The following is a 115,343-nucleotide window of genomic DNA, read 5'->3' on the forward strand; positions in this document are numbered from 1 at the left end:
AAGGAGCCGGATTTGAGGTTTATGACCTTGGTGTAGATGTAGATACAGATAAGTTTATTGCTACTGCTAAAGAAAAAAATGCTGACGTTATATGTATGTCTGCTCTATTAACAACGACGATGCCTTTTATGGAAGTGACAGTAAAAGCAATACGGGAACAGGGTTTAAGCATTAAGACTATGGTGGGCGGTGCTCCTGTTTCAGAAGACTTTGCCAACAAAATTGGGGCAGATGGTTGGAGTACAGATGCTCCCGGCGCAGTAGAAACTGCCCGTAGGCTCACAGCTAAATAAGCCCCCTATTCTTAAGGAGAATGAGTACATTTAAGTCAGATAAGTCAAACATTCAGTTAAAAAGTAGCTAAACTTGAAGGCTAAGATTTCGAATTACAGAACTGACTCTGAATTATGAGTCTAATTGACTTGATTTCAAAGTCAGTTCCTTAAAGATTGAGTCAAGAATGACTTAACCAAGTTCGTTAAGCACTGCTCACATTTATATTATAGGTTATAATATAAGACTTACTTAAGAAAAATCCTTTGATAATCGAGTAAATCAGAATAATCTGAGTCAGAGGTTTTTGGCATGAAATTTGCTATATATATTTGCAGCACCATCTAGATTAAGTAATTATGAGGAGGAACCATCAATGTTAGTAGTTGGAGAATTAATTAACGCAAGTCGTAAGGCTATCGGGGAAGCCATCAAAGCCCAAGATGCTGAATATATCAAAAAGGTGGCTAAGGATGAGCGTGAAGCTGGGGCAGATTTTATCGATGTTAATGCCGGTATCTTCGTTGGCAAAGAAGCAGAATACTTAAAATGGCTCGTAACAACCGTACAAGAAGCAGTTGATGCACCTTGCTGTATTGACAGCCCAGATCCTAAAGCCATTGAAGCAGCTTTGTCAGTACATAAAGGAATTGCCATGATCAATTCAATCTCATTGGAAAAGGATCGTTACGATGCGTTGATTCCTGTGATTGCCGGAACTGATTTAAAAGTAGTTGCCTTGTGCATGAGTGATGAGGGTATGCCGGAAACTATGGATGCACGACTCAAAATTGCTGAAAGACTGATCGATGGACTGGTCAAAAACAATGTTCCGCTAGAAAATATTTATGTAGATCCCTTGGTTCAACCCGTCTCAACTAATAATACCTTCGCTGTGGAGTTTATTAATTCCGTAGAAGCAATTATGACTCGCTTCAAAGGAGTCCACACAATATGTGGTCTGTCAAACGTATCCTATGGGCTTCCTGTCCGTAAATTCATGAACCAGGCCTTCGCTATTATGGCTATTGGTAAAGGTTTAGATGGTCTTATTATCAACCCTCTCGATAAAATGATGATGGCAAGCTTAGTCACAGCCGAAGCCCTTGCTGGACGTGACGACTATTGTGTTAACTACCTCAAAGCTTTCCGTAACAATAAATTTGATTTCTTAGGATAATAGTATTCTAGAGATATTGATTCTGACAAATTTAATAGCGGCAGTGTTATCAGCAAGTTTTTGTACAAGATCCCCTTCTCTAAAAAGAGTTGGGGATCTTATATAATAGAATTCTTTTGTACATAGTTTGTCAGGGTTGTAGGGGGTAAAAATGTGGCGTTGGTAATGTTTGATTACGATGGTGTTATAGTTGATTCGATAGATGTTTTTATTTCCCGGTTTTCTCAGGCTTGTTTAGAGAATGGGTTTCAGGGAATCAATGAGCCGAAAGACGTTATTTCATTCTTTGAGGGTAATGTTTACGAAACAATGATTAGTCGAGGAATTACGGAATCTACCATAGATAAAATTCTTCAGCGGTATGAACTATTACAAAATGAGCAACTAACTCATCTCGAGCTTTTTAATGGTATCGGCGAAGCACTGAACAAAATCGCAGAAAAACACCATGTATATGTTGTTACATCGAACCTTTCAGATGCCACAAAACAGATTTTAAATTCTAACGGGATTGACTGTTTTAAAGATATCATTGGAGCTGAGAAGGAAAAGAGCAAGATAAAAAAGATCCGCAGCGTGATTTCCTTACATCCCGGTATTCCTGCCTATTATGTAGGGGATACAAAAGGAGATATGATAGAAGGTAAACATGCAGGCACAAAAACTATAGGAGTTACCTGGGGATGGCATACACCAGAGAAAATAAAAGAAGGCAACCCGGATTTTCTTGTCAATTCTCCGGAAGAACTTGCGGACTTGCTGGTTAGGGTGTAATTAAGAAGGAAAAGCCAGGCCATAGAGCGAATATTCATATATTGAAAAAAGTTCCTAACAACAATGATCGCCGTTTACTGCTGGAATAGAATTATCAATCGTCTAAAGGAGGACAATATGGAAATCAAGATACTCCCTAACCGAGTCATCCAGACTGAGAATAATGAAACCTTAATGGGTGCCCTTATCCGTCATCAACTGCCTGTAGAGAACGTTTGTAATGGTCAGGGAACCTGCGGGAAATGCAAAGTTCGCATGCTTGGGAATCTTCCCGAGCCAAGTGTTCAGGATTTAAAACATCTAAATGAAGTAGAAATTCAGGCAGGATTTCGGCTGGCCTGTACAGTTGTTCCTGAAGAGGGAATGGTCATTGAATTAAATTTCGTAGAAAGCCAAGATCGCAAAGAAAGTGCTCTTCTAGGACTAAAGTTAAATGCTGTTGATTCACGAGCTGAAAAGATTTGCTTAACCATCGATAAGCCTTCCTTACAGGATGAGAGGGGAGACTGGGATCGCGTGGTAGATGCTCTCAGCGCTGTTACCGGTAGGAGTTACACTTACCCAAGTTTGCATGTCCTTAGGAAAGTTTCAGAGGTTTTAAGATTAGAACAGTACATCTTAACCGTAACCTTGTTTGAAAATGAGATATTAGAGATTGAGCCCGGAGACACCTCAAAACGATTGTACGGAGTGGCTGTCGATATTGGGACAACCAGCGTAGGAGTGGCCTTATACGATTTAATCACCGGTAACCTCATGAAGGTCGTCTCAATCGAGAATGAACAGACAGCTTATGGCGCAGATGTAATTTCTCGTATTTCATTTGCAAAAGAGAGTAAAGAAAATGCACTAGCCTTGCAGGGTGCTGTTAAGAGAACTATTAATCATTTGTTAAAAGAAATTGAATCCAAGGTGGATATACACAAGGATGAGATTGTCAAAATGGCCATTGTTGGTAACACCACCATGCATCATCTCTTACTGGGATTAGAGGTCTCTCACTTAGCGGTTTCGCCCTTCGTTTCAGTTTGTAACCGACCATTAGATCTTACAGCCCATGAACTAGGACTAGAGATTAATACACGAGGGAAGATATTCCTGCTCCCTAACATTGGGAGTTTTGTTGGTGGAGATACGGTAGGGGCAATTGTCGGGGCTCCGGAAGTATTGGAGCAGGGAAATCACTTACTGATCGACTTAGGTACTAACTGCGAATTGTTTTTAAAGACAGACAAGATAATGATGGCTTGTTCTACTGCAGCAGGTCCTGCTTTCGAGGGTGCCGGAATAGCTTATGGTATGAGAGCAAAACAAGGCGCTATTGAAGGGGTAAGCATTACGGAAAGTGGTGTGCACTGTGAAGTAATCGGTGGCCAAGAACCCATCGGAATTTGCGGTTCAGGTCTTATTGAGGCAATTGACGAGATGAAAAGGGCCGGGGTGATTAATAAACAAGGAAAAATTGCTGTTCCTGAAACAGCGGACAATCTTTCTGAAGAACTCAGGAATCGCATACGTCCTGCTGAAAAAGCTCGTGAATTTATCCTAGCCTATGGTACCGGCCAACGATCTGACGTAACCATCAGTCAAAAAGATGTTGGAGAATTACAATTGGCCAAGGGAGCAGTATGCGCTGGAATAAAGACTTTAGTTGAAATGGCCGGAATAAGTGTTCAAGATCTTGATTCCGTAATTCTATCAGGAACCTTCGCAACGTATCTTAAAGCTGAGAACATTTTAAATATTGGTCTGGTTCCGGATATTCCACCGGAAAAGATAAAAATGGTCGGCAATGCCGCTCATGTTGGGGCAATACGAACACTTCTGAATCATCAGGAAATGATGATGACCGAGGAGCTTTATAAGAAAATTGGGCATATAGAGCTTGGTGGGAGCGCTACATTTTCAAACTATTTCATGAATAGCCTCTATTTAGAAAAATTAAGTTAATCAAAAGTTGAGAAAAGACTGAAAACGACTTAAATTATTGTCTCAGAAGAGTTATAATTATTAGAGAATAAATGGACAATGTACCCAGAGAACATTTTGTAATAAGGAGAGGAACAAAGGAATGGAGAATAAATTCAAAGAATCGTTACTCGACAAGAATACGTTATCTGTGACATGGGAACTGGTTCCAGGAAGAGGCGCTAACGAAAAGGCTCAACAAACTGCCATTGCCTCGGCAGAACAGGCTGCAAAGGGTGGAAGGGTGCACGCGCTTACCATCACGGATAATCCAGGAGGAAATCCGGCAATCTTAGCTGACTATTTGGGAATGGAAATCATCAAGTTGGGAATTGAGCCACTGGTACACTTTACCTGTAAGGACAAGAACCGTAACCAGATGGAGAGTCAATTATATGCACTCGACCGTGCAAAAGTTCGAAATCTCTTAGTCATGACCGGGGACTATACTTATTCCGGATTCAAGGGACGTCCTAAGCCGGTTTTTGACCTAGATCCCTCGAATACACTACAACTTATCACAGAGATGAATAAAGGCTTAGAAGTACCGGGTATGAAGGGGCCAACCTATCACGCTCCCAGTGACTTTTTTGCCGGCGCGGCTGTTTCTCCATTTAAGTCTACAGAGGCTGAGCTGATGATTCAGTATTATAAAATGAAAAAGAAAATCCAAGGCGGGGCACAATTTATTGTTACTCAGCTGGGTTATGATGCTCGCAAGTGTCATGAAGTCCTTCAATTTTTAAAGGTAAACAACCTGGATGTTCCGGTTGTGGGAAATATTTATGTTCTCCCCTACGGAGCGGCCAATGTTATGAATCAAAATAAATTACCGGGCTGCGTCGTAACAGACAAACTCTTGGCCGAACTGAATACTGAAAAGACTGCTGAGGATAAAGGTGTCGGGCAACGTATGCTTAGAGCTGCTAAAATGTATGCCTTTATGAAGGGAATGGGCTTTGCCGGAGTCCACATTGGCGGGCACAATCTTAAATACGAACAAGTTGAATACATCATTGATAAAGGTGAGGAACTCAGCCCTAATTGGCAGGATTATATTAAGGAATTTGATTATCCTCAAAACAATGGTTTCTATTATTTTGAAAAAGACGAGAAGACGGGACTAAACACAGATCGTCCCACAAATCGTGCTAATCGCCCCTTAGATGCGCCTGCGGGAGCAATGAACTCAATGATGAGAGGGATGCACAGTCTCATGTTCACCCCAAATAAAAAGCTTTTCCCAGTATTGCGCAGCATGTATCATGCTGCAGAAGGTAAGAAGAAAGCCGAAAAGAGACTTCACGCCGTTGAACATATTGCCAAAGTTGTCATGCTTGACTGTAAGGATTGCGGCGATTGTGCTATATTAGACATAGGGTATCTATGCCCAATGTCTCAATGTCCAAAAAATCAACGTAACGGAGCTTGCGGTGGAAGCTTGGATGGCTGGTGTGAAGTTTTCCCTAAAGAAAAGAAATGTGTTTGGGTCAGAGCTTATGCCAGACTGAAGAAATACGGGGAAGAAGCAACCTTAGACGTTCCACCAGTCCCCCCGGCTAACTGGGATTTATATCAGACTTCTTCATGGTCTAATTTCTACTTAGGAAAAGACCACTCAGCACCTATCTTAGGTATTAAACGCCCGGAAAGCAAAATCAAGAAGTAGTCCATTGAACAATACATGAAGGAATTCATAGTTGGAGGTGCATATTCATGGCAACAGGAGTTATCAAGGCCGGAGCATGTGGTTTTACCATCAATGTTAAAGCTACTAGTGGTGATAATCATAAAGTAAAACTTGAAATCACTAGTGATTGTCCGAATTACCAAAAAATCGCGGCAGAACTTGACGAAGTAGATGCCTTCCAAGAGATTTTTCAAAAACTCCACACTGGGAAAGTGTACGAAGCATTTGCAAAGCACAGCCCCCATCCCAGCTGTCCAGGATTATCTGGGATGATGAAATCTGTCGAGGTGGCAGCAGGTTTGGCTCTGCCTCAGAATGCAAGTATCACAGTAACTAAAGAGTAGTAAATAATAATGTGAGGCCCATAGTTGATTGAAAATCAACTATGGGCCTTTTTTATTTTCGACGATCTTTGAGTAGGCATGGAATACTATAGAATTAACCCGAAATTTTCTATGGTTATTTCCTTACTGAAAGTTTCAATCGGAGGGTTATCTCTATTGATTTCCGCAATCATGTTTTTTACGGTTTCAGAATATTGCAGGATAAAGTTGTGGAGTCCGGAATTAGTAACACCCGTTTCTAAGGTGAGTTTGCTATTTAAGTAGATATTCAGGTGGTATTCCTCGCTAGAAAAGTAGTCATCAAATCTATCTTCCAGTATTGGAGGTCCAAAGATGGCAGCTTCTCGGCAAATATATAGTCGGCATACCGGAGGTAAGGCATCCTTTGGCAAAATACAACCCAAGTCGCTGGCGAAGGGGCAATGATTCAAGCCAACTTTCATTTCTACCATAATACCGTTAAAGCCCTTTATAATAGAACCTTTTTCTAAGATGAGCTTATAAATATCCGGGTAATGCAGATAGATAAAAGCTAAATCAAAAAGACAAAATTCCGGTTCATAGGAACAGCAGCCTATTTTTTTACCTTCATTTGTATTTCTGCAGCAAACTGAACAGAGATTTGTACAGATACTGGGACGCAGGGGGTCGTTAATAATTTGAAATTCAGCTAACATAAGTGAGTGATTGCTCCTTCGTCTTTTTCTTGCGTATAAAGTTATTAATTTGTAATTATGTACACTAAAACAGACTGACTGTGACTGGAAAAATGGATAATTCGTACTTTGATGAAATATAAGTTCCTTCTCCATAACTGGTTCAATTTGAAGTTTAGCCTCCCTATTGTGGCGGAGAAGGTGGATGAGAGACGTGTTAATCCTAAAAGAGTTCAAAAGTTGAGTAAAAAGCAGGTTTCCAATAATGGTGTTGGAACAAAAGCTCAGCAGGCACTTAAACTTCAACACGAAGAGGCTAAACTTGAGCGACGTCGAAACAACAGGGAAAAATGGAAAGTCGAAGAACAGATGAAATTTAAGCTTCGACAAAAAAAAAAAAGAAAAGAAAAGCACAAAGGTAGATAATTTATTATTTAAAAGGCAACTCGCAAATGCAGTTGCCTTTATTTTATAACACCTTAAATACTCCTTGTCCATAATATTAAGTATGTTATCGGTTTCCTTAGAGACAATGTAAAGGATGGAGAATCATAGGGTTGAGGGAACGGAATCAAAGTAATCTCAAAGGCATTGGGATTTTAACCGATGCCTTTGAACATTATTTTATTCAATTTGACCTAAATATTGATCATGGTAAGTTGGAATTTATAGAACCCTTGCATTGATGGAATTGAGTGATTTTTCTAAATTAATATTGTAGAAATATTCCAAATTTTATATAATGAAGATAATTATACTTGTTTTGAGATATATCCGTCATGATTTTTGAATAAATGTCATGGCATAGGTAGATTTAAGAAATCTTATTGAGCCATTGGCATTATGTTTTCTAGGACAAAAAAGATGAGTTAGCTAATTACATAAAAATGAGGAGGGAAAAACATGAATACTTCATATCTTTCCTTGGAAGGAAAAGTTGCCCTAGTAACCGGAGGGAGCAGAGGTATCGGCAAAGCTATTGCCTTAACTTTGGCCGACGCAGGCGCTGATGTGGTGGTTAGCAGCCGTAAACTTGAAGATTTGAAATTAGTGGCCAATGAAATCCGCGGAATGGGTAGACGAGCGCTGGCAGTAACAGCTCATGGTCGTGAAAGTGAAGATATTCGTAATCTAGTAGAAACCATTAAGAATGAGTTTGGCAGGATTGACATTTTGGTGAATAATGCGGCAACTAATCCAGCCATGGGCCCTATTGTGGATATGGAAGAAAGGATGTATGATCAAATCATGGATACGAATCTTAAAGGTTATACCCTCCTTAGCCAGTTAGCGGCAAAATGTATGATTAGCCATAGTGGGGGGGCCATCGTGAATATTGCTTCCATTCTTGGGGTAACTCCTGGGTACGGGTTGGGATTATACAGTATCAGCAAGGCTGCAATTATCATGCTGACAAAGTCTATGGCTAAGGAGCTGGGAGAACATAATATTCGAGTTAATGGAATCGCTCCGGGATATGTTCAAACCACTTTCAGTAAGGCGTTATGGAGTAATGAAGCAATGATGAAGGAGAAACTTAAGGATATCCCCTTGAAAAGAATCGCTCAGCCAGAAGAAGTGGGCAGAACAGTTCTTTATTTGGTCTCTGAAGCGTCTGCGTATGTGACAGGCCAAACCATCATCATGGATGGTGGAGCGTCTATTTAGCTAGGATCTTACATAAAAAAAATATAGGTGGTGTCAGTGTGATTAACCAGATTATTAACAAACAGCATCAAGAAATTAAGCAGATTATTAGAGAATTAAGAGAGGATATCTATGAAGAAAGTGAAGTTTCCGCAAATTCTTTATGGATTGCCCTTAAGATTGGAACCTTAAACGGTATTATGCAGATGCACCTTAAATATGAGGACGATTACTTATACCCTGCATTGTTAAATGATAAAGAGAATGAAAAGCTAAGTGATATTGTAAGTAAATTCGTTGAGGAAATGGGAGATCTCGCCCAAGTATTCAAGGATTATCAGCAAAAATATCTAAGACACCCGGAAGATATTAAACAAAATACTAAAGAGTTTGTCAACGATACAAAACAGATTTTAGACGCCATAGCTGTTCGTGTAGATTGTGAGGAAGAAGAACTGTTTAAAACTATTATGTAGTAGGATTGAACGAAGGAGTAAATCCTGAGAAATCCTATCCTTATATTTGATTGTGAAGATTATTATCAGAACGGATGGTCGTATAGAGTAAATTAGGGGCTGTACTATGAAGTACAGCCCCTAATTAAGCATTTAATATATAATGATGTTTTTAGTTGGAGTAAAGGCCCTATTAGAGCATAAATAGCATTTCAGCATAAGTGGGGAGAGGCCAGAGTTCAGCATCAACAAGTGTCTCCAGTTTATCTCCGTCAACTCTTAGTGCTCCCATAGCTTTAAAGACAACATCTCGATAATATACTGCTTGCTCATAGGCTTCGGACATATTTGTTGCTTCTAAAGTAACGCTTTCAAGTGTGCTCAAATTGGAATTAAAGGATACTAAGGTTGAGCATAGTCCAATGAGGAGGTTTTCTTGGACAGAGACATCGACAGCACTGGAAGCAGCTTTAATTGCATTAATTGAATTTGCCAGTTCTGTGGAATATTTGACGGCAGCAGGAATGATCTTATGTTTAGCCATATCAATCATTGTCAGTGCCTCAATGTTAATCTGTTTTGAATACTGCTCTAAGTTGATTTCATAACGTGATTCTAATTCAGTTTTATTTAATACTTCGTGTTTTCCGTATAATTCAATGGTAGATTCACGAAGTAAAACCAGTGCGGCATCAACGGTAGAGGTAATATTAGGAAGACCGCGTTTAGCTGCTTCTGCTACCCACTCTTCAGAATAGCCGTTGCCATCAAAGAGGATCCGACTATGATTCATGGCAGTTTCCTTAAGAAGTTGCTGTAAAGTTTGATCAAAGTTCTCAGCATTTTCTAAGCGATCTGCAAATTGCGAGAAGACTTCAGCAAAGATTGTATTGAGTACTACGTTAGGTCCGGAAATAGATTGAGAAGATGCTACCATTCTGAATTCGAATTTATTACCAGTGAAGGCGAAGGGGGAAGTGCGGTTTCGGTCAGTTGAGTCTTTCTTGAAGGCAGGCAGTGTGCTTACACCGCTGGCTAATTTCTCCCCTTGAAGGGATCTTGTTACTCCACCATTTTGCAGCTGTTTGAAGATATCAGAAAGCTGGTCGCCGAGGAAAATCGAAATGATAGCAGGAGGTGCCTCATTTGCTCCGAGACGGTGGTCATTTCCGGGGGTAGCAGCGGATAATCTAAGTAGTTCCGCATAATCATCAACAGCTTTAATAATGGCACATAAGAATGTGAGGAACTGGAGGTTTTCATGAGGGGTATTGCCGGGTTCTAAGAGATTAAGTCCATCGTTTGTGGACATTGACCAGTTGTTATGCTTTCCGGATCCGTTAACACCTGCAAAGGGTTTTTCGTGAAGCAAACAAACCATATCATGACGCAAGGCAATTTTTTTCATAGTGTCCATAACAAGCTGGTTGTGGTCAGTGGCAATATTTGTTGTGCCAAAGATGGGAGCTAACTCAAATTGTCCGGGAGCCACTTCATTATGTTGAGTTTTCGCCAGAACGCCCAGCTTCCACAATTCAACATTGATATCATGCATAAATGCTGCTACTCGAGTTTTTAAACTTCCAAAGTAGTGGTCTTCAAGTTCTTGACCTTTTGCTGACATGGCTCCGAATAAAGTCCGTCCGGTAAGCATGAGGTCCATACGTTGATCAAAGAATTTCTTGTCTACGAGGAAATATTCTTGCTCAGCACCTACGGTACTGGTGACATTTGTCGATGTAGTATTGCCAAAAAGTTTCAGTATACGCAAAGCTTGCTTGGAGAGGGCTTGCATCGAACGTAAGAGAGGAGTCTTTTTGTCCAGAGCTTCCCCTGTATAAGAGCAAAAAGCTGTAGGGATACATAACGTCAAGACATCCCCATCTTCTTTAAGAAAAGCTGGAGAAGTACAGTCCCAAGCAGTATAGCCTCTTGCTTCGAAAGTTGCACGAATTCCTCCGCTTGGGAATGAGGACGCATCAGGTTCACCTTTTATTAATTCTTTACCGGAAAACTCCATAACAACTCGGCCATCATTGGTTGGGGAGATGAAGGAATCATGTTTTTCCGCAGTGATGCCAGTCATTGGTTGAAACCAATGGGTAAAGTGGGTTGCTCCTTTTTCAATGGCCCAATCCTTCATACTATTGGCCACGACTTCAGCTACCTCAGGGTCAAGAGGAAGTCCCTCTACAATTGTTTTGCGCAAAGATTTGTAAGTAGCTTTTGGTAGACGCTCTCTCATCACCGCGTCATTAAAGACGTTTTCCCCAAAAATATCCATTGATTATTGCCTCCTTTTAAGTTTAGCTTTTTTTGTAAAAAAACAAAAAAACGCTCCCCTAAAGATTATACAATAAATCTTCAAAGAGCGTCATTGCTCCATTTGAATCTGGTATAAACTTAACATTTTATTCACCTGTTGACAAGAGAAAATTTTGTATGTATACAGTATAAAATTTGAAAGGAATTAGCGGTATTAATTAGAAGGTATTTTAATAGAATTGACGAATTATATGTATATTCTGACATATCGAGGAGGAGTAGTATTTGAAAAGGCCCCATTTGAAACTGGGAACAAAAATTGCTATTCTCTCCTTTAGCTTAGTTTTAATATCTGTGCTTATAGCAGGTGTAGTTATTGTTAATCGTATTACGGGTAAGATAGAACAAGAGATAGGCAATAGAGCTATGGCAATTGCGCGCACAGTGGCACAATTAAAGGATGTTTAGGAAAATCTCAATAACCAAGAAGGCCGGAATTCTGGTGCCCACAATTAGCGATATTGTGGGGGCCTTAAGAATCCAGCTTTATGCTTCATTAATAGTAGGGTTGGTACTAGGAATTGTGGGTTCATTTTATCTATCCAGAAACATTAAGAAAAATATGTTTTCTCTAGAACCGGATGAGATTGCCAGGATACTTGAAGAACGCGTGGTTCAAATATTCGGCGGGGAATAAATAATAAGTCATCTCACTATTGCCAATTATTATATTGATTGATTAGGTTTATTTGAACAAAAAAAAATCTATTGTGTTAAAATCAGTAGAGGATTTGGATACTAATTCAAAATTAGTAGATCCTATAAAAACAATAGTTAAGAGAATAGAAAGGAAGTATTAAATCACAATGCATGCTACCCTCGCATTAATCATTTTTTGTCTGACTTATGCATTAATTATTTCGGAGAAAGTTCATCGTACGGTTGTCGCTCTACTTGGGGGTATGATTCTAGTAGCCGCGGGAGTCTTAGCTCAGGAAAATGCCATCGAACATATTGATTGGAATACTTTGGGTTTACTGGTTGGGATGATGATAGTAGTAGGAATCACTAGGAGAACTGGGGTTTTTCAGTACCTTGGTTTACTGGCAGTTCGGTTTGCCAAGGGAGAACCTATTCGGATATTAATCGCTTTAGCCACAGTTACAGCTTTACTATCAGCTCTATTAGACAATGTAACAACTGTCTTACTGATTGTACCCATAACCTTTACAATTTGCGATAAACTAAATCTAAACCCTATGCCTTTTCTTGTCAGTCAAATCTTTGCCAGTAATATTGGTGGAACATCAACTCTAATCGGAGATCCCCCTAATATTATGATTGGCAGTCAGACTCATCTTGGCTTTGTAGATTTTGCCGTCAATCTAATTCCGGTGGTTTTTATGATTTTCGTTGCAACAATGGGTGTTTTTTATCTATTGTACAAGCGAAAGCTTAATGTCAATGAGGATCTTAAAAAGAGTTTGATTGAGTTAAATCCAATTGATCAAATTAAAGATTATGGACTGTTAAAGAAGTGTTTGGTCATTCTGTTTTTAATACTTGGCGGATTTATTCTACATCAATCTCTGCACATGGAATCTGCAACGGTAGCGCTAACTGGGGCGGCACTACTGATGTTTATAACTAAAGAAGAACCAGAAGAAGTTTTGCTAAGTGTAGAGTGGCCCACGATTTTCTTCTTTATTGGTCTCTTTATCCTAGTTGGAGGTTTAGTAGAAACGGGATGGATTAATAGCTTAGCTCAATGGGCATTTAATGTAACTGAGGGGAATTTTGAACTTACTGCCATGTTGATTTTATGGCTGTCAGCCATTGCATCCGCTTTTGTTGATAATATACCTTTTACAGCAACGATGATTCCCTTGATTCACCAAATGGGAAATTTAGGTGGAATATCTCAGGAGGGACTTGAGCCGCTGTGGTGGGCATTGTCGTTAGGGGCCTGTCTTGGAGGTAATGGAACCCTGATTGGGGCATCTGCCAATGTCATTGTTGCAGGGTTAGCTGAAAAGAATGGTATTCCCATTAAATTCATACCATTTATGAAATTGGCTCTACCCCTGATGCTTTTGTCTATCGTTATTTCTTCGATCTACCTATTAGTTTTTTATCTATAAAGTTAATAAAATATGGGGCTGTTGCAAAACAGCTTTGGAAAATGATCTGCACAAAAAATCAGCCCGAGAGGACGCTTATTGAAGCCTTTGGGGCTGATTTGCTTTTGGCAATTCCCTTAAGGGTGAGATCCTTCTCCTCTGCTTGAAGTAAGAATCTTACTCGCGTAAGATTCTTCTTGTTTCATATTTATAATTAGTCCCACTACTTTATATAGTAAAACTTCTAATTAATTATTTAAAAATTCTAAAAAATATAAAGAATTGTGGCAGGAGTAAATAGATCAAGAGCGAATCCTTTTTAAGGATATAGCATGTACAAGTATCGTTAAATATGGGAGGAAAACTTATGGCTCTTAAAGTAAAAGTGGGTATTGTTGGTATGGGCCAGGGGGGGGCATCCATTTATAAAACGTTACGTAGCATAGAACATATTGAGATAGCCGTCGTATGTGATTGTTCTGAAACTGCCCAGGGTATGCAGCTTGCTAGATTGGATAGAGTAAAAACTCTTTCATCCCTGGATGACTTATTCAAAATCACAAATTTGGACGTAATTATTGAAGCAACTGGGCTTGAGTATGTTCGGGAACAAATAAATCATTATAAAGAAAACTCCTGCGTAGTAATAGAAGCCCAGGGTGCAAATCTGATGATGCACCTTATTGAAGAGAAAGAGAAGTTGGCGGATATTAAGCGTTTAAAAGGGGAACTTGATGCCATCCTGAACTCTGTCCAGGAAGCTATTGAAGTAGCCAGTATCGATGGCAATATCAAATACGTTAATCCATCATTTAGTCGCGTAACGGCAATTCCTGCCGGCCAGCGAATTGGCAATAATATTTTTGAGGTTTCTCCAAATGGTGCTCTTGCCCGTTCTCTTCGAACCCATGAAGCCGTATTTGCCCATCGTGCAGTTGTTGGAGGTGCCGATGTAGAGGTTGTAGCTAATGCATCACCTATTGTCGTTGAAGGAAAAATGGAAGGCGCTGTTGTAGTTTTTCAACCTTTGACGGATATTTACAAGTTAATGGAACAATTAAAAGCATCAAACCGAGTCATTGACGATTTACAGACCCGAATCAATCAGATATCCACCAGTTCATACACCTTTGATGACATAATCGGAAGCCACCCGGAATTTGAAAGTGCTTTGGATTTGGCTCGCAAGGCAGCTAAAAGCAATTCGACAATACTAATTACCGGGGAATCAGGTACAGGAAAAGAGCTATTTGCACATGCGATTCACGCCTCAAGCCTTCGCCTCGATAAGCCATTTATTAAGGTCAACTGTGCTGCTATCCCGGAGACTCTGCTCGAAAGTGAATTTTTTGGACATGAAAAGGGGGCATTTACGGGGGCTTTAAAAACTAAGCTTGGCAAGATGGAGTTGGCAAATGGAGGCACAATCTTCTTAGATGAGATTGGAGATATGAACCTTCATCTGCAGGCTAAGTTATTAAGAGTGTTACAAGAAATGGAGTTTGAAAGAGTTGGAGGGTCACAGACAATTAAAGTGGATGTACGAGTCATTGCAGCTACTAATCGAAATTTACTGCAAATGGCCAAACAAGGAGATTTTCGAGAAGATCTCTTTTACCGACTCAATGTTGTTGAATTAGGCTTGCCGTCACTCCGAAATCACAAGGAAGACATTCCGGCATATGTGCATTCTCTTATAGCCAAGTTTAATCGGAAATTTGGAAAACACGTTAAGGGATTAACTACTAAAGCAGAAGAATTGTTAATGCAATATGAATGGCCGGGTAATATTCGCGAACTGCAGAATGTCATGGAAAGGGCAATGGTAACAGTTGATGAAGAAATAATCACCCACAAACAATTTCTCAATCTTGTAGAGTTTCCGCAAACCATACATCATGGGCAGATAATCGATGAGATTATGCCTATTGAGCAAATGGAGAAGCACCTTATAAATATGGCCATAGAACGTTATGGGAATGCAGTAGAAGGGAAGAAGCAAGCTGCTAAAGCTTTAGGGATCTCTCTTGCAACACTCTATAATAAACTCAAGACAATGGGTTGATACAGAAAGGGATTGATTAGGAAAAGATAAATTCCAACTATTAGAAGGGGAAAGCTTCTAAATTCTAGAAATTATAATCTGACATGTATAATAAAGTAGTCATATAAATATTTAGTTCTAGGTAAAGAATAAAACCCCCAATTACCTTTGGGTTGAATCCTAGACTACAAGCGGAGTAAAATTTTTTTGTATAAAAAATCAGAAAAGTTAAGCAATTCTAATATATTGGCATAGAGATTGCTATCTACAAGATATGCTAGTGTATTTAGCAATACCATAAATGGAGGGTAGATTCAAGATTCGGTGCGTAAATAGAGGCATATGTAAAAATTAGATTTGGAAGAGAGGATGGAGTTAATGAGTATAGCACAAGCTTCTAATCATCACTTTTTAATTCGAAGGGTTCATTCATTATTGGGTTTGGTTCCTATAGGATTTTTTCTAACGTTTCATCTGTTCCTTAATTTAACAGCTCTGGGGGGCGCAAAACAGTATGATTTAGTTATAAATACAATGCAAAGTTTCCCGGGAATTTTTATTGTCGAGTTGATTGTCATATTTATACCTATTGCAGCCCATGCAATTTATGGTACATGGGTGGTTTATACTGGTCAAACCAATGTTTTGCGCTATAAATATGCCAGAAACTGGCTCTATCTGATTCAGAGGATTTCTGGTCTTTATACCTTTGTCTTTGTCGTTACCCATGTCTACCTTTTGCGATTTGGGGAGGCGAATTTTGCCACTCTTTCCGAATTTATGAGTCAACCTTGGGGATTAAGCTTTTATGTTTTAGGCGTATTATTGGCAATCTTTCATTTTACCAACGGTTTATGGGCTTTTGCAATTACTTGGGGATTAACTGTCGGGCCGCATTCTCAGAGAGTATGGTTATATACCTTAGGAGTTATATTTGTACTCATGTCAGTGATAGGTATGTCAGATATCTATGCATTTTTGAAATAATGACTGTGTAATTAAAGCGGCAGATAGACTTATAGGGAGTGGAGGGTTAGTTGATGAGCAAAGTCATCGTTGTTGGAGGCGGACTGGCGGGACTTATGGCTACGATTAAAATGGCTGAAGCGGGTACAAAAGTTGATCTGTTTTCACTAGTACCTGTCAAGCGTTCACACTCCGTTTGCGCCCAAGGGGGAATTAACGGAGCTGTCAATACTAAAGGAGAAGGGGATTCAACCTGGAATCACTTTGACGATTCTATCTACGGAGGAGATTTTCTTGCTAATCAACCTCCGGTAAAGGCTATGTGTGATGAAGCACCGGGAATTATTCATTTGATGGATAGGATGGGAGTCATGTTTAGCCGAACCTCTGAAGGACTTCTGGATTTTCGTCGTTTTGGAGGAACAAAGTTTTGTCGAACTGCTTTTGCAGGGGCTACCACTGGTCAACAGCTGCTTTATGCGCTTGATGAGCAAGTTCGACGCTATGAGGTAGAAGGATTAGTTCAAAAATATGAGCATTGGGAATTATTATCTATAGTAATTGATGAGGGAGTATGCCAGGGAATTGTTGCGCAAAATCTCCGTGACATGAGCAATAAGTCCTTTCCGGCAGACGCTGTAATTGTGGCTACCGGGGGGCCGGGGGCAGTATTCGGTAAAAGTACAAATTCTACAATTTGTACAGGAAGTGCAGTGTCAGCTTTATATCAACAAGGGGTAAAATACGCAAACGGTGAGTTTATCCAAATTCACCCAACTGCTATTCCTGGAGACGATAAGCTTAGACTAATGTCTGAATCAGCTCGAGGAGAAGGCGGACGAGTGTGGACATATAAAGATGGGAAGGCATGGTATTTCTTGGAGGAAATGTATCCTGCTTATGGAAACCTGGTTCCGAGAGATATTGCCACTCGCGCAATTTATGAAGTGGTATTTGACAAAGGACTAGGTATCAATGGTGAAAACATGGTTTATTTAGATCTTTCACACATTGATCCAAACATATTGCAGATTAAATTAGGAGGAATCTTAGAGATCTATGAAAAGTTCGTCGGAGATGATCCTAAAAAGGTTCCTATGAGGATTTTTCCAGCAGTACACTACTCTATGGGTGGACTTTGGGTGGACTATGATCAAATGACGAATATTCCGGGACTTTTTGCAGCTGGGGAATGTGAATATCAGTATCATGGGGCAAATCGTTTGGGAGCAAATTCTCTGCTCTCCGCTATCTATGGGGGGATGGTTGCTGGCCCGAAGGCTATGGAGTATATAAAGAAAACTAAAAGGTTGTCTCCCAGTGGCAATGAGCAAGCATTTCTAAATGAAAAGAAACGCCAAGACGCTCAATGGGCAAGTATCCTAGCTATGAAAGGATCAGAAAACCCATTTCTCATACACAAAGAGCTAGGAGATATTATGACTCAAAATGTTACAGTTGTACGTTATAACGATAAGTTAGCTGAAACCGATCTGGTAATCCAAGGGTTGATGAAACGCTGGCGAGATATCGGCAGAAGTGACGATGTTGAATGGGGAACCCAAGAAGGGACGTTTATTCGTCAACTATGGAACATGTTGGAACTAGCCAGGGTGATTACTTTAGGAGCCTTAAATCGTAATGAAAGCAGAGGTGCCCATTATAAGCCGGATTACCCAGAACGTGATGACCAGAATTGGTTAAAGACTACTATAGCAACGTGGACACCGTCAGGCCCAGAACTAAGTTACGAACCTGTAGATGTGTCATTGATTCCGTTACGTGCTCGTCGCTATGACGTTGACAAATAGGAGGGTTTAAGATGGCTGAGCAAAAAACAATCCGATTGAAAATCCGCCGCCAAGACGGTCCTAATAAGTCTTTTCGCTGGGAAGAGTTTGAAATACCTTATCGAGAAAAGCTAAATGTTATCTCTTGCTTAATGGAGATACAGAAAAATCCTATTACTGCAGCAGGTGTGAAGACAACTCCTGTGGTCTGGGAATGTAACTGCCTAGAGGAAGTGTGTGGGGCCTGCACAATGAATATTAATGGGCAAGGAAAGCAGGCATGTTCAGCTTTGATCGACCAACTTGAACAGCCAATAGTCCTTGAGCCATTAACAAAATTCCCTATTGTTCGAGACTTGATGATTGATCGGCAAATCATGTTTGACCACCTAAAGACTGTTCATGCTTGGATACCAATTGATGGAACGTACAATTTGGGTTCCGGGCCAAGAATGGCTGAAGTTAAAAGACAATGGGCCTACGAATTGTCCAAATGTATGACTTGCGGATGTTGCATGGAGGCCTGCCCACAAGTAAACTCTCGTTCAAAATTTATTGGTCCATCAGCGATTTCACAAGTCCGACTATTTAATGCTCATCCAACCGGGGAAATGAACAAACATGAGAGGTTGTCAGCTTTGCTTAATGAGGGGGGAATCGCAGATTGTGGCAATTCTCAAAACTGTGTTCGTGCCTGTCCTAAGGAGATACCACTGACAACCAGCTTGGCAGATTTGAATCGGGAAGCAAATAAATTTGCCATAAACCGATGGTTGAGAAAATAAAATATTTGAAAAATTGTGAATTTATTTATATAATATGAATAGGATAGTATAAAAATGTAAGGTTCGATCAATTATAAGTAAAATGTACAAATTCAGGAAAAAGGAGATTCGAGTCTATGAAAACTCAACGGGAAGAAGCCTTGGCTCATCAGAATGATACGGTTTCATCACCTATTAGGTCTAATACCTTAGCCAATGATGAAGAGCTCAAAGTGCATCAGTTTACTCCGAGTTTATTTGGTCCATGTTGCACTGAAGGGTGTCAATATTGTCGTCCAAACTGTCACGAACAGAATGATAGCTCGAACTTCTTTTGACTGAGTTTTTAGGAGAGAATAGGTTGAACAGTAATGTTTTGGGGATTAGCTAGGCTAGTCCCTTTTGCGTTTGGTATTTTTTGGTTATATTTTTTATCGAAAGATTATCACAGCAAGATATTTTAATTTAAAAACTGGCCGTAAAAATTTCCTGTATAAGTCAGGCAATTACAATATGACTTCAACAACAGATACAAAGACAGGATAAAGCCAGGAAATTCATGTGATGATTTTTTGCACCAGAGATACCCTTTCGTTATAATAGGAGGGAATACATGGTGCATTCTTGAAAGGTGTACTATATTAGCATTGGAAGGGAAGCAAACAATGATTGAGATTGGGAAATATTATAAACTTAAGATTGCAAACTTTACATCCTTTGGAGCATATTTAGATGCAGGTACCGGCATTCGTCACGATAATATCCTGCTGCCGATCAAACAATTGCCGGAGGGAGCTAAGGAAGGTGATGAACTAGAGGTTTTTGTCTATCGTGACTCTGAAGAGCGATTAATTGCCACAACACGAAAGCCATTGGCTAAGTTAGGGGATTTAGCCTATCTTAGGGTTAATGCGAAAACGAAAATTGGAGCCTTCTTAAATTGGGGACTGGAAAGAGATTTGCTTTTGCCATTCCGTGAACAGAAATACCCTATCGAGGAAGGTAAAAGCTATTTAGTAAAAGTTTACTTAGACAAAAGTCAAAGACTAAGTGCAACAACTGAAATATATGAGTATCTGAAGTCTGATTCACCCTATCAAAAGAATGATAAGGTTGTCGGCACAGTCTACTCTGTGAACCCCGAGATCGGAGTTTTTGTTGCGGTAGATAATATATACATGGGACTGATTCCTCTTAATGAGTGTTTTATAGAGCTAAAGGAAGGGGATCAAGTTGAAGCGAGAGTAATCCGAGTCCGAGAGGATGGTAAACTTGATTTATCTCCCAGAGAACTTAAACATATCCAAATGGAATCGGATACAGTGAAGATTCTGCAGGGAATAAAGGATCATGATGGATTTTTGGCCCTAAATGACAAAAGCAGTCCCATAGAAATCCAGAGCCGACTGAACATGAGTAAAGCCGCCTTTAAACGGGCCGTAGGTAAACTACTTAAAGAAAACAAGGTGATTCAAACTGAGGGCGGTTTGAAAGAGAAATAACCATAAAGAAAAAATCTAAAAGGAATGTTAATTTGTTAATGTTTAGTTGACTGAGAGAAGTGAGGGTATGAAAATAATTGTGGATGCGGACGCCTGTCCCAAGTCAGTCTTACAGATTTGCATCAGGTTAGCCAGTCAACGTGCTATACCTGTTTGGACTGTAGCAAGTTTTAACCATAATATTGTCTCAGATCATCATATAGTCGTAGGAAACTCTTCACAAGAAGCAGATATCCGAGTAATAAATCTGGCCCAAGCAGGAGATATAGCTGTGACACAGGATTGGGGCCTAGCAGCAATGTTATTGGGAAAAGGGGTTAAGTGTTTAAATCCCATAGGCAAAGAGTTTAATCCGGCGACAATTGAATTTTTGCTTGAGGAGCGAGAGGCGAAAGCAAAATTTCGTAGAAGTGGGGGCAGAACTAAAGGGCCTAAAAAGAGAACGTCGGATAATGACCGTCAATTTGAAGATTGTCTAAAGCAATGCCTAGATAATTGCAATCTTTAGGACTTAGATGGTTTTGCATGAATAAATAGCAAAAAGACTTTGCACTTTTGCCAAATTTTGATTAAACTATGAGGTAGAGGCTCGAATTGACGGGCCACCTACTTATTTCAATTTCATGGAGGTAAACAATGAGTACGGCAGTAGAAACTAAGGAATTCCAGACTGAGATTAGGCAATTGTTAGACATTGTTATTCATTCACTTTATACAGATCGGGAAATTTTCTTAAGAGAGCTGATATCTAATGCAGCTGATGCAATGGAGAAACTGCGTTACACCCAATTAACAGGGCCGGAGGTTAAAGACCAAGACGCAGCGTTAGAAGTTCACATTGATACAGACGATAATTCACATACACTTACCATTACCGATACAGGTATTGGAATGACTAAGGAAGAGTTGATTGGGAATTTAGGCACTATTGCCCATTCCGGTTCTAAAGAATTCATTAAACATTTAGCCGATAAAGGGGATAAAAAAGATCTTAATTTAATTGGTCAATTCGGCGTAGGTTTTTATTCAGCCTTCATGGTAGCGGAAAAAGTGACCATTACTACTCGCTCCTATCACCTGAATGGGGAAACCTTTATTTGGGAGTCTGACGGCGTAGGGAGTTATACAATTACTGAAGGGGAGGATCGTGTTCGAGGAACAAAAATGGTTCTCCATTTAAAAGAAGATGCCTACGAATTTGCCAAGGAAGAAACGATCCAGCGTGTCATTAAGCAATACTCTAGCTTTGTACCTTATCCGATTTTTGTTAACGGCACAAAAGTAAATACCGTAGATGCTCTTTGGACGAAGAATAAAAGCGAGATTGCAGACAATGACTACAATGAATTCTACAAATTCATTGCCAACGCTTTCGATGAACCACTCCTGCGTTTGCACTTTTCTTCAGATGCTCCCTTAAATATCAATACTCTGTTATTCGTTCCGAAGGAGAATTTAGAACAAATTGGTTTTGGTCGAACTGAACCAGGAGTTAGTCTATATTGCAAAAAAGTTCTCATTCAAGAAAAGTCCCCTCTTGTTTTGCCGGAATGGCTGCGCTTTTTGAGAGGGGTAATCGACAGTGAAGAGCTCCCTCTAAATATCTCTAGGGAAACTATGCAGGACAGTGCCTTAATCAGCAAACTAAACAAAGTAGTTACAAGCCGTTTCCTTAAATATCTCGATGGTCAAGCTAAGTCTGAGCCGGAGAAGTTTAAAGAATTCTGGGAAAAATTTAACTTCTTCATTAAAGAAGGAGCTGCCAATGATTACAATCACCAAAAAGATCTCATTAAGCTTTTGCGTTTTGAGTCTTCAAGCACCGAGGCCGGAGAGTTAGTATCTTTAGCGGATTATATTAGTCGCATGAAAGAAGATCAGTCAGCAATTTATTATGTCAATGGTCCTTCCCGTGAAGTTATCGAATCAGGTCCTTACTTAGAAGTGTTTAGAGACAAAGGGTTTGAGGTTTTATTTACTTACGCAGCCATTGACGATTATATTTTTGGGTCAATTAGGGAATATGAAGGCAAGAAACTTATTTCTGCCGATGAAGCTGATTTGAATTTAGGAGAGACAAACCAGCAGGAAAGAAGTGCCGATGCTCTGTCAGAAGAAGATGTTTTAGCTTTAACAAATTGGCTTAAAGAAGTCCTTGGAGATAAGGTTACAGATGTACGGGAATCAAAGCGTCTGGTGGACAGCCCGGCAGTTGTATTCAGTCCATTTGGTACAAACAGTATGCAGCGGATGATGCAGTTGGTCAATAAAGACTTCAATAAAGTGGGTCCAAGTGTCTTAGAAATAAACTCAGCTCACCCCATGATTAAACGACTAGATAATGCTCGTAGAAATGAAGATGCTTTTGCTAAAACTGCAGCTGAACAAATATTCGAAAACGCTCAAATAGCTGCAGGTCTAATCGTTGATCCACGCAACATGGTTAATCGTCTAAATGAAATTTTAGAACGTGCCTTAGGGTAGAATTTTAAATAGGGATTGCCTAGATGGATAAGAAAGAGCTATAATTATTCGTAGCTCTTTCTTGTTAATGATCGCAATACGATTATCTAATTGATCAATAGGAAATAAGAATTTTACAAGCCTAGTAAAATTCCTTAGACTGATAGTGATTATAAGAACAAATAACGTTATATTTCTGGTCACTCGCTCCTTATGGATGGATCATTGGAGATTTGCTCTGCAGGGAGAGGACACCATATTTTTTAATAGTAATGGTTAGTAGCTTAAGTGGGATAGCTGGGACTTTAACTATGTGAAAACGTTCTCAGGGGCAGGTCGATGTTGTATCTAGTCGTATTCAACATCGACTAAAATTGTGTTACAAAGACAATAAATGGTGCTACAACAAGGAGTGATCTTAATTTTGGATATAAAATTTAATGAAATCTTAAAGGAAAAGAAGTTCGACATCTCGAAACGTTGGTTAGAGGTAATATTGGCATCCTACCCCAATGATAAATCGGGGTTTTTAATGAACCAACAAGATAGGTTTGCGAACCCTATTGGTTACACCTTCTCAACTGGGATTGACGGTATCATAGAAGTGCTCGTCAAGGGGGAGGACTTTTCTGAAAGCATTTCTTTTCTTGAAGATATAATTAAAGTCAGGGCAATACAAGATTTTTCTCCCGCTAAAGCAATGGCTTTTATCTTCCAACTCAAAACCATTGTTCGAGAAGCGCTGGGCAAGGAAATTGGGCAGAACCAGATCTATATTTCTTTATTGGAGTTTGAGTCGAAAATTGATGATCTGGCCCTCACTGCCTTTGATATATATGTAAAATATCGTGAGCAGATCTATGAACTAAGGACAGACGAACTAAAGCGGATGACCTTTACCCTGCTAAAGAAAGCCAACCTAATGTCCGAGATCCCAGTTCAGGAATTTGAACACAAAGACCAAAAATAAAGGAAGGAGGTCGTAGAGTGAAAGTCTTGTATTCTTTCATCACAGTCATTGTACTCATTATAGTGGCCAGCATAGGAGCTAGTATTACAAATTTACATTATGTCTTTGGTATTATCATTCCTTATCTAGCCTTCATCATGTTTGTAGGTGGGTTCATTTACCGAGTCGTTAAGTGGGGGCAGTCACCGGTACCCTTCCGGATACCTACAACAATTGGACAGCAAAAATCACTTCCTTGGATTAAGCAAAATAAGATTGAAAATCCAACAAGCGCTTTTTATGTCGTTGTTAGAATGGCTATGGAAATTTTCTTTTTCCGATCGTTGTTCCGCAATACAAAGACTGAGTTAAGAGAAGGGAAAAATGGCCCGCATCTCGCCTACGGCTCGGCAAAATGGCTTTGGTTAGGTAGTTTGTTATTTCACTGGTCCTTCTTAATCATCCTGGTCAGACATTTAAGGCTCTTTTTAGAACCTATCCCTTCATTTGTAAAACTCCTTGAAAGTGTCGATGGTATGCTGCAAATAGGATTACCACAGCTGTACTTGACAGACATGTTTATCCTAGTGGCACTAACATTTTTATTTCTTAGGAGGGTATGTATTCCAAGAGTTAAATACATCTCGCTTCCAGCGGATTATTTTCCTCTGTTCATACTGATGAGCGTTGCTGTATCAGGGATTTTGATGCGTTACTTCTATAAGGTAGATCTTATTGCAGTCAAACAATTAGCAATTGGATTAGCTACTTTTCAACCTGTTCTTCCTACTGACATTGGACCGATGTTCTTTATTCACATCTTCATGGTAAGCATTCTGTTTGCTTATTTCCCAATGAGTAAGTTGATGCATATGGGCGGTATTTTCATGAGCCCAACGCGAAATATGATCAGCAACAACCGGATGGTTCGACACATCAATCCCTGGAACCCTGAAGTAGAAGTTCATACTTATGAACAGTATGAAGACGAGTTCAGGGAGAAAATGAAAAAAGCTGGTATACCGGTAGAAAAGGAGTGATCGTGGATGGCACCGAAAGTAAAACTTCCTAAACCGGGAGAACTATCGAAGATAGATTTTAAGCTTCCGGCAGCGGATTGGATGGATACACCAGTTGAGTTCAAGCCAGGGACCTTTTGTTGGGGATCAAAAGAAAAAGATTTGATGACATTAGGTTTACCGAACGCAAGATCTTGGCAGCCAACCGACGAAGACTGGAATGTACCAGAGGGCTGGGAAACTACTATCTTGGATGGAATTGCAGAACGACTAAGTAAGTACCGCTCCTTCAAAATTTTTATGGATATATGTGTAAGATGTGGTGCTTGCGCTGATAAATGTCACTTTTATATCGCTTCAGGCGATCCGAAGAACATGCCTGTTTTGAGGGCAGAACTGCTAAGATCTGTCTATAAACGGTATTTCACCAAATCAGGAAAATTCCTTGGTCGCTTAGCAGGAGCAAGAGACCTGGACATGAACGTACTCAAGGAATGGTGGTCCTACTTCTTCCAATGTACAGAATGTCGTCGCTGTTCCGTGTTCTGTCCATATGGTATTGACCAAGCAGAGGTTACCATTATTGGCCGGGAACTTCTGAATTTAGTCGGTTTAAACATCGATTGGATTTCTGGACCTGCTGCTGCCTGTTATATGAAGGGTAATCACCTTGGATTAGAGCCCCACGCAATTAAAGGGAACATTGAATCCATGGTCGATGATATTGAAGATATAACCGGTATCAGAGTAAATCCTACCTTCAATCGTAAAGGTGCCGAGATATTGTTTGTTACTCCATCAGGTGACCTGTTAGGAGAGCCTGGGGTTTATACCTGCATGGGTTATATGATGCTTTTCCATGAGTTGGGGCTGGATTATACTTGGAGCACCTATGCTTCCGAGGGTGGTAACTTTGGTTTCTTCACATCCAACGATACTGCGAAAAAACTCAATTACAAGATTTATGCTGAAGCAAAACGTCTAGGAGTTAAATATATCATTGGCGGAGAGTGCGGTCATATGTGGCGTGTTCTTAACCAATATATGGATACCTGGCATGGACCAGCTGACTTTCTAGAAGTTCCGGTTTCGCCTATTACCGGAACAGTCTTTGAAAATGCTAAATCTACAAAGATGATTCATATTTCCGAATTTACGGCAGATTTAATCAAACACAATAAGTTGAAACTTGACCCAAGCCGTAATGACAACCTGAAGGTAACCTTCCACGACTCATGTAACCCTTCAAGAGGTATGGGTTTGCTTGATGAACCAAGAGAAGTCATTAAAGCAGTATGTAACCACTTCTATGAAATGCCAGAAAACACTATTAGAGAAAAGACATTCTGTTGTGGAGCAGGTTCAGGGCTCAATGCTTCGGAAAATATGGAACAACGTATGAGAGGCGGATTCCCTCGAGCGAATGCTGTTAAGTATGTCAGAGAAAAGCACGGCGTTAACATGCTGGCCAACATTTGTGCAGTTGACCGGGCTCATCTGCCGGCACTGATGGACTACTGGAATCCTGGAGTAGGGGTTACCGGTGTGACCGAGTTGCTAGCCAATGCTTTAGTGATGAAAGGTGAAAAAGAAAGAGAAACCAACCTACGCTTTGAAGACTTGCCGGAAAAAGGGGGTAATGAGTAATGTATAAAGGCGGAAGAATTATTGCTTCACTCGTTATCTTTGTTGGGATTTTCACCATCCCCTTTTTCTACAACTTAGGAAAAGCTAATGCGGGACCTGAAATAGATGCCAAGCAGCTTGCAGATTTTCAAAGTATTGAGCCTAGTGTAAATATGATTGCTAATCACCCTCAAATGTTCAATCAATGGCGTGACGAATTAGTTCGGAATGGTAAGACAGTATATGTTAACAGTGAAGGAAAAGAGATTGACATCAGCATCGAGAATTTAGAGGGAGCAGATCCATCCGGTCAATTTTGTGTATCCTGCCATGATTATACTGCTGTAGAACCCACTTGTTGGGATTGCCATTCTGGTCCAGAGGGGGCAACGAAATGAGTGTAAATAGACGACAATTTCTAAAACGTGCGGCCGCTCTAACGGCTTTAGGTATTGGGGGCTCTTTCGCCTTAACTGGGATTCGCGGAAAAGTTGCAGATGCAGCATCCAAATCAGGCTTTAAAGAAACCGGCAAAGGACTTAAAGCCACACATTGGGCAATGGTTGTTGATATGAGCAAGTTTAAAACGAAAGCCGATATTGAGCGTGTGATCGAGTCATGTGACAAGATTCATAACATTCCTCACTTTGATAATCCTAAAGATGAAATTAAATGGATATGGGAAGATAATTTCGAGCATACATTTACAGGAGCTCAAAATCACCTATTATCAGAAGAATTTAAGGAATTGCCATTCATAGTAATGTGTAATCACTGTGAGCATCCGGCTTGTGTTAAAGCATGTCCTACCGGGGCAACCTTTAAAATGGACAATGGTATTGTGGAAATGGATTTCCACCGTTGTATTGGCTGCCGATTCTGCATGGGTGCATGTCCTTTTGGTGCCAGAAGCTTCAATTTCACGGATCCAAGACCATATATCAAAGAAATTACTCCTGACTTTCCAACTCGAACCATTGGAGTTGTCGAGAAGTGTACTTTCTGTGTTGAACGATTGGAAGAAGGGTTAATGCCTGCGTGTGTTGATGCTTCTAAAGGCGGCTTAATTTTCGGAGATTTGGATAATCCTAATTCAGAAGTCCGCAAAATTGTAAGTTCTAAATTTACCATACGGAGAAAACCCGAACTTGGTACTCAACCGAGTGTTTACTACCTTGTAGGAGGTGGAGACGATGTTTGAAAAAGCTCTGACAGGGAGTAAACGCTACTGGACTTGGATTTTTTTCCTGCTGGCAGTGATTGCTGTAGGTGTTTTAGCCTATTTTAGACAGTTCGATCAAGGTCTCGGACTTACTGGAATGAGCCGTGACGTATCCTGGGGATTATATATTGCCCAGTTTACATTCTTGGTAGGTGTTGCTGCATCAGCGGTTATGCTTGTTACACCTTATTATCTACACGATTTTAAACGGTTTGGGAAAATGGTTATCCTTGGAGAGTTCTTGGCCATTGGTGCCGTGATCATGTGTATCTTGTTCATCTTCGTTGACGTTGGACAGCCAATGAGGATTTTGAATGTTTTACTTTATCCTCAATTACATTCAGTTATGTTCTACGATATGTGTGTATTGTGCGGCTATCTGGCCATCAACCTAGTTGTAGGTTGGACTACTCTTGGTGCTGAAAAGAAGGGTACTCCGCCTCCTAAATGGGTTAAACCTATTATCTATCTGTCAATTCCTTGGGCTTTTAGTATCCACACCGTAACAGCCTTTTTATATGCCGGCCTTCCCGGAAGACATTTTTGGACAACAGCCATTATGGCTGCACGCTTTCTAGCTTCTGCATTTGCAGCGGGACCTGCGCTTCTTATTATTCTTGCTTTGATCGTTAGAAAGGTCAGCAAATTTGATCCGGATCCGGGTGTTGGAGCAATTCAGTCTCTTGTCAAGATTATTCGTTATGCTATGATCGCCAACGTATTCTTCTATATCTGCGAGGTGTTCACAGCATTTTACAGTAATTCCCCTGATGAAATGGCACCCTTTAAGTATGTTTTCGTTGGACTTGATGGGCATAATAGTCTAGTACCCTTTATGTGGATAGCAACGATTCTTGCGTTTGTTGGTATAGCATTGTTGATTTTCCCAACACGTACGAATCCGGTATTATTACCGATTGCTCTTTTATCAATTTTTACAGCCAACTGGATTGATAAAGGTATTGTGCTGATCTTAGCCGGCTTTGTTCCGAACTCTTTTGAACGAGTCACGGAATACTTTCCGACGATGAATGAGCTTGCCATCGTTGTTGGGATATATGCTATTGGGGCACTGATTGTAACAGTCCTTTATAAGGTTGCAATTTCAGTGCGTGAACAAAATATTTAATATTGTTTGGTTTTTGATAATTGTTTTGAGTTAGAATCAACTCAAACAATATCAAATTTTATATCACATAAGGAGGAATTTTAATTATGGCTCAACTAGTAGTAGGAGATGTAACTGTTGAACTGGACGAAGACGGTTTTCTTGAGGATTTTGCAGTATGGAATGAAGAAGTAGCTAAAGCACTTGCTGTCACAGAGGAAGTACCAGAACTTACAGAAGAACACTGGGCAATGATCAACTATCTCAGAGGTTATTTTGATCAATTCGGTGTTGCTCCAATGGTTCGTAAAATGGTTAAAGACACTGGCTACGACCAAAAGAAAATTTATGAACTGTTCCCAGCTGGCCCTGGAAAAGGCGCTTGTAAAATTGCTGGACTTCCAAAACCAACTGGTTGCGTATAAGCTATTTCTTATCATAGCTTAAATTAAGTAATATAAGTCGATCACGATAGTGATCGACTTATTTCATTATAGACTATGGTTTCATTGTATTTTTTATCGATAAACAAACGCTTGTACTAAATTCGCAGAATAAAACCCTGTTGTTAAGTTGTTGGTGATTTATCCCTATGTAGAATATACCGAAAATCACACTTTTTAGATAGGTAGATAAATCACACTGACTAATTGCAGGAGTTCTAGTGCAAAATGTAGAATGAAGTCATATTTGATGGGAGTGTTTAAAGTGAAATATCTTGAGTATGAAGCAAAAATCGTTTGCTCAACTTCCCTCGACCCCTGGCATAATCTTGCTTTAGAAGAGTATTTATTCAGGGAGATTAAACATAATCAAGTTTTTTTATATCTGTGGCAAAACCAGAATACTGTAGTCATTGGCAGAAACCAGAATGCCTGGAAAGAGTGTCGTTGCAATGAATTAGAACAAGCTGGCGGAAAGTTAGCACGTCGTCTTTCAGGTGGAGGTGCGGTCTATCATGACTTAGGGAATCTAAACTTCACCTTCATTATGGACAGAACCAAATATGATTTAGAAAAACAATTAAAAGTAATTTTAGAAGCTGTAAGGACATTTAATATTAATGCTCAATTCACAGGTCGTAATGACTTGACGGTAGAAGGGCGCAAGTTCTCTGGAAATGCTTTTTACTTTGAACGAGATAAAGCATATCATCATGGAACAATTTTGATTGACGTTGACGTAGCTAAACTCGCTGCTTACCTTCAAGTATCAAAAGAAAAGATAGTATCTAAGGGAGTGGACTCCGTTCAGGCCAGGGTAGGGAATTTAAATCTATTTAGTTCGGAAATATCCATTGAGTCAATGAAATCTGCTCTAATGAAAAGTTTCCAAGAGCTTTATGGCAAAGTTTCTGAACCTCCTATAATAGTGAGCGATACAACATTTCCTCTTGAAAATCTATATAAGAAATATTCATCATGGGATTGGCTTTACGGTAAAACACCTAATTTTGATATGGTTCTTTCAACTCGGTTTCCTTGGGGGGGAATAGAGTTGGGTTTAACATTAGCAAACGGATTGATCAAGGATGCTAAAATATATTCAGATGCAATGAATAGCCATTTAATAGACAGGATAGCCTTAACACTCCTAAAGTTACCTTTGCAAATAGACTTAATAGTAAATGCGATCAGAGGAATCAATGTTGACCAAGAGGATCAAGTGATAATTGATGATCTGATAAATTGGATTTTAAGTGGCGTGATCTAAGTAGGGGGGTAGACTTTATGGAACAACTTGAGTATCGTATTCTAGATGAGGAAAAAAACTATCCTGCACTTTATCATTTTGAAGCAATTCCAAAGGATGAAGTCATGGTTCGCTTTATTGCTGACTATTTAGTAAAGGATGGAGTTGTGTACGAAAAAACATCAAATGCAATTGAAGCACCATTATATATAATCTATGTAAAATTGACACAAGACGAAAAACCTTTGTTGAAGAGTCCTCCATCTAAGATGAGTTTAGGTTATATTGCTCTTGAGATACGGGAATTTAGTGAATATACTTCCGAATATCCTATTATAACAAATTTAGAATTTAATTCATTATCTGATCTTGCGCTGCTGGCCCAATGCAATTATTTTATGTTAGGTAATGAGGAGTGGGAAAAAACCTCATTTGAAGTTGATGAGGATCGACAAAGATATGTTCTCTATGCAATTAGAGTAAGTAAAGAAACATAGAGGGGAGAAAATAGGTGAACAAAAGTACTAAGTTAGTAAGTTTATTTCTCACGACAGCTCTGATATTTGGCACAACTGCCTGTGCTCCACAACAGCAAGTTGTCTACGACGATGAAGGAAATCCAATTACTATCGAAGAAGATGATGATGATGATAATGATGGCATTTTCGGTAGGGTCTTAGCTCCCTTAGGATTTTCGAAAAAGCATTCAGGTGCAGTCAAATCCCTAAAACCCTCTGGTATAACCAGTGGTGGTTCAAGTTATCCGAATTCCAGCGGTACTGGGGCCTCAAATAACTCAGGGATTTCCTCAGGAAGCAGTTCATCGAAGGCTTCAGGATCATCAGGATCCAGCGGTATTTCAAGTGGTTCACACGGGGGAATAGGCGGGGGTGGCTCAAGTGCCAGCTGACCTTTCCTATTCGAAGATCAGGGAACTGCTTTACACACCTCTGCGGGAAGTTTTTTCCTGGGATCGTATTGATGGGGTTGAGTATGGATTGGCTGGAATTCATTATATAAGCCCTGAATTTCGCCAGGAAATTGCCTGGGCAACTGAAGCATTAGGGAAAATTTTTGCAAAAACTGTCTATGCGGTTCAAACTGCAGATGATGCACTATTGATGGAATTAGGAATTCCCCAGGAAGCGATCCCTGCAGCTCGTGTTATAGTGAAACCTGATCTGGTGACAGCGATTGGTCGGTTTGATTTCATTAATACCTCTGAAGGATTGAAGATGATAGAGTTTAACTCTGATACACCAACAAGTGTTGTCGAAGCGTTCTTTGTTAATCATAAAGCAAGTGCATTTTTCGGCGCTCAAAGCCTAAATGAAGGGATGGAAGCTAATATCCGAGATGTTTTTGCAGAGATGCTTCAATCCTATAAAGAGCTTGGTTACGAAATAGATTCAATAGTGTTTAGTGCCTTGGGGTGGCACGATGAGGACAGAGATACTGTGAAATACTTAATGAAGCAATCAGGACTCACGGCAAAATTTGTTGCTCTTGAAGACTTGAGGATCTTTGATGATCGATTGTGTGCATTAATTAACGATCAGCTCTTACCCATTGACGTATGGTATCGGCTTCATGCTTTAGAGAAATTGGTTGAAGATAAGGATGAAGCGGATAATTATCCTACGGGAGCTCATGTTCTCGATCTTGTAGCTAGAGGAAAGCTGGCAATAATTAACCCTCCATCAGCTTTTGTCGCTCAATCAAAGGCTCTTCTTAGTCTCATTTGGAATTTACACGAAGCAGGCGAGTTTTTTACTCCTACAGAGCATCACATAATTGAAAAGTATATGCTTCCTACATACATGGAAAACCAGTTCCAAGATAAAGCTGCGTATGTTACCAAACCGATATTTGGGCGAGAAGGCGGAGCAGTTTGTTTATATGAATCAAACGGAGAGCTAGTTGAAAAAGACAATGATAGTTGTTATTGGGAACAGCCTATGGTCTTTCAGAAACGAGTCGAGATGGAAGAAGTTGAATGTAATACAGAGCATGGTCTGTTTAGAGGCAGATTGCTTTGGGGTTCCTTCTTAGTTGGAGGAAAAGCATCTGCAATAAGTGCGCGGATAGGTGGTAGAATAACAGGCAATTTAGCATGCTATTTACCTACCGGAGTAAAACAAGTTGAACGTTCTTACAGAGAATAACTGAAAAGGTGAGGTGGGAATATACATGTATTTAATGAATTTTTTAATGTATTTAGGTGTAACAATTCCCTTAATGATTATCTCGATGGCTCTTTTTTCCTTAACGACACCCTACAAAGAATTTAAAATCCTTGCTGATGGGGATGATTTGGATAACCTACGTAAAGTGTCAGCAGCAAAAGCAGTGGCCTTTGATCTTGGTGGTAAAGTATTAGGAACAGCAATATTGCTTGCCTCTGCCATTTACCACTCAATCGATCTCTGGGACATGGTTGTTTGGACAATGACCGGAACTATTTCTCTAATCATAGTGTATTGGTTGTTTGAACTATTAACGCCTGCAATAAAAGTGCGCCAGGAAATTCCTAATGGGAATATTGGAGTAGGTTTTTTCTCCTTTTGTTTAAGTGTTGCGACTGGGGTTTTGATGGCTTCATTAATAAGTTATTAGTGTTTTTATTTAAATAATTTATTTTTTTAAAAATCCATTAATAGCGCCATGTGATCATTACCAATGAGGATTCCAACGTCGGAATAAGTATGCCGACTGGAATCCTTATTTTGATTGTGGCTGAAATAAAGAAAAATAGTTTATAATTTGTTTATAGACTGTTTAGGGAAATTCAAGACCACTGGTTTACACTATAGGTAGGATCTACAAAATATAAGGAGTTGGCACGGATGAAATTCAAGAAGAAAACAGCAACGCTTGTAAGTTTTACAGTAGGAACTCTGTTGTTAGCCACAACAGCTTTGGCTGATATTACAAGTAAAAGCGGATACGAGGAACTAAAGTACTCCATTAAACTAACAGCAGAGCAAACCAGTGAGAAATATGACAGCTTCACTTTGGATTTTTCCATGGCTCTAAAGGATAACGGAAAAACGATCATGAATAATAACGAAGTAGGTAAGTTTGATAGAAAGAACAGTGCTTCTGAAAGCTTATCAACTGGCTTGAGTCTTAACGGAGATAAAAGATCCTCCCAAAGCTACTCGGACAAAACTACTGTTATTCATACATCTGCCGGTGATCCAACTTATTACGTAACTGAATATACCAAGGAAAGAAAGGAAGAAATCTTTAGTAACCCATTTAAAGAGGAAGAAGCTGAAGATCTCGAAAAAATTGCTGACGCTCTCGTAGGCAGCCTAAAAGATCATGTTGTAGTCACGGAAAATTCTGATGGAACTAAAGCTTTATCCGGTTCTCTTACTGAAGTACAAATTCCGTCCTTAATCAATGCTGTTGCATCATTTCAGTTAAAGCAAGAGTTTAACGGTAATGGCAATCAAGGAAGTAGCATGCCACATTTAACAAAGGATGTCTTTGTTAAAGAAGTAACAGGGTCTGCTAAGGTAAACCCTGATGGAGTAATGGAGAGTATCCTAGGAACTGCAGTATTGTCAGGTAAAGATGAGCAGGGAACAGTTCATGAGATTTCAATTGAGGCCCTAATTAAAGTTAAAGATATTAACTCCACTAAGGTTTCGAAACCAAATCTTGAAGGAAAGAAAGTAATCAAGAACGTTGCCAAAGATTATTCTGATTCTGAGATCTCAAACCCAGAGAAGTTTATCGGTAAGTTTAAAAATGATATCGTGATTGAGAAAGACGGAAAGTTTGTTAAAGTTGGTGAAAGAACCCTTGATATCACCAAGATGGATAATAAAAACGTTGCGGGTCGATATTCCGAGACATACAAGCAGGGATTTGAAAATTATGCCTCCGATTTCAGTGAACTAACCTTTACTGCTCAAATTGAGAAGGATCAACGAGGAAATGCAGACTTTGAGGGTACTAGCAAATCCGGTGAAAAAGTACGAGGTAACATTTATTTTAGTGAGTATGATGGGAAAGTAAACTTCAGTATCCAGAATATGAATTCGCCATATGCTGGAGGTTTAATGTTTGATTCCTCGTTTAGCCCTGATTTAGATTAACAATATAAGCACTAACTGAGGACTGCCGGGATACTTCTCGGCAGTCGCCTTAGCTTTTCATAAATGGAGGTCAGACATGGAAAAGGTTATTGAGATTTTAAACTTGACGAAAACATACGGAAATGGTCGTGGAATATACGATTTAAATCTGGATATTTATAAAGGAGATATCTTTGGATTTCTGGGGCCCAATGGTGCCGGAAAAACAACGGCCATGAAAATCATGACGGGTCTGATTCGACCGGAAAATGGGGATGTAAAAATTTTGGGTCATAGTGTCATAGAAGAATATGAAAAAGCTATGGCTAAGGTGGGATGTTTGATTGAAATTGCAGAGTCCTACCAATTCTTAAGTGCCTTTGAAAATCTGAAACAAATAGCTCGTTATTATCCCGATGTAGATTATAAAAGAATTGATGAGGTCTTAGAACTTACAGGAATGTACAAGTTTAAACATGAAAAGACGAAAAAATTCTCTTTAGGGATGAAGCAACGCTTAGGTCTGGCTGCTGCCGTATTATCAAGACCAAAGGTTGTTATTCTTGATGAGCCTCTAAATGGGCTTGATGTCGAGGGAATGATTGATATTCGTAAAATGATTCAGAGCTTAGCGGAAAAGGAACAAACGACATTTTTTATTTCCAGTCACTTAATTCACGATGTGGAGTTAACTTGTAACCGAATCGGTGTAATCTACAATGGAAGAATACTAAATGTCGAAAATACTGATGCAATTTTAAAGAACTATGCGACACTAGAAAATTACTTTGTAAGTGAGGTAGAGAGAAATGGCCGTGTTTCAAGCAGCGCTTCTTAATGAAATTGAGAAGCTCTACAGAAAGAAAAAAGTATTAGTTGCCATTTTGCTGTCTCTTGCCGTAATTGTTATCGGACAGTTGGTGATTGTGGGAGTAAGAAGTGGATTTGGACTTAGAGGAACGGGCAGTGTAGAATTTCCTATGCTCGTTTTGTCTGTAGTAGTGAACACCATATTGCCTTTATTTACAGCTTTAGTGACAATCGACAGTTTTTCTGGGGAGTTTAGTCAAAATAGTATGCGCATAACTCTTACTCGACCTATTAGTAGGTTTAAGATCTATACAGCTAAGATTACATCAATAATCATATTTATCTTGGGAGCGCTTCTTCTTCTGCTCGTTTTTTCAATGCTTGCAGGATTTATATTCAATGCCAATTCAGCGTCCTTTGATTCTCTAGGGAGAACAGTCTTTTCCTACCTGGTTAGTATTCTTCCCATGACAGTTTTAGCCTTAGGAATTGTTCTTTTAGCGAATATCTTTAGGAGTGGAATTGCTGTATTTTTCATATCAATCTTAATCTTTCTCGCGTTTAAAGTACTGGGTTTACTCTTTTCCCAGTATTCTAGTTTATTCTTGACTACCCAACTTGATTGGTATAATCTATTTTTGGTTAATTCATTTCCTCTTGCTAAGATCGCCCGTCAGTTTCTGATAATGCTGGGATCAGGTATTATGTTGTTCTCGGCAGGTTTCTATATCTTTGATAAAAAAGAATTCTAAGGTGACGACGTCATGAAGCTTAAAACACGTTTAATTTTAGCTAATGCATCTACAGTAGTGATCCCAATGATTACTACTGTTATTATTGCATTGGCTGTTTTTTTTATATTTGGCAAATTATTTGGAATTGGTTTTTCTTATGAGCACCAGCAAAAGCAGTCAATGCTAAAGTTCGAGTTAATCAGTGAAACTAGTACTTGGAGGAGAACACCTGAGGTTTTCGATGAAATAAGTTATCAGAAATATTTGTTAGAGCAACTTCAAGCAATACATGGCGAGATACTTTTAATAAAGGATGATGACATTAAATTTTCATCCAGGAATTTTTCAAAAATTGAGGTGGCCAAAGCCCTAGAAGTAGGTGACATCGTAGGTAAAAGTGAACATTTAAGTATTGATAATACCTCCTATTCAGTTCAAAAGGTTGATATTAAGTACAAAGATGGTTCTTTAGGAGTTGCTTTGTTGCTTCTGCCTGTGGATCATGAGAATGGTATTAACAGTTTACTAATACTGCTGGTTGTATCATTCATTCTGACCTTTGCATTCACAAATATTATCGTTCTCTATCAATTTTCTCGAAGTATTATTAATCCTCTCCACACCTTACAAAGCGCTGCAGCGGAAATTGCTAAGGGGAATCTGGATTACTCGATTGGAGAGGAAGGGGATGAGGAAATACAGGCTTTATGCCGTGATTTAGAACTCATGCGTATTAAACTTAAAGACTCAGTTCACACTCAATTAAAGTATGAAGATAATCGTAAACTGCTGGTTTCGAGCATTTCTCATGACTTAAAAACTCCTGTAACATCGATAAAAGGGTATGTAGAAGGGATTTTAGACGGAATAGCAAGTAACCCAGAGAAAGTTGAACGCTACTTAAAAACTATTGCCTTGAAGGCACATCAAATTGATCAAATGATTGATGATCTCCTCCTCTACGCTAAGTTGGATTTAAACCAAATCCCTTTTGATTTTGAAAGAATAGATATTGTAGGGTATCTCCAGTCATGTATTCTAGAATATGAACCTGAGTTAGAACGTAACCATATTGGAATTTCTTTTTCTAATGAATTGAATCAGCAACAACATGTGTTAATAGATCGGGAACGAATGAGACGTGTCATAATGAACATTTTCGATAACTCTTGTAAATATATGATGAGCCATGGTCAGGGGGAAATCTCAATTTTTCTTAGAGACACCGTTTCAAGTATAATTATCGAGCTGCGTGATAATGGATCAGGGATTGAGGAGAGAGATTTGCCTCATATTTTTGATCGATTTTATCGATCAGATGCAGCACGCTACAAAGGCAGCGGTTTAGGGCTGGCTATTGCCAAGCAGATTATTGAAGGGCATAATGGTAGAGTATGGGCTGTCAGTCATGGAAAAGAAGGTACTAGTATCATGATCTCACTAAGTAAGTCATGATGGGGGAAAGAAATGAAAAAGATTTTAATCATTGAGGATGATCTAAGTATTGCTGAGTTGCAAAAGGATTACCTCGAGGTTGCTGGATTTGAAGTTAATGTATATAACAATGGGATTGAGGGCTTAAAGGCCTTTCAAGATAATAAAGTTGATCTGCTTATTTTAGATATAATGCTACCCGGTATGGATGGTTTAGAAATCCTACGTAATTTGAAGGATGATAAAGATGTCCCGGTTCTTTTAGTCTCTGCTAAAAAAGAAGAAATTGACAAGATTAAAGGCCTAAGCTCAGGTGCAGATGATTATATAACTAAACCATTTAGCCCCGGTGAGTTAGTAGCGAGAGTAAAAGCTCATTTGGAAAACTATGAAAGGTTAAAGCTAAGATTTAGTGAAGGGGCCAAAAAAACCAATGCCTTATCAATTCGTGGCCTAAAAATTGATATAGACTCCCATAGAGTCTTTGTGTTGGGCAAGGAGGTAAATCTAGCCCAGAAAGAATATGCTTTATTATTGTATATGGCCCAAAATCCAAACAGAGTATTCGGGCGTGAAGAATTGTTTGAAAGAGTATGGGGCTTGGAAGCTATGGGGGATTCTGCCACAGTCACTGTTCACATTGCAAGAATTCGTGAGAAGATCGAGAGTGATTTATCGAATCCCCAATATATTGAAACAGTATGGGGAGCAGGGTATAGGTTTAGAGTATGAGTTGTTAAGGAGGACAAAATGGATCAACAATCGGCTGCCCGAAAAAAAGTGGTAGAGAAGGGGAAAGAAATACTTGCCGCAAATCTTACCATCGGAACTTGGGGGAATATTAGTTGTCGAATTTCGGGTGAGAATTGTATAGCAATAACTCCGTCAGGAATGAGTTACAACACCCTAGAGCCTGAGGATATTGTAGTATTAGACTTGAACGGAAATATTGTCAGTGGGAAGCGAAAGCCCTCTGTAGAAGTACCCTTGCATTTATCAATTTATAATGCACGCCAGGATGTTGAGGCAATAATCCATACCCACAGTGCCTACGCCACTGCTATGGCAGTGGCCAGAAAAGAAATTCCCGGAGCGGTTGAGGATTTAGTTCAGATTGCGGGTGGTAATGTACGGGTCAATGACTATGCCTTACCAGGTACGGAACAGTTAGGGATTAACACAGTTAAAGCACTGGAAGGGCGTTATGCTGTATTGCTTGCAAATCACGGTATGCTCGGTGTTGGACGTGATTTGGATGAAGCTCTAAAAGTCTGTCAAATCGTTGAAAAATCGGCCCAAATCGTTCTTCTTGCCCAGATGATGGGGGGAGTGGTTGAATTGCCACAAGAGGATATCGATGGGATGCGGAAATTTTACTTAGAGGTTTATAGCCAGGGCTGAGATTGTAGATTTGTATTAGGACAGCGTAACAGTTTGAAGAGGGATATACTTTTAGAGTATAATCAGTTAGGACAACACATAATTGCTATGACAGCATATAATAAATCTCAATAGATTGTATTACAGGGACGATACGATAATCAGTTTATGATTGTATTCTGATCCAAATCTATTATTGAGAATTACGAAAGAAGGTTTTTACACATGGATATCAAATTTACAATTCGAGATTTATCCTTAGCAGCAGAAGGTCAGCGTAAAATTGATTGGGTTATCCCTCGAATGCAAGTTCTTAATAAAGTTCGTGAGGAGTTCGAGAAGGAACAGTCTTTTGCCGGTAAAAAAGTAGTTATCTGCTTGCATTTGGAAGCTAAGACTGCTTATTTGGCCCAGGTCATCAAAGCAGGAGGCGCTGAGGTAACCGTAGTTGCCAGTAATCCTCTTTCAACTCAAGATGATGTAGTAGCCGCGCTTGTTGAAAGTGGAATCGGAGCTCATGCCTGGTATAATGCTTCAGATGAGGAGTATAATGCTCATCTGCAACTAGCCCTGGATACTGAACCGGATTTTATTATTGATGACGGAGGAGATTTAGTCTCTACAATTCATACCACTCGTCCTGAGCTCCTTAAGAATGTTAAAGGTGGAGCTGAGGAGACTACGACCGGTGTGTTGCGCTTGCATTCAATGGCCCGTGATGGTGTTCTAAAGTTTCCGATGATAGCTGTGAATGACGCTCAATGTAAGTTTCTGTTTGATAACAGATATGGTACCGGACAATCTGTGTGGGATGGAATCATGAGAACGACTAATTTGGTTGTTGCCGGCAAGACCGCAGTAGTTGCTGGTTACGGATGGTGTGGGAAAGGCGTGGCTCTCCGGGCCAAAGGATTAGGAGCGAAGGTGATCATCTGCGAAATTAATCCTATTAAAGCTAATGAGGCCCTGATGGATGGCTTCGATGTAATGCCCATGGCTGAAGCTGCAAAGTACGGGGATTTCTTCATCACTGTTACAGGCAATATGAATGTGATTAATAAGGAGCACTTTCATTTAATGAAATCCGGTGCAATTATGTGTAATGCCGGACATTTTGATGTAGAAGTAAACGTTGCTCAACTGAAAGAAATCGCTGTTTCGGAAAGAGCAGCAAGAACGAACATTACAGAGTATGCTCTTCCTAATGGTCACCTCTTGTATGTTTTGGCTGAGGGCCGTTTAGTTAATCTAGCTGCCGGGGATGGGCATCCTGCCGAAGTAATGGATATGACCTTTGCTTTACAGGCACTATCGCTAGAATATGTCGCTTTAAATTATGATAAATTATCTCCTCAAGTCTATCAGGTCAATACAGAAATTGATGAGCGAGTAGCAATGATAAAACTACAGTCCCTTGGATTATCAATTGATAAATTGACTAAGGAACAGGAAGCTTATCTAGGGTCTTGGAGTGCTGAAGCATAATAAACTTATCTAATTCATTTTAAGTATGTCAAAATTTAATAGTTGTAATTAAAATAGCGCATGATCAGCAGATTTGATCATGCGCCTTTTGTTATTATAAAAATAAGCGCATTGGTCATATGCAAAATTTCATTATTATCACCGAAATTTAGTGTTATCCATAGAAAAATGTGATCGAATCCATAAAGGGATTTCAAATTAAACACCGAAGTTAAAAAAATCACAAACATCTTAAGGCCCGCTGCTGTGAGGTAACCAGTAAAAGGAGGAATAACTTTGAATTGGATTCTTAATAGAAAAACAGCATTTAAAATTGGAATCATTATATCCATAATGGTAGTTTCCCTAGGTGGAGTAGGCTATATCGGTTATTTCTATTTCCAAAAAGCGAGTACCTCCCTTAATAGTTTATATGACAACGAGTTAATACCAATACGGGATATTAATCAAGCACGATCAGATAGTAATGCGCTTAAATCAGCAGTTTTGGCAATAACTTCTTATACACTTGACAAGGCAACTTATCAGCAACAATTAGATCAAATAACTATGCGCGAAAATTCAATTGAGAAATTCCTTAAAAGTTATATACCCTTAGCATCAACGAGTTATGAACAGGAAAGATTATCAAAGGCCAATGAGCAGTTCAAAAATTTGAAGCAAGTTATTGAAACAACCTTGGCTTATGAACAAAAGGGCAAAAGAAATGAAGCAATGGAATACTACTATAAAATGGGTTTTTCAGCGCAAGAAGATTTTCAAACTCTTTTGCGCGAAATCGGGAATTATCATATCGAAGAAGCAAAATCAGAAGTTACTAACGATAACCGGATGATTAATAGTGCTCAGTCGATGCTAATTCTTTTACCGGCATTGGCAACACTGCTTGCAGTATTAATCGGTATTTTAATCACTAGAATGATAGTACAGCCATTGAAAACAATTTCAGAGAGTGTTGAAAAGGTCGCTCAAGGAAACTTAAATGTGGAACTTAATATTTCAACAGAGGATGAAGTAGGAATACTCGCAAGGTCCTTTGATATTATGACTGCTAATTTGAGGGGTTTGGTAACTCAAATATCTGAGTCTGCAGAGCAGCTTACGGCGGCATCTCAGGAAATTGTCGCCACAATGGATCAAAATACTCAAGTTTCCAATCAAATCAGCCAGGCAATTACTGAAGTGGCAAATGGCTCAGAACAGCAAGTCAAGGCATTGTCTGATACATCCGGGACGATTGAAGAACTTTCGGCTAGTATTGAAGAAGTTGCTTCGAGTGGTAATATAGTTGCCAACACTGCGAACAAGACAGTTCAGATTGCCCAAGCAGGTAATCAAACGATTTCTCATGCTGTAGAACAAATGAGCATAGTAGGTAGTTCAACTGAGCTTGTTCAGAATGCAATTCAGAAATTAGAGCTTGGTTTTGATAATATCACAGAATTCATTGATATTATTGCTAATATCTCGTCGCAGACAAACCTACTGGCTTTGAACGCGGCTATCGAAGCTGCCCGAGCAGGCGAGAATGGGCGAGGTTTTGCAGTTGTAGCAGAGGAAGTGCGAAAGCTTGCAGAACTATCAAGAGATTCAGCAGTTAATATTGTTTCAACGGTTAAAGAAAATAAAGAAAATATTAAGGACGCTAGCTTAGCAATGGAAAGCGCTGTACGCAGTGTTGCGGATGGTGTCGAAGTAGTTAATACTGCAGGTAAAGCCTTTGGGAATATTGTAGGGTTGATCAATGATGTCTCCGAACAAGTAAACCAAATAGCAGCAGTGGTTCAACAAATGGCAAGTGGAAGTCAATATATCGTTTCATCTGTTTTATCAATTGATGAATTAAATAAGGAAACATCTAATCAAACTTTAAGTGTAAGTGCGGCTATTCAGGAACAGACTGCCGCCATGGATCAGATTACAGACAGCAGTAAGAGCTTAGCGAATTTGGCTGAAGAGCTTCGTTACGCTGTTGAAAAGTTTAGTATCTAGCGATAAGAATTATGGCGGTAAAGAAAGAACCATCTCCAGGGTTCTTTTTTTACGTGGTGCGCCACGCGTGGCGATTAAAGTAGACCTTTACTTATGTATGGTAAAAGGATAATAAACCTGGGGACACCATATGAGGAGGGTAGATCCAATTGCCCCTTATAGACCTAATCTGTGGTAAAATATAATAAGCTCAATTCCCCTGGACTTACGTCCATTGATATAAAGAGAGGATCTAGATGATTAGAAAACTTATTATTGCAGAAAAACCGTCCCAAGCTCGTGAATATGCTGCGGCCTTAGGTGTAAAAAAGCGAGGCGATGGGTTCTTAGAAAATGAAAGCTATGTGATAACCTGGTGCTACGGCCACCTATTAGAGCTAGAGCGTCCGGAAGCTTATATGGATTTAGATAGAGTCGGGAAACGTTGGAGTTTAAAGAGATTGCCGGTATTACCTAAGCTTAGGGATTTTCGGCGGGTTGTTAAATCCGGTGCAGAAAAGCAATTTAAAGTAATTCAGCAATGGTTAAAATCTTCGGACATTGGTGAGGTTATTTGTGGAACTGACGCCGATCGGGAAGGACAGTTGCTTTTTCAGGAGGTCTGGGATGCCTCAAAGTGCAATAAGCCTTTGTCTAGGCTCTGGATTTCCTCTTTGACCAACGCAGCAATTTTAGAGGGTTTAAAATCTCTCCGACCAGGTGAGTCAATGGCAGGATTAGCTGCAGCCGGAAATGGACGGGCCTACGCAGATTGGGATTTCGGAATGAATTTGACAGAAGGATTTAGCTCTTTATTTGGTAGCTTCGATGCTGAACGCAAAAAACCCAATGTTATATCAATAGGTCGAGTACAGACACCGACCTTAGCCTTAATCGTAGAGCGGGAGTGGGAAATCGAACAATTTGTCACCCAGCGATTCTTTGAGGTGAAGGCAGAGTTTACAACTTTGCAAGGGGGATATCCAGGTAAATGGTTTGACCTTAGAGATGACTCAAAGCGGATAACAGATCCTCAGGTTGCAGAGACTATTGTTGCCAAAACCCAAGGTAAGCAAGGGGAAATCCTTAGAATTGAACAGAAAGATGTACAAGAGCCAGCCCCCCTGCTATTTGATCTAACCTCATTGTCAATTGCAGCTTCTAAAAAGTACGGATATAGTGCCGAGAAAGTACTGCAGTTAGCTCAGTCACTTTATGAAAAAAAGGCAATAACTTATCCACGTACGGATTGTGCTTATTTATCCACAGACATTTTACCAAAACTGCCAGATCATCTTAGAGCGACTCGCCAAGAACCTTATACGAACTTAGTTGATGAGGCAGCTCAGTTTGGATTACCTAAGGGGAAAAGAGTAATTAATACAATCACTGCCCACCATGCTATTATTCCGACAACTGAAAAAGTTGCCCTAGATAGGCTCAATCGGGACGAACAGAATCTATATGACTTAATCCTTCGGCGTTTTCTGGCGGTTTGGTTTCCTCCTGCTCAGTACCATCAAACAGATGTAGTAACCATGGTTGAGGATGAGGCTTTTCGCACGAAAGGTAAAGTATTGTTGAGCCTGGGGTGGAAAAAAGTATACGGTTCAAGTGAGCTTAATGAAGAGAGTGAAGGAAAAAGTAAGAAAAAGCTTAAACAAGATCAGACAGAGGATGAAAGTGTAGCTTTGCCCCCTCTGAGCAAGGGAGAAGACGTGAAAGCTAAACGTGTTTTTATTGAAGAAAAAAGCACAAAACCACCGAAACGCTTTACTCAAGGTGATCTGCTTAAAGCCATGGAGGGTGCTGGAAAACAGATTGATGACGAAATACTTCGCCAGCAACTTAAAGGAAAAGGACTGGGTACAGTAGCAACTCGCCCGGCTATTATTGAAAGCCTAATTGATCGGGGATATATCCTGCAGGATCACAAGATCTTAAGACCCACTGAAAAAGGTGTGGAATTGATTAAAGTGATTAAGGAAAAGCTACCTCAAGCCCAGCTCCTGATTAGTGCGGAAATGACAGGACAAATGGAGTTTGACCTATCAAAAGTTGAAAGAGGAGAACTTACAATTGAACATTACATGACAGAAGTAGAAGAGGCAATTGTACGAATTCTTCAAGAGCTTCGTTCCTTTGAACAAAGACATGGTAAAACCCCTTTAGCTCTTGCCCCATCCTCAAAGAACTTAAAAAAAGGTAAAGAAGTAAAGGAATCGGGAAAGAAGGATAAAACAAAACCTGTAGAGGAGAGTCCGGTAAAAAGATTGGGAAACTGTCCAAAGTGCGGCGGGGAAATAATTGAAGGTCAGAAGGGATTTGGATGTTCAAATTGGAGAGAAGGCTGCCGTTTTGTATTATGGAAAACTCCGATTTGTGGTAAAGTGCTGACTGTGAATCAGGTCAAAAGCTTATTGAAAAAGGGGAGAACCCCTTTGATTAAAGGCTTTAAATCAAAATCAGGGAAAACTTTCGCGGCCTATTTGATATGGGAAGATCAACTTGAGGCAAAATTAAAATTTGAGATTGAGAATTCATGAAACAGACATTTACGATGCTGCAAAAGATTAAACAGTTGTTTTCAATTCTATGGCCGATATTAGTGGCTCAAGTCACTATATTTTCTATGAATTTTTTTGATACCCTTATGTCCGGACATGCTAGCACTGATGATTTGGCAGGTGTAGCGATCGGTTCAAGCATCTGGGTTCCCGTAGGTGCCGGGTTAGGAGGAATTTTCGTAGCCGTAACTCCAATTGTGGCACACCTGATTGGAGGGAATCGAAAAAAGGAAATTGCCTTTAAAGTTATCCAAGGAATTTATTTAGCCTTGTTTGTGTCCTTACTTGTAATTGGGGGAGGGATTATAGCCTTAGACTCCATTCTTTCTTTGATGGGTTTAGAGGATAATGTTCTTCGTATATCGCGAAGTTACTTGGTGGCACTTGCAAGTGGAATTCCGGCGTTGTTTATTTATCAGGTTTTACGTGCTTTTATCGATGCTTTAGGGAAAACAAGAATAACCATGGTAATCGCCTTAGTCTCTTTACCCATCAACATAGCTCTGAATTATATTTTTATCTTCGGTCAATTTGGGTTGCCTCCTTTAGGCGGTGTTGGTGCAGGTATTGCGTCGACTATAACCTATTATTGTATGGTTATAATGGCCCTGACAATAATTCTTCGTAATCATTCTTTCTCTTCGTATCAATTGTTTAATAAGTTTTACAGATTATCACTTAAGGAATGGAAGGAACAATTGAAGATAGGTTTACCGATAGGTTTTGCTATTTTTGTGGAGACAAGCATTTTTGCAGTGGTCGCTTTGCTCATGAGCTCTTTCAACACTGTTACTATTGCAGCTCATCAAGTAGCTATGAATTTTTCATCAATGCTTTACATGGTGCCCTTAAGCATCTCCTCTGCATTAACAATTTTAGTCGGCTTCGAAGTCGGGGCTAATAGGCAGAGGGATGCTCGACAATACAGTTATCTGGGTATGGGTATGTCGATTGGCTTGGCCTGTATATGTGCAGCTGTATTATTGCTGTTTAGTGAAAAAGTAGCAGCTTTATATTCTAAGGAAGCTGAAGTGATCGAAATGGCGCAACACTTTCTTATCTATGCGTTATTTTTCCAATTGTCAGATGCAATTGGAGCACCTATTCAAGGTACTCTGCGAGGCTATAAGGACGTGAATGCCACGTTTTACATTGCATGTATTTCTTATTGGGGTATTGGGTTACCCGCAGGGTACTATATGGCACAGAACACACCACTTGAAGCATCAGGGTATTGGATTGGACTGATACTAGGTTTGGCAGTCAGTGCTATCTGTTTATCCGGTCGTCTCATGGTTGTACAGAGACGACAGAAGGCTCTGTAAGGAGTACTGGGCAAGTCTTAATGACTTAAGAATTAGCTCCTTTCGGAATGAACTGATCCAGCAGATATAGGGCTGTTCAAGGATACTAAGAAATCACCAGCTAGTACGTCTCAGAGATAATCTTTCTTAAGTCTAACTGACTCAACAAAAGTCAATTAGACTTAATTTTTTATACTATTGAAAAAAGTTTTAGGGGACTAATTTTTGAATTTATAACAAAAATATTATTTTGAATGGTAAAAAAAATTTTCAAAAAGTTATATACCCTATAACCTGCGCAAATAGCAGTCATTTATTATTTATTTCATAACATTGAATTTGTTTTGCTGATAATTGGCAACAAATTTGCAAACGTATGTATTATGAGGATTTAGCAATTTTTGTGAAGGAGGTTAGAAGAAGGATAAGATTCTTATAATTCAAAGACCAGCTAACAATAATGAAGAATTTTTGTCAATTCGGATTTGCTAGGTCTGAAAAGGAGGGTATAACAAACAAATCATTAAAAGTTCGAACCTGAGAGATAGAAGTAAAGGATTAACGGTATTAGTTACATTTCTAATGATATATTCTTTATTATTCTTGCTCGAAAATTAATTTTGAACTATATGCAAATCTAGTGAAATAAGAAATAGCTACTAAGGCGATAACCTAGGTTTCTTAGCGGGCATCATCATAGGATTGTTTTTCACGGATCTGAAAATACCAAGAAGGTAATAACCAAGGATTTTGTTTTCGTAACACTATAGATAGAAACGTGGAATTTATCAACTTACTTATCTTCTTAACCCGGTTCTCAGATTAAATCACAAGAAAGGGTGAATAACTTGTCGCAAGAGAAATCTAAAGGGATATATGCACGTATTAATCCTGTTGTTTTCTGGGGCAGTGCTATTTTATGTGTTCTGTTATATGCCCCAATGCTTATTTATGGTTCAGACCTGCAACCCTATGTTGCAGTCGTATTAAAAGCTATAACTTATAACATGGACTGGTTATGGTTATTATTTACTTTGGGCTGTGTAATATTTTCATTTTGGCTAGCTTTTGGCAGATATGGCAATGTAAAATTGGGCGGAACAGATGATAAACCTGAATTCTCAGACTTCAGCTGGTTATCAATGATGTTCACTGGCGGTGTTGGAGCAGGTTTAGTTTATTGGTCCATGGCCGAGCCTTTGTATTATCTAAAGTTTCCTCCTTATTGGAATGAGGCATTTTCTGGGCAAGCTTCGCAATTCGCTATTGCCTATGGAATGTTTCACTGGGGGCTTTCGGCCTGGTCTATCTTTGTTCCGGGGGCTATCGCCTTTGCCTACATGCTTTACGTTAGAAAAAAACCCTACTTTTCCCCAAGCTATGCTTGCCGGGGAGTATTGGGTGATCGGGTAGACGGATGGCTTGGCAGAGCGATCGATATCTTTGTTGTGCTTGGTCTGGTCGGCGGATTAGGAACAACCTTAGGAACCGTTATTCCTATGATGTCGGCTGTTGCAGCCGGTTATCTGGGTATTCAGGATACTATGACGGTAAAAGTAGTGACCACACTGGTAATTGCAGCAACATTTACCTATAGTGCTGTCTCCGGTATCAATAGCGGAATTAAAAAATTGTCGGAATTAAATAGTTGGTTATGTATGGGGTTATTAGCGTTTGTTGCGATCGTTGGCCCTACCTTGTTTTTGTTTTCCTTTTATGTTGACAACTTAGGGGTTTTGATTACTAACTTTTTCCGTATGAGTTTATATACAGATCCCATTACCAAATCCGGTTTCCCTCAAGACTGGACAGTATTTTACTGGGCTTGGTGGGCTGCCTGGGCTATGTACTTCGGCTTATTTGTTGCCAGGATCTCCAAGGGGAGAACCATCAAAAACGTGGTTATAAATATGATGGTTGTAACATCCATCGGCTGTTCACTGTTCTTCTTGGTGTTCGGCGGCTATGCTGTAAATCTTCAGCTTAATCTAGGGGTAGCACTTGATATGACTATGAAGGACGCCGGTGCCGGGGCAATGATTTCCCAACTCTTGCATACCTTACCGTTAGCTGTAATAGTTGTTCCCTATTTCTTATTTGTCATGCTTATTTTCCAAGCTACTACCATTGATACTAATGCCTATATTATTTCCAGTATTTCTTGCAAAGAGGTTAAGAATGGTCAGGAATCTCCCCAATGGACAAGACTTTTCTGGTGTGCACTCCTGGCTGTGATCGGGGTAGCTATCATGGTGGTGGGCGGATTACCGGTAGTTCAACTTTCATCGGTTGCCACCAGTGTACCCATAATATTTATTATCATCATCTTATCTCTGTCCCTACTCAAGTGGCTTAAGGAGGATTTCGGCGGAGAAGATAAAGTGCAAATTGTTGATTATCCGGAAGAAGACTAATTTGGGGTTGTCGTTGTAAGACAGTCCGGAACGTAGCAAAAGGCGGCTTAAACCAGAAGCCGCCTTTTGCCTTTTAATATATAATGAGGTTGAATAAGGGTAAAATTATCCCCAAAGAGGATGGCTGATCGCGGCGGCCATCCTCTTTGGGATTGCTCCTTCTACAGACAAGAGACCTCTTGGGTTTTAGTTGCCATTTGAAATAGTTGCAGCAGTTTCACACATGGATTTTAAGGCTTTCACAAATTCCTTTTCAACCAGAGAGATTGCATGACGGGTTGATCTTATGAGACCGACAGTAATACCTAAACTAACGTCACTGATAGGTATCGGGACTATCTCTCCGGATTGCAAATAAATATCGTCTATTGACATGAATCTGGGGAAAAAGGAGATGGCAATTCCCTGGGATACGACTCTTTTAATCAATTCGAAATTACAAAATCTAAAGACTACATTAGGTTCCCCATGTTTCTTAAGAATACTTGTAATACCACCATTATTCTTCGTGAATTCGTCGTTATAAGCAACAAATGGATAGCCAAGTGCTTCTTTTAGTGAAACCGATTCCTTTTGAGCAAGAGGGGAGTCTTTAGAAGCATAGATTAGAAATTCATCTGAAAATAACTCTTCACAACAAAGATCTTTACCGGATATCTCTTCAGTTAGCAATACAATACCAATGTCATTTTTACCGGATTGAATATTCTGCAGAATGGTAATTGATTCAGCAATGGTCAAAGAGATGTCGACCTTTGGGTGTTTGTCCTTTAAATGGTATAAAACATTGGGGATTATCTTATCTCCCATACTGGGTATTATCCCAACGGAGAGGTTGCCCGTTAGTGATGAGGTATTAGAAATTTGTTTGATTTCTTCAACAGTATCAAGAATAAGGCGGGCTTTTTCAATAACTATTTCCCCAATTGAAGTCGGATAAGCACCCTGAGGAGTTCGTCTGAAAAGTTGTGTTCCCAGCTCATCTTCAAGTTTACTAATTGATGAGCTTACGGCCGGTTGGGTAATAAAGGCATGCTCAGCTGCTAATGAAATTGAGTTATATTTAGCGACTTCGATTAAAAGAAATAATTGTTCTAATCTCATAATCTATATACCTCCGCTGCGTAATCGCTCGGTGCTACTTATGAAACTAACTATAAACTTATCAGCGAAAAATTATTCCATATTCTGTATCTTACTTGAGAGTAGAGCGTTGCTTATGGTTGCGTACGATACGTGTAACTTTACTTTGACTAATATTCAAGGTGCTTGCAACTTTGTATGAACTCCCCAGCATATTATACAATCTGAGTATGATAGCCTCTTCATCACTGGTTTTTTTGAGATTTTTCCAGTTTGATAGTTCCTCTTCTAAAATGTTTGAGTGTGCATGCCCAGATGGTATTTTAAACATTTTACTGGGTAAATGTTCGGGTAGAATATATCCTTCCGGAACTGTAACCACCAATCGTTCGGCCAAATGCTCCATCTCTCTAATATTTCCGGGCCAGGCATAGCTTTTAAGCACAGCAAGACTTTGTTTATCAAACTTGTGAGTGTATCTATACATCAAGTCATACTTATTCAAGAAAAACTCCAAAAGCGGAATAATATCATTGGTTCTTTCTCTCAAAGGCGGAGTGTCAATTTCGATGACGCTTAACCTATAGTACAGGTCCTCGCGAAATTTTCCTTCATCAATTAATTGAACAAGGTTTCTATTGGTCGCTGCAACAATCCTTACATCAATTTTCTTATGCTCTTTGCCGCCGACGGGAATAAATCTGCGCTCTTGAATAAGCTCTAATAATTTTGCTTGAATTCCCAAAGGTATTTCTCCGATCTCATCCAGAAACAATGTGCCACCATGGGCTAGTTCAACCAATCCTACTTTCCCGAACTTATCTGCACCTGTAAAAGCACCGCGACAATATCCGAAGAGCTCTGACTCTAAGAGGTGCTCTGGGATAGTGGCTCCATTAATACAGATGAAAGGGCCATCTTTGCGCTCACTCATTTTATGAATATCCATGGCCAGTACATTTTTCCCGGTACCGGACTCCCCTAAGATAAGAACTGTAGAATTTACTAAGGCAACCCTCTTAACTATTTCTAGGCATAACTTCATTTTTTCATCTCGAAAGGAGTATCCCTTAAAGTAGCTGACTTGTTGACTTAATTCATCGACTTTGCTTTTGTAATGTTTAACAAGTTTTTTCGTTTTATCTAAATCTTGTTTTAACTCTTCAAGCTGTGTGATATCACGGCTATTCATAACGATGAAATCAACTTCGCCATCCTTGTTAATCACAGGGGTGGCAGTGACAACAAGTTTAATTCCAGTTTTAGTTTGCTGTTCAACGGTAACGGTTTGCTTGTTTTGAAAAACTATGGGAGCCAAGGCTGGTGAATAATAACCTTCACTCAATAAATAGCTAACATTCTTTCCGATTATCTCAGAAGGATCTAAGCCATAATGCTTCTTACATACTTTATTGACATAGGTTACAATTCCCTTGCTATTAACGACAAAGATCTCATCAAACGAATTGTCCAGAATCATTTTAAAATCATCTCTGTTCAAACTTTGTTCGTTTATATCTAGCAATTTCGACAACTCCCTTTTTGCAATGTTTACAGCAAAATTTATTGAGTATCAGTAAAAATTGGTATATATTTATAATCTAATGTCATACAAGAGAGTTTGTTTTGAAAATATTAAATTAACTATTTATTTTATTCGGTAAGACAAAGATAAAATCCTGCATCGTTGGAATATTTGAGTCAAGATGACTTAAATATTCTATATTTTATGTCGAGGATAGATTGACCGCATACTTTGTCTCTTTTTAAGAGCTTAATAAGGAACCTAAATCCTTGTAGAAGTAATTGATGATTGCTTTTTCTTGTTGTTCATAACATATTTAACTTAATACTTAGAACGGCATGAAAATTGCATTATATTTTGACATATTGATGAAGTCCAACTAAACCAATTTTTTAGAAGGCTCGACTACCGCTAATCCTTCAATAACAGAAGAGTGGTAGTAGTTTATCGGCCAGTAGGAGATTGTTTGGAGGTGGTGTAAGAAGGCTTTATGCTTAAAAAACTAAGGAATGCATGTGTTAAATTTCTTGGTATTAAATTCAAGTTTGGACGAATTTCTAATATCAAGTCAAATAGACTCTACCTAAGTCTATTTGACTCAAAGTAACTTTAAGGATTAAAGCTAAATTAGCTACCTGAAGTTTCGGGCAAGTAGGATAGGAGAGGGTGTAATAATGGCTTTAAAAACACGGCTGGAAGTCTTAACGAAGGATGATTTAGTGAGGGTTCATGAAGCCACCCTGAAGATTCTTCGGGAGACTGGAGTAGTATTTCACAATGATGAAGCTATTGAAGTCTTTAAGAAACATGGAGCAAGAGTAGAAAATAAAACAGTTTTCATTACTCGCGAACTGGTAGAACAAGCTCTGGCTACAGCTCCACGTACCTTCCGCATGCGGGCACGTAATGATAAATACTCGGTTACCGTTGGAGAAGGTTTTTTGATACAGCCAAACGTTGGGCCGGTTTATATTCAAGACTTACAAAAGGGACGTCGAGAGGCAACTCTTGAGGATTATGCAAATATCCAAAAACTCTGTCAAGCCAGCGATGTTGTTGATCTAGTAGGCACAATCCCTGTTGACCCCAGTGATGTTAAGAGCAGTGATAAGTATCTACTTATGATGTACGAAGCATTAAAAAACACTGAGAAACCCGTTATAGGATTCTGTGCTAATACCCAACAGGTTCGCCAACAATTAGATATGGTTGAGATGGCCTTGGGTAAACCCGGATTTTTATTGGAGAACCATTGTACAGCGGTATTAGTAAATTCACTAAGTCCGTTAGCCTATGCTCCTGATACTCTCGAAACTATGATTGAATATGCAAAACGAAATCAAGTTATCTTACTTGCACCGTGCATTATGGCTGGAGTAAGTGGCCCAATATCACTGTTAGGAACGGCAGTTTTGCAAAACACTGAAACAATAGCAGGACTGGTTCTGGTCCAATTAGTGAATCCGGGGACTCCGTTAGTATACGCTACCGCATCAACTTCAGGTTATATGAAAGAAGCAACTTTTGCGGCAGGTTCTCCTGAGGCTATGTTAATAAATACTGCCAGTTTGCAAATGGGTTTAGATTACTATCACTTACCCGTTAGAACCATGTCGGGAATCACACATTCGAAGACTGTTGATTGTCAAGCAGGATATGAAACCATGCAGAGCCTGCTAATGGGAATGATGAGCGGCGCCCAGATGTCAGTTCAAAGCTTGGGTGTTTTAGATGCAATTATGACGACTTCCTACGAAAAGTTTGTCATTGATGAAGAATTGATTAGAAGGGTAAGAAGGATTTCTCAAGGGATCGATACCTCGGATGAAGCATTAGCTGTTGACGTTATTCAAGAGATAGGACACTCGGGAACCTATTTGTCGCATATAAGCACATTTGAGAAATTCAGATCACTGTGGACGCCTACTGTTTCAGATTGGGGAAATTATAGCGATTGGAAGAACGCTGGTTCCGAAGATGTTGTTATCAAGGCAAACCGAAAGTATCAACAGATTCTGCAAAATGCACCCGAGACTTTACTCGATTCAGAGACGGATAAAGCTTTATTAGAGTTTATCGAGAATGCTAGAGCTCATTAATCTTAATAATTTTTCTAGTTGTCCAGATTTATACCCGGCATAAAAAGACGGAATTATGCAACGAAATGTAATTATAATATGATCTATTTGAAAAAGGTTACTAGTTTGTAATTACACAAGGTATTGCATCTTAAAGGAGGATTTATAAATGAGCGATTTTGATCAACTAGCCGATTATGTATTTAAAGGAAATGCTGCTGCAGTAAAAGAGCTTACCCAGAAGATGGTAAATGCTGGTGGCGATCCAATGGAAATTATCTCCCAAGGTTTACTGATTGGTATGGATATTGTAACTCCAAAGTTTAAAGCTGGAGAGATGTATGTTCCTGAGGTAATGATGGCGGCAAGGGCTTTATCAGAGGGGATGAATATTGTTAAGCCTTTGCTTACTGGGGCAGACATTGCAGTTAGTAAAACAATTATTATTGGAACAGTTGCCGGAGATCTACATGATATCGGCAAGAATTTAGTTGTCATGATTATGGAAAGCGGAGGTTTTAACGTAGTTGATTTAGGTGTTGATGTATCTCCGGAAAAATTTGTAGCAGCCATTAAAGAGCATAACGCAAAAATAGTTGGTTTATCTGCTCTCTTGACCACAACAATGCTAAATATGAAAGTCACAATTGACCATATCGCCAAAGAAGGATTACGAGATCAAGTTAAGATTCTTGTTGGTGGGGCTCCGGTTTCGCAAAGCTTTGCTGATGAAGTCGGGGCAGATGGTTATTGTGCGGACGCTATGGCTGCTAAAGAGATGGCTACCGCATTCTTAAACTAGTTTTCCGGGAAAAGATTATCAGACATATTAAATGTTGCAGAAGTTATGGAGGTGGAAGAATTGAGAAGTGAAGTTCAAGCAGGAGTTTCAAAATTTGAGGGTTTCGGACTTAATATTTTTTCTGACAATGAACTTTATGATATCCACAGTGGAACTCTTGAAGTACTGGAGAAAACAGGGATTAAGGTTGAGTCTAAAGAAGCCTTGGAAATTTTCGCAGCTGGAGGAGCTAGTGTAAATTTCGAAACACGAGTCGTGAAAATTCCTCCTCATATTGTTGAGGATGCTATTCGCTCTGCCCCTAATACAATTCTTTTGGCAGGTAGAAATCCTAAACATGACATTATACTTGGTGGCAAAAGAGTTCACTTTATTAATTTTGGTGAAGGAGTCTCAATCATCGACCCGTATACCAAAGAGTATCGGAAGACTACTAAGCAGGATGTAGCTAATATTTCGCGCTTTTGTGATGCAATGAGTGAAATGGATGCAGTTTTACGTCCGGTAGCACCTCAGGATGTTCCGCCTGTGGCTGCTGTCGTTCATAATGCCGAGGTTATCTTTAATAATACTTCCAAGCACGTATTTATCGGTACTGAAGGTGGAAAAAACTTCAGAAAGGTTCTGAAGATGGCTGCTGCAATAGTCGGTGGAGAAGAAAAGTTACGGGAAAGACCAATCTTCTCTTGCAATGTTTGCCCAACAAGCCCGTTACAATTAGTAGGCCATTGCACTGAAGTAATTATTGAGGGTGCCCGCGCCGGTATAGCAGTAAACGTACTATCAATGGCTATGGCTGGAGCTACCTCTCCAATTACCTTAGCCGGGAGTCTTGTAACACACAATGCTGAAGTTTTAAGTGGCATCGTCTTAAGCCAGCTAACTCGTAAGGGAGCACCGGTTATCTATGGAAGTTCAACCACAATCATGGATCTGCGGTTTGCCACGGCACCTGTTGGATCTCCGGAACTCGGAATGATCAATGCAGGTGTGGCGAAACTTGCCCAGTTTTACTTACTGCCGAGCTGGGTAGCCGGTGGCTAGGTAGACAGCAAACTCCCGGATGCCCAGGCATCGCATGAGTTCACAATTACCGCTATGCTGACAGCGTTGGCAGGGTCCAACCTGATCTATGGCGCAGGTATGTTGGAACTCGGTATTACCTATGACTATGCACAAATGGTCATGGATAATGAGATGGCTAGGATGATTAAAAAAGCTGTTTGCGGGATAAGTGTGTCTGATGAAACTCTGGCAATAGATGTTATTAAAGAGGTAGGTACCGCTGGTAACTTTATTGGTCAAGAGCATACCTTCAAACACATGCGTTCTCAATCTAAAAGTAATGTTATTGACCGCCGTATGAGAGATGTCTGGCTGGCTGATGGTGGTAAGGATTTTTCAGAAAGAGCCTACGAAGTGGCTAGATCCATACTCGAAGACTATAAACCGGAGCATCTGCCGGAAAATGTTCAAGCAGAATTACGTGCTATAGTGGAAGAAACTGAAAAAGAGTATGGTGTCAATAGTTAAGTTAATGACCGAATAACTAAATATTAACGATAGTAATGAGGAGAACGAGCTAGCAACTTTGGTTCTTCTCATTACTAAATAAAGTTACTTAAGGAATTCCAACCTCCTTGGTAATACTCAGGCCACCACCAATAGCGAGTTTTGGATGGGGCTAGAGTAATTCTAGCTGTTAAGGGTAGACAGTCAGATAGTAGGCCTGAAAGTAATTGAGCTCGAAATGACTAAACCGGGAAGGTCGACAGTTTCGAAACTCTTTGAGGAGTTGTGATTTAAACAATGAAAAGAGAAGCACTAACCCAGAAATTATTGGTATTAGGGGTCGACGGGATGGATCCCAAAGTAACCCGGAAGTTCTTAGCCGAAGGAATAATGCCAAACTTACAAAAATTTATAGAAAAAGGTTCGGCAAGAGAAGACTTATCCCACTTAGGTGCCCTGCCAACAATTACACCTGCCTGCTGGACGACCTTAGCAACAGGCGCTTATCCTGGAACACACGGAATTACCTGCTTTTGGCGGCAGTCACCAAAGAGCTTGGACGCTGTTGTCTATAATATGGATTCCAGAAATTGTGAAGCTGAGCAGTTATGGAATGTAACGACTGAAGCCGGCCTCAAAACCTTAGTATGGCATTGGCCCGGTTCCGCCTGGCCTCCGACCAGTGACAACCCGAATTTACATGTTGTTGATGGAACACAGCCGGGTTCGGTTAACATGGGTGTGGCACAACTTGATTGGGAAAAAATTATTGCAGCTAATGAGGAAATTACAGAATTAATCTATGCTCCCAAACTTGAACGTCCTGCCGGTACCGGCTGCATGATTTCCGATCTGAGTGCTATTACTGAAGAAGAAGAAGAACCAGCTACCGATATGATGGAATTATGGTATGGTGAAGCTGCCATGACAGGCAGTGAAATCCGTGAATATATCATGGGACCAGAAAATATGGAAATGGTTATTGAATCAATTCCTCATTATGATGTAGTCAATTCCCCGCTGAAAAATGCAGAAGGATGGGCGGCTGCACCGGCAGATGCTAAAGAATTTACGATTTTAACCTCTGATGGTATTGTAAGACGACCGACCTTAATTTTGAAGAATGCTGATGGCACCTATGACCGTATAGCAATTTATAAAAATAAGAAGGCAGAGAAGCCAATCGCAGTCTTAGAGCTGGGGAAAATGGTTTCCGGTATTGTAGATGACATTAATAAAGAGGGTGTATTAAAACCCGCCTGTCGTTCTATGAAACTCTTGGAACTTTCTCCCGATGGTACATCGGTGAAACTGTGGATCAGTAATGCCTTGGATATTGCCCAGGATAAATTATGGCATCCCAAAGAATTGTTAAAAGATGTTGTAGAAAATGTTGGACCGGTTCAGCCTGTCAGCTTGGTTGGGGGAGAAGATGCTTACCTGGTTGAGAATGTTTATGAACCTGCCTGGGATTCGTATAGTCAATGGCAAGCAAAGGCTTTAAATCATTTAATTAAAACCCGGGATTATCAGGTAGTGTTCACGCATTTGCATAATGTTGACTGTGCAGGTCATATGTTCTGGCACTTAGCGAAAAATCTGGAGCGCTGGAGTTATACTGACCCTGAAGTTAATCAGAACTTTATTCGGAAGTTTTACATTCAGACAGATAAATATTTGGGTGAATTCTTACATCTGTTAGATGAGGGATGGACAATCATGATTCTAGCTGACCATGGTTTACTGGTAGGGGAAGAATTCCCACCACAAATTGGTGAATATGGCGGCATGAATGTACAGGTCATGGAGGAACTCGGTTATACCGTAATGAAAAAGGGCGAAAACGGTAAAACTTTGAAAGAAGTAGATTGGGAAAAGACAACAGCTGTTCAGACTCGAAGCAACTATATATATATAAACTTAAAGGGCCGTGATGCCCATGGCATTGTTGACCCGGCGGACAAATATGAGCTGGAAAGAAAAATTATGTCTGACCTGTACTCCTATAGATATAAAGGACAGCGTGTTATCGGGCTGGCAATGCGGAATAAAGACGCCGTTGTCTTAGGAACAAACGGTCCGCAGTGTGGGGATATCTTCTTTACTGTCGATGAAGGGTTTAGCCGTTTACATGGCGATGGGTTATCCACTGTAGAGGGTGCTTTTGATACTTCTGTTTCCCCAATTTTCCTAGCAGCAGGGAATGGAATTAAAGAAAACTTTAAAACAGTTCGAACCATTAGACAAGTTGATATTGCACCGACTATTGCAACATTAGTAGGGGTAAGAATGCCTGCCCACTGTGAAGGGGCACCAATCTATCAGATTTTAACCGAAGAATTCTAATATAAAGAAAACGCAAGTTTATACTTTCTGATAGTATAAAAAGGCAGGCTGATTCACTTAAACTTAACTCGTGGAATAGCCTGCCTTACTTTGTTTATTCCTAAATGAAAATTCTTTTGAGACTTCTTTGAGAGATTGGACAAAAAGCTATTTAAAGGAGTGAAAAATATGCCCTTAAAACAATTAAATGCCAAGAGTTTTGAAGAAATTATCTATGATAATGAGGAACCCTGTCTTGTTATTTTCTCCAGAAAAGACTGTCACGTTTGTAAAAATGTCGTTCCTGTTTTGGAGGAGCTTCAACCGCAATATCAAGACAGGGTTGGATTCTATTACGTGGATGTAGAAGAGGATAAAAACTTGTTCCAAAGATTCTCCTTAAAAGGAGTTCCACAGATTCTTTTCTTTAAGGGCGGCGAATATCAAGCAAAACTAGCTGGTGCTGTTGACGAAGACAAAGTCATCGATAAAATTGCGGAAGTACTGGAATCGTAATCCCTAAAACATTCTAAAAGAGGGAGTGATTTAGGAAAATGGGAGTACTAACCTACGATCTAATCATTATCGGCGGGGGTCCCGCAGGGCTCACTGCGGCTATTTATGGGGGAAGAGCGAAGCTGAGAACTTTGGTAATCAACAAAGGGACGGTTGGAGGTTTGGTCAATACGACACGAGAAATTGTCAATTATCCGGGCTATGGCCAAATCAGTGGATCCGATCTTATGAAAGACTTTAAAAAGCATGCCGATTCCTTTGGTGTTGAATTCTTACGAGATGAAGTTGTGAGTGTTGATTTCTCACAAGAAGAAAAAATCATCTGTACCAAAAAAAAGAAAGAATACTCGGCTAAAGCGGTTATCATTGCTTGTGGCAGTGAGCCCAGACTCTTAAATATTCCCGGTGAAAAGCGGCTTCAGGGTAGTGGGGTTGCGTATTGTGCAACTTGTGATGCCGAGTTTTTTGAAGGCGAAGACGTTGTTGTCGTTGGCAGCGGGGATCAAGCCATTGAAGAAGGTATGTACATTACCAAGTTCGCTCGCAAAGTCACTGTGATTGTACTTCATGATGAAGGAGTTCTCGATTGTAATAAAGTGAGTGGGGAAAGGGCTTTCCAAAATGAAAAGATGGAGTTTGTATGGAACTCCACTATTCAAGAAGTCCTGGGCGAGGTTAATGTCGAGGGGGTTAAAATCAAGAACTTAAAAACGGGACTTTCCAGCGAACTTACTTGCCAGGGTGCTTTTTTCTTTGTTGGGATGATTCCTTCGACTCATTTTCTTAAGGAAAGTGGCATTGGGATGGACAGTAGAGGCTATATTCCTGTCAATGATTTAATGGAAACAGATCTCGAAGGGGTATATGCGGTGGGAGACAATCGGGTTAAATATTTAAGGCAAGTGGTTTCTGCTGCAGGTGATGGGGCAACGGCCGCAGTCGCTGCCGAGCGCTATATTGAGGAACTGAACGGGTTTCGTACGAGTGTACTGAAAAGCGACAAAAAAGTGCTCTTACTCTTCTTCAATGCCTTAAATAATGAAAGCTTGGAGTTTAGCACTTTATTAGAAGAGGCAAATCAAGAACTATCGGAACCCTACAAAGTGGTGAAAATGGATACGGCTACAAAGAAAAACTTGGCCCAAAAGTATGATGTCAAAAACGTACCATCAGTTGTTGTATTGGACAGAGGGCAAGAGATCAGGCGATTGGATTATTCAATGGATAAAGAAAAACTTAAAGCTCAATTAAGATAAGATAAATCATTTTAGTAAATAGTAAAGCATTAGAAGAGTATTTTACCAATAGTAATTTGGCTTAATATTAAATGAAAAGAGTTTTTGTAATCACTGTAATTATAAATCAGGTGTTAGCCATTTAAAGTAGCTAATATGCTGATGGATAAATAGTTGATATCAAAGGAACCTACCTTTGTGGGATGGGTTCCTTCAATTTTTGCCTATTTTTTCATTTTCGGTTAAAATGATCAGTGGTTAGATCTTTCGCTAAGGCGACAATAGCATCAGCCAATTTAGATAATTCATTGACTGAAGGGGCAATATCTGTTAATGAAGCTGCTTGATGGTCTGACACTATAATCATTTCACTGACGGCGGAATTTATCTGCTCTACCGCATCTTGAATCTTTTTTAGGGTTGCTTGGATATTCTTTGAGGAATCAGAACTGCTTTGAGCAAGTTTGCGGACTTCATCAGCAACTACAGAAAACCCTTTGCCATGTATGCCGACTCGAGCCGCTTCTATGGCAGCATTAAGTCCCAGTAAATTTGTCTGAGCGGAGATTTTGTGAATGACCCCAATTATGGTATCTGTTTCATCAACTTGATTTTTAGTACTCTGCGAGATAAAACCCAGCTGTTGTCCAGTCGCTGAAAGCTCCTGAGCTTCCGCCGCTATTTGGTGAACATTAATATCGACAGTTTTAATAATCTTATTTAAGGAGTTAGCAATTTCAAAAAGCTGTTCCCTGCTATCTACGGATTGTTGAATGGCAATAGCACCGACAATGTTGTCGTTTTCCCAAATGGGTATTGCTACAGCTATATAGGGAACTCCGAAGCCTTCTTTCCCAACTTCTTTGACGACCCGTCTTCGCTGTTGGATTGCTTCATAAGAAACCCATCCGGGACCAGGTTTATCCCCGACATAGGAGGCCTTATCCCACTTGAAAGTTTTTGGAACCATGTCCCAAATTACTTTTTCCGTGTCGCAGATGAATAATCCAATATCATCAATTACAAATTGGTTGATATGGTGCCACTGCTAAAAAGTGCTGGAGAGTTTTACAGTACAATTGATCATTAGACAATTATCTCACCGTCTCCTTGCCATATTTAGATATATAACTACAAAACTAGATAAGCCTGCTTACATTGATCTTATTATAGTAATGACCAAGTGTGAAATTACGGATAGTTATACCGGGTATAAATTCTGAATTTTATAACCATTAGAACAAATTAGCTGTAATGAGTTAATTATGACGTTTTTTTTCTGATATACGAAAAAAAAGGATATAATAAAGCGATATTTAATTTTAGACAGGATGGATTATCAATGAATACCTTTAATAAACTTGGAATCGACGAAGCTTTAGTAACTGCTCTTAAACAACAAGGGATTGTTGAGCCAACTGTAATTCAAGAGCAAGCAATACCCTATATCTTAGATGCGAAAGATGTATTGGGCCAGTCGGAAACAGGAACCGGTAAAACCTTAGCTTTTCTGCTTCCGATTATTCAAAGGATCGATACTCTCAAGAAAGAAACTCAAGCAATGATTCTTACTCCAACCCATGAACTAGCTATCCAAATTCAGCGTGAGATAGAGACTCTAGTAAAAGACTCTGGTATTGCAGTTACTTCCGCTGCAATCATCGGAAACGTAAATATTTCTCGGCAAATTGAAAAATTAAAGCAAAAACCCCATATAATAGTGGGTTCCAGTGGAAGAATTCTTGAGCTAATTCAAAAGAAAAAGATAGTAGCTCAAACTGTTAAAACAATTGTGCTTGATGAAGCTGATCGTCTACTTGATGAGAATAACAGCGCTATTGTTAAAGGGGTAATAAAGACGACCCTAAGCAGAACGCAGCTATTGTTGTTTTCGGCGACCTTATCCCCCCAGACCCAACAGAAGGCGTCGACACTATTAAAAACTCCTGAAGTCATTCGAGTGACCGAAACAATCATGATTGCTCCCACCGTTGAACATATGTATTTTTTGGCAGAACAGAGAGATAAAATTGAAGCCCTGAGAAAATTAATTAGAATAATCATCCCTACGCGAGGGCTGATATTTATTAATAAAAGTGAAGAGATTGAAAAAACGGTCTTAACACTAAAATATCACGGTTTAGAAGCAGAGGGCATTTTTGGAGGGGCTAAAAAGGCTGAACGAAAAAAGGCGATGGATGATTTCAGGAGTGGAAAAAGCTCCTTGTTAGTGGCTTCAGATATAGCTGCCAGAGGATTAGACATAAAGGGGATCACCCATATTTTTAACTTAGATTTGTCGGAAGATCCTCAGCTTTATCTTCATAGAGTCGGCAGAACAGGCAGGGCAGGTAATAAGGGGATTGCTATTTCAATCGTCAATCCACAGGAGGTTCAGGTTTTAAGAAAGTTAGAAAGCGCTTTTGGAATTCAGATTAGCCCTAAAGAAATGTCCCAAGGAAAGATCGTTAACGTAAGAAAAAAGTTACAGAGGAAAGTGTGATGTAGTATAATCAAGTAAAACCTAGATGGAATCCAAGGGTTTAGCCACGAAGTGGAGGGAATTCTTGTTATGCAGTCTTCTCCTTTAGAGTTAGCGCGAAAACTAGATGAAGAAGGTTATTTAATAGATCCAGTAACAGCGACAACCTTATTCCTTTCTTTAGCTCTAGATAAACCTTGTCTTATTGAAGGGCCTGCTGGGGTGGGCAAGACACAGTTGGCTTTAGCCCTGGCGCGAGCAGAGAAAAGAAGACTTATCAGGTTACAGTGTTATGAAGGACTTGATTTAAGTAAGGCGTTGTACGATTGGAATTATGCTAAACAACTTTTGCGCTTACAGCTTGCCAAAACCGAAGAGTGGGATGAAATAAAATTTGATTTATTTTCGGAAGAGTTTTTACTCTCTAGACCGCTTTTAGAAGCGATTCTATCTTCTGAACCAGTTCTATTACTCATTGATGAGTTAGATAAAAGCGATGAAGAATTTGAGAGTTTTCTTCTGGAGCTACTAGCTGAGCGACAGGTTTCTATTCCCGAATTAGGAACTATATCTTCGAAAACAAAACCAATTGTAATTTTAACCAGCAACAATTCTCGCGATTTTAGCGATGCCTTAAGACGACGTTGTATACATATTTATTTGACATATCCCAGCTTAGATCGAGAAATCTCGATTCTTAGAGCCCATGCTCCGGAGCTGGCAGATAGTTTAGTTAGAGATGTTTGTGAGTTTGTTGCTAAAGTAAGAAAATTGCCGTTACAGAAGCTGCCTAGCGTATCCGAGACCATTGACTATGCCCGGGCCTTAAAAGCTCTTCAGCTGGAGGAATTGAATTATGCTAACCTCCTTGGGACTTTGAGCGTTTTGTTAAAATACCCTAAGGACATTGCGAAGCTAGAAGAACGCCTTAAAAAGTGGGAAACCGAGAGTAGACAAAGTAAGGATAATCAATAAATGGGAGCTATGAATGGATGGACTTTTATTCGGCTAATCAATGCTCTCAGGCAAGTTTCTCTATCAATATCCTCCCAAGATATTCTGGATGCTGAAACCTGTCTGGCTCGCTATCCGGAAATACCGCCTAAACAAATATTGAGATCATTATTTATTCATCGCCCACAAGATACTGGGGTCTTTGAGACGGTATGGAGAATAGTCGTAGGATGTTCAGAGTTCTTGAATTCTGAGGTTTCAAAGGATACATCTGTCAAAAAGGATTTGGAAAATAATAATAGTCCTGGGATAGGCGGACAAGGCACGGGTCGGGGCACTGGGGGGATTAGCCTTACAAATTCCGGAGATATTTTAGACTCAGCTAAAATTTCCAGAATGATTTCCTTATCGAGGATAGAAGAGTTGGTAGGTAGTGAGCAGGAATTTGAAGATGTTGTGAAAAAGATTTTAACGGATCTGGATTATTTCACTTGGATTAATTCCTTCGATTTGGCTTATCAGCGGGGTTCGCTTTCAGAAGATGATTGGATTTTACATCATAATGCTCGAGCTACTATCATAAATGAAATTCAGCAGCAGATTTTGACGGTTCAGGTAAGGCACTATAACAGTTGGGAACCCGTGGTTCGACAGCATTGGCTATATAAATCTTTAAGCTTATTGTCAGAAGAGGAAAAAGAGCTTGTAAAATCCAGTATTAAAAAATGGACCCGGAAATTAGCCTTAAAACAAGGCGCGCGATGGAAATCCTCTAAGAAAGGAACCATAGATATAGCTCAAATCATTCGGCAAAGTGTTCAATGGGATGGGCATTTCTTTAAACTATACTTTAGACATAAAATACCGCAAGTACCGGAATTAGTGGTGCTTTGCGATGTTTCAAATTCAATGGCCTCCTTCGTGGAATTCTTAATCTATGTGGTAACCTGCTTTAGAGAGAGAATTAGAAAGGTACGGATATTATTTTTCATTGATTCAATATGGGATGTGACTGAGTTTGTTTGGAATGAAGAATTAACTGAAGTAAAACAGGAAATAAAAAGCTGGGGTCATAAAGTGAGTTCTGGCTTTTCAGATTATGGAGCTGTTTTCAAAGAACTTGCAGAGAAAAAACTCCAAGGTATATCTTCACAAGCGGTGCTTGTTATTCTGGGAGATGGTAAGAACAACTATCATCAAGCTCAAGCAGAATATCTTGCTCAGATCGCGGAAAAAGTTCGTAAAGTGTTTTGGCTGAATCCTTTGGAAAAAAATGAGTGGTCGGAACCGGATAATACAATGAAAGACTATCAAATCTATTGTTCTAAGGTATATCGGTGCCGTACTGCTAGGGATTTGCAGATAATCGTTCAAGATGTGTTTTAGCGAAAAGGTATAAGCTGAAGCTTTCAACCAAGACTTATAAAAGAATGTCGGTTGCTTTCGATGAAAGAACCGGCATTCTTTGACTTTTGACCTAACCTCAGAATTCCCACTTCTTTTCTGATGAGATCTTCAAGGCACTGTTCAATTTAATTTTCACAGATTTTATATTTTATTGACACCAAATGATTATGTCATGTATATACTGCTATAAGGCAAATTCCGATATTGTTGACCGATACATATAGCAAGGTATTTAGGGGGTGTCTTGTAATGATAATACATACTGTTAAAAAGGGTGAAACACTGTATAATATTGCAAAGAAGTACGGAATAAACTTTAACGCATTATTGGCTGCTAATTCATCGATTAGAAACCCTGCTTTAATCCAGCCGGGTCAAGTAATTAACATTCCAAGGCCGGCAGTTCAGAGAACCATTGTAATTCCCCGAGAAAGTTATGGTTATAACGAAATGCTTAATGATCTGCAGTCTCTTGAAGAGTTATATCCGTTTATTGAAGTCAATTCTATTGGATCAACCGTTATGGGCCGTTCTATTCCAGCTGTAAAACTCGGACATGGGAAAAAGGAAGTCCACTATAATGGCTCTTTTCATGCTAATGAATGGATTACAACTGTCCTTTTAATGAAGTTCATTGAAAACTATGCTAAAGCATATGCTTCAGGGAAGAAAATCGGGTCCTTTAATATTCAGGGCTTGTTTGACACAACTTCTTTATGGATTGTTCCTATGGTCAATCCGGATGGAGTCCAGCTTGTGCAGGGGAAAATTGCCACGAACACTAAGGCTTATCAAACTGCCTTAATGATTAATTCAGGGTCTCGAGATTTCAGGGGGTGGAAAGCCAATATTCGAGGTGTAGACTTAAACGATCAATTTCCAGCCCATTGGGAAACTGAAGTTTCGCGGCGGGCAGCATCAGCGCCTTCCCCCCAGAATTATCCCGGGAATGCACCTCTATCCGAGCCGGAGTCTAGGGCTATAGCGGAGTTTACCCGATCACATAATTTTCGGTTGGTTAGTGCATTCCATACCCAAGGAGAGGAGATTTATTGGGGATATCGGGGGTTAGAGCCTAATGAATCTCAACTGATCGTAACCCGTTTGGTTGAAGTCAGTGGATATGAAGCTGTTCGGTATGTTGAAAGTGATGCAGGGTATAAGGATTGGTTTATTCAAGATTGGAGACGCCCGGGATTTACCGTTGAGTGTGGTCTTGGAGTAAATCCTCTGCCTATTGCTCAGTTTTGGGATATTTGGGGCAAAGTGATCGGGATTTTCTTAATGGGAATTTATGTTTAGGAAACTGGCTGTGTTATTTCATGTCTTAATTTCTCTGGCAATTAAAGCAGCCCCTAAAGCGGCTGTGATAACTGGTTCTTGTGATATAAGTAAGGAAAAGTCAAGTTGTTTGGCAAGTGCTTTTACGACTCCATCATTATGTGCTACTCCACCGGTAAACACGACATCCGGCTCTAATCCTGTACGACGACTCATTGAAGCGACTCTGCTTGCTACCGAATCACATACTCCTGCTAAAATATCAGCTTTTAATTCGCCGGCTGAAACTTGAGATATGATTTCTGACTCTGCAAAAACAGTACAAAAGGAAGAGATCTTAGTTGGGTTTTTAGAAGCGGAGACTAATTCGCTAATTTCCTGCCAATCCACTTCAAGGGCTGAAGCCATTACTTCCAGAAACCGACCGGTGCCGGCTGCGCATTTGTCATTCATTGTGAAATCTGCAACCTTTCCGTTGGGAAATAGTTTTATAACCTTGCTATCTTGCCCCCCTATATCAATAACTGTTCGAGCACTGGGAAAAAGATGGCTGATTCCCTTGGCTTGACAAGTGATTTCTGATACTTCACGATCAGATGAGAAGGTTACTCGTCCATATCCTGTAGCAACTGTGGTTCGGACATTTTGAGTTGTTAAACCAGATTTTGCGAGTACGTTTTCGATCAATTTTTGGGCAATGATTCGCCCGCTATAGCCCGCCCTTTCTTTTCCTTGACCAATTATTTTTAAATCATCGTCGATCAGTACAACTTTGACTGTAAGAGATCCAATGTCGACTCCTATATAATGATTGGGCATGTATTTCTCCTCCTTCATTTTAATCTTATAGAAATGTTTCCAAATAAGCTTGAACACGGTTGCGAACAGGTTCTTCGGCATAAGCTCTAGGGTCGGCCATATCCGCCTCGATCATTAACCCCGGCACTCCTGTTTCTCGTATAACTTCTTTACGGATAACTTCTTGAACTAAAGAATAGGGTTTACAGGAGCGATTAGAATGCATTACAAATCCATTAGCCTTATAATCTTTGATTAATTTAATTAACTGATTCACTCGGTATTTTGGGGAGCGGTTCAGGAAAATTTCAGTATAAGTTGTAGCTAAGCTTTCCATTGGAGTTCCTGGAGCATGTTCGACAGCCCATCCGCCACTATAAGTGTCTGTAACAAAACATGCTCCTTTCTCAGAAAACATTTTATAAAAACTAAATAATTGCGGCCAGATGGCGATGTTGTCCCAGACTAGTCGAATGCGCTCATCTTCGATAGCTCCTTGAGCCAGAGCAGCTCTTTGTTTAACTTCATCTCTTAGCTTGCGATAATATTCAATACCTGCCTTTGAGCCCCGAAGAACAACAATAGGAGCCATATTAATAAAAAGGTCGGGGGCGTTCAGGGGAGAGGGACTGTTTTGACAATACTGTCGGGTTTCTATCCAGAGGGAAGTGATTTCTCGACTGCGCTTCATTTCTGCCGCTAACTTTTTCTCGTCGAAAGGGCACCCTGTAATTTCTTCTAAATCATTGGACATGGAGATTAATTGTTCTAAAACATAAGCTTTAGCTTGTGCAGTAAATTCATGGGGTAAAAATGGAGTATCTAAAACCAAAAGAGGCACTTTAAAATGACGTGCTAGAACTTCATACCATTTTAGAACTGTTCCGCAAATATTATTGCAAGCAACTAGGAGGTCGGGTTTGGGCATTCCGCCTAATGGTGCCAAATCTGGCCGCAGGACTCCGCCAATATTTGATCGTGCATAAGAACAGAGATCTTGAGAATAACCGGCAGCTTCTGCAACTTCACACAAGTCTACTGTTGCATTACGTGCACTATAGATTGCTGCGTATTGTTCTGGGTAAGCTGAATGAATATTAAAAGCTCGCAGTAGTTCTACCGGAGCACCGCTGGTGACCCAGGCTAAAGGACGACGAAAAATTTTACCCCAGTAGCGGTGATAGTTTGTTAAGGCATAATAACGGCCCATGGTCTTTTGAAGTGCTTTTTTGCTGGTTAAAGGACGGTAATTACTTCGCTTCACTGGTACCTCATTCATATTCTCACTTACTCCTTTTACAGTTCTTGACTTTCAAGTAAACCTTCTAAGAAGGCTTGAAGTCTCGTTCTTTCTTGTCCCCCCACACTTGCTCCTTCAAGTTCAAGGGTTAAAGTACGAATACCCTCTTCTCTTAAACTATCTGCTAATGAAACTGCATCCCAAGCATGGGGCTCGCAATATTTACGAATGATAATAATAGCCCCTTGGGCATTCCGATGTTTAGCTAGAGTAGAGAGATGGCGGATCCTTTCATTGAGACTGCGGTTTTTACAGGGGCAGGGCGGCATTTCTGAGTATCTTTGAACGATGTCAGTTAGTGGATTAACCGATCCCCAAACCGTATTTCCTGAATAGTGACGGTAGCCGGTACATGTATCATCAGCAACCACCCTACCTCCTAATTCTTCAATCATTGTAAAAAGGCTGTTGCTTTCTAAAACAGCGCTGCTGACCAGTACCTTTACCTGATGAAGGTTTTTTGGGGACATTTCCTTTAAATCCGGGAGGCACTCTTCAAGAGCTTTCACATATTCTACTCGAGGCATAAGTTGTCCGGCTCTAAGGATTGAGAAAACTAAAGGGGAAGGAAGAATTGACCGGAGGTTATCAATTTCTGTAACTAAGCTGCGGGTATGAGCGCATAATTTGATGGCTTCAAGAATAGAACTTTCTTTAATCTCAGTTTGGGTCAGGGAAGCGAGGGTCATCATAAGACTTTTAATTTCAGCAAGATAATAGCTTGCTGCTCCAGGGGCGTTTAGCATGACCGGAGGAACAATATCAACGGTTTTAGTTTGACCACAGGCGCTCCACACTCCGCTCAGACATTGCATGGTGTCACAAGTATGAGTAAAACCTATACCAATCAGATCGCAGTATTGTTTTCTGACTTCCATATCTAATGTCCCTTTTGCTAGAGAACAGCAATATCCCGGGAGTTCGGCAGGTGTAGAGTTTTCAGAATCCGGCAAGAGACGTAAGGGTTCAAAACCTGCTGCAATAATTAGTTCTTCGGGAAAATATGAACAAAAGTATCCAAAGAACTTTTTGTCTGGGTAACGCTTCATTCGATAAGTGCCCTTTAAGCTGGCCTCTTCAAGAAGTAATTCAAGTGCATTTGAAGAGTTTATTATTTGGCTGTTATTATAAGACATTCATAGTACTCCTCTCCATATGTTTAACACATTGATTTTAGGTTTGTTGATAAGATTAATACTATTCCTCACGAAGAGCACGCTTTAAGATCTTCCCAATAGCAGTCATAGGAAGCTCATCTCGAATCTCTACCTGCTGAGGAACTTTGTAGGGTAAAAGATGTTCTCGGCAAAATTCGATAACATCATGCTCCTTGACACTGGCGTTTTCTTTTAAAGTAATAAACGCCTTAACGACCTCACCTTTATAATTGTCTGGAATACCGATTACGCATGCCTCTTTTACAGATGGATATTGGTAGAGGACATCCTCAACTTCGCGGGGATAGACATTAAATCCCCCGCAAATAATCATGTCCTTCTTGCGATCGATTAAATAGAAGTACCCTTCTTCATCCATATAGCCAATATCGCCGGTATATAACCAACCCTCTCGAAGTGCTTGAGAAGTTTCTAGAGGTTGATTATAATATCCGAGCATGACCTCCGGACCCGTGAGTGATATTTCACCGACTTCTAGAGGTGGCAAGTTCTTCCCGGTCTGAAGATCTTTTACTTGCATACAGACATCAGGAAAGGGTATCCCAATACTGCCGGTTTTATTAACACCACAATAGGGGTTGGCACAGACAGCTGTAACCACTTCAGTCAACCCATAGCCTTCCATAAGCCTGCTTCCTGTTAGGTCTTCGAATTTGCGCTTAACTTCAGGGGCTAAAGGAGCTGCTCCGACAAAACAACCTCGTAAAGAGGAAAGATTATACCGAGATAAACAGGGATTGTTAATAAGGCCTATAAACATGGTAGGAACTCCAGCAAATAGTGTTGGATGGTAGCGATGAATTCCTTTGAGAATGTCATCTCCATTAAAACGCGGAATCAGGACACAGGAAGATCCTGAGATTAGAGGTGCATTCATACAAACTGACATTCCAAAACCATGAAATATTGGTAGTACTGCAAGTAAACGATCATTTTCATGCATTTGAACCCAGGCAGCACCCTGGCTTGCGTTGGCAACTAAGGCTTGATGTGTGAGCATAACCCCTTTCGGCTTACCGGTAGTTCCTCCGGTATAAATTAACACTGCGATATCTCTATAAAGATCAATTGCGCAAGGGTTGGGTTGCTGTTCTTTTTGAATAAGTAAGGTTTTTAGCCACTGGCAATAGGGTAAGCGTGCTTTGGTTTCGGCGGGTACCTTAAGTGACAATCGATAAATATATTTTATTGGGCTAGGCATAAATTCATTTAGCCCCGTATAATAGGTATGTTCTAAGATGAGATGCACGTTATTGCTGTGTAAAGATTGTCGTACTTTTTCTAATCGCCCAGCTAAGAGATCCAAACTGATAACCATACGGACTTGGGCATCACGAAAAATATGAATTAGTTCAGATTCTGTGCTTAAAGGATTAACTGGGATTACTATTGCGCCTAAACTTAAAATGGCATAGTAACTTATTACATATTGAGGGCAGTTCGGCAGTAATAATGCGATTCGATCTCCCTGTTTAATGCCAATTTTATGTAAAGACGTTGTTAAGCTATTAACATATGAGCCTAATTGCCGATAACTAATCTTGCGGCCGAAAAAAATCAAGGCAATAGCCTCAGCGTGATCTTTAACACTTTTATGGAATAAGCTAGGAAGAGTTTCTTGAGGATAACTCAATGTTATAGGAACCTCAGAATCATAATGTTTGGTCCAAGGAAGGAATTTTTCATGGGTAGAAATCTTGGTCATGGCTTTTCCTCCTTTGAAAAGTTAATTTAGTATATCATTATTATATAAAGATATGTTTTGATTATTAAAAATAATATGAATATTCCAAAACTAAAGTTATTCAATGGTTTCTTTGCGAATTGTAAATTTTTAGAGACAAATTCGTTTTTGATTTTTATTTCAAAAAAGTAATATTTATAAGGAGGAAAATTTAAATATTTGGAGAATATAAATACACATAAAATTAATCAAAAAGATGGAGGCTGAACTATGACAAATCTAAGAGAACTTTATGTATGTAGCATTTGTGGCAATGTTGTTGAGGTTGTTAATACTGGAGCATCTGCGTTGGTCTGTTGTAATAAACCGATGAATATTCTACAGGCGGGTACGACAGATGCAAGCCTAGAAAAACATGTTCCTGTTATTGAAGCAGTAAGTGGGGGTATTAAAGTTAAGGTCGGCAGTGCTGCTCACCCAATGGAGGAAAAACATTTCATTCGGTTTATAGAGGTTTTGACAAAGGAACAAGTTCTTAGGGCGGAACTTGAACCGGGGCAAGCGCCTGAAGCTACTTTCTTGGTTGCTGAAGACGAGGTTATTGAGGTAAGAGAATACTGTAACATTCATGGTTTATGGAAGATGAGTAAGTAAAATGATTATAGTGCAGGCAGGTTTTACCTGCCTGCTTTTTTTAGCATCCACCATTATTTATCACTAGCGGCAATGCTATTGTCCTTTCATGTCTTTAAGTAGGATTGCTTGACACTTTTAGATGGATATTCTATAGTTTTATTGTAATAGGTAAGTAATGTACTATTTATAGATTTAATGTGGTGTTTGGAACTTTACATATACACCAGTCTGTTATAGCACAATGTTAATGAGAGGGGTAAAAATTATGAGCCTAACTAAAGAGAACACAATTATTGGCTTTATTGGTACAGGTGTTATGGGTAAGAGTATGGCCGGTCACTTGCTTAAGGCTGGATATAGGGTAGCAGTCTATAACCGCACTAAGGCTAGTGCTGAGGACTTAGTTAAAGCGGGTGCAGAATGGCAAGATTCCATTGCTGAGTTAGCTTCAAGCTGTAATGTAGTCATTACAATGGTTGGTTATCCAAAAGATGTAGAAGAAGTATATCTAGGAGCAAATGGAATTCTAAAAAATGCTAAGAAGGGCAGCCATTTCGTTGATATGACTACCTCTTCTCCTGACCTTGCTAAGAAGATCTATAATGAGGCATCAGTCCTCGGTATGTATGCACTTGATGCGCCCGTATCCGGAGGAGATGTAGGAGCAAAAGAGGCTCGCTTGGCAATAATGGTCGGTGGGGATGAAGAAGTGTTTAATAGAATACTTCCAGTTTTTAATTGCTTAGGGAAAAATGTTATTTTACAAGGAAGTGCCGGAGCCGGTCAGTACACAAAGATGTGTAATCAAATAGTAATTGCCTCGACCATGATCGGGGTTTGTGAATCAATGGCCTACGCTCAAAAGGCGGGGCTTAAGCCCGAGGTTGTCTTAAAAAGTATTGAAACAGGAGCGGCAGCAAGTTTTTCTTTAAGTAATCTTGCGCCGCGTATGTTAGCCAATAACTTTGCGCCTGGTTTTTATGTTAAGCATTTCATTAAAGATATGACGATTGCTTTAGAGTCCGCTAAACAGATGGGATTGCTCACACCGGGTTTAGAGTTAGCAAAGACCTTATATGAAAAGCTCGCAGAAGGTGGAGAGGAGAACAGCGGGACACAAGCGCTGTTCAAACTGTATCTGGAACATAACTAAAGATAATCGTAAATTGGTAAAGGAGAGCATATATGCTCTCCTTTTAACAAAGCTCTATTTAAGATTACATGAGGTTTCCTTATTGCGAATTTAAGGTTAGCTAGAAAACAGTAAAAAACTAGAAGGTATTTTTGGGGGATATGTAGAAGAGATGATTATATAAGGAAAAATTCGTAAAGATTGAGAAATAATATCCTGTTCAAGGTGATTCCTTAGCTTTTTACATATTTTTCTGCCTATTTATAGCCGGAAACGATAATCGTATTTGCATAATAACTTCTATAGGAAGAGGTTAGATCGTTAGAATATCATTTCAACTAGATTTACAAAGGTATCGGAGATCAGTTCACTATATAATATCTTAATTATCGCCATATTGACTTATTACGACCACAGTGCTAGTCTTATTTTGTAAGTGAAATAAATAATTTGCAAAATAATTAAATACAAGTTTGTGCATTTTGTTACGTTTGATGTGATATATATCTAATAGGACAAGTTTTGTTGCTAATTAGTATGTGAAAGAAATCATATACCTCATAATCCGCGAGTTAATAGGAGCGATAAAGTACTATATACAATGAAAGCAAATATCTCCTATTAAGGTAGGAGGAGTGCTATAAGGTTGGTTCGAGAAAGCTCTTGATCCAACTGCCTCGGTAAATGCCGAGAGTCTATTGACATATAAGGGAGGTAGAAGGATGGCGCATAAGAGTATTTTAGTGGTCGGAGGAGGAGTGAGCGGACTTACAGCCGCTATTGAAGCTTCCGAGGCAGGAAGCGAAGTTTATCTGGTTGAACAGAAATCCTACCTAGGTGGTAGAGTGGCCCAGATGAATCAGTATTTTCCTAAGCTGTGCCCACCGAACTGCGGGCTGGAGATTAATTTTAAACGGATTAAGCAAAATCCCCGCATCAAATTCTTCACTTTGTCAGAAATCGAAAAGATTGATGGAGTAGAAGGAGACTATACTGTAACTGTTAAGTCAAATCCTCGTTATGTGAATCATAATTGTACTGCATGTGGCAAATGTACTGAGGCATGTCCAGCAGAGCGGGCTAATGAGTTTAATTATGGAATGGGTAAAACAAAGGCCATTTATAACGCTCACGAGTTTGCATTCCCAATGAAGTATGTGATTGATGGATCAGCTTGTTTGGGAGCAGAATGTGGGAAATGTGTTGCTGCCTGTGAATATGGCGCTATTGAATTAGATATGTCGGCTAAAAGCTTTAATTTAAATGTTGGATCAATCGTGTGGGCTACTGGTTGGGAACCCTATGATGCTCAAAAAGTAGACTATTATGGTTTTGGACGTCATCAAAATGTTATTACAAACGTTATGATGGAAAGATTGGCTGCTTCCAATGGTCCTACCGCTGGAAAAATCCTTCGTCCATCTGACGGAAAAGAAGTAAAAACCATTGCTTTTGTTCAGTGTGCAGGATCCCGAGATGAAAATCATCTTCCTTATTGTTCGGGAGTTTGTTGTATGGCTTCGCTTAAACAGGCAACCTACGTAAAAGCCGCCAGCCCAGATGCAAAAGTCTATATGTTTTATATAGATGTTAGAGCGATGGGAAAACACGAAGATTTTTATACAAAAGTTCAAGATGATATAAACATGATAAAAGGAAAAGTTGGCGAGATTTCTGAAGATCCTGAGACGAAGGATTTAATCGTACAAGTTGAAAACCAATTAACTGGTGAAATTATGAAGGAAACCGTTGATATGGTTGTACTAGCGACGGGTATGGCGCCATCTACCTCGAGTGCACTCGATACAATATCCTATGATGAGGATGGCTTTATTGTTTCCCAACCAGGAATTTTCGGTGCAGGATGCGCTAAGAAGCCTTTAGATGTTTCCTCATCGGTGAAAGATTCTACATCTGCAGCGCTTAAGGCCATTCAATCTACGGTGAGGAGGTAGCCCAATGGTTAAAAAAACAGGTGTTTATATCTGTACTGGATGTAGTCTAGGAGAATCTCTGGAAATAGAGAGCCTGTCCAAGGTTGCTACCAAGGAAGGCAAGGTTCCTGTATGTAAGACACACCCCTTTCTCTGCGGTTCTGAAGGGGTAGAGTTAATAAAGAGCGACATTGAGAATGAAGGCGTTAACACAGTTCTTATTGCTGCTTGTTCCCCGCGTGTTAATTATGATGTTTTTGAATTTGACTCCGTTGTTATGGAGAGAGTAAATCTTCGTGAACAGGTCATCTGGAGTCAAACAGCAAACGACGAAGACACTCAGATGATGGCTGAAGATTATCTAAGAATGGGTCTTGCTAAGGTGAAGCACATTGAATTGCCTGAACCTTATCAAGGTGTAAATATGGTTAAAACCCTATTAGTTGTTGGCGGTGGCTTGACAGGTATGACATCTGCTCTAGAAGCTGCCAAAGCAGGGTATAAGGCTGTTTTAGTTGAGAAAAGCCCAGCTCTTGGAGGCTGGATGAATGGCTTGTTTAAACAAGTTCCTCGAAAAGCACCGTATACTGCACCTGAAGAGGTAGATGTTGCTGAGTTAATTAAAGAGGTTGAAGCTAATCCTGATGTTACAGTCTATACAGGTGCTGAGATTCTTGAAATAGCTGGTTCTCCAGGTATGTTCGATGCATCAATCAGCCAAAATGGTGCTACGATTACGGAAAGAGTCGGATCCGTTGTTCTTGCTACAGGAGCTGTTCCATATGATTCGACAAAATTGGATTATCTTGGTTATGGTAAATATGAGAATGTAATCACTGGACTGCAAATGGAAGAAATTGCTTCTAAAGGAAAGATTGTTCGTCCAGATGGTAAAGAAGTACAAACGATTGCCTTTATTCAATGCGCAGGATCACGGGATCCTGAACACTTACCCTATTGTTCGGCAACATGTTGCGTAGAGTCCCTAAAACAGGCTTCTTATATTAAAGAACAGAACCCGGAAGCAAATGTTTTTGTTTTCTATAAAGATATGAGAACACCTGGTCAATACGAGAGACTCTATCAACAAGTGCAAAAAGATGGAAGTATTTTCGTCAGGGGAGAAATCAAAGGTATTACCGAAGATGGCGAAAAGAACCTGCTTATTGAAGCAACAGATATTCTATCTGGAGCAACGATATCTACTGAAGCAGTGGATATGGTAGTTCTAGCAAATGGTATGGTTCCCACAACAGCTTTAGGAGAAGATTTCGCAGCTAAAGCTGATACGGAGGAAGATAAGAAGGACGACGGGCCTAAGCCTGAAGTAATTCTTAAATCAAATCTTCTCAATCTCTCATATCGACAAGGCCCTGAAATGCCTACTTTGAAATATGGGTTTGCTGACTCTCATTTTATCTGCTTCCCATATGAAACTCGCCGTACCGGAATTTACGCAGCCGGTAGCGTAAGGGCTCCAATGGATGAATTGTCTTCGATTGAAGATGCAACCGGAGCAACCTTAAAGGCAATTCAATGTATGGAATCAAGTGCCCAAGGTATGGCTGTACACCCTCGAGTAGGGGATATGTCTTTCCCAGACTTTGCAATGTCGAGATGTACTCAATGTAAGCGTTGTACTGTAGAATGTCCTTTTGGTGCTATTAATGAAGATGATAAATTTAATCCGTTGCCAAATCCGACCCGCTGTCGCAGATGCGGAATCTGTATGGGCGCATGTCCTGAACGGATTATTACCTTTAAGAACTACTCGGTTCCTATGATTGGTAATCTGATTAAGTCAATCGAAGTACCTGATGAAGATGAAGAAAAACCAAGAATTTTGATTTTTGCTTGTGAAAATGATGCTTACCCCGCTTTAGATATGGCTGGTATTAATCGGCTTAAATATAATGCTTGGGTTCGCGTTATCCCTCTAAGATGTCTGGGCTCATTGAGTTTAGTTTGGATAGCTGATTCCATGTCAGCTGGAATCGATGGAATCTATCTTTTGGGCTGCAAGCATGGTGATGATTATCAGTGCCACTTCATCAAAGGAAGCGAGTTGGCTGAGATCAGATTATCCAAAGTGTCGGAAACCTTAGACAGGCTGGATCTGGACTCCGAACGAGTGCGAATGGATCAAATCTCCATCACGGATTACGACAAGATACCTGCTATGTTAGATGACTTCGCCGCAAAACTTGAGGAACTTGGCCCCAACCCATACAAAGGGTTCTAAGTGGATCTAAGGTTAGGGGGACAAACTTCCTATTCAGGTAGAAAGAATGTCCCCATAAGATAGCAAAGGAGCAGTATTATGGATGAAATAAAAGAAGTATCTCTGGAGATGAGAGAATATATTATTTCTTCAGGAGCCGAAACGCTCAACTGGTGTATGCAGTGCGGTCTCTGCACCAATCTATGTCCATACCGACAGGTTCCCGGTGAGCTTAGCGAAGTATTTAATATTCGTAAAATGCAACGACAAGGACAACTCGGCTTGGAAGGTTTCGATGATGAAGAAGTTCTTTTTGCCTGTGTTACTTGTGGCATGTGTCAAACAAATTGTCCGAGAAGTGTTGAGATTATTAAAAACGTACGCTCAATGCGTAATACGATTGTAGGTGCCGGCATCTTGCCGAGTCACTTAAGACCTGTAGCAGGGAGTCTTCATGCCAATGGCAATCCTTGGGCCGGACCTCGTGAGAAGAGAGCTGACTGGCTAGAAGGCTTGAATGTTCCAGAATTTACAGAAGGCACTGAATACCTGCTTTATGTATGCTGCACATCCTGTTATGATACACGCAGCCAAAAAATTGCTAAAAGCGTTGTCAAACTTCTCCAACAAGCTGGAGTTAACTTCGGGGTCTTAACAGCTGAAGAAAGCTGTTGTGGTGAAACTATCCGTAAAATCGGGGATGAAGAACTTTTCGCTAAATTAGCTGAGTCTAACATCAAGTTGTTTAATGGAAAAGGTGTTAAGAAAATTATTACTACTTCCCCACACTGTTTGTACTCTTTTAAACAAGATTATCCAGAACTTGGTGGAGAGTACGAAGTAATGCACTATTCTGAGCTCCTTAGTGAACTCTTGAAAGAAGGAAAGCTTTCCTTACCAGGGGAAATTGCAAAAAAAGTAACATTCCACGATCCATGTTACTTAGGACGACACAATTTAGTCTATGACGCTCCACGTGAGCTACTCCAGGCAGTTCCAGGGGCTGAGCTTGTCGAATTAGATCGGGCTAAGAATAAGAGCCTTTGCTGTTCAGGCGGTGGCGGGCGGATTTGGGCCGAAGTACCCTTTGGTGAGCGTTTCGGAGAATTACGGATTAATGATGCAGTGAAGCAAAATGCTGATGTCATAGTCACTGCTTGCCCATACTGTATTACAATGTTAGATGATGCTTGCGCAGGTTTAGAAAAGAATGACGTGTTGAAAGTCATGGAGATGTCAGAATTTCTCTGCGAGTCCCTTGAAAAATAATAGGGTTAATGTAGACGAAGGGTTTGTGCTTGAGTATAGATGTTGAGCTAACCTCATATCAAAGATGTTCTTTACTTAGAATTCAAGTTATGAGGTTGGCTGACTGATATGGTGAAAAAAGTATCAAACGTTAGTGAAAGGGGGGATGCCAGAAACGCTGTTTATATAGTATCCTTCCGACAGAAATGATGTTGGCTGTGTGCATCATAAACACTAGTTTCTGCAGTATACTCACATTCATTATAAAAAAATTTGAGGAGGATTGTACTATGTCAAAACTAGTACCACCCCATGGTGGAAAGTTAACACCTGTATTGCTCCCTGAATCACAAAGAGCTGATGCATTAGCAAAAGCAAAAACCTTACCAGTGGTTCGCATGTCTTCAAGAGAAACTTCTGACCTTTTAATGATCGGGATGGGGGCATTCAGCCCACTAACAGGATTCATGGACAAAGCCAATTATGAAAGTGTTGTAAACACAAAACATTTAACCAATGGCTTAGCATGGCCTCTCCCAATCACTTTGTCAGTTACTCCTGAACAAGCTGAAACTATCAAAATTGGTATGGAATTAGCTTTAGTTGATGATGAAACAGATACCTATTGCGGTATCTTAACAGTGAACGATAAATACGAGTATGACAAAGTTAAAGAGTGCAACGCTGTATTCTTTACGGATGACGCAGCGCATGATGGTGTTAAAAAAGTTATGTCTCAAGGAGATGTCAACATCGGCGGTGAGTTGATAACCTTTAGTCAACTGGGATACGCTTCAAAATATGGTGACTACTATGCTACTCCTGAACAAACCAGAAAAATCTTCGATGAAAAGGGCTGGGCAACTGTTGCAGCTTTCCAAACCCGGAATCCTTTACATCGTTCACATGAGTTCCTCTGCAAAATGGGAAATGAAGTTTGCGATGGACTATTCATACATCCTATCGTAGGAAAACTCAAAGAGGGAGATATTCCTGCTGAAACTCGTTTAGAGTGCTATGAAGTTCTTTTGAAAAATTATTTCAATGAGAAAAATGCTGTGATGAAAGTATATCCTATGGAAATGCGCTATGCAGGACCAAGTGAAGCTATCCTACACGCAATTTTCCGTCAAAACTTTGGCTGCAGCCACATCCTTGTTGGCCGTGACCATGCTGGCGTTGGCGATTACTACACAGCTTATCAAGCTCAAGAAATCTTTGATACCTTTAAGCCAGGCGAAATCCTTTGCCAACCTCTTAAAGTAACAGCTGCTATGTACTGCAATAAGTGCGAAGGCATGACAACTGAAAAAACTTGCCCACATGGCAAAGAAGATCATTTGAAAATTAGCGGAACTAAGCTGAGAGCTATGTTAGCTGCCGGCGAAGTACCACCTAGCAATTTCAGCCGTAAAGAAGTACTTGAAATTCTGCTCAAATATTACTCCTCTAAGTAAGCTAACCATTGGTTGAAGACTAAACTAAAGGATCCTAAGTTCTTTAGTTTAGTTTCAAAAATATATGAATGATGGAGGTAAAACGAATGCCAAGTTTTGTAATTGCAGAAAAATGTGACGGATGTAAAGGGCAAGACAAAACAGCTTGCATGTATGCATGCCCCAATGACCTTATGTTGTTAGACAAAGAGAAAATGAAGGCTGTAAACCTTGACCCTTCCCAATGCTGGGAGTGCCTATGCTGTGTTAAGGCTTGCCCACAACAAGCAATGGATCTTCGTGGATATGCTGACTTTGTTCCACTAGGCGCCTCATGTGTACCTCTCCGTAGCTCTGATAGCATTATGTGGACTGTTAAATTCCGTAACGGCATGACCAAACGCTTTAAATTCCCGATTCGTACAACAGAAGAAGGTTCCGCAGTACCTGATGGCGGTTATGAAGTAACCACAGACATCGACAGCATCGAGCTGTATACAGAACCAGCTTCAATGCATATGCCAGTATGGACTTATAAGAAGTAAGCTCTTGTAAAAGGGAATAAATAGGGAGGTTAAAATCAATGCCAATGAACTTTGAAACAGTAGAAGTAACAACCGACCTTCTGATCATCGGAGGCGGAATGGGATCCTGTGGTGCTGCAGTAGAAGCAGCATACTGGGGCAAAAAACATGGAATTAAAGTAACCTTAGTTGATAAAGCATCAATGCCACGTTCCGGTGCAGTCGGAATGGGATTGTCCGCTATTAACTTATATGTTGGTCTTGCTGAAGGTAAAAACACAGTTGAAGATTATGTTAGATACGTTAAAGGCGACTTGATGGGTATTGCTCGTGATGACTTAGTCGCTAACATTGCCCGCCACGTTGACAGCTCCGTTCACCTCTTTGAAAAATGGGGTCTCCCATTATGGAAAGACGAAAATGGCGGATATGTTCACGAAGGTAAATGGCAATTAATGATCAGCGGTGAATCCTATAAGGTTATCGTTGCTGAAGCCGCTAAAAATGCTTTAGGCGAAGAAAACATTTATGAGAGAGTTTTCATCACCGAACCACTTATGAAAGATGGCAAATGCGTTGGAGCTGTCGGATTCAGTGTTCGTGAGAACAAAATCTATGTCTTCAAAGCAAAAGCTACTTTGTGCGCAATGGGTGGAACCGTTGGTGTCTTCAAACCAAAATCCACTGGTGAAGGTGCTGGACGTTCATGGTATCCTCCATTCTCCACAGGTTCATCTGCTTACTTCACAATGAAGGCCGGCTGCGAAATGACCTGTCAAGAAGTACGTTTCGTGCCTATCCGCTTTAAAGATGCTTATGGTCCAGTTGGCGCTTGGTTCTTACTTTTCAAATCCCGCGCTACCAATGCATTGGGCGAAAACTACATGGAAACCCGTGCAGCAGAGTTAGAAAACTGGGGCGTATTTGGTAAAATTAAGCCAATTCCTGCTAACCTCCGTAACCATCTCGGATTATTAGATATCCAAGAAGGTAAAGGACCTCTCTTCATGCGTACTGAGGAAGCTATTGCTAACTTAGCTAGACAATATGAAGGTGACGAGAAAGCCTTCAAGAAGAAAATGAAAACTTTAGAGAATGAAGCTTGGGAAGACTTCCTCGATATGACTATTGCTCAAGCTTTACTATGGGCTGCAACTAACGTTGAGCCAGAAGTAAGATCTTCCGAAATCGCTGCAACAGAGCCTTACTTCATCAGCTCCCACTCCGGAGCATCAGGCGCTTGGGTATCTGGTCCAGAAGATCTCTCTGCTGGAACCGACTATTTCTGGGGTTATGCTAACATGACCACAGTTCCTGCACTCTTTGCTGCTGGTGACGCTACAGGAGCTTGCGCTCACAAGTTCTCATCAGGTACACACGCTGAAGGACGTATTGCAGCTAAAGCAGCTTGCAAATATATCTTAGACAACAATACCTTGATTGAGGCAGATGCTCAAGTTATTGAAGATATTAAAGCAACAATCGTAAAACCACTTGAAATCTATGAGCAACACAAAGATTTCAGTACCGATCCTAGTGTAAACCCGAATTATATTCTTCCAAAGCAATTCATGTATCGTCTACAAAAAATGATGGATGAGTACGTTGGTGGAGCAAACGTGTTCTTCAATATGAACCAAGCTTCCTTAACCAGAGCAGCAGAACTGATGGAGTTCCTCAAAGAAGACTCCGAAAAATTAGCTGCAGCTGATCTGTATGAACTGTTGAGAGTTTGGGAAAACAAACACAGATTATGGCAAGCTGAGTCTCACCTCAAAGCTGTAACCTTCCGTGAAGAAACACGTTGGCCTGGATACTATATCAGAACAGACAAACCTGCCATTGATGAAGAGAACTGGCGCTGCTTCGTTAACATGAAGTGGGATCCAAATACTAATGAATGGTCAGTATTCAAAAAGCCTGTTCTTGATATGTTTGGCGTATCCTTTTAATCCAACCATGTAAGGTCAAGTAGACTAAGTAAAAATAATAGTCTATTTGAAGGCTGATTTCAAGAGGGGATGGTGCAAATTTTCGTGATCTCTCGGAATTTTGTATCCATTCCCTATTTCTTTAACACAAATATCTAAATTCTTCCTTTAAGATTTTGTGGTAATCAGTTATTATTTAATTGTATGTGTGAAATAATATAATAATTTAAAGGAGGAAACAAACATGGATCAAATTGAGGAATTAATGCAAAAGAGTATTGAACTAGGTAAAGCGATTGCCCAATCTGATATCTATAAAGATTTCAAAAAGGCTGAATATGATCTTTTTCAAGATGCGGAAGCTCGAAAGTTAGTAGAAGATCTTCAAAAAATCAAAAATGAACATCGCGGCAAATTAATGGCCGGCATTGAAGTAACCAAAGAAGAAGAAGAAAAACTCCAAGAATTAGAGAAAACATGCATTAAAAATCGCCAAGTTTTAGCTAGTAATCAGGCTAACACAAACTTCCAAGAGTTTATGGAGCAGATATCTGGAAATATCAAAAATGGGATAAAAAGTATCGATAAATAATGACAATTGACAATTTTAATCTCTAGATTAACTTGTCACTGGCTTTCTTCTTCGACGTCCGTAAATGGAAGTAATGTACATGAATATAACACCTAATCAGTGAAAATATATACCATTATCTTGATAAAATGGCAATACATATGCGCCTTGATAATCTTCAATTGCGTATTGTGTATTGCCATTTTAGATTACACCGATTTCCTTTCAAATCTGCTGTCACAGCAATAGGATATATCGATTGCGGTAATATTGACTTGATATACTATCAATGCTAATCTACAAATAATAGGAAGTTAAACGTTCTCATGGAATAGCTTGTGCAATTTATAACGTTTGACTAACCTCATCCAGTCTAGGTGAAAAATAGGTAGTAGGTGTAAATATATAGAGAGTTTGATGATTGGAGGTGAAATAGAGGGTATTTCTAAGACTTATATCTCAATGAATTAGCCTTGATTTTAGTTTAAAAATTGCGGAAGACACTAATTTGTTGAAATTTTTAAACTGTCTGTAGGTTATAGTGAAAAAAATCTCTTTCAACTGTCTCTAAATTCTGCCGCTTAGCTGTAATACATCGTACTCTTAAGTTTTCACCATTAATAATCCTGAGTTTGACGGATTCGATAAACCCTTTCAAGAGGAGGGAGGGTATTTTTTATAGCTATAAATCTCGTTGTTATAGTAAATGTTAATCTGGAAAATAGAAATGGTCTATGGCCAAAAAGTTTGGGTATTGTCAGCTTAAACTAACGTGAAAGGTGGAATTCCTTTGTACTTAACAAGATTTAAGTATATTCCTTTGATTGGAACCTTAATGAATTATAAAAAGGAATACTTTAGTAAAGACTTAATTGCCGCATTAACTGTCGCAGTTGTAGTCATTCCCCAGTCAATGGCATATGCATTAATAGCTGGTGTTAATCCAGTTTATGGTTTGTATACTGCTATTGTATCGACTATCATTGCCTCGGCATTTGGTAGTTCAAATCACGCAATTGCTGGGCCAACAAATGCTATTGCACTACTCGTAGCAAGCAGTCTAGGTAAGTATATGGGCCAAGAGAATGTTTATCAGATGCTCTTTTTAATGACGTTTATGGTTGGTGTGTTACAGATTCTATTTGGAGTTATAAAACTTGGAAAAGTTATTAACTTTGTGTCTCATTCTGTAGTCATAGGTTTTACAGCCGGGGCAGGGGTATTAATTGGGTTAGGGCAACTCAGTACTCTGCTGAGTATTTCTATTAAAGATTCTGCTCATATGTCAACGATGCAGAAGTTCTATTATGTTATGACTCATTTAAGTCAGACTAATATGTATGCACTTGGACTTGGGGCAATGACTATGGCTATAATTATAGTTTGTAAAAAAATTAATAAGAAGATCCCCGGAGCTTTGATAGGAATCATTATTCCAATTATCTTTATTGTTATGTTTTCCCTGGATCAAAAGGGTGTAAAGCTAACAGGATTTATACCATCCTCCCTTCCGCCTTTTAAAATGATTCAATTTGACCTTAACGTTATGCAGAATCTTTTTGGTGGGGCAGTAGCAATTGCTATCATTGGCTTAGTTGAGGCTATAGCAATTTCAAAGTCAATCGCCACAACCTCAAGGCAGAAAATAGATGCTAACCAAGAGTTTATTGGCCAAGGGCTGGCTAATGCCGGAGCTGCATTCTTTCAATGCTTTGCCGGGTCGGGATCCTTTACTCGTTCAGCAATCAATTATCAAAGTGGTGCAGTCACCAGATTTGCCGGAATAATGTCAGGTATCGTAGTTGCCTTAGTCTTATTGTTTTTTGCGCCCTATGCACAATATATTCCAAATCCATGTCTTGCTGGTGTAATTCTGGTTATTGCTTATAACATGGTAGATAAAAAGGAAATCATGCATATTGTGAAGGCTGGAAAGTTTAAATCGGATTCTATTGCCATGTTTACCACAGCTATTGCGACAATTGTAATGCCTCATTTAGATGTGGCAATCTACACAGGAATTGCAATATCTATTGCCCTATATCTTAAAGATACTAATAAGGCACCTTTAAAGATACTTCTACCTTCACAAGAAAAGAATGGGCATGTTATTGAAAAAGAAGTTAAATCCCTTAAAGAAAAAGTTGACATTCTAATCATTCAGTTAGAAGGAAATCTTTTCTTCGGTTCAGCGGAAGATTTACAAACAAAGTTAGATGATCTAACGGATAAATCAAAAGTATTTATTCTAAGAATGAAATATGTTGCAACGATTGATTTAACTGCTTTAGGCGCTTTGAAGGTTTTTATAAGAACTGTTAAAGAATCTGGCGGAATCGTTATCTTCAGTGGAGTAAAATCTGAGTTCAACTCTCTATTGATTAATTCACATGTAACTTCGGATATTGGAGAAGATAACATCTTCATGTCTGAGAATGAAATTTTTGCCTCATCTACAAATGCATTAGAAAGAGCAAAATCAGTTTTAGGTTGTGAGATCATTGACGGTAAGGACAAATCTGCTGCCTGTAACTTATTAGAATCTGAAATTAATACAAATGTAGATAGCGGTATCAAAAATCGAAACACTGCAGCCTTTTAATTGAGATTAGAAAATTATGAAGGAGGTATTAATTTGCACGAGTCAACGTTTAATGTTCTTCTTTATTCCGACGGATCCCAGCAGGCTTTTTCAGCCGCAGTTTATGCAGCCAATTTGCTAAAAAGCATGCCAAATATGCATTTAACCATTGTCCAGGTTCAGGAGAGCGAAGAAGGTTCAATGGGGACAGAGTATAGTTGGATCGATACCTGGCCCGTTAGTCCTACGTCGGAGTGGATGAAACGTGTCATTGAGTCAGATAATAACGTAAGAAGTTTGTATAATCATATTCTTAATAGAACTAATGAAATTTTCACTGAAAGAGGAAAAAATGTCAGTCATCATGTGATCTATTGTAATCCTAGCATATCTGACACAGTAGATGCGCTTCTTGAGTATGCGGAAAAGAAAAAGTTCAAGTTGATTATCATGGGTACTCGTGGTCTAACCACGCTAAAAGGCTTGATTTTTGGTTGTTTAGCTCACAACGTTCTAAATAGATCACCCATCCCTGTTTTGTTAATTAAGAAGTTGCCCCAAGACTTCATTGATAATTATTGCTCAGATGATAACAGCAATGTTTTGAAAGTTAATCATCTATAGTCTCGGTTCTCTCAGTTGATCTCCAACCTTTTTGTGAAAAATACAATCAGCCCCGTAGAGAATCGTCTCTTCGGGGCTGATTCGGTTTAGATCATTTCACGAGAACTCATTTTGGTGTATATTACTATCATAATTAGAAAGGCGGGATCAGGTTGACTGATTCAACTCTTAACAGAGCTTTGTCTTTGACGGATCAGGCGAACGGGAAGTCGAGAGAGATGATTTCTCCAATCTGGTTACTATTTAATCCTAAGCATCCTGCTGTGAAACATTATATTTGGACGCCTGTATTGGCGGAAATTCAAGACCAGGTATATAGGGAATTGCGTAATAGGATAGATTCTTCTAAAATTTATACGCGGTTTGCTGTTTCCGACAGTAGGATAGTTCCGAACACATTGAATTGGTGGGATACTAAAGTGGCCGCAGAGATAGCCAATTTTCGAGAGTTTGCTTCATTGCACAAGCCGAAAATCTTAATATCTTTTGGTGCCTTTCCCTTTGAATTTTTAAGACGAGTCTATGGAATGAAACCTGAGAAAGGCCCAAAGTCTTGGGGAACATCAAATTTAGGGGACGAATTTATAAAATCAATTGAGCACTTCGATCTCAATAAAACAAATATTTTTCCTTTACTTCGCAGAATTGTCGAAAGTGATAAGTATATTGATGATCATGATTATAACGATAAATATTTTAAATACGTTGGGACAAATATTGCCAGGAGAATTATCGAGCATAAGGATCAACTAAATATTTGGATGGATTAAAAAGCGAGATTACTGAGTTGTATAATAGTTATAATAAGAGAATCTAATTAGGCTTCATAGAGATTAACCTCCCTATGAAGCTTTTTGTAGTTTGTTTTTTATCAAAAAGGACAACAATTAAAAATTAAAGAATTTGATTAAGAAGAATTGAGTTTGATCAACAGGCCAACCTTATCATTGGAGTAAGAAAGTAATTTGCCAGCTTTTACATCTCTAAGTAGGTTAACTAGTAATTTACTGGTGTTATGTTGCCCGAAAACATGTCAAATGAACATACATTTACTATCAGATAACAAACCTATTAATTCCTCTATCAGGTATATTAATTATGAGCATATTGTTTTGCTCTAGACACATTTCTTTCATAATGTTAATCTCTAATTGTGATGAATCACACATGATAGATAAAGAGAGGGGGTAATCAAAATAATTAGCTAGGGTCGTACTGGTTCTAGAAATAGATAGATATATATAAAGCTGCCTGATGGCCGCTAAGAAATTTAATCGAGTTAATTAAATGCTTAAAGTCATAAACATGAGGATTTTGAGTTAGTGAACTAAACTCTATTAATCATAGGTTACCAGCCAAAGTTCTTATGTGAATGGCAGTACAAGCAAAGAAAGGTGGAAGTAATTTTGTCCTGCTTGACTCCAAGAGAAACTTTTTCTAAGGGTGAGAGTATGAAGAGAGAACTAGGAGAAAGAACTTATCCGATATGGCTATTAATAAACCCCAAATACCCAGCAGTTCGCCATGATATTTGGAGACCTATATTAGATGAGATCCAAGACAGAGTATTTAGAGAATTGTATACTAGAATAGACACTTCTAATATTTATATTCGTAGTGCTGTAAATGACGGAGGTATCGTTCCAAATACTTTAAACTGGTGGGGTAAGGAGGTAGCAAAAGAAATAGAGTATTACAGAGAGATCGTAAATGAACACAAGCCCAAGATGCTCATTTCTTTTGGCGCATTTCCCTTTGAATTTGCGAGGCGTGTCTTTGAGGTAAAACCAGAAAAAGGACCGAAAGCCTGGAGTTCTTCCATTCTTAAAGATGAATTTGAAAATGCTATGGAAAATTTTGATATTAACCAAACTAACAGGATACCACTGCTCAGGCGTGTGATTCCCACAGATAAATTCATCGAAAACCACAATTTTCTTTCGCGGACAGACCGGGAGACTTATTTTCAGCATGTTGGCGCAAAAATTGCGGAAATAATAATCGAAAATAAAGAACATCTAGATATCTGGATTAAGTAAAACTAACAACAAGGTGAACAAGCGGATTTCCTATTTGTCACTTTCCGTTAAGCGAAGGAAGTGTTTTTGTTGAATAAGATACTAGTCATTGATGATGAAGAGCATCTGTGTTGGGCTCTCGAAAAAGGCCTCCGACAGGAAGGGTATCAGGTGATAACTGCCACACGGGGGAAAGAAGGCCTGGAACTAATTCAGAAAGAAACACCTTCCTTAGTTCTGCTTGATCTCAAAATGCCTGAAATGGATGGCTTAGAAGTGTTGGTCAAAGCCAGAGAACTCTTCCCAAAGCTTCTGGTAATTATGATTACTGCTCATGGATCAATTGATACTGCCATTGAAGCTATGAAGCTTGGGGCAATTGATTATATTTCCAAGCCATTTGACCTTAATGAGCTCAAGATAGTTGTGAGGCAGGCCTTAATGGTAAGCCGTTTACGGGAAGAAGTTGTTTTTTTGCGCTCTGAACTGAATAAAAAACATGGCCGAATTTTAGGCAACAGCCCGGCAATACAAGAAGTAAATAACCTTATTGAGAGGGTTGCCGATAGCAATGCAACTGTAATGATTACCGGAGAAAGTGGTACAGGAAAAGAAGTTACGGCACTTTCAATTCACAATCTAAGCTATCGCCGAGAAAAGTCCTATGTTCCTATCAACTGCGCAGCACTCCCCGAAACGCTACTAGAAAGTGAATTGTTTGGCCATGAAAAGGGAGCATTCACGGGTGCTGTGAGTAGAAAGCTAGGTCGCTTTGAATTAGCTGATAAGGGAACAATATTTTTGGATGAGGTTACTGAAATGCCTCTGTCAATGCAAGTTAAACTCCTTAGAGTACTTCAGGAAAGACAGTTTGAAAGGGTAGGAGGAACCGAAAGCATCAAGGTTGATGTAAGGGTTATAGCTGCAACAAACCGGGATCCGATGGACTGCATTAAACGAGGAACTTTCAGGGAAGATCTGTACTACCGTTTAAATGTACTACCGATTCACATTCCCCCCTTAAGGGAAAGATCGGAAGATATATCACTATTGACCATGCACTTTATGCAAAAATTTAATCCCTCTCAAGAACAAATGATCTCTCCTGAGGCTTTAACATTATTAATGAACTATGAATGGCCCGGGAACATTCGAGAGTTGCAAAATGTAATCGAAAGGTCTGTCATCCTCTCTCAAGGGCAGGAGATTAAGGTGCAACATCTACCGAAAGAAATACAAAAAGTTGAAAACAAAAAAAGCGATGCAGATCAAGGTTTGATTCTTAATTTTCCTGACAAGGGGATTTCATTCGATGAAGTAGAAAGAGAATTGATTCTTAAGGCTCTTGAGAAAAGCAGAGGTAATCAGACTAAGGCAGCACAGCTACTTGGACTTACACGATCAGCACTCCTTTATAGGGCTCAAAAGTACCAAGTAAAATTATAGTGGAAAATCTACAATGGTTCTATGTAGATAGGGAGGGAACTATGAGAGAGACTTCAAAGTGCAGCCAATGTATTAATAAAGAGTTATGCCATATTCGCTCAAGTCTTAATAGGATTATTAATGATGTAATCAAGACTTCAGAAGCAGAAGTACACCAATTATCACCTAAAGAGATAGACTTTATAATATATACAGATATTTCGATAATACCAACACGCTGTGAGAGTTTTAAATGCCGTCCGGAGTCGTCTGGAATTAGAGAGGGTTTATCTGCATTTAGATTACCATTGGCAACGCCTGCAATATGATTAAACTGCTATTATTAACTCGATACTCTAGGCGCCCTGTTGATTATCAGGGGGCGATTAAATATTTGAAATAGCCCTCGAAAGATTAGATGATCTTTTCGAGGGCTATTTCAAATAATGTTTTAGTATGCTTGGACAGATCGGTTCTCCGAGGTATAGCTGACACTTCTAACAAAAGAGTTTGCATGCTCTATAGCTTTCTCAGATGAGGCAAAAACTTCATCTTCTTCCATATAGATATTTTCTTTACCGACGTGATCAACAATGTCCATTTTTCTCAGCATGCCTAAGATGTTTGGTGTAACTCCAGAAAGAATAACCTTTTTTTCTTCCTTTAAAGCTCGGTCAATATAAGTTTCAATAACTTCCATTGCCGTAATATCGATGATTGAAACGCCTTTGAAACGTAAGAGATAAACTTTGGAGTTTGGGAATGAGTCGCTTAACTTCTTGTCAAGATCCGCTGAGGATCCGAAATATAGGTTTCCCTCTAGTTGATGAATTGCAACGGCGGTGTCATTCTTACGGGCTAATTGTTCAATAAATTGCCCGTTATTTGCGCTGACCGTTTCTAAAGTTCTGACGGTAGCTACGGCAGAATCCTTTAGGTATAGAATTACTGAGACAGCAACTCCGGCATAAATTGCTTGCTCTAAATGAGGGGCAAAAATGGTCGTCAACATGGTCACCAGTAGGACGATGGCATCATTACGATTAGTTGTTGTAACCTTTACTAAAGCTCGTTTATCAATCATTGAGTAGGCAACTACCATGATAACCCCAGCTAAACTTGCATTTGGAATATATCTCGCGTAGGGAGCAAAGAAAAATAAGACAATGAGGATTATCAAACCTACCAGCACACCTGTTAACCGGGTTTTTCCTCCATTTTGATGGGTTATAGCAGAACGTGTAAAGGAACCGGAGCCTGCTATACTGCTGAAAAATGATCCTACTAAATTAGCTATTCCTTGGCCAATAAACTCCTGATTGGGATCTATTTTTTGTTGGGTTTTAGTTGCAATTGACTTGGAAATTGATACTGCTTCAACTAAACCAATAATGGCAATGACGGCTGCTCCGGTACCTAAATCGCCAATAGCAGAGAGATTGAAGTTGGGCATGCTTAGCGGTGGTATAGCTTGAGGAATTTGTCCGACAACTTTTACTCCTAATTCCTCTAACCCTAAGATCATCACGAGAACTACTGAAAAGATAACACTTAACAAAGCACCGGGGATATTCTTATTAATTATTTTACTGATTATAATTATTGTTATAGTAAAAAGGCCAACTCCTAAAGCATAATAATTAATTTTATCAATACTCTGTAAACAAGCAACTACTTTTCCAATACTTGAAAGGTGTGGATCAGGCAGACTAACTCCCATTATGTTATTTAGCTGACCCATAGCAATAATAACACCTGCTCCGGCGGTAAAGCCTACGATTACAGCATGAGAAACATAGTTGACTAAAGAACCCAGTTTTAGTACCCCCATGGTAAATTGTATAGCTCCCACTAAAAAGGTTAGGAGAAATAAGTTTGCAAAAAAGTTATTGCTTCCTGCAAAGGGTATCATATAGGATGCTATCAAGAGACAGATAGCATTAGTTGGCCCGGTGGCCAACTGATTAGAACTTCCAAACGAAGAAGCAATAATTGTTAGCACAATACCAGAGTATAAACCGTAGGCTGGGTGAACACCGGCGATCATTGCATAAGCCATAGTTTGAGGTAAGGCAACTACTGCAACAGTTAATGCAGCGATTAGATCAAATCTGAAATTCTTTTTATCATAATTGATTAAGGTATCAATAAGTGGAATAAACTTTAAAATGTTCATGGTTATTGCCTCCAAACAGTAATTTTTCACTACTAATCATGTAATAACTTAAATGAGGTTTGTGAAACATAGTACGTATTTAGCTGAACTTATTTATTAGCATATGGTTTAGTAGATGACGCAGAGGAGGAAATCAACTTTAGAATATTCCTCGGCTGTGAAGGATCTACTATTCGGAGAATATACAAAGATTTCTTAATGGTTATGCGCTTCCGGCGTTCTCTGCTTGAGGAATGTCACCGGAAGCATGATAACTTGGGTCTAAACTCCCGTGGATTCAACTATTATTTTTCGCTGATTGGCCAAAGCCAGTCTCCAAAGAAAACTAAATAGTCCCAACAGAATTTTAAGGTGCTCATTTTAATCATCCTTTCTCTTATAAATAGTAGTTTAGCATAACGGTTAATTGAGTTGCGGAGGTAAATTAGGATGCATACGTTAAGAGAATTAATAAATTAGTTAGAGATATTAGAGCACGTAATTAAATCCATATTTCCAGATGATCTTTGTTTTCGATAATTCTTTCAGCAATCTTCGTTGCAACATCATAATAGTAACTATCTTGGTCTAGCCAATCTTTGGTATTGGTTTTAGAAATTCTTCGCACTAAAGGAATACAGTTTGGTCGATTTATATCAAAGTTGGCAATTGCCTGCTCAAATTCGTTGCTTAAATTTCCTGTATTCCAATACTTAGTTTGACCTTGGGAGCCTTGATCGAAGGCTCGCTTGATATACTCATTGGTAATGGCACCAAAAGTAATTAGAAGCTTAGGTTGGTACCTATAGACACTCTCTTTGAGTATTAGAATCTTTTTAGTTAACTCCTCCTCCATTGAAGTGTTACATATTTTTCCTATATCACTGAAAGCGCTCAGAATAAATATATTTCTACTGTTAATCCTTGCTCTGAGTTTACGATAGACTTTATCCTGAATCTCATACATTACTGGATTCCATATATTACTAATGTCATCAGGGTATTTCGGATTTGCGATGAGCCAGATTGGAAAAGATTTATCTCCTGCTTCAATTTTCATCTGCTCAATAGGCGAATGATTATTGAGTAATAAGCTGGACAAAGGAATTTCCTCCTTTAAAATTAATCCTATCAAGAATATTGATTGTGAAGATACAGTGGGGATGTAGACGGTAATAATCTTATAATGTTATTGTTTAAAAGTGATCAAGGACATGAAGGGGCTTTTAGAGATAAATGTTTCCTAATCTAACGTAGAATTGGTCTTGCTGTAACTTGTTCTTGAATTTTTTCGCTGTTTAGAGTGTGGAATTTCTTCATCACTTCCACAATTAATTTGCTTGTTTCAATCTCATTATGAATATTACAAGAATCAAATAATTCTTGGACCCAAACGGTGAATTGATTAGTAGTCATATAAATTACCTCCTATGTTTCTAGCTAGTTATTGCAATTAACATGCCAGCTATTTAGGGTGTTATTTGAGGAGATTTTGTATGTTTTCAGCCACTGTAATCTGTTTTGAAGCAATAGTTAGAGCTTTAGTAGACTCACAGATCTTGTGATATGCTTAAAGAGGGTCTTTCTCAGGAGTGTTTGTTTTCAAGCACCATTAAAGGATCTGTCTGAATTCGTGCTATGGAGGTGGTTTGCTTGTTTAGAATTCTCAAGAACAAATCTTTCGCTTCGCAAATAATGTTTGTTGTTTCGGCAATTCTACTTATTCCTATCTTGGTAATGATGTATGACATCTTTTTTTCTGGAGCAAAGGATGAAATGCTCTTAACCACTAAAGAAGAGCGATTGGGAACCATGGTCAATGCTACTGTCCAAGGCTTGACAAAGGGTTTGGAGGGTTACAGTCTGGAATACAGATCTCCACTCTCTAAAACTGATATCAAAACAATTGCTAATGCCTTTGATTCAATAGCCAAGCCATTAGCTGATGGTAACCCCGGGGTGCGCTTGGGTTTATACATTCCTGAAACAAATGATCTTTTTGTCTATGGTTTTCTACATCAATACAGACCCCAAACCCCTGAGGAAATAAAAGCTCGCGAGTATCGCATTTTAAACGAGGCTTCTTCAGGCCTTATAGCAGTTAAAGCAACTAAAGAACCTCTTGCTCGTATTGCAGGTTCATTAGGAGATCAAGCATTTGAATACTTGGTGCCAGTGATAAAGGACGGAAAACTGATTGCCATTGCCTGGGCAGATGAACAGGTTCATCCGGTCTTTGCGCAAAGCAGGCAGTTTAGCCTCATTACCCGATACATGACCTTATTTGGTTTGATACTTGGTCTGGGGACAGCCCTTTATGTTATTCATAACTTAGCTTCTGAAGTGCAGATAATTAAGAATGGAATATTAAGCATGCAGGAAGATAGTGATAAAAGGCTTCCTACGCTGCCGGGAGAAATCGGAGAAGTTGTTCAAGCTATCAACAATATGGCAGACAACTTAAAGGAAAAGAAAAGGCTGGAAGAAGAATTAATGCGCTCCGAAAGACTTGTGGCTTTAGGAAGACTGGTCACAGGAGTTGCGCATGAATTAAGGAATCCTTTGGCGATTGTTAAATCAACCGTTCAAGTTATGGAGGGCGAGTTTAAAACCCAAGAAGGACTATCGGAATATACAAAAGTAATTTGTGAACAAGTGGATCGCGGAAATCTTGTTATTAAGGAGTTGTTAGATTTTGGTCGACCAAGTAGACCAATCGTTAGTCCGACTGAGTTAAATAGTTTATTGTCATCCGTTCTAACATTTACCTATCCCATGCTAAGGCAAAATAAGATTCAATTAGAGAAGCGGTTTGAACCCAATCTACCTTTGGTGAATATCGATATGGATCGAATGAAACAAGTTTTTGTAAATTTAATTATTAACTCTGTACAGGCAATGCACAATGGAGGGAAGCTTATCATTCAATCACAGGCTAAAGCAGAAACCATTGAAGTTCAGATCACTGATACCGGTACAGGAATTGAAGCAAGTGATCTCTCGCGTGTCTTCGATCCGTTTTATACAACCAGAGACGATGGTGCCGGTTTAGGATTGTCGATTAGCTATCAAATTATCCATATGCACTTAGGCAATATATGGGTCGCTGAAACCTCTCCCAGAGGGACTACAATAATTGTGAGTATACCTAGATCGAACTCACTTCCAATAAAACAGTAAAGCCAAGACTCGATTCAAAAAACTTCATTTTCAAGTTAAAAACTCCGAGGAGAAAGATTTTTCTCTTCGGAGTTTTTTTATAATTAATAGGTCTTATTAAGAAAGATTTGGATGAAGATCCTTATAGCCCTTATTGATTAAAAGTGAATTGCATTTTGGTAGCCATAGTCATCTATAAGTCTATTTTAGTCGAAATTAAGAAACAAAGGATTAATAACCTTAATTAGGGTAGATGATTACTAAGCAAATAACAGGGAAAGTTATGTAACAGCAATAGACAATACTGATTAAGAGCATTTTGATTTGCTATAGACGTAATTCTATCACGATGGTAATCTTATCTTGTGAGTATAGTCACATACATAGTTGAAGGGAGGCTGATACAACTCACAAGACTTATAGAAAAATCGATCCGTAATAGATAGGAAATAATCGACTATAAAAGATTGGAGGGGGATCTATCAAAGAACCAGATAGTCAAAAACCAATAGCTTTAGTCAAGTCAATAAAAAAAGCAGCCTCTGAAAGGCCGCTAAGAAATTTAATCGTAATAGTATTATAACACAAAAATCGGATATGTGTATGTATGTTTAATGTTTTTGTAGGTGATTATTATCGCTCCCAGTTAAAAATAAGCACCTGATAAATAGGAAGAGGGGTGTAATAAATGAACAGTAATAGTGTAAAAAGAATTTTCTTTATTGGATTAGGAATATGTTTATTTTTAATATTTTTTTATGCTCCACAATTCGGACCTGCGGTGGATCCATCAGGAAAGTCATTTGAATTGAGTCAACAAGGGAAAGCAGCCATAGGTTTGTTCTTTTTAGCAAGTATATGGTGGGTTTTTGAAGTAACCCCTATTGGTGTTACAAGTCTAATGATTGGCGTGGTGCAAGCCTTATTTCTAATCCGTCCGGCTAAAGAAGCTTTTAGAGATTTCATGGATCCTACAGTAATGTTTATTCTAGGATCATTACTAATAGGGTTAGCATTTACAAAATCAGGAATTACCAAACGGATTGCCTACAAAATGCTGGTTGTTGTGGGTGAGGATACTAGAAAGATTTTACTAGGTGTATTTATTGTCACTGCTCTATTAACCCACATCATGGCTCATACGGCGGTAGCAGCTACTATGTTCCCTATATTAGTTACAATTTTGGCCTTATATAATGGTGATAACTCCGAAGGAAAACCTACAAAGTTTGGCAAGGCTTTGTTCATAGGTATGGCTTACACCGCTGGTGCAGGAAGTATCTGTACTCTCCTGGGTGGCGCTCGTAACCCCGCAGCTGTTGGTTTTTTCACAGAGTTTACCGGTAAACAAATATCATTCGTTGACTTTTCAATCCATTTGGCTCCTTTTGGTTGGGCTAGTGTTTTCCTTATCTGGGCTTTATTAATGGTCATTTATAAACCTGAAAAAGCAAAAATTCCTGGTCTTCGAGATAAAGCTAAATCAGAATATGCAAAACTTGGTCCCGTCAACAGCAAGGAGATATTTGTAAGTGTTGTTGTAGCTTTTGCTCTGGCTATGCTTGTATTACAGGCCATTATCCCAGCTTTGAAGACGATGGATCGTTCAGTGCCTTTGCTACTAGCTGGTGTGTTATTCTTCCTCTCAAAAGTACTGACTGTAGAAGATTTAGAAAAGAAAATCCCTTGGAATATCGTTCTCCTCTTTTCAGGAGCTATGAGTATTGGTTTCTGCTTATGGCAAACAGGTGCGGCCCAGTGGATTGCAATTAAGTGGTTGTCAATGATAGCAGGCGCACATTGGTTGGTTTTCTTGCTGGCAGTATGTTTCCTTGTGCTAATTATGACAAACTTCATTATGAACGTTGCAGCCATTGCCATCACCCTGCCTGTAGCACTTGTTATGGCTCAGTATTTAGGCGTCAACCCCGAGCTGGTTATGTATGGTGCAGTTGCAATGGCCGGTATGCCATTCTTACTGTTGATTGGCGCAGCTCCTAATGCTATGGCTTATGAATCGAAGCAGTTTACGACAGGTGAGTTCTTTGTTAGTGGTATCCCGGCAAGTGCTGTAATTATGGGTGTTTTGGTAATTATGACTTTCACCTATTGGCCACTTGTTGGAATGCCGGCACTAGTAAGATAACATTCCCATAGTATGTGATTTAAACTAATACGCTTGGATAAACAATCCAAGCGTATTAGTTGCACAAACACTTGTTTAGAATTGAGGAGATGTTTTTATGGAAGGTAACAGCCAGGTATTATTTGCTACAGCTGTATTCCTGATTTCATATGCAATTATTATTTCGGAAAAAATTCATCGTACGGCAGTGGCGTTAGCGGGTGGAATGCTGGTCATTATCGGTGGTGTAATTAGTCAAGAACAAGCAATTGAGGCTATTGACTTTAATACCATAGGACTACTAGTTGGAATGATGGTAATTGTGGGTATTGCAAGAAACTCGGGACTCTTCGAATATCTTGCGGTCTGGGCGGCTAAGAAAAGCAAAGGAGATCCAATTAAAATTATGATCTCTCTTACCGTAATCACCGCAATGCTTTCTGCACTTTTAGACAATGTCACCACAGTATTATTGATAGTCCCTATTACCTTTTCAATTGCCAAGGCTCTTGAGATTAATCCTATGCCAATACTTTTCTCTGAAATCATGGCCTCTAATATTGGAGGAACTGCCACTTTAATCGGAGATCCTCCTAATATCATGATTGGTTCTGCGACAGGGTTAGGTTTTATGGACTTTGTGATTAATGTTGGACCGGTTATCCTTATTATTATGCCGGTAACAATATTGATCTTAAAACTAATCTATCGTAAACAACTAATCACGCGTGAGGAATTAAAGGAAAATATCATGAGAATGGATCCAAGCAGTGAGATTAAGGATGTGAGGCTATTGAAAAAATCGCTCATAGTTATTGCCCTCACAATCCTTGGATTTTTCTTGCATCAATATCTCCACCTAGAGTCGGCTACCGTTGCCTTGTCGGGTGCAGCGTTGCTCTTATTAATCACGAATGAAGACCCTGAACACGCACTAATAGCTGTGGAATGGCCGGTTATCTTCTTTTTTGCTGGATTATTCATTTTAGTCGGGGCTTTGGAACACGTTGGAGTAATCGAGTGGATAGCAATGGAGTCGTTGAAGCTAACCGGTGGAGAAATGCTCCCTACCGGAATGTTGATACTGTGGCTTTCAGCTTTTGCTTCTTCCTTTGTAGATAATATCCCATTTGTGGCAACCATGATTCCCTTAATTGAAGATATGGGAAGATTGGGTGGCATGACAGACCTAAATCCACTATGGTGGGCATTATCTCTTGGTGCTTGCTTAGGTGGTAATGGCACAATTATTGGAGCCTCAGCTAATGTTGTGGTAGTAGGTATGGCCGAGAAACGAGGGTATAAATGGACCTTTGTAGGTTTTATGAAGGTTGCCTTCCCGCTAATGATTGTTTCGATTCTAATTTCAAGTATCTACTTATATTTCTTCTATCTAACTTAGTCCAAGAACGAGGAAGTTTAGAATTAAATTGGACATCCGGTTGAAAACGTCTGACGATAAAAAAATTGCTAGAAAGGACGGGATTCGTTGTCTGGCTTAGCACGAGATAAATATATGCCTTTGGTTGACAGGGATTCCGGAGATCGAACGTATCCAATTTGGCTATTAATTAATCCCAAATACCCTGCCGTTATCAATGGCATTTGGAGACATGTCTTAGATGAGATGCAAGATAAAGTCTATCGTGAGTTACAATCTAGAATTGATACTAAAAACATCTACATTAGGAGTGTTGTAGGAGATTGTGGGATAGTTCCTAACACATTAAACTGGTGGGGAAAAGAAGTAGCATCAGAAATAAAGATTTTGAGGGAGATTATCGAAGAATATGAACCCAAAATCCTAATTACTTTTGGTGGGTTCCCTTATGAATTTATTAGAAGAGTCTTTAGTGCGAAACCTGAAAAAGGACCAAAGTACTGGAGTGCCTTAAACTTAAAGAATGAATTTGAAAAAGCCATTGCCAATTTTGATCTAAGTCAAACTAATGTGGTGCCCTTACTTCGACGTGTCAATACAAGTGATAAGGATCAAGAAGCACAGAAGTATTTAGACAGTACTATCAAGGAACAATACTTCAGTCATGTAGGGAGAAAGCTATCAGAAACGATTATACAAAACAAGGATAGTCTCGAAATATGGATTAGGTAGGATTTGCACTTTAAGGTAAGGTTTAAAAGTACTGCCCTAAGAATGTACCTGCTTGTTTTAACTGATAGGGGTCGCCGCCATTCTCAAGAAACTGCTCATAATGATATACCCAATCGTCAATTTCTGGAATTGAATTTTTCCATGAACTATTACCCAAGACTTTATAGTACCAATACATCATTTGAGAATTAGCGAGCTTCGGTGAGTTGCAGTACTTTTTTTCATAATCAATCAGCATTTCTAAGGACTTATTAGCAGGGTTCATCGTTAAATAATCTCCTTTCTTAAGAAGAGCATTAGAATTATTGTGACCATATTTGGGGGATTTTTATCATCGCCACTATCGAATAAAATGATTATGAGTATTTTAGTTTGCTATATACTTGATTTTTATTCAATGTTAATCTAAAAATGTAGGAGTTTACTGTTGAGCCTTAACTAAATAAAGCAACTCCCAATAGAGAAAAAGCTGCCAGAAAAGGTCGCTAAGAATTTTAATCGTAAATTATAAATTATAAATGCAAAAGTATCGTCATGAGATTACTCCACTTCGAAGGAGGGTTTAAGAATGAGAAAGGAATCCCTTGATTATGGTGTAAGGTATACCCGAGGAAATTTTTTAAATGTGGTACCGGTGTATCCCCCTGGTAATGAACCTAATTTCAAATTTGAACTCTATAATAACCGAGTACGAGCCAAACTTCCGGTGGCTACCCTTACAACAAGTGTTGATACGGTTATTCGGGAAGGTATGATTAGACGTTCCTTTAATGCGAATTTAGAAATCAGACCTGACGTGCCATTCAGTCAAGAGGAATTAAACGATTTACCATCTGATATTGCCACCTTTATGGTTCGTGAGTTAGGGGGCAATCCTCAAGAAGAAGAGTTTATCATTAAAGTAACCTGTCAGTTCAGCGATTCTTCAAATGTCAAGAGAACTAATATTATTTCAGAATCATGGATAAGTGGAGGAATAGATTTTAACACTTATAATATTTTTTCTAACAATGCTCTAGTAATGTCATCAGGGTATTAGAATGAGTCGAACTAGGTTTAAAGTGCTTCTTTATTTAGATGAGACAGAATACTCTTGTGCTGCCGCAATATATTCAGCAATCCTGATGATGAATATGCCTAATATGCATTTGACCATCGTGAGGCTGAAAGAAAGCAACCAAAGTCTGCTGAATATTGATGAAAAATGCCAAAACATCTGGCCGACAACCTCAGATGTGCCGCAGAATGCCCTAAATGTGTTTTTAGCAAGATCAAAGGATGTTCAACAACAGGTGCTATATTCCAATCCCAATATTCCAGATGCAGTAACTGCGCTTCTCGCGTATGTTAATAAATGGTCAATTGATTTGATAGTAATGGGTGCAGGTGAGTTTAGTAAAATAAAAGAGGTTATATTTGGTAGTTTAGTGTATTCTCTACAAAATAGATCACCTATACCGGTGTTATTGGTAAAGGAACTATCTCAAGATTTTCTAGAGGGATACAACTTAACACCGACTCCGACGATTGTTCCAAAAAATCAGCCTGGAAATTAATATCTGTGAAGTGAAGTGTGCAATAACACTTCTTTTTTTGTCCAAAAAACGAAAGGAGATTCAAACCCAATTATAATTCAATCAGAATTATATCACAAAGTTTTCCGCTAAAGGGACGTCCAAAAGAGGGGAACATTAATCATTAGGAAACAATTTGGTAATCTGATTAAGATTTTATTAAATTATAAGGCTTTTCATATTGTTAAATTCAATTACTGTGGATTATCCTCATCATTTAAAAAAATGAGGTATGAAAAACCCGCCTAGCAAACAATAAGATGAGAGATTGGCAGAGAAACTATAGCAGAAGGTTCAGCAAATAGCTGATATCACAGGGTTTTAGCCTGATAAGACTAAATTTTGAATTTTTAAGCCGTTGGGATCGATATAGAAATCCTTAAATCTGAAGGATTCAGATTATGGCTTTTATTACTCTAAATTAGTACTAAAGTTGTAACCAGGTTCGTCTATTTTAGGTAAATAACTCTTATTAGAACCTTAAACTAATGAGAAGTTGAGTTAAGCATAGTTATAACTGATTATAGGGATATGAATACACTATAGACACATTTCTCAAGCAATGCTACTCTTTACTTGTGAAACAAAATTCAAAGGAAAGGAGTGTAAGAAATTAAATCAACTAGTTTTAAAGGTCAAATATATTGAAGAAGATCCGAAACTCTCTTGGATAGGTAGACTATAACAAGACTTTGTTAAACCCAAAAAGTTAGGATTACTGAATTACCTGGGAGATAGGAAATGCGGGTACTTTTTCAAGAAAAAAAGCAGCCTATAAAAGCCGCTAAAGAAATTGCTTATTAATTATTATATCATAAAAATCCCTGAAATTTGGCAGGGAAAAACTAAAATTCTAACTCCATTGAAAGTGAAGAACACTGAAGGAGGGAAATTAATGAAAACTATGTATAATTCGTTTATGTATGCAGCTAGGGCGCATGCCCAATGGGAGATTGAAACATCTAATAATATTATAAAAAATAGAAAGAAGTTGCTCATCTTATTCGTAATGGCTCTACCTTTACTCATTCCTGCAATGGCTCATGCAGCAGCAACTTTACCGGCATTTATAGGCGGTAAAGCGGCCTTCGGACCATCATTTTTTTCACCGTCAACGTTTTACGGTTCAATAGCCGTTGGGGTTATCGCTGGCCTTATAACCGGTTGTATAGGGGCAGGAGGAGGATTCGTTATTACTCCAGCGTTAATGAGCTTGGGGGTCAAAGGGATACTGGCGGTTGGTACTGATATGTTTCACATCTTTGCTAAGGCAATTATGGGAACAACCTTGCACAAAAAAATGGGCAACGTTCATGCCGGGCTAGCCATTGCTTTTTTGATCGGTTCTGGTCTGGGAGTAACCGGTGGCGGGATGATCAACCGTGCACTATTTAATTACAACCCAATAATGAGTGATTTTGTAATAAGTTCAGTATATGTAGTTCTGCTGGGATTCTTGGGCATCTTCGCTTTGAGTGAGTATCTTACAATGAGAAAGAGCTCATCAAAAGTTGGTGGCGATGCTCACGGTGGCCCGGAAAAAATGACAGCACTTGGTGCAAAGCTCCAATCTATTGAATTTAAACCAATGATTAAATTCGATGAGCACGTAGTATCTGGAGGAAGAAGAATTTCAGGCTTCTTCGTTGGAATATGCGGAGCTGTGACTGGGTTTTTAGCATCTATCCTGGGTGTTGGCGGCGGTTTTGTTACCTTCCCGATGTTTGTATACGGCCTAGGGATTTCCACTGGAACCACAGTGGGTACAGATATCCTCCAAATCATTTTTACAGCAGGTTATGGTTCAATTGCTCAATACGCTATCTATGGTTATGTGTTTTACACTTTAGCAATGGGAATGCTGCTGGGTTCCTTATTCGGGATCCAAATTGGGGCAATAACAACAAAAGTAGTCCCCGGAACTCAAATTAAAGCTTTCTATGCCTTAGCAATCTTAGCAGGCTTTGTCAATAGACTTTTTGCACTCCCTGAGAAATTAACTCAAATGGGCTATATCTCCTTATCCGCTTCCTCAGGTGCTATAGTTACAAAGGTTGGAGTATGGTTATTCTTTGGTCTAGTCTCCATCTTTGCTTTCTGGATTATAAGTACCTTCATAAGAAATATACCGAAACTTCGGGCTGAAGCTGCTGCGGATTATGAGGCGAATGTTAAAGGAGGTGTTTCTCAATGAAGTTAGTTCAAAACAAAAAGACTTTTACCATTGGTTTTATAATGCTTATTAGTTTTGCACTATGCTATATGGGAATGATGTCACCTAACTTCGGTAACGGAAGAAACGGTCTAGAATACGCAGATGATATGTTTAATTCATTATCCAAAGGATCGGCCTACTTCATTGAAGATGCCCAAAAAGTAGCTGATGGACAGTTGGGTAAAAATATAACCTTGTCAGTCAAAGCTTCTTCCACAGACGAAGCTGTAAAATGGAGTAAACTGTACACCGGAGCTGGGGCAGCTGTAACCGTTAAAGATAGTTCAGTCAGCATCGAGGGAGATTTCGGGAAGATTTTAGGTGCAGTGGTCGCAGACAGCGATTTTATGTATCATAATGACAGCAAATCCTTGGAAAAGAAATATGGGTACGATGGTCGTGAAGCCACCTATAACTGGTATAACTCCTTGAAAAAAATCGATAGTGCTCTTAAATCAAAAGCACAGTTTCAAGAAGAATTTGACTTAGTTAAGGTTCAACAAAAAGCTCTTGAGCCAGCTTATAATTATTACGGCGTAGAAATTAAGAAAGTTAGTGAGAACAAATTAAGTCTGACCTTTTTGCTTAGTTTCTATCTGGTATATACCGTATGGTATGGCTTCGGACTCTATTATCTCTTTGATGGTCTTGGCATTGTAGTAGCCAAAACTAAGAAGGCAGCTTAGAGTTAATCAGTAATTTCCGTTATTCTTAGGTGATTAACAGATGAAATTTCAAGGTTAGATATTATTCATTAGACTTTAACCTTTTGCTACAACTAGTGGCACATCTGAGTTGATTAGTTGCAGCAAAAGGTTTTTATTTAAAAATATACTCTTTTTATGAGGGGATTGAGAGATGATGAAGAGAGAGTCTGGAATGAAAAATTATCCTATCTGGGTAGTAATTAATCCCAAACACCCAATCAGCCATGACAACTGGACACCGGTCTTAGATGAAATTCAAGACCGAGTTTATAGAAAAATGAATACTAGAATTGAAACTTCTAATATTTATTTTAGAAATGCTGTTAGTGAAAGTAGATTAGTTCCTAATACTCTGAATTGGTGGGGGCCGGAAGTAGCTAAAGAAATTGAACAGTTTAGAGAAATTGCTTATGAATATAAACCTAAGATGGTTTTTTCGTTAGGTGCATTTGCTTTCGAATTTTTAAGACGAGTTTATGAGATTAAGCCAGAAAAAGGGCCAAAGGCATGGAGTAATGCTAATTTAGGTGATGAATTTGAAAGATCCATCGAAAACTTTGATATAAATAAAACCAATATAATTCCCTTACTCCACAGAGTGGGAGCTAGTGGTAATTTTATTGATACAAACAATTACTTTTCTAGGAAGGACGGAGAGAATTACTATCGCTATGTAGGTGCGAAATTAGCTGACAAGATTATTGAGAACAAAGATCGACTCGATATATGGATCAATAAATCCTCAATTCAACTAAGCTCTTCCTGGATTGCGCCATAATTCAACATCTTTTTAGGAAAGGGGTATAGAATATGACGGATTCTAAATTTAACGTGCTCCTGTACTTTGATGATTCACAGCAAGCCTTTTATGCAGCGGTTCATACGGCAAAATTATTAAAAAATATGCCTAATATGCATTTAACGGTTGTGCAGGCCCGAGAAACCTGTGAAGATTCAAACGTTACAGAATTCTGTTGGCTTGATACAAAAGACCTGGTCAATTGGGCGATAGCGAAGGGTAATGCTCAAGGGTCCGAATATCGTTGGCCGCTAAAAGCATCTTCAGAATGGATGAAGAGAGTTTTCGCTGGATCTAACTCCTCTGATCGTGATAAATATCACCAGATACTTTCTGAAGCTAATCGAGTTTTTACCGAAAGAGCAGAGGATGTCAGTAATGTTATCATTTATTGTAATCCTGGAATTTCAGATACCTTAGACGCACTATATGATTATGCAGCAAAGAATTCATATAATTTGATAATTATGGGGACAAGAGGACTAACTACTCTAAAAATCTTATTATTTGGGTGTTTAATCAATAATTCTCCTATCCCCATGATGTTAGTGAAAAAGCTTCCCAAGGAAATTTCAAAACATTAATAAAATGTTTAATTTATAAGTAATTATTTCATCATGTGTCCTTAGAATTCTTTAGGGCATGTGATTTTTTTCTTTTGTATTAAACATTATATTTACTTAGTAAATCCTAAAAAATAAAAGCAAACTGGATGTCCAATTGTTTCTATCTATAATTACTTATATAAATTGTTATAGTAATATAGGCGATTGACGATCATTTACTCATTAATTAGTGATTATCTCATATACTAGATTATGATATAATAGGCGTCAAATGTTTTTAAAGGTGGAATTTTCATGACTGACTCTAAATCACTTAAAGTACTCCTATATGCTGATGGTTCGCCGCATTCCTTTTCAGCGACAGTATATGCTGCGAGTTTATTCGCAAGTCTCGATAATATGCAATTAACGATCTTGCATATTCACGAAAGTGTTCAAGGTTCTATTGAAGGAGACTACAATTTGTTGGAAACCTGGTCTACGAACCCACATACAGACTGGGTAGAACACTTGATAAATGATCAGGATTCCGAAAAAGAGAAGGAATACTCCGAAATCCTCGCCACAACGAATAAAATCTTAAGTCGAAAAGGACACAATGTAAGTCGTCAGACAATTTACTCAAACTTTAATATCCCGGATATTACAGAGGCTATTATTGACTACGCAACCAAAAAGAACTTTGAGCTAATAATTATGGGGACTAGAGGGCTTAACAGCTTTAAAGGTTTGATTTATGGTAGCTTAGCTCATAGTGTACTTAATAAATCGGATATTCCTGTCTTGTTGATTAAAAAACTTCCGCAAGATTTTATCGACAATTATCGTTCTGAACAATAGGATTAATAAACATACTTAAGCCCGGAAAAGATCTCTTTTCTGGGCTTAAGTATGTTTATTTGCTTGTGCTTGGCTTAATATGGTAAAATGCACTTGAAAGAGAACTTGTGGATTCTCTACTAGTCGAGTTTTTTCTTGACTTTTCACTGTAAAACTCTTCTTTTTTTATCGAAGTATGAATATATGAAAGGCAGGTAGAGATATGGCAGTAAGACTTAGCAAAGGACAAAAAGTAGATCTTACAAAGAGCAATCCTAACCTAAAGGAAATAATTGTAGGATTGGGTTGGGCGTCAAACCCTGCAGCAAGTAACTATACTTATGACTTGGATGCTTCAGCCTTTTTGATAGGGTCTAATGGTAAAGTTAAGGACGAAAATGACTTTGTTTTCTACAATAATCCTTCCGGCGGCCAAGGGTCAGTAAAGCACAGTGGGGATCACAAAAAAGGCTCCGGAGAGGGTGATGACGAGCAGATTCGTATAAATTTGTCCGCTGTACCCCCTCATATCGAGAGAATATCCTTTAGTATTACCATCAATGATGCTCAAATGAAACGACAAAGCTTTGGAGATATAAAGAACTCTTATGTAAGGATTCTCAATGCCGGTACAAATGAGCTGCTTCTCAAATATGAACTAGGAGAGGAATTCTCCGTAGAAACTGCCATTGTTGCCGCAGAGATTTATCGCCATGCCGGCGAATGGAAGTTCAATGCAATTGGCAGCGGGTTTCAAGGTGGTTTGGCAGCCCTTTGTCGTAATTTTGGTTTGGAAGTTGAGGAGGAAAGGGGAAACAACAATTCCGGCAGCCAAGGAGGAAGTCCCGGTATATCTTCCTACAGTAGTCAGCCCAGCCCCCAATCCCTGTATGGTCAAAATAGTCCTCAATCCTATAGCCAGAACTCTCAATCCTTCGGTCAGAGACCTCAATCCTTAGGGCAGAGTCTTCAGACTTACGGGCAGCAGACTCAAAGCAGTGGTTATCAAAGTGGGATGACCTGTCCCCGTTGCCATTCCCCTCAAGTTACGGCAGGGAAGAAAGGTTTTGGGCTGGGTAAAGCAGCTATCGGTGGTGTTTTGTTAGGCCCAGTTGGTTTACTGGCAGGGTTCATTGGAAGTAAAAATATGGAGTTTGTCTGTTTAAGCTGCAAAGAACGATGGAACTCCGGCAGCAATACTAATACGGCTGAGTGGCTGCAAAAGCAAACCGAAAATGCCCGGAATATTGTTAACAAATATATGGGAAAAGATCTGACGGAAGCTTTAGTAGCAGGTAGTGCTTTAGTTGCAGCGGCTGACGGTGTTCTGGAAGCTTCTGAAAGGGAGAAGCTTATTGATTATTTCCGAACGAGTCAGGAAATGCGCGGAATTAATATAAATGAAGTCGATTCTCGTTTTAATTACTTTGTACAGCGGATACAGAGTGATCTTATCTTGGGCAAAGCGGAAGCCTTGAGGGCGGTAGGAAAATTAGCAAGCAAACCAGAAGCTGCTCGCTTGGTTGTTCGTCTGTGTTGTGCAATTGGTTTCGCTGACGGAGAATTTGCGCCAGTTGAAAAAAGAGTGGTAGAAGAGATTTGCCGAGAAGTCCACTTAGATCCCAGAGAGTTCATTTTTTAGTGACAAGTTGTGGGCCGGGATACTAATATCCGGCCCAATCAAACTTGTAAAGAAGTTGCAAAAATGCACTATTGTTGTATTCATGCAACCAATTTGTAGTGAATTTGAGACTCGTAGCTGTGCCTGCCTATTTAATGGAAGAAAATGAGTAAAATAGATTGGTCCTATTTACAGAATATTAAGTAAATTAGGGTTGATCTTTTTTTTGTTCTTTTTTCTGTAAATGAGATTAGTTTGGTATGTATTTTGCTATCTATAAAATATTAGTGAGTTTTCCAATAAAGAAAGGAGAGGGGGAGTACTTATGCTTGCTGAGATTGTTCTTACTTCGCCAAATAAAGAGGTAACTCAATTGGTTGAAAAAGTACGTACTGACTTTAATATACAGATCACAATTATTGAAACTTCATTTGAGGCAGCTGTCGGCCTGGTAAAGGGCATTCTATCACAAGAACCTGACAAAATAAGAGTTATAGCCAGTGGAGGTGCTACCCTGGAGCTTTTACGGAAGGAATTAACTCAACAGCAATTGGTTAGTATTCATCCCCGAGAGTATGATATTGTCTTAGCCTTTGACAAAGCAAAAAGATATGGCGATGAAATTGCTTTATTTTTGGCTGGGTCTGAAGATTTGCCTGTCATAGAAAAGATTAGTAACGTACTCGGTCTTAAGGTAGATGTCTACGTCTATAATAATTGGCAGGAACTTGAGGTTCAGGTTGAAAATGCAGTTCAGAATGGCTGTAAAGTAGTGTTAGGTGTTGGTGATAAAATATCTGCATTAGTTAGTAAGCGTGGATTACAGTACATTTCAGTTTCGGCCGGAGAAAATACAATCCGGAATGCAATTCAGCTAGCCCAAGATATGATAAAATCCAGGTTGCGTGAAGATGTGATTGCAAAACATATAAACGCCATCTCTGCCTATGCTCACGAGGGAATTATCATGGTTAACGAGGAGAAAATTGTAACAGTTTTTAATCCCGTAGCCTCAAAACTCTTTGGCTTGCAAGAAACCGATGTCGTCGGAAAATCTTTGTATGAATTAAGCTATTGTCAATGTATGTTTGAAATATTTGAAGGATTTGAGAAAAGGTTAGGATTTGTTCACCAAGTATTAAATGGGACAGTGTTTGTCAATAAAATTCCCATAATTAACCATAACATTCCCAAAGGTGTCTTGGTTACGGTAAGAGAAATTAGGAATCAGGAAGAAATTAGAAGCAAGAAAGAAATCACAACCAAAGGACTTTTTGCTAAGTATAGTTTTAAGGATATTATTCATATTAATCCTAAAATGTCTTCAGTTATTGCTAAAGCAAAGAAATACGCAACAACTGATTGTACTGTGCTTATTCGAGGCGAGAGTGGAACTGGGAAAGAATTGCTTGCCCAAAGTATTCACAATGAAAATAGTATAAGGCGTAAAGGTCCTTTTGTTGCTGTAAACTGTGCTTCTATGGATGATAATCTCTATAAAAGTGAACTTTTTGGCTATACGGAAGGTTCCTTTACCGGTGCGAGTAAAGGCGGAAAACCTGGTTTGTTTGAGTTGGCTAATGGAGGAACACTTTTTTTAGATGAAATCGGAAAAATGAAAATGGAACAACAGGGGAATTTATTAAGGGTGCTGCAGGAGAAAGAAGTACGAAGAATTGGAAGTGACCGAGTAATTCCTGTAGATGTTCGTGTAATTACGGCTTCTAATGAAGATTTAGAAAGCTTAATAAGACGAAGGCTATTCAGAGAAGACCTGTACTTCCGTTTGAATGTATTGAAATTAATCTTGCCTCCCTTAAGAGAAAGAAGAGAGGATATCCCCAGTCAAGTGGCTTTCTTTGTAAGGAAGTTTGCTGAAAAGTATAGTAAGCCCATAGCTAATTTACCTGCATATGTTCTTAAAAAGATATCAAATATGGATTGGCCGGGAAATAGTCGCCAATTAGAACATTTCCTAGAGAGATGTGTTGTATTGGCCGATAATGAGAAAGATGCCGCGAATATTGTGTTTGAGCTTTTAGAAGAAGAATTTTTGGACACCGGAGTTTCTGATAATAATAATAACAAAACTGCTGATGGTCAAATAAGTGTCTGTATAAGTACTTTAGCAGAAATGAATAGTGAGATTGTTCGCAGAATGAGAGCTAAAGCGAAACTGAGCAATAGTGAACTCGCCTTAAAGCTTGGAATAAGTAGACCAACCTTATCAAAAATGTTGAACTATAAGTAAATTACAAACCTCAATTTTAGTTAGTTAAAGAAAGGGCTGCAAAGTTGCAGCCCTTTTATTGTTGGCGCCAAATATGGCAAAATCCTTTACACGGCAAGACAACAATTTTAACAGTCCGAAGAAACAACGAAGTGAGATAATGTCTTGAAATTGTGGTATCAGCTGAATTTCAAGGGCGAAATGTTTAGTTAGGAGCCCAGGTGCCTATAGGGATTACAATGCTAAGTGAATTAGTTCCCTCTCAGTCTCGAGGAAAGTACCTGTCTCTATATCATGCCTTTCTTCCCTTGGGAATTGCCACTGCCGGTCTCACTACCTATTACTTGCTTCCGAGCTTTGGTTGGCGGGGTGTCTTCATTGTTGAAGCTTTACCAGCTTTGTGGTTCCTGGTTATTTGGAGATACTTGCCTGAGTCAGCAAGGTGGTTAGAGTCCAAGGAAAGATATGCTGAAGCTGATCAAGTTGTTTCTAATATGGAAGAAAAAGTTCATAAAAGTATCGGTAGAACCCTTCCTCCTGTAGACGGTGTGGCTTTATCCCTCAGTCTAGCAGAAGAAGAAAGTGCTGTTGCCCAAGAACCGATAAAAGGCCTGAGCCAATTAATGACTAAGCATTACATGTCCCGGATAATAATGAGTGGCGTTTTGATGTTTACTACGATGGCCGCCTATTATGGATTGAGTATGTGGCTAAGTGCTTTACTGGTAGCAAAGGGCTTTTCGGTTACTAAGTCCATAGGTTTCGTTTCGTTAATTGCGTTAGGAGGGATTCCAGCTTTTTTACTGGTAACCGATCTTGTGGAAAGAGTCGGCAGAAAGTGGGCTGCTATTATAACAATTGTAGCCATGGCTTTCAGTGCATATGCCTACGGATCGGCGTCAACAGTTGCCTATGTCATTATATTAGGCTTAATATATCAGTTTTTTCAGTTTGGCATGACAATGGTTAATAATGTCTATATTCCCGAATTGTGGCCTACACTCGCACGAGCTACCGGAACAGGTTTTACGTTTGGGATTGGGCGTGTAGGAGCCTTCTTAGGTCCTATGGCACTAGGAGTCATCATGGGGATTTATGGGCCCCAGGCCGTGTTTATTTGCAGTTCGGGACTCTTATTGTTTGGGGCACTTGTAGTTATGATATTAGGCCCAGAGACAAAGGGTAAAATATTTTGAGTGGTTGGAGATTGAGTAAAAATTTTTACAGGAAAATTAAAGAATATTTACAATGATAAAATTCTTTAAAAGGTAGAGTGCCTGAGTTTTATTGAAATAGAAGGGTTTGGAGGAGCAGAGTTTAGATGGCATGGCAATTGCAATAAAGTAAATTAACTGAATAATCGGAAAAGTAATTTCGTCTAAGAAGGAGGATATTTTCACTAAATAATTTAGAGAAGCCTTTGTGTGCGGGACTAGCGGTCGTTAGATCTAAATCTTTAGGGCGAGATTTCTTTTATGAAGCAATGTGTAGAGATTATTCAGTGAACCGCACAGAATAGCTTTTAAGTCTCACCTGAAACGGAAAGGGGATAAGAATTCGATGAGTAGATGGATGAAAATTGAGCGTGTTCCGGCACCTGCTTTGATGCCAAAATACGGACCATTGACAGGTATGAGAGTGTTAATGACCGGTAGTATTGTTGCAGCACCTTTTGCCGCATCATTACTGGCTGAATATGGAGCCGAAGTTATTCACGTTGAGCGGCCAAATGTCGGCGATCCCTATCGTGATCAAGCACCGGTTATAAGGCGCGGCGACAGGAAGGTAAGTGCCGGATGGATTCAGGAAGCAAGAAATAAGCTCAGTCTAACCTTGGAAATAAATCTCAAGATACCGGAGTCAAAGGAAATTTTCCTCTCCCTGATCAAGAACTGTGATGTATGGGTGGAAAATATGGTTTGGACTGAAAAGTTAGGAATTACTGAACAGATGTTGTTGGAAGTCAATCCGAAGTTGATTATTGCTCATATAAGCGGCTTTGGAAGACCTCAGTTTGGTGGTGTCCCAACGGAATGCGACCGGCCTTCCTATGATCCGATTGGTCAAGCTGAAGGGGGGTATATGTTTGTTAATGGTTTTCCTGAGCCTTCCCCACCTTCACATGCAGCAACATTTATCAACGATTATATGACAGCAATGTTTGCAGTTAACGGTATTTTAATGGCTTATATTCACTCTCAAAAAACCGGTAAGGGGCAAGCAGTTGACATTGCTCAAATTGAGGCGATGAGTAAGGTTCTTAATGACACCTTTGTCCAATACTTTATGCTTGGCAAAATCAGAGAACGGAAAGGGAATAAAGTGGCAATTTTCCAACCCGGTAATTTATTCAAAACCAAGGATGAGAAGTACCTGTACATTGGAGCTTATGGCCCGGCAGTTTACGGACGCTTTGTTAAAGCTTTAGAGCTTGACCTCAATAAGTATAGTCATGAAGCGGCAGGGGGGTCGATTGAAGCCATAAACTCTGAACTCGGTCTTGAACTCAATGAGATCGCCACTGAATGGGTTGCTGCTCGCGATGCTGAAGCTGCCAAACAATACTTGTTAAGCTTAAAGGTTCCCTGTGGTATTGTCAGGACATCTGCTGAATTGGCTGCCAGTGAGCACTATCAAAAAAGAGGAAATTTCATCGAGTATGAAGATGAGACGTTAGGTGAAACCGTAAAAGGGTTTGGATTCTGTCCAAAGATGAGCGAGACGCCAGCCCAGGTATGGCGTGGGGCCCCGGCCATTGGTCAAGATACGGAAGCCATACTTAATACGCTTCTTGGCTACAGTTATAACGAAATTGAAGCTTTTAGAGAGAAGGGAGTTATTTAAATAAGTAGTTGTTGCTAATTTAATTGTCATGTTCCTTTGAAATGAAATCAATTCCTTTGAAAAATTAATAAAGGAGGCGACAAAGATGAATAAAGTTTCAATTTCAGAAGTTGTTGACAAATTAGGTGTTTCTAAATATACCTTTAAGATCTATTTCTTAATTGGGCTGGCTCTAATTTTTGCTGGTTACAACTATATGATTGTAGCTTATACAATGCCTCAGATGTCTCAAGAATGGGCATTAACGAAGATTCAAACCGGGAGTCTTTCTTCGTGGAGTATTTTAGGTCTCTTAATTGGAGGACTTAGCGCAGGGGTCATATCCGATAAAATTGGACGGAAAAAAGCGTTTGCGATCTTTGTCCTTGTTTATTCTATGTTAACATTCCCGGTTTTTTATGTACAAAGTTTTGAAGCCTTTGCTATTCTGAGGGTTTTAGGGGGAATTGGCTTTGGTGGTTGTATTCCTATAGCTGTCACAATGATGTCAGAAAGTGTGCCTACCAAAAATCGAGGATATTTTTCTGCATCGATTATGGCCTTCTATGTCTTAGGCTGGGTGGTGGCTGGTGTTGTAGCAATTTATATAGTGCCTTTGCTTGGATGGCGCGTTTGCTACCTGGTGGGTGGTATCCCAGCTTTATATGCCTTCGTTTTGATGTCCTCTCTACCCGAATCAACCCATTGGCTCTTGGGAAAAGGGCGGGAAAAAGAAGCTATTGAAATAATCAAACGTATGGAGATTTCTTCTAAAGGTCAAGCAAGTGATTGGACATCCGAGACACTGGTTGCTCCGCCTCCCCCCAATAAAGTTGGTGTTAGTGCTCTGTTTTCTAAAGAATTTCGAAAGGCCTCGATTACACTTTGGGTGATTTACTTTATGGGCTCAGTGGTTATCTACGGAATCAATGGTTGGTTACCAACATTGTTAGTAGGTAAAGGATACGGTTTAGTAAAAGGCTACTCTTTTGCCGTTCTACAAAATGTTTTCGGAATGATTGGCAGCTTTGTTACAGGTTATGTTGCGGATAGGATTGGACGGCGTACCAATGTAATTTTTGGTTGGATTTTTACAGCTGTAGCTATTCTTCTTTTAGGATATGCAACCAACCAATGGCAAGTAGTTATTTGCGGGATGTTAGTTGGAATGGCCATGAACTGGGGGCTAAGTGGTACACAGCCGCTTCTCGCAGAAGGATACCCAACTGAATTCAGGAATACCGGTGTTTCCTCGGCCCAAGCGTTTGGACGCGTCGGAGGATTTATTGGCCCTATAGCCGCTGGTTTTGTCCAGCAGATAGGAGTTGGGTTTACTGGGATCTTTATTTTCTTTGCTATCCCGGCAGTTATAGCTTCCTTTGTCGCCTTTTATATGATCGATGAGACTAAAGGGAGAAGCATTGAAAGTATCGGCAGAGCTAAATAGACCCGAAAGTGTCCGGTGGACATTTTCGCTTAAGCGGCTATCTCCAAAGAATACTTATCCGCTGAAGATCGATCCCAGGTCAGCGCGTGGGACAGCTTCGGAATGCTGGGTACGAAGACACTGTCTTCGCACTAATTAACTGGTCTTGCACGGATGTGGATGAAGCCGCCTGACCAAAAGACCTTATCAGAGCTAATCAAAGAAGGGAGAGAGAGAATAAAATGAGCAATTTACCTAAGGGAGGCAGCTTCCTTTTTAGTCAAACAAACCCCCAGGATATTTTCACTCCAGAGGATTTTTCCTTAGAACACAAAATGATTTACCGAACGGCTGCTGGTTTTGTTACGGACAAAGTTCTAACCCAGATGGATGAATTGGAAGCCAAAAAAGAGGGTTTAATCAGGGAACTGTTGGAGGCAGCCGGTGAGTTAGGTCTTAACGGAGCAGATATTTCAGACGAGTACGGCGGCATGGAAATGGATAAAATCAGCACTACAATAATTGCCGAGTGTATGGGACGATCCGGTTCCTTCGCTATGACTCAAGGTGGTCAAACCGGTATCGGCAGTATGCCAATAGTTATGTTTGGTACTCATGAGCAAAAGAAGAAGTATCTGCCAGGAATAGCATCGGGGAAAAAAGTTGGCGCCTATGCCTTAACTGAACCGGGAGCGGGATCTGATGCTTTGTCAGCTAAGACGAGAGCTGAGTTGAGTTCTGATGGGAAATATTATGTTCTAAATGGGACTAAACAGTTTATTACTAATTCGGCGATGGGGGATATATTCATCGTTTATGCGAAAATTGATGGGGACAAATTTACTGCCTTTATTGTGGATGGGAATTCGGAAGGCCTGACGACTGGGGCTGAAGAAAAGAAGATGGGGATTAAAGGATCTTCTACCCGTTCAGTGATTTTAGAAGATGTAAAAGTGCCTGCGCAAAACTTGCTATATGAAATTGGCAAAGGACACGTTGTTGCTTTTAATATTCTCAACTTAGGTCGCTACAAACTTGCTGCAAATTCTGTCGGTAATGCTAAATACGCCCTAGAATTGGCAGCTACCTATGCTAATGAGCGCAAGCAATTCGGAACTCCTATAGCTGAATTTGGTCTGATTAAAGAGAAGTTAGCCACAATGGCGATCAAAATCTACGTAACAGAAAGTATGGTCTACCGTACTGGCGGACTCTTAGAAAACATGATGAATAGCCTGGATACATCAGGTGAGGACGGAGGTCAAGTTGCTGCCAAAGGTATAGAGGAATATGCTCTGGAGTGTTCAATGAACAAGGTTTTTGCAACTGAGGCACTGGCTTATGCCGTTGATGAGGGGGTGCAAATTCATGGCGGATACGGCTTTAGTGCGGAATACACTATTGAAAGGCTTTATCGGGATGCCAGAATTTACCGGATCTTTGAGGGTACGAATGAAATTAATCGAACCATAATCCCGGTAACCTTAATGCGCAGAGAAGCAAAGGGGGATTTGCCTCTTATCGAACAAATAACTAAACTTCATGAAAAAATTGCTGGGGGGAATATTCTCCGAGAAGGAGAGGAAGGGTTAGTTCAGGCTGCCAAGGATATTTTCTTATTGACCATGGGAGCCGGTATCCAGAAGTATGGAAAGAATTTGCCAAAGCATCAAGAAATTATTGGAAGTTTAGCGGATCTGGCTATCCAAGCATTTGCCATGGAGAGTGCATGGCTTAGAGCGCAAAAGGCAGTTGTTAATCAAGGTGAGGCCAATGCCAGACTTAAGCTGAATATGGCTATGGCGTATATTAATTCAACCATAGGAATATTAGAATACACCGCAAGAGAAACCTTAACGGCTCTTG

At 39.5% G+C, this 115,343-nt stretch carries 96 protein-coding genes and 1 pseudogene (2 of these 97 running past the window's edge); 84 read left to right on the forward strand and 13 right to left on the reverse strand.

Annotation, left to right across the window (positions count from 1 at the left end):
* The 6 genes from DESMER_RS07825 to DESMER_RS07850 all read left to right on the forward strand — a co-directional run.
* On the forward strand, nt 1–293 hold the end of the coding sequence (locus DESMER_RS07825; protein ID WP_014902515.1) for a corrinoid protein. The gene continues 334 nt to the left of window position 1, outside the view; 293 of the gene's 627 nt are visible here — the last part of the coding sequence; its start codon lies off the left edge, out of view; the stop codon is at nt 291–293.
* A 356-nt stretch (nt 294–649) separates the two neighbouring features.
* The gene (locus DESMER_RS07830) at nt 650–1,453 is read left to right on the forward strand and encodes a methyltetrahydrofolate cobalamin methyltransferase (RefSeq protein WP_014902516.1); all 804 of its coding nucleotides are present in this window, start codon (nt 650–652) and stop codon (nt 1,451–1,453) included.
* Nucleotides 1,454–1,606: 153 nt separating this feature from the next.
* Nucleotides 1,607–2,227 (forward strand): HAD family hydrolase, encoded by a 621-nt coding sequence (locus DESMER_RS07835; protein WP_014902517.1) that lies wholly within the window; start codon nt 1,607–1,609, stop codon nt 2,225–2,227.
* 117 nt (nt 2,228–2,344) lie between these two features.
* Nucleotides 2,345–4,177, forward strand: a complete 1,833-nt coding sequence (locus DESMER_RS07840) for an ASKHA domain-containing protein (protein WP_014902518.1) — start codon at nt 2,345–2,347, stop codon at nt 4,175–4,177.
* A 121-nt stretch (nt 4,178–4,298) separates the two neighbouring features.
* Nucleotides 4,299–5,864 carry a methylenetetrahydrofolate reductase C-terminal domain-containing protein gene (locus DESMER_RS07845; RefSeq protein ID WP_014902519.1) on the forward strand — a complete coding sequence of 522 codons (1,566 nt, stop codon included), beginning with the start codon at nt 4,299–4,301 and terminating at the stop codon, nt 5,862–5,864.
* Nucleotides 5,865–5,911: 47 nt separating this feature from the next.
* Nucleotides 5,912–6,229 (forward strand): DUF6951 family protein, encoded by a 318-nt coding sequence (locus DESMER_RS07850; RefSeq protein WP_014902520.1) that lies wholly within the window; start codon nt 5,912–5,914, stop codon nt 6,227–6,229.
* Nucleotides 6,230–6,315: 86 nt separating this feature from the next.
* On the opposite strand, the gene DESMER_RS07855 is transcribed toward DESMER_RS07850, so the two are convergent.
* On the reverse strand, nt 6,316–6,906 hold the full coding sequence (locus DESMER_RS07855; protein ID WP_014902521.1) for a hypothetical protein: 591 nt from the start codon (nt 6,904–6,906) through the stop codon (nt 6,316–6,318).
* 111 nt (nt 6,907–7,017) lie between these two features.
* Between DESMER_RS07855 and DESMER_RS07860 the strand changes: the two genes are divergently transcribed.
* From DESMER_RS07860 to DESMER_RS07870, 3 genes are all read left to right on the forward strand, one after another.
* Nucleotides 7,018–7,311 carry a YjdF family protein gene (locus DESMER_RS07860; protein WP_052314840.1) on the forward strand — a complete coding sequence of 98 codons (294 nt, stop codon included), beginning with the start codon at nt 7,018–7,020 and terminating at the stop codon, nt 7,309–7,311.
* Between the two features lie 477 nt (nt 7,312–7,788).
* Nucleotides 7,789–8,553, forward strand: coding sequence for a glucose 1-dehydrogenase (locus DESMER_RS07865; protein ID WP_014902522.1), 765 nt, complete (start codon nt 7,789–7,791; stop codon nt 8,551–8,553).
* Between the two features lie 38 nt (nt 8,554–8,591).
* The gene (locus DESMER_RS07870) at nt 8,592–9,008 is read left to right on the forward strand and encodes a hemerythrin domain-containing protein (protein WP_014902523.1); all 417 of its coding nucleotides are present in this window, start codon (nt 8,592–8,594) and stop codon (nt 9,006–9,008) included.
* Nucleotides 9,009–9,180: 172 nt separating this feature from the next.
* On the opposite strand, the gene DESMER_RS07875 is transcribed toward DESMER_RS07870, so the two are convergent.
* On the reverse strand, nt 9,181–11,271 hold the full coding sequence (locus DESMER_RS07875) for a glutamine synthetase III family protein (protein ID WP_014902524.1): 2,091 nt from the start codon (nt 11,269–11,271) through the stop codon (nt 9,181–9,183).
* Between the two features lie 266 nt (nt 11,272–11,537).
* Between DESMER_RS07875 and DESMER_RS24365 the strand changes: the two genes are divergently transcribed.
* From DESMER_RS24365 to DESMER_RS08045, 34 genes are all read left to right on the forward strand, one after another.
* Nucleotides 11,538–11,720: a hypothetical protein gene (locus DESMER_RS24365; RefSeq protein ID WP_042333531.1), complete on the forward strand. Its 183-nt coding sequence runs from the start codon at nt 11,538–11,540 to the stop codon at nt 11,718–11,720.
* A 34-nt stretch (nt 11,721–11,754) separates the two neighbouring features.
* Nucleotides 11,755–11,949, forward strand: coding sequence for a hypothetical protein (locus tag DESMER_RS24370; protein WP_242831066.1), 195 nt, complete (start codon nt 11,755–11,757; stop codon nt 11,947–11,949).
* 169 nt (nt 11,950–12,118) lie between these two features.
* Nucleotides 12,119–13,393 (forward strand): ArsB/NhaD family transporter, encoded by a 1,275-nt coding sequence (locus DESMER_RS07890; protein WP_014902525.1) that lies wholly within the window; start codon nt 12,119–12,121, stop codon nt 13,391–13,393.
* A 346-nt stretch (nt 13,394–13,739) separates the two neighbouring features.
* Nucleotides 13,740–15,437, forward strand: a complete 1,698-nt coding sequence (locus tag DESMER_RS07895; protein WP_014902526.1) for a sigma-54 interaction domain-containing protein — start codon at nt 13,740–13,742, stop codon at nt 15,435–15,437.
* A gap of 357 nt (nt 15,438–15,794) precedes the next feature.
* Nucleotides 15,795–16,403 carry a succinate dehydrogenase cytochrome b558 subunit gene (locus DESMER_RS07900; RefSeq protein ID WP_014902527.1) on the forward strand — a complete coding sequence of 203 codons (609 nt, stop codon included), beginning with the start codon at nt 15,795–15,797 and terminating at the stop codon, nt 16,401–16,403.
* Between the two features lie 53 nt (nt 16,404–16,456).
* On the forward strand, nt 16,457–18,193 hold the full coding sequence (sdhA, locus tag DESMER_RS07905; protein ID WP_014902528.1) for a succinate dehydrogenase flavoprotein subunit: 1,737 nt from the start codon (nt 16,457–16,459) through the stop codon (nt 18,191–18,193).
* An 11-nt stretch (nt 18,194–18,204) separates the two neighbouring features.
* Nucleotides 18,205–18,957 (forward strand): succinate dehydrogenase iron-sulfur subunit, encoded by a 753-nt coding sequence (gene sdhB, locus DESMER_RS07910; protein WP_014902529.1) that lies wholly within the window; start codon nt 18,205–18,207, stop codon nt 18,955–18,957.
* Between the two features lie 116 nt (nt 18,958–19,073).
* Nucleotides 19,074–19,274 (forward strand): hypothetical protein, encoded by a 201-nt coding sequence (locus tag DESMER_RS07915; RefSeq protein ID WP_014902530.1) that lies wholly within the window; start codon nt 19,074–19,076, stop codon nt 19,272–19,274.
* A gap of 327 nt (nt 19,275–19,601) precedes the next feature.
* The gene (locus tag DESMER_RS07920; RefSeq protein ID WP_014902531.1) at nt 19,602–20,438 is read left to right on the forward strand and encodes a CvfB family protein; all 837 of its coding nucleotides are present in this window, start codon (nt 19,602–19,604) and stop codon (nt 20,436–20,438) included.
* Between the two features lie 67 nt (nt 20,439–20,505).
* Entirely contained in the window at nt 20,506–20,946 is a 441-nt protein-coding gene (locus tag DESMER_RS07925; RefSeq protein WP_014902532.1) for a YaiI/YqxD family protein, read from the forward strand.
* Nucleotides 20,947–21,074: 128 nt separating this feature from the next.
* The gene (gene htpG / locus DESMER_RS07930) at nt 21,075–22,922 is read left to right on the forward strand and encodes a molecular chaperone HtpG (RefSeq protein WP_014902533.1); all 1,848 of its coding nucleotides are present in this window, start codon (nt 21,075–21,077) and stop codon (nt 22,920–22,922) included.
* 403 nt (nt 22,923–23,325) lie between these two features.
* Entirely contained in the window at nt 23,326–23,871 is a 546-nt protein-coding gene (locus DESMER_RS07935) for an RsbRD N-terminal domain-containing protein (RefSeq protein WP_014902534.1), read from the forward strand.
* 17 nt (nt 23,872–23,888) lie between these two features.
* Entirely contained in the window at nt 23,889–24,890 is a 1,002-nt protein-coding gene (gene dsrM / locus DESMER_RS07940; protein WP_014902535.1) for a sulfate reduction electron transfer complex DsrMKJOP subunit DsrM, read from the forward strand.
* A gap of 6 nt (nt 24,891–24,896) precedes the next feature.
* Nucleotides 24,897–26,516 (forward strand): sulfate reduction electron transfer complex DsrMKJOP subunit DsrK, encoded by a 1,620-nt coding sequence (gene dsrK, locus DESMER_RS07945; RefSeq protein ID WP_014902536.1) that lies wholly within the window; start codon nt 24,897–24,899, stop codon nt 26,514–26,516.
* A complete protein-coding gene (dsrJ, locus tag DESMER_RS07950) occupies nt 26,516–26,893 on the forward strand; it encodes a sulfate reduction electron transfer complex DsrMKJOP subunit DsrJ (RefSeq protein ID WP_014902537.1) in 378 nt (125 codons plus the stop codon). Before dsrK ends, dsrJ begins: the two co-directional genes overlap by 1 nt.
* Nucleotides 26,890–27,696 carry a sulfate reduction electron transfer complex DsrMKJOP subunit DsrO gene (gene dsrO, locus DESMER_RS07955; RefSeq protein WP_014902538.1) on the forward strand — a complete coding sequence of 269 codons (807 nt, stop codon included), beginning with the start codon at nt 26,890–26,892 and terminating at the stop codon, nt 27,694–27,696. Before dsrJ ends, dsrO begins: the two co-directional genes overlap by 4 nt.
* Nucleotides 27,689–28,846 (forward strand): sulfate reduction electron transfer complex DsrMKJOP subunit DsrP, encoded by a 1,158-nt coding sequence (dsrP, locus tag DESMER_RS07960; protein WP_014902539.1) that lies wholly within the window; start codon nt 27,689–27,691, stop codon nt 28,844–28,846. The genes dsrO and dsrP overlap by 8 nt, the downstream gene beginning before the upstream one ends.
* 86 nt (nt 28,847–28,932) lie before the next feature.
* Entirely contained in the window at nt 28,933–29,250 is a 318-nt protein-coding gene (locus DESMER_RS07965) for a TusE/DsrC/DsvC family sulfur relay protein (RefSeq protein ID WP_014902540.1), read from the forward strand.
* A 268-nt stretch (nt 29,251–29,518) separates the two neighbouring features.
* The gene (lplA, locus tag DESMER_RS07970) at nt 29,519–30,538 is read left to right on the forward strand and encodes a lipoate--protein ligase (protein WP_042333537.1); all 1,020 of its coding nucleotides are present in this window, start codon (nt 29,519–29,521) and stop codon (nt 30,536–30,538) included.
* A 17-nt stretch (nt 30,539–30,555) separates the two neighbouring features.
* Nucleotides 30,556–31,014, forward strand: a complete 459-nt coding sequence (locus tag DESMER_RS07975; RefSeq protein WP_014902542.1) for a hypothetical protein — start codon at nt 30,556–30,558, stop codon at nt 31,012–31,014.
* 14 nt (nt 31,015–31,028) lie between these two features.
* Nucleotides 31,029–31,427 (forward strand): hypothetical protein, encoded by a 399-nt coding sequence (locus DESMER_RS22565; protein WP_014902543.1) that lies wholly within the window; start codon nt 31,029–31,031, stop codon nt 31,425–31,427.
* Nucleotides 31,417–32,682 (forward strand): glutathionylspermidine synthase family protein, encoded by a 1,266-nt coding sequence (locus DESMER_RS07985; RefSeq protein WP_014902544.1) that lies wholly within the window; start codon nt 31,417–31,419, stop codon nt 32,680–32,682. The genes DESMER_RS22565 and DESMER_RS07985 overlap by 11 nt, the downstream gene beginning before the upstream one ends.
* 25 nt (nt 32,683–32,707) lie before the next feature.
* Entirely contained in the window at nt 32,708–33,133 is a 426-nt protein-coding gene (locus DESMER_RS07990; RefSeq protein ID WP_014902545.1) for a DUF350 domain-containing protein, read from the forward strand.
* A gap of 230 nt (nt 33,134–33,363) precedes the next feature.
* Nucleotides 33,364–34,626: a hypothetical protein gene (locus DESMER_RS07995; protein WP_014902546.1), complete on the forward strand. Its 1,263-nt coding sequence runs from the start codon at nt 33,364–33,366 to the stop codon at nt 34,624–34,626.
* Nucleotides 34,627–34,702: 76 nt separating this feature from the next.
* The gene (locus DESMER_RS08000) at nt 34,703–35,443 is read left to right on the forward strand and encodes an ABC transporter ATP-binding protein (RefSeq protein ID WP_014902547.1); all 741 of its coding nucleotides are present in this window, start codon (nt 34,703–34,705) and stop codon (nt 35,441–35,443) included.
* Complete coding sequence (locus DESMER_RS08005) at nt 35,415–36,167, forward strand: ABC transporter permease (protein WP_014902548.1); 753 nt, start codon at nt 35,415–35,417, stop codon at nt 36,165–36,167. The genes DESMER_RS08000 and DESMER_RS08005 overlap by 29 nt, the downstream gene beginning before the upstream one ends.
* Nucleotides 36,168–36,179: 12 nt before the next feature.
* A complete protein-coding gene (locus tag DESMER_RS08010; RefSeq protein WP_014902549.1) occupies nt 36,180–37,604 on the forward strand; it encodes a sensor histidine kinase in 1,425 nt (474 codons plus the stop codon).
* A gap of 12 nt (nt 37,605–37,616) precedes the next feature.
* Nucleotides 37,617–38,315, forward strand: a complete 699-nt coding sequence (locus tag DESMER_RS08015) for a response regulator transcription factor (protein ID WP_014902550.1) — start codon at nt 37,617–37,619, stop codon at nt 38,313–38,315.
* Between the two features lie 18 nt (nt 38,316–38,333).
* Entirely contained in the window at nt 38,334–38,984 is a 651-nt protein-coding gene (locus DESMER_RS08020) for a class II aldolase/adducin family protein (protein WP_014902551.1), read from the forward strand.
* A 204-nt stretch (nt 38,985–39,188) separates the two neighbouring features.
* Nucleotides 39,189–40,448, forward strand: a complete 1,260-nt coding sequence (locus DESMER_RS08025) for an adenosylhomocysteinase (RefSeq protein ID WP_014902552.1) — start codon at nt 39,189–39,191, stop codon at nt 40,446–40,448.
* Between the two features lie 276 nt (nt 40,449–40,724).
* The gene (locus tag DESMER_RS08030) at nt 40,725–42,440 is read left to right on the forward strand and encodes a methyl-accepting chemotaxis protein (RefSeq protein ID WP_014902553.1); all 1,716 of its coding nucleotides are present in this window, start codon (nt 40,725–40,727) and stop codon (nt 42,438–42,440) included.
* Nucleotides 42,441–42,676: 236 nt separating this feature from the next.
* Nucleotides 42,677–44,965 carry a type IA DNA topoisomerase gene (locus tag DESMER_RS08035; RefSeq protein ID WP_014902554.1) on the forward strand — a complete coding sequence of 763 codons (2,289 nt, stop codon included), beginning with the start codon at nt 42,677–42,679 and terminating at the stop codon, nt 44,963–44,965.
* Nucleotides 44,962–46,311 (forward strand): MATE family efflux transporter, encoded by a 1,350-nt coding sequence (locus tag DESMER_RS08040; RefSeq protein WP_014902555.1) that lies wholly within the window; start codon nt 44,962–44,964, stop codon nt 46,309–46,311. The genes DESMER_RS08035 and DESMER_RS08040 overlap by 4 nt, the downstream gene beginning before the upstream one ends.
* A gap of 827 nt (nt 46,312–47,138) precedes the next feature.
* Nucleotides 47,139–48,704 carry a BCCT family transporter gene (locus DESMER_RS08045; RefSeq protein WP_014902556.1) on the forward strand — a complete coding sequence of 522 codons (1,566 nt, stop codon included), beginning with the start codon at nt 47,139–47,141 and terminating at the stop codon, nt 48,702–48,704.
* Between the two features lie 186 nt (nt 48,705–48,890).
* On the opposite strand, the gene DESMER_RS08050 is transcribed toward DESMER_RS08045, so the two are convergent.
* Complete coding sequence (locus DESMER_RS08050; protein ID WP_014902557.1) at nt 48,891–49,808, reverse strand: LysR family transcriptional regulator; 918 nt, start codon at nt 49,806–49,808, stop codon at nt 48,891–48,893.
* A 91-nt stretch (nt 49,809–49,899) separates the two neighbouring features.
* Nucleotides 49,900–51,312: a sigma-54 interaction domain-containing protein gene (locus DESMER_RS08055; protein WP_014902558.1), complete on the reverse strand. Its 1,413-nt coding sequence runs from the start codon at nt 51,310–51,312 to the stop codon at nt 49,900–49,902.
* 674 nt (nt 51,313–51,986) lie between these two features.
* Here DESMER_RS08055 and DESMER_RS08060 point away from each other — a divergent pair.
* The 6 genes and pseudogenes from DESMER_RS08060 to DESMER_RS08090 all read left to right on the forward strand — a co-directional run bounded on the left by DESMER_RS08060 (nt 51,987) and on the right by DESMER_RS08090 (nt 59,801).
* Nucleotides 51,987–53,411, forward strand: a complete 1,425-nt coding sequence (locus DESMER_RS08060; RefSeq protein ID WP_014902559.1) for a trimethylamine methyltransferase family protein — start codon at nt 51,987–51,989, stop codon at nt 53,409–53,411.
* 148 nt (nt 53,412–53,559) lie between these two features.
* Nucleotides 53,560–54,192, forward strand: a complete 633-nt coding sequence (locus tag DESMER_RS08065; protein ID WP_014902560.1) for a cobalamin B12-binding domain-containing protein — start codon at nt 53,560–53,562, stop codon at nt 54,190–54,192.
* Between the two features lie 60 nt (nt 54,193–54,252).
* A pseudogene (gene mttB, locus DESMER_RS08070) lies at nt 54,253–55,725 on the forward strand ([trimethylamine--corrinoid protein] Co-methyltransferase).
* Nucleotides 55,726–56,001: 276 nt separating this feature from the next.
* Nucleotides 56,002–58,050, forward strand: a complete 2,049-nt coding sequence (locus tag DESMER_RS08080) for an alkaline phosphatase family protein (protein WP_014902561.1) — start codon at nt 56,002–56,004, stop codon at nt 58,048–58,050.
* Nucleotides 58,051–58,218: 168 nt separating this feature from the next.
* A complete protein-coding gene (locus DESMER_RS08085) occupies nt 58,219–58,545 on the forward strand; it encodes a thioredoxin family protein (RefSeq protein WP_014902562.1) in 327 nt (108 codons plus the stop codon).
* A 38-nt stretch (nt 58,546–58,583) separates the two neighbouring features.
* Nucleotides 58,584–59,801: an FAD-dependent oxidoreductase gene (locus DESMER_RS08090; protein ID WP_014902563.1), complete on the forward strand. Its 1,218-nt coding sequence runs from the start codon at nt 58,584–58,586 to the stop codon at nt 59,799–59,801.
* A gap of 211 nt (nt 59,802–60,012) precedes the next feature.
* On the opposite strand, the gene DESMER_RS24665 is transcribed toward DESMER_RS08090, so the two are convergent.
* Nucleotides 60,013–60,750 (reverse strand): methyl-accepting chemotaxis protein, encoded by a 738-nt coding sequence (locus tag DESMER_RS24665; RefSeq protein WP_014902564.1) that lies wholly within the window; start codon nt 60,748–60,750, stop codon nt 60,013–60,015.
* A gap of 372 nt (nt 60,751–61,122) precedes the next feature.
* Here DESMER_RS24665 and DESMER_RS08100 point away from each other — a divergent pair, with 372 nt between their 5' ends.
* From DESMER_RS08100 to DESMER_RS08115, 4 genes are all read left to right on the forward strand, one after another.
* Entirely contained in the window at nt 61,123–62,283 is a 1,161-nt protein-coding gene (locus tag DESMER_RS08100; RefSeq protein ID WP_014902565.1) for a DEAD/DEAH box helicase, read from the forward strand.
* Between the two features lie 69 nt (nt 62,284–62,352).
* Nucleotides 62,353–63,237: an AAA family ATPase gene (locus DESMER_RS08105; protein WP_014902566.1), complete on the forward strand. Its 885-nt coding sequence runs from the start codon at nt 62,353–62,355 to the stop codon at nt 63,235–63,237.
* A complete protein-coding gene (locus DESMER_RS08110; protein ID WP_014902567.1) occupies nt 63,238–64,602 on the forward strand; it encodes a VWA domain-containing protein in 1,365 nt (454 codons plus the stop codon). It abuts the gene before it with no gap.
* Between the two features lie 270 nt (nt 64,603–64,872).
* Nucleotides 64,873–65,925, forward strand: coding sequence for a M14 family zinc carboxypeptidase (locus DESMER_RS08115; protein ID WP_014902568.1), 1,053 nt, complete (start codon nt 64,873–64,875; stop codon nt 65,923–65,925).
* 18 nt (nt 65,926–65,943) lie between these two features.
* On the opposite strand, the gene DESMER_RS08120 is transcribed toward DESMER_RS08115, so the two are convergent.
* The 4 genes from DESMER_RS08120 to DESMER_RS08135 all read right to left on the reverse strand — a co-directional run bounded on the left by DESMER_RS08120 (nt 65,944) and on the right by DESMER_RS08135 (nt 70,885).
* Nucleotides 65,944–66,723 (reverse strand): acyl-CoA dehydratase activase, encoded by a 780-nt coding sequence (locus DESMER_RS08120; protein WP_014902569.1) that lies wholly within the window; start codon nt 66,721–66,723, stop codon nt 65,944–65,946.
* Nucleotides 66,724–66,748: 25 nt separating this feature from the next.
* Nucleotides 66,749–67,981: a 2-hydroxyacyl-CoA dehydratase subunit D gene (locus DESMER_RS08125; RefSeq protein WP_014902570.1), complete on the reverse strand. Its 1,233-nt coding sequence runs from the start codon at nt 67,979–67,981 to the stop codon at nt 66,749–66,751.
* Nucleotides 67,982–67,998: 17 nt separating this feature from the next.
* Nucleotides 67,999–69,138 carry a 2-hydroxyacyl-CoA dehydratase family protein gene (locus tag DESMER_RS08130; protein WP_014902571.1) on the reverse strand — a complete coding sequence of 380 codons (1,140 nt, stop codon included), beginning with the start codon at nt 69,136–69,138 and terminating at the stop codon, nt 67,999–68,001.
* Nucleotides 69,139–69,199: 61 nt separating this feature from the next.
* On the reverse strand, nt 69,200–70,885 hold the full coding sequence (locus DESMER_RS08135; RefSeq protein WP_014902572.1) for a long-chain-fatty-acid--CoA ligase: 1,686 nt from the start codon (nt 70,883–70,885) through the stop codon (nt 69,200–69,202).
* Between the two features lie 249 nt (nt 70,886–71,134).
* Here DESMER_RS08135 and DESMER_RS08140 point away from each other — a divergent pair, with 249 nt between their 5' ends.
* The 14 genes from DESMER_RS08140 (at nt 71,135) to DESMER_RS08205 (ending at nt 89,166) form a co-directional block, all read left to right on the forward strand.
* Complete coding sequence (locus tag DESMER_RS08140) at nt 71,135–71,518, forward strand: desulfoferrodoxin (RefSeq protein WP_014902573.1); 384 nt, start codon at nt 71,135–71,137, stop codon at nt 71,516–71,518.
* A gap of 247 nt (nt 71,519–71,765) precedes the next feature.
* Nucleotides 71,766–72,653 carry an NAD(P)-dependent oxidoreductase gene (locus tag DESMER_RS08145; RefSeq protein ID WP_014902574.1) on the forward strand — a complete coding sequence of 296 codons (888 nt, stop codon included), beginning with the start codon at nt 71,766–71,768 and terminating at the stop codon, nt 72,651–72,653.
* Between the two features lie 701 nt (nt 72,654–73,354).
* A complete protein-coding gene (locus DESMER_RS08150) occupies nt 73,355–74,587 on the forward strand; it encodes a CoB--CoM heterodisulfide reductase iron-sulfur subunit A family protein (RefSeq protein WP_014902575.1) in 1,233 nt (410 codons plus the stop codon).
* 4 nt (nt 74,588–74,591) lie between these two features.
* Complete coding sequence (locus DESMER_RS08155) at nt 74,592–76,808, forward strand: hydrogenase iron-sulfur subunit (RefSeq protein WP_014902576.1); 2,217 nt, start codon at nt 74,592–74,594, stop codon at nt 76,806–76,808.
* A 78-nt stretch (nt 76,809–76,886) separates the two neighbouring features.
* Complete coding sequence (locus tag DESMER_RS08160) at nt 76,887–78,056, forward strand: (Fe-S)-binding protein (protein WP_014902577.1); 1,170 nt, start codon at nt 76,887–76,889, stop codon at nt 78,054–78,056.
* Between the two features lie 269 nt (nt 78,057–78,325).
* Nucleotides 78,326–79,492 carry a sulfate adenylyltransferase gene (gene sat / locus DESMER_RS08165; RefSeq protein ID WP_014902578.1) on the forward strand — a complete coding sequence of 389 codons (1,167 nt, stop codon included), beginning with the start codon at nt 78,326–78,328 and terminating at the stop codon, nt 79,490–79,492.
* Between the two features lie 86 nt (nt 79,493–79,578).
* Nucleotides 79,579–80,016: an adenylyl-sulfate reductase subunit beta gene (gene aprB / locus DESMER_RS08170; protein WP_014902579.1), complete on the forward strand. Its 438-nt coding sequence runs from the start codon at nt 79,579–79,581 to the stop codon at nt 80,014–80,016.
* A gap of 38 nt (nt 80,017–80,054) precedes the next feature.
* Nucleotides 80,055–81,947, forward strand: coding sequence for an adenylyl-sulfate reductase subunit alpha (gene aprA, locus DESMER_RS08175; protein ID WP_014902580.1), 1,893 nt, complete (start codon nt 80,055–80,057; stop codon nt 81,945–81,947).
* Nucleotides 81,948–82,170: 223 nt separating this feature from the next.
* Nucleotides 82,171–82,518, forward strand: a complete 348-nt coding sequence (locus DESMER_RS08180) for a YlbF/YmcA family competence regulator (protein ID WP_014902581.1) — start codon at nt 82,171–82,173, stop codon at nt 82,516–82,518.
* Nucleotides 82,519–83,287: 769 nt separating this feature from the next.
* Entirely contained in the window at nt 83,288–85,099 is a 1,812-nt protein-coding gene (locus DESMER_RS08185; RefSeq protein ID WP_014902582.1) for a SulP family inorganic anion transporter, read from the forward strand.
* Nucleotides 85,100–85,132: 33 nt separating this feature from the next.
* Nucleotides 85,133–85,702 (forward strand): universal stress protein, encoded by a 570-nt coding sequence (locus DESMER_RS08190; RefSeq protein WP_014902583.1) that lies wholly within the window; start codon nt 85,133–85,135, stop codon nt 85,700–85,702.
* Nucleotides 85,703–85,854: 152 nt separating this feature from the next.
* Nucleotides 85,855–86,472: a hypothetical protein gene (locus tag DESMER_RS08195; protein WP_014902584.1), complete on the forward strand. Its 618-nt coding sequence runs from the start codon at nt 85,855–85,857 to the stop codon at nt 86,470–86,472.
* A gap of 636 nt (nt 86,473–87,108) precedes the next feature.
* Nucleotides 87,109–87,741 carry a hypothetical protein gene (locus DESMER_RS08200; RefSeq protein WP_014902585.1) on the forward strand — a complete coding sequence of 211 codons (633 nt, stop codon included), beginning with the start codon at nt 87,109–87,111 and terminating at the stop codon, nt 87,739–87,741.
* A gap of 66 nt (nt 87,742–87,807) precedes the next feature.
* Nucleotides 87,808–89,166, forward strand: a complete 1,359-nt coding sequence (locus DESMER_RS08205; protein WP_014902586.1) for a sigma-54-dependent transcriptional regulator — start codon at nt 87,808–87,810, stop codon at nt 89,164–89,166.
* A 430-nt stretch (nt 89,167–89,596) separates the two neighbouring features.
* Here the strand turns inward: DESMER_RS08205 and DESMER_RS08210 are convergent, their stop codons facing one another.
* The 3 genes from DESMER_RS08210 to DESMER_RS23940 all read right to left on the reverse strand — a co-directional run bounded on the left by DESMER_RS08210 (nt 89,597) and on the right by DESMER_RS23940 (nt 92,716).
* Nucleotides 89,597–91,321: a SulP family inorganic anion transporter gene (locus DESMER_RS08210; RefSeq protein ID WP_014902588.1), complete on the reverse strand. Its 1,725-nt coding sequence runs from the start codon at nt 91,319–91,321 to the stop codon at nt 89,597–89,599.
* 481 nt (nt 91,322–91,802) lie between these two features.
* Nucleotides 91,803–92,402 carry a hypothetical protein gene (locus tag DESMER_RS08215; protein WP_014902589.1) on the reverse strand — a complete coding sequence of 200 codons (600 nt, stop codon included), beginning with the start codon at nt 92,400–92,402 and terminating at the stop codon, nt 91,803–91,805.
* Nucleotides 92,403–92,548: 146 nt separating this feature from the next.
* Nucleotides 92,549–92,716, reverse strand: coding sequence for a hypothetical protein (locus tag DESMER_RS23940; protein ID WP_014902590.1), 168 nt, complete (start codon nt 92,714–92,716; stop codon nt 92,549–92,551).
* A 237-nt stretch (nt 92,717–92,953) separates the two neighbouring features.
* Between DESMER_RS23940 and DESMER_RS08220 the strand changes: the two genes are divergently transcribed.
* From DESMER_RS08220 to DESMER_RS08235, 4 genes are all read left to right on the forward strand, one after another.
* A complete protein-coding gene (locus tag DESMER_RS08220; protein WP_014902591.1) occupies nt 92,954–94,480 on the forward strand; it encodes an ATP-binding protein in 1,527 nt (508 codons plus the stop codon).
* Between the two features lie 667 nt (nt 94,481–95,147).
* Complete coding sequence (locus tag DESMER_RS08225) at nt 95,148–96,605, forward strand: SLC13 family permease (RefSeq protein ID WP_014902592.1); 1,458 nt, start codon at nt 95,148–95,150, stop codon at nt 96,603–96,605.
* 97 nt (nt 96,606–96,702) lie between these two features.
* Nucleotides 96,703–97,986, forward strand: coding sequence for an ArsB/NhaD family transporter (locus DESMER_RS08230; RefSeq protein WP_014902593.1), 1,284 nt, complete (start codon nt 96,703–96,705; stop codon nt 97,984–97,986).
* A gap of 87 nt (nt 97,987–98,073) precedes the next feature.
* A complete protein-coding gene (locus DESMER_RS08235; protein WP_014902594.1) occupies nt 98,074–98,697 on the forward strand; it encodes a hypothetical protein in 624 nt (207 codons plus the stop codon).
* A 22-nt stretch (nt 98,698–98,719) separates the two neighbouring features.
* Here the strand turns inward: DESMER_RS08235 and DESMER_RS08240 are convergent, their stop codons facing one another.
* Nucleotides 98,720–98,962: a hypothetical protein gene (locus DESMER_RS08240; RefSeq protein ID WP_014902595.1), complete on the reverse strand. Its 243-nt coding sequence runs from the start codon at nt 98,960–98,962 to the stop codon at nt 98,720–98,722.
* A gap of 303 nt (nt 98,963–99,265) precedes the next feature.
* Here DESMER_RS08240 and DESMER_RS08245 point away from each other — a divergent pair, with 303 nt between their 5' ends.
* From DESMER_RS08245 to DESMER_RS08305, 13 genes are all read left to right on the forward strand, one after another.
* A complete protein-coding gene (locus tag DESMER_RS08245) occupies nt 99,266–99,736 on the forward strand; it encodes a hypothetical protein (RefSeq protein ID WP_014902596.1) in 471 nt (156 codons plus the stop codon).
* Between the two features lies 1 nt (nt 99,737).
* The gene (locus DESMER_RS08250; RefSeq protein ID WP_014902597.1) at nt 99,738–100,253 is read left to right on the forward strand and encodes a universal stress protein; all 516 of its coding nucleotides are present in this window, start codon (nt 99,738–99,740) and stop codon (nt 100,251–100,253) included.
* Nucleotides 100,254–101,166: 913 nt separating this feature from the next.
* Nucleotides 101,167–102,465, forward strand: coding sequence for a sulfite exporter TauE/SafE family protein (locus DESMER_RS08255; RefSeq protein WP_014902598.1), 1,299 nt, complete (start codon nt 101,167–101,169; stop codon nt 102,463–102,465).
* A complete protein-coding gene (locus DESMER_RS08260; RefSeq protein WP_014902599.1) occupies nt 102,462–103,172 on the forward strand; it encodes a hypothetical protein in 711 nt (236 codons plus the stop codon). The genes DESMER_RS08255 and DESMER_RS08260 overlap by 4 nt, the downstream gene beginning before the upstream one ends.
* Nucleotides 103,173–103,344: 172 nt before the next feature.
* Nucleotides 103,345–103,971 (forward strand): hypothetical protein, encoded by a 627-nt coding sequence (locus DESMER_RS08265; protein ID WP_014902600.1) that lies wholly within the window; start codon nt 103,345–103,347, stop codon nt 103,969–103,971.
* Between the two features lie 32 nt (nt 103,972–104,003).
* Nucleotides 104,004–104,576, forward strand: coding sequence for a universal stress protein (locus DESMER_RS08270; RefSeq protein ID WP_014902601.1), 573 nt, complete (start codon nt 104,004–104,006; stop codon nt 104,574–104,576).
* A 276-nt stretch (nt 104,577–104,852) separates the two neighbouring features.
* Nucleotides 104,853–105,398: a universal stress protein gene (locus DESMER_RS08275; protein WP_014902602.1), complete on the forward strand. Its 546-nt coding sequence runs from the start codon at nt 104,853–104,855 to the stop codon at nt 105,396–105,398.
* A gap of 202 nt (nt 105,399–105,600) precedes the next feature.
* Complete coding sequence (locus DESMER_RS24915; protein WP_014902603.1) at nt 105,601–107,019, forward strand: TerD family protein; 1,419 nt, start codon at nt 105,601–105,603, stop codon at nt 107,017–107,019.
* 304 nt (nt 107,020–107,323) lie between these two features.
* Nucleotides 107,324–109,249, forward strand: coding sequence for a sigma-54-dependent Fis family transcriptional regulator (locus DESMER_RS08285; protein ID WP_014902604.1), 1,926 nt, complete (start codon nt 107,324–107,326; stop codon nt 109,247–109,249).
* A 200-nt stretch (nt 109,250–109,449) separates the two neighbouring features.
* Entirely contained in the window at nt 109,450–110,424 is a 975-nt protein-coding gene (locus DESMER_RS08290; RefSeq protein ID WP_242831068.1) for an MFS transporter, read from the forward strand.
* Nucleotides 110,425–110,788: 364 nt separating this feature from the next.
* Nucleotides 110,789–112,072, forward strand: coding sequence for a CaiB/BaiF CoA transferase family protein (locus DESMER_RS08295; RefSeq protein ID WP_014902605.1), 1,284 nt, complete (start codon nt 110,789–110,791; stop codon nt 112,070–112,072).
* Between the two features lie 85 nt (nt 112,073–112,157).
* Nucleotides 112,158–113,498, forward strand: a complete 1,341-nt coding sequence (locus tag DESMER_RS08300; RefSeq protein ID WP_014902606.1) for an MFS transporter — start codon at nt 112,158–112,160, stop codon at nt 113,496–113,498.
* A 221-nt stretch (nt 113,499–113,719) separates the two neighbouring features.
* Nucleotides 113,720–115,343 carry the 5' portion of an acyl-CoA dehydrogenase family protein gene (locus tag DESMER_RS08305; protein ID WP_014902607.1) on the forward strand. 131 nt of this gene lie beyond the right edge of the window, so the window shows 1,624 of its 1,755 coding nt (coding positions 1–1,624); it begins with the start codon at nt 113,720–113,722; its stop codon lies off the right edge, out of view.

The sequence above is a fragment of the Desulfosporosinus meridiei DSM 13257 genome (assembly GCF_000231385.2).
GTDB classification, from domain to species: Bacteria; Bacillota; Desulfitobacteriia; order Desulfitobacteriales; family Desulfitobacteriaceae; genus Desulfosporosinus; species Desulfosporosinus meridiei.

Excerpts from the sequence above, each read along its gene's own strand:
- DESMER_RS07830 (WP_014902516.1), top strand. The coding sequence starts at position 650 with ATGTTAGTAGTTGGAGAATTAATTAACGCAAGTCGTAAGGCTATCGGG.
- DESMER_RS07840 (WP_014902518.1), top strand. The coding sequence starts at position 2,345 with ATGGAAATCAAGATACTCCCTAACCGAGTCATCCAGACTGAGAATAAT.
- DESMER_RS07845 (WP_014902519.1), top strand. The coding sequence starts at position 4,299 with ATGGAGAATAAATTCAAAGAATCGTTACTCGACAAGAATACGTTATCT.
- DESMER_RS07850 (WP_014902520.1), top strand. The coding sequence starts at position 5,912 with ATGGCAACAGGAGTTATCAAGGCCGGAGCATGTGGTTTTACCATCAAT.
- DESMER_RS07855 (WP_014902521.1), bottom strand. The coding sequence starts at position 6,906 with ATGTTAGCTGAATTTCAAATTATTAACGACCCCCTGCGTCCCAGTATC.
- DESMER_RS07860 (WP_052314840.1), top strand. The coding sequence starts at position 7,018 with ATGAAATATAAGTTCCTTCTCCATAACTGGTTCAATTTGAAGTTTAGC.
- DESMER_RS07865 (WP_014902522.1), top strand. The coding sequence starts at position 7,789 with ATGAATACTTCATATCTTTCCTTGGAAGGAAAAGTTGCCCTAGTAACC.
- DESMER_RS07875 (WP_014902524.1), bottom strand. The coding sequence starts at position 11,271 with ATGGATATTTTTGGGGAAAACGTCTTTAATGACGCGGTGATGAGAGAG.
- DESMER_RS07890 (WP_014902525.1), top strand. The coding sequence starts at position 12,119 with ATGCATGCTACCCTCGCATTAATCATTTTTTGTCTGACTTATGCATTA.
- DESMER_RS07895 (WP_014902526.1), top strand. The coding sequence starts at position 13,740 with ATGGCTCTTAAAGTAAAAGTGGGTATTGTTGGTATGGGCCAGGGGGGG.
- DESMER_RS07900 (WP_014902527.1), top strand. The coding sequence starts at position 15,795 with ATGAGTATAGCACAAGCTTCTAATCATCACTTTTTAATTCGAAGGGTT.
- sdhA (WP_014902528.1), top strand. The coding sequence starts at position 16,457 with ATGAGCAAAGTCATCGTTGTTGGAGGCGGACTGGCGGGACTTATGGCT.
- sdhB (WP_014902529.1), top strand. The coding sequence starts at position 18,205 with ATGGCTGAGCAAAAAACAATCCGATTGAAAATCCGCCGCCAAGACGGT.
- DESMER_RS07915 (WP_014902530.1), top strand. The coding sequence starts at position 19,074 with ATGAAAACTCAACGGGAAGAAGCCTTGGCTCATCAGAATGATACGGTT.
- DESMER_RS07920 (WP_014902531.1), top strand. The coding sequence starts at position 19,602 with ATGATTGAGATTGGGAAATATTATAAACTTAAGATTGCAAACTTTACA.
- DESMER_RS07925 (WP_014902532.1), top strand. The coding sequence starts at position 20,506 with ATGAAAATAATTGTGGATGCGGACGCCTGTCCCAAGTCAGTCTTACAG.
- htpG (WP_014902533.1), top strand. The coding sequence starts at position 21,075 with ATGAGTACGGCAGTAGAAACTAAGGAATTCCAGACTGAGATTAGGCAA.
- dsrK (WP_014902536.1), top strand. The coding sequence starts at position 24,897 with ATGGCACCGAAAGTAAAACTTCCTAAACCGGGAGAACTATCGAAGATA.
- dsrJ (WP_014902537.1), top strand. The coding sequence starts at position 26,516 with ATGTATAAAGGCGGAAGAATTATTGCTTCACTCGTTATCTTTGTTGGG.
- dsrO (WP_014902538.1), top strand. The coding sequence starts at position 26,890 with ATGAGTGTAAATAGACGACAATTTCTAAAACGTGCGGCCGCTCTAACG.
- dsrP (WP_014902539.1), top strand. The coding sequence starts at position 27,689 with ATGTTTGAAAAAGCTCTGACAGGGAGTAAACGCTACTGGACTTGGATT.
- DESMER_RS07965 (WP_014902540.1), top strand. The coding sequence starts at position 28,933 with ATGGCTCAACTAGTAGTAGGAGATGTAACTGTTGAACTGGACGAAGAC.
- lplA (WP_042333537.1), top strand. The coding sequence starts at position 29,519 with ATGGGAGTGTTTAAAGTGAAATATCTTGAGTATGAAGCAAAAATCGTT.
- DESMER_RS07975 (WP_014902542.1), top strand. The coding sequence starts at position 30,556 with ATGGAACAACTTGAGTATCGTATTCTAGATGAGGAAAAAAACTATCCT.
- DESMER_RS07990 (WP_014902545.1), top strand. The coding sequence starts at position 32,708 with ATGTATTTAATGAATTTTTTAATGTATTTAGGTGTAACAATTCCCTTA.
- DESMER_RS07995 (WP_014902546.1), top strand. The coding sequence starts at position 33,364 with ATGAAATTCAAGAAGAAAACAGCAACGCTTGTAAGTTTTACAGTAGGA.
- DESMER_RS08000 (WP_014902547.1), top strand. The coding sequence starts at position 34,703 with ATGGAAAAGGTTATTGAGATTTTAAACTTGACGAAAACATACGGAAAT.
- DESMER_RS08005 (WP_014902548.1), top strand. The coding sequence starts at position 35,415 with ATGGCCGTGTTTCAAGCAGCGCTTCTTAATGAAATTGAGAAGCTCTAC.
- DESMER_RS08010 (WP_014902549.1), top strand. The coding sequence starts at position 36,180 with ATGAAGCTTAAAACACGTTTAATTTTAGCTAATGCATCTACAGTAGTG.
- DESMER_RS08015 (WP_014902550.1), top strand. The coding sequence starts at position 37,617 with ATGAAAAAGATTTTAATCATTGAGGATGATCTAAGTATTGCTGAGTTG.
- DESMER_RS08020 (WP_014902551.1), top strand. The coding sequence starts at position 38,334 with ATGGATCAACAATCGGCTGCCCGAAAAAAAGTGGTAGAGAAGGGGAAA.
- DESMER_RS08025 (WP_014902552.1), top strand. The coding sequence starts at position 39,189 with ATGGATATCAAATTTACAATTCGAGATTTATCCTTAGCAGCAGAAGGT.
- DESMER_RS08035 (WP_014902554.1), top strand. The coding sequence starts at position 42,677 with ATGATTAGAAAACTTATTATTGCAGAAAAACCGTCCCAAGCTCGTGAA.
- DESMER_RS08040 (WP_014902555.1), top strand. The coding sequence starts at position 44,962 with ATGAAACAGACATTTACGATGCTGCAAAAGATTAAACAGTTGTTTTCA.
- DESMER_RS08050 (WP_014902557.1), bottom strand. The coding sequence starts at position 49,808 with ATGAGATTAGAACAATTATTTCTTTTAATCGAAGTCGCTAAATATAAC.
- DESMER_RS08060 (WP_014902559.1), top strand. The coding sequence starts at position 51,987 with ATGGCTTTAAAAACACGGCTGGAAGTCTTAACGAAGGATGATTTAGTG.
- DESMER_RS08065 (WP_014902560.1), top strand. The coding sequence starts at position 53,560 with ATGAGCGATTTTGATCAACTAGCCGATTATGTATTTAAAGGAAATGCT.
- DESMER_RS08080 (WP_014902561.1), top strand. The coding sequence starts at position 56,002 with ATGAAAAGAGAAGCACTAACCCAGAAATTATTGGTATTAGGGGTCGAC.
- DESMER_RS08085 (WP_014902562.1), top strand. The coding sequence starts at position 58,219 with ATGCCCTTAAAACAATTAAATGCCAAGAGTTTTGAAGAAATTATCTAT.
- DESMER_RS08090 (WP_014902563.1), top strand. The coding sequence starts at position 58,584 with ATGGGAGTACTAACCTACGATCTAATCATTATCGGCGGGGGTCCCGCA.
- DESMER_RS24665 (WP_014902564.1), bottom strand. The coding sequence starts at position 60,750 with ATGGTTCCAAAAACTTTCAAGTGGGATAAGGCCTCCTATGTCGGGGAT.
- DESMER_RS08100 (WP_014902565.1), top strand. The coding sequence starts at position 61,123 with ATGAATACCTTTAATAAACTTGGAATCGACGAAGCTTTAGTAACTGCT.
- DESMER_RS08105 (WP_014902566.1), top strand. The coding sequence starts at position 62,353 with ATGCAGTCTTCTCCTTTAGAGTTAGCGCGAAAACTAGATGAAGAAGGT.
- DESMER_RS08110 (WP_014902567.1), top strand. The coding sequence starts at position 63,238 with ATGGGAGCTATGAATGGATGGACTTTTATTCGGCTAATCAATGCTCTC.
- DESMER_RS08115 (WP_014902568.1), top strand. The coding sequence starts at position 64,873 with ATGATAATACATACTGTTAAAAAGGGTGAAACACTGTATAATATTGCA.
- DESMER_RS08120 (WP_014902569.1), bottom strand. The coding sequence starts at position 66,723 with ATGCCCAATCATTATATAGGAGTCGACATTGGATCTCTTACAGTCAAA.
- DESMER_RS08125 (WP_014902570.1), bottom strand. The coding sequence starts at position 67,981 with ATGAATGAGGTACCAGTGAAGCGAAGTAATTACCGTCCTTTAACCAGC.
- DESMER_RS08130 (WP_014902571.1), bottom strand. The coding sequence starts at position 69,138 with ATGTCTTATAATAACAGCCAAATAATAAACTCTTCAAATGCACTTGAA.
- DESMER_RS08135 (WP_014902572.1), bottom strand. The coding sequence starts at position 70,885 with ATGACCAAGATTTCTACCCATGAAAAATTCCTTCCTTGGACCAAACAT.
- DESMER_RS08140 (WP_014902573.1), top strand. The coding sequence starts at position 71,135 with ATGACAAATCTAAGAGAACTTTATGTATGTAGCATTTGTGGCAATGTT.
- DESMER_RS08145 (WP_014902574.1), top strand. The coding sequence starts at position 71,766 with ATGAGCCTAACTAAAGAGAACACAATTATTGGCTTTATTGGTACAGGT.
- DESMER_RS08150 (WP_014902575.1), top strand. The coding sequence starts at position 73,355 with ATGGCGCATAAGAGTATTTTAGTGGTCGGAGGAGGAGTGAGCGGACTT.
- DESMER_RS08155 (WP_014902576.1), top strand. The coding sequence starts at position 74,592 with ATGGTTAAAAAAACAGGTGTTTATATCTGTACTGGATGTAGTCTAGGA.
- DESMER_RS08160 (WP_014902577.1), top strand. The coding sequence starts at position 76,887 with ATGGATGAAATAAAAGAAGTATCTCTGGAGATGAGAGAATATATTATT.
- sat (WP_014902578.1), top strand. The coding sequence starts at position 78,326 with ATGTCAAAACTAGTACCACCCCATGGTGGAAAGTTAACACCTGTATTG.
- aprB (WP_014902579.1), top strand. The coding sequence starts at position 79,579 with ATGCCAAGTTTTGTAATTGCAGAAAAATGTGACGGATGTAAAGGGCAA.
- aprA (WP_014902580.1), top strand. The coding sequence starts at position 80,055 with ATGCCAATGAACTTTGAAACAGTAGAAGTAACAACCGACCTTCTGATC.
- DESMER_RS08180 (WP_014902581.1), top strand. The coding sequence starts at position 82,171 with ATGGATCAAATTGAGGAATTAATGCAAAAGAGTATTGAACTAGGTAAA.
- DESMER_RS08210 (WP_014902588.1), bottom strand. The coding sequence starts at position 91,321 with ATGAACATTTTAAAGTTTATTCCACTTATTGATACCTTAATCAATTAT.
- DESMER_RS23940 (WP_014902590.1), bottom strand. The coding sequence starts at position 92,716 with ATGACTACTAATCAATTCACCGTTTGGGTCCAAGAATTATTTGATTCT.
- DESMER_RS08225 (WP_014902592.1), top strand. The coding sequence starts at position 95,148 with ATGAACAGTAATAGTGTAAAAAGAATTTTCTTTATTGGATTAGGAATA.
- DESMER_RS08230 (WP_014902593.1), top strand. The coding sequence starts at position 96,703 with ATGGAAGGTAACAGCCAGGTATTATTTGCTACAGCTGTATTCCTGATT.
- DESMER_RS08240 (WP_014902595.1), bottom strand. The coding sequence starts at position 98,962 with ATGAACCCTGCTAATAAGTCCTTAGAAATGCTGATTGATTATGAAAAA.
- DESMER_RS08245 (WP_014902596.1), top strand. The coding sequence starts at position 99,266 with ATGAGAAAGGAATCCCTTGATTATGGTGTAAGGTATACCCGAGGAAAT.
- DESMER_RS08250 (WP_014902597.1), top strand. The coding sequence starts at position 99,738 with ATGAGTCGAACTAGGTTTAAAGTGCTTCTTTATTTAGATGAGACAGAA.
- DESMER_RS08255 (WP_014902598.1), top strand. The coding sequence starts at position 101,167 with ATGAAAACTATGTATAATTCGTTTATGTATGCAGCTAGGGCGCATGCC.
- DESMER_RS08260 (WP_014902599.1), top strand. The coding sequence starts at position 102,462 with ATGAAGTTAGTTCAAAACAAAAAGACTTTTACCATTGGTTTTATAATG.
- DESMER_RS08265 (WP_014902600.1), top strand. The coding sequence starts at position 103,345 with ATGATGAAGAGAGAGTCTGGAATGAAAAATTATCCTATCTGGGTAGTA.
- DESMER_RS08270 (WP_014902601.1), top strand. The coding sequence starts at position 104,004 with ATGACGGATTCTAAATTTAACGTGCTCCTGTACTTTGATGATTCACAG.
- DESMER_RS08275 (WP_014902602.1), top strand. The coding sequence starts at position 104,853 with ATGACTGACTCTAAATCACTTAAAGTACTCCTATATGCTGATGGTTCG.
- DESMER_RS24915 (WP_014902603.1), top strand. The coding sequence starts at position 105,601 with ATGGCAGTAAGACTTAGCAAAGGACAAAAAGTAGATCTTACAAAGAGC.
- DESMER_RS08285 (WP_014902604.1), top strand. The coding sequence starts at position 107,324 with ATGCTTGCTGAGATTGTTCTTACTTCGCCAAATAAAGAGGTAACTCAA.
- DESMER_RS08295 (WP_014902605.1), top strand. The coding sequence starts at position 110,789 with ATGAGTAGATGGATGAAAATTGAGCGTGTTCCGGCACCTGCTTTGATG.
- DESMER_RS08300 (WP_014902606.1), top strand. The coding sequence starts at position 112,158 with ATGAATAAAGTTTCAATTTCAGAAGTTGTTGACAAATTAGGTGTTTCT.